Below are 115,343 nucleotides of genomic sequence, written 5' to 3'. Positions count from 1 at the left end.
ACCTGCCGGCAGGTCGACGCGGAAGTAGTCGGTGTCGGTGGTGCTGCCCATGACGCCGTTCACGGTGGTGGCGGCGGTCGAGACCAGGTTGGCGGTGGCGGTCGTGTTGTTCGACTCGGTCTCGCTGATGGTCGGGCCGGTCGGCGTGGTAGTGCCGCCGATTGCCGCGTTGACGGCGGCGGTGGCGTCCACGATGCCGGTGCCGCAGCCCGAGCAGGTCGCCGGGAAGGCGCGCGCGCTCGACTTCAGCATGCTTTCGACCTGGTCCGGGGTCAGGGTCGACTTGGCCGCGAACATCAGCGCGGCGACGCCCGCCACGTGCGGCGTCGCCATCGAGGTGCCCTGGTAGCCGGCGTAGTTGTCGGCGCCCGGCGCGTTGGTGCCCGCGTTCAGGGTCGAGATCACGCTGTAGCTGCCGTCGCCGCCCGGGGCTGCGACGTCGACCAGGGTGCCGTAGTTCGAGTAGGACGCACGGCCGCCGGTCTTGCCGGTCGCCGCCACCGCGATCACGCCCGAGCAGTTCGCCGGGCTGGCGTTGCTGACGTTCATGTTGTCGTTGCCGGCCGCCACCACTACCACCGAGCCGCGCGAGCGGGCGCCGTTGATGGCGTTTTGCGTGGTGGTGTCGCAGGCGCCGCCGCCGCCCAGCGACAGGTTCAGCACCTTGGCCTTGTTGGCGTTGGTTGGCACGCCGGAGACGGTGCCGCCCGAGGTCCAGGTGATGGCGTCGGCGATGTCCGAGGTATAGCCGCCGCACTTGCCGAGCACGCGCGCCGGCACGATCTTGGCGTTGTACGCGACGCCGGCCACGCCCAGGCTGTTGTTGGTGCGCGCGGCCACGGTGCCGGCCACGTGGGTGCCGTGCCAGCTCGAGTTCGAGGCCGGCGAGCCGGCATAGCACTCGCCCGCGACCACGCGGTCGCCCGGGTCGCTGGCGTCGGTGTCGCGGCCGTTGCCGTCGTTGCCGATGGTCGCGCTGGTGATGAAGTCGTAACCCTGCAGGATCTGGCCGCTGAGGTCGGCGTGCGGGCGGTAGCCGGTGTCGATCACGGCCACCACCACGCCGGTGCCGGTGGACAGGTCCCAGGCGGTCGGCAGGCGCAGGCCGCCGACCGAGTCGGTGTAGTGCCACTGCTGGGCGTAATACGGGTCGTTCGCCGTCGCCATGTGGGTCATGATGCGGTCGGGCTCGGCGTATTCGATGCTCGGGTCGCGCGCCATCATCTCGGCGGCCAGCTTTTTCACTTCATCGAGGTGCTTGCGGCCGTTGAGCTTGAACACGCGCGCACCGGTCGAGATCGCATGGCTCTCGCTGACCAGCATGCCGAATTCCTGGCCGGCGCGTTCCAGGCGCGACTTGCGGTCGGCGCTCAGGGCCGAGCCGACGCGCGCCAGCGCCGAACCGGCGGACTTGGCGGCCGGGACGGCGTCCTTGTATTTCACGATGATACGGTCTGTCTCCAGAATGAATTTCTGCTCTGCCGCACCCGCCGCGCAAGCGACGAGGGCGAGCGATACTGCAGCGCACATTTTCAACATAGCAGGATGAATCGAATGCTTATGCTTCATGTTTCTTCCTCATTGTGATGTTTTCCGTCAAGCGAGATCCTCTTCGCCCGTGTCGTTGTAAACCGGTGTCGACCCATGGGTCGACCCGGTGCCGTCTGTATGCGGCCGAGTCAGCGTACTCCCAAAGAAAGAGGACGCGCGCGACAATTCGATACAATTTCGGCGTATTAACAACAGTCAAACCGCTGAGAAATGCAGAAACATATTTTCTTCGGCGAAATGTTAAAGAATGCAAATATTTGATGCCACAGTTTCGTTGATGTAACTCAAAGCATCTTACTCAGCAATAAGCTATGGCGCTTAACCACCGCAGCTGGAGGTGTCCCATTTCCAGTTATTGGTGAAAGGATCGAGCACGCGCGGCGCCTGCCAGCGTTCGGTGCGGCCGTTGGCGAAGGTGCGCACGCAGCTGCCGTTGACGCAGCGGTTGGTGCAGCTCAGCGCCTGTCCGCGCGGCGGCACGGGAGGATTCGGCCGTGCGCTCGGCCGCAGTGTCGCGTTTTCCCTGGCTACCGTGGTCTGGGCGAATACCTTGTCGAAGGACGCCGGTTTGGCGCGCGGCGCGGTATTCTCGGCGACCGAATCGATCTTGCACGCGTCGCCCGGCGCCGACTCTTCCCGGCACTGCTTCAGGGCGCCCGCTTCCGCCGTGGCACGGTCGGTTTCGATGCGGTAGCTCGTGTAGCTGGACGAGGAGGCGATGGCGCGCACGAACGCCCCCCAGCCGGAGGCAACCGTGCAATGCACGCCGCTGGTGTTCTTCAGCTTTTCGGTGCACCCTTTCATTGCCGTGCGGGAGGCTTCGCTTTCCGTCGTATAGCGGTAGGCATAATGCTGCGCCACCAGCAGTCCATCCGGTCCCTTGGCCGTGGCCCATGCCACCCAATCGCCGCCGGGTTCCCAGTACACCGCCGCGAACTTGCAGCCTTTGTATTTCGCGCGGCAGCGCTTCATCGCGGCGTCGCGCGCCAGTTCCGGCGTGGGACGGATGGTCGTGACGATCGATCCATCGGCGCTCTTGGCCAGGGCAATGGCGGAAGCCTCGGTGGTCCAGCCGACGATCTCGCAATCCGGAGCGCGGCGCTGGCATTCCGCCAGCGCTTCCGCTTTCGCTTTCTCGAGGTCGGTCGCTTCGGTGAGGGTATAGCTGTAGCCGTTGGAACCAGCGGCAACCGCGGCTGCCGCCAGTGCGTCGTGGCTGGCGCCGGTGAGCGCCAGCCCGATCAGGGAAATGAGAATGGTGCGGTGGAAGTTCATGGTGACCTCGTCATGTGTTGGAGGTCACATAATTTCCCAAGAGCATTTTCTGCGCCAGACCATCCGCGACGGATGCGGCAAATCCCGGAATGGATGCGCCATTCCGGGGAACGCAGGATTTACATCTGGCGCAGGGCCGCCTGGCCCTGGAAGCCGGCGCTGACCTGCAGCATTTCCGGCCGGCCCTTGAGACGGACCTCGACCTGCCCTTCGCGCCGGTAGATCGCCTCGATCCTGCGCCGGTTGACGATGGCGCCGCGGCTGATCTGGATGAATTCTTCCGGGTCGAGCTGGACGACCAGATCCTTGACCGGCACCCGGATCAGGGCCTCGACCTGGGCCGTGACGACCTTGGTGTACTTCGCATCGGACTGGAAGAAAATGACTTCGTCGACCGTGATCACGCGCACCATGCTGCCGACCGAGGCCTGGATCCAGGCCAGGTAGCGCGGCGCGGCCGACGCTGAGGGCATCGGGGCCGGCGCCGGCACGGCGGTCGGCGCGGCCTGCTCCAGCCGCTGGCGCAGCCGGTCGATGGTTTCCAGCAGCCGCCCGCGGTTGAGCGGCTTGACCAGGTAGTCGACCGCGCCGACGTCGAAGGCGTCCAGCGCGTGCTGGCCGTAGGCGGTGAGGAAGACGATCGCCGTGCCGGGCGGCCGCATCCGGGCAACGTCCAGGCCGCTCGCCTTGGGCATATTGATGTCGAGGAAGGCGACGTCCGGCGCATGCCGGCGCAGCGCGGCCAGTGTCGCCATGCCGTCGAGCGTTTCGGCGACGACGCTCAGTTCCGGCCACAGGTCGGCGAGCGCCTCCTTGAGTTCGGCCAGCAGCAGCGGTTCGTCTTCGGCCAGCAGGGCGGTGGGCATGTCAGTCTTTCCTTTCCTGTAAAGGGATCACGATGGTGGCGGTGAATCCGGCGCCCGGCTCGGCGCCGACTTCGAGCCAGGCCGCGCTGCCGAACATCGCTTCCAGGCGCTGGCGGATGTTGGACAGGCCGACGCCGGTGCCGCCCACGCTCGACAGGCCGGCGCCGTTGTCGAGCACGCGCAGGCGCAGCTTGCCGGCGGCAACGCCGGCCGACAGCACGATCTCGCCGCGCTCGCTGCCGGCGATGCCGTGCTTGATGGCGTTCTCGACCAGCGAGATCAGCATCGCCGGCGGGAACGGGTGCTGGAGCAATTCGTCCGGCAGGATGAAGCGGTAGGACAGGCGGTCGCCCATGCGGATCTTCATGATGGCGAGATAGTGCATGGCCAGGTCCATCTCGCGCACCACGGTCGAATCCTCGGCGCGCAGGTCGTCCATGGCGCTGCGCAGGTAAGCGATCAGGTGGTCCATCATGTCCTCGCCGGCCTCGACGCTGCTGCGGTAGAGGTGGCGCACATTGGCCAGCGTGTTGAACAGGAAGTGCGGTTCGATCTGGGCCTGCAGGATGCGCAGCTGGGTCTCGATGGCGCGCTCGCGCAGGGCGTCGCGCTGGCGTTCTGCCGAGACCTTGGCCAGCTGGTCGCGCAAGGGACCCAGCAGCTGCGTGTCGATGTACTGCATCTGCGCGAGCGCGTCGAGCGGCGTGGCGAACAGTTCGACCTGGTGCCAGCCTCCGCGCAGCACGGAACGCGCCAGCACGCGCTGTCCCCCGCCTTCAACCTCGTGCAGGGAGACCACCAACTTCATCGGGCAATTGCTCCAGACAAGTTCATATTCCGGATGGCCCGCCACTTCGCGCACATGCAGGCGCGGATGCGCGGCATACCAGAGGCGCCCCAGGCCCGGCCGCGTCCTGTCGGTCAGGCCTTCCAGCATCGTCGACAGCGTATGGCGCAGGTCGCCGGCATCGGCGCCGGCGGCCAGCTCGCGCTGCGCCAGGCTGCCATCGGCCGCGGCCAGCACGGCGCCGGGCGTACGGCTCAGCGCATGCAGGCGCCAGGCGCCGGCAAGCATGGTCAATCCCGGCAGCATCAGCACGAACAGCAGGGCCGTCAGCAAATTGCTTTCCTCGACGATCCAGGTCAGCAGATCGCGTTTGGCTTCATGGTCGCCGGCCAGGCCGATCAGGAGCACCATGCCGCCGCTGACCGCCACGACGGTCAGCGCCAGCACGAGCAGTTCGGCCAGCGCCTGCAATTGCAGGGCCATGGCATAACGGGTGAGCAGCCCCGCCGTTGCGCGGCCGCGGCCGAAACGCACGGCGAAGCCGATATAGACCAGCTGCACGGCGAGCAGCGTCAGGATGCCGCCGAATTCGCGACGGGGAAGGTTCCAGTCCTGCGGCAGCCATCCAGCCAGCAGGGACATGCCGGCGACGACGGTTCCCGACAGGGCGACCAGCACCAGTCCGCTAAGAAGCAGGACGCTGATCAGGCTTGATTTTGCTTGTGTGAGTAAGGTGGACATCGGCGTTCCAGGAAAGTGGCAGGAGCCGACATCTTTACTAGGCGCAATATTATGCACCAGCCTCGCTGCGACGGATACGGCGCTTTGGCGGATGGATGCGCCTTTGGCGGGAATGCAAAAAAAAGGCCGCGCAGTGCGCGGCCTCCTGTCAGCTCAGCTCAAGGCTTAGAAATTGCCCTTGACCTGGATGCCCCATTGACGCGGCTCGTTGGTGAAACCGGTCAGGTTGTTGAAGTCGATCGCGCCGGTGATGCGGCGCTGGTCGAGCACGTTACGGCCGAAGGCAGCCACTTCGTACTTGCCGTTACCGAAGATATAGCCCAGGCGCACGCCGCCTTCCGTCAGCGGCGCGCCGGTGAACTCGCTTGCCTCGTACAGGAAGAAGTTGATCTTGCTGCGGTACGACCAGTCGGTGAAGAAGTACAGCTCGCCGTCCGCGAACGGCACGCCGTAGCGGGCGGTCGCGTTGACGGTCCAGCGCGGCGCCTGCGGCAGTGGGTTGCCGCCGATTTCGACGCGGTTGGCCGCGTTGATCGGGTCGGTAATGGTGCAGGAACCGCAGCGGTTCACCGACAGGCTGCCGTCGCGGATCTGGGTGTAGTTGTAGCTCGCGCCGGCGCTCACGCGCAGGGCGGTGCTGACGGCCGCTTCGAAGTCGAACTCGGCGCCCTTGCCCTTGGTCTTGTCGGCGTTGATCAGGCGGTTGACGTTCGAGTTGCCGCCCACCACGGTCAGCTGCTGGTCCTTGACGGTGTAGTCGTAGATCGAGAACGAGGTGCGGGCGCGGCGCTCGAACAGGTCGGCCTTCACGCCGACTTCATACGAGGTGATGGTTTCCGAATCGGCGACGGTGATCGGCACCGCGGCCGAGGCGGCGGCGATACTCGGGGCACGGAAGCCGGTGGCGACGCGGCCGTAGACGTTCACGGCGTCGGTCAGCTTGTAGGTGGCCGACACGTCCCAGTTGACCTTGTCCTGGCTGGTCGACACCGAGCGCGGGCCGATCTGCGCGACGTTCTCGTTGATCAGGGTCGCGAAGTCCTTCTCGTCCTTGGTGTAACGCACGCCGCCGCGCACGGTCCAGGCCGGGCTGATGGCGTAGTTCACCGAGGCGAACGCGGCCCAGGCCTTGTTCTTCTGGTTGCTGACCAGGCGCGAGGTGCGGGCGCCGGCATCGTTGAAGTTGTCGCTGCCGCCAGTCGCGTCTTCGTCGAAGTAATAGACGCCGGTCTGCCAGTTCAGCGGGCCGCTGTTCTGCGACTCGATGCGGAATTCCTGGCTCCACTGGTCGAGGTTGCTGATGTAGCCGCCGGTCTGGACCTGGAAGGGGATGAAGCCCGGGCCGGCCGGGGTGCCGCCGTCGATGTCGCCGCGGCTCATGTAGTCGCTGACGTGCTCGAAGCCGGTGATCGAGAACAGGCGCACGCTGCCCAGGTCCCAGGTCAGGCGCAGGTTGGCGCCGTTCGACTTCAGGGTCTGGTAGTTGTCGGCGTTGGTGACGATCTTGTCGAGGTCGTAGCCGGGGACGATCTTGTTCGCGCCCTTCTGGATCAGGTTGGCGCGGAACAGGCGCGCGCTGCCTTGCGTCTGGCGCTGATGCACGTTGAACAGGGCGTTGAAGCTGCTGTCCGGGCTGTACAGCACCTGGATGCGCTCGGCGTGCTCGTTGTAGCCGTCGAGTTCATTGCGCTTCCGGGTCATCGCCAGGTCGCTGTAGTTCTTGACGTAGTCGTCGCGGTGCTGGCCGGTGGCCGACACGCGCATCGCCCACTTGTCGTTCAGCGGCACGTTGACGGCGCCTTCGACGTTGGCGGTGGTGTGGGTCGCGTAGGACGCGTTGACGTAGCCTTCCGACTTGCCCAGCTTCGGCTTCTCGGATTCGAATTTCACCACGCCGGCCGGGGTGTTACGGCCGAACAGGGTGCCCTGCGGGCCGCGCAGCACTTCGACGCTGGCCAGGTCGAAGATCGGGAAGCCTTTCAGGATCGGGTTTTCCTGCACCACGTCGTCATAGATCAGCGAGACCGGCTGCGAGGCGAAGGTGTTGAAGTCGGTGTTGCCGTAGCCGCGGATGTAGAAACGCGGGAAGGTACGGCCGTTCGAGGATTCGACGTTCAGGCTCGGCACCTTGCCGGCCAGCAGGCGGATGTCGTCGCCGCCGGACACCAGCACGTCGAGCTTGTCGCCGCGCAGCGCGCTGACGGACACCGGCACTTCGCGGATGTTCTCGGTGCGGCGCTGGGCCGTCACGGTGACGGTCTGCAGCTCGGGCGCGTCGTTCGGCGCGGTGGTCTGGGCCTGGGACGGCACGGCGGCGGCGAGAGCCAGCGCGCCGAGTACGCGGCGGTGCATCTTGGACATCTTGATCATGGAAGTCTTTCCTGATTTGATTGATAAAAGAACCGTTGTCTCCGTTTTCTCTTATCGGCGCGCCAGGGATGTCCAGCTGGCGCGCGGCGCTTATGGTGCGCCTGCCGGCAGCGCATCGTGTCGATGTCTTAATCTTGCCGGCTTGGTAAAGGCGGTATTGTCAGTGATGAATATGTCAATTTGCAAGAAAGACACGCTAACAGCGCGCTTTTTACAACACATCTTCATCAATTTGTATCGATGACGATGGCGCGAAAGTCGTTGACGTTGGTGCGGGTGGGGCCGGTGACGATCAGTTGTCCGAGCTGGGAAAAGAAGCCGTAGCCGTCGTTGTCGGCCAGGTGCGATCGTGCGTCCAGGCCCTGCGCCTGCGCGGCTGCCAACGTTTCCGGGGCCAGCCAGGCGCCGGCATTGTCCTCGGTGCCGTCGATGCCGTCGGTGTCGGCGGCCAGCGCGTGCACGCCGGGAAGACCGTCGAGGGCGACGGCGAGCGCGAGGAGGAATTCGGCGTTGCGCCCTCCCCTGCCCTTACCGCGCACGGTCACGCTGGTTTCGCCGCCGGACAGGATGACGCAAGGCCGCTGTGCCGGCTGGCCGTACTGCACGACCTGGCGCGCGATCGCCGCGTGCACCAGGGCGACGTCGCGCGCCTCGCCTTCCAGGCTGGACGACAGGATCAGCGGCGTGTAGCCCGCCGCGCTCGCTTCACGCGCGGCAGCCTCGAGCGACTGCTGGGCGGTGACGAGGACGTGGACTTCGTTCTGCGCCAGGCGCGGATCGTCAGGACGTGGCGCGGCCAGTGCCGGGTCGGCCAGCACCGCGCGCACGGCGCTTGAAACGGCAATGCCGTACTTGTCGAGGATAGCAAGCGCATCGTGTCCGGTACTGGCGTCGGGCACGGTCGGCCCCGAAGCGACCACGGCCGGATCGTCACCCGGCACGTCGGACACCACCAGGGTCACCACGCGCGCCGGATGGCAGGCCAGCGCCAGCCGTCCACCCTTGATGGCGGACAGGTGACGTCGTACGCAATTCATTTCGCCGATCGGCGCGCCCGAGCGCAGCAGCGCCTTGTTGATCGCGCGCTTCTCGTCGAAGGCGATGCCGGGCGCGGGCAGCGACAGCAGGGCCGAGCCGCCGCCGGACATCAGGCAGATCACCAGGTCGTCCGGGCCAAGGCCGTTCGCCAGTTCGAGCATGCGGTGCGCGGCTTGTTCGCCCGCTTCATCGGGCATGGGATGGCCGGCCTCGACCACCTCGATGCGACGGGTCGGTGCGCCGTGATCGTAGCGGGTCACCACCAGGCCAGTGAGCTCGCCCTGCCAGTGCCGCTCGACCGCCTCGGCCATCCGCGCCGCGGCCTTGCCGGCGCCCAGCACCACGGTGCGTCCTTTTGGCGGTGGCGGCAGGTGCGGGGCGATCAGGTCGAAGGGATCGGCGGCTTTCAAGGCAGCGCCGAACAGGCGGTTCAACAAGGGATGCGGAGTGGTCATGGCGGCTTCCTGTAGGTGATGCGATCTTTGCACAAAAGCGCGAATTTCGGCCGATCTACATTTTTTTTGAAAAACCCTTGCACACCTTGAATTCCAACCTCTATAATTCGGGCCTCTTCGGACGCAATGACAAGCGTCAGACAGAAACCTCTGAATAGAGAACGGGCGCTTAGCTCAGTTGGTAGAGCGGATCCCTTACAAGGATTAGGTCGGGAGTTCGAGCCTCTCAGCGCCCACCAGCCAAGTTCAGATGGTTGATCGAAGTAATGATCAGAGTAAACGGAGCGGTAGTTCAGTTGGTTAGAATACCGGCCTGTCACGCCGGGGGTCGCGGGTTCGAGCCCCGTCCGCTCCGCCAGCATCAAAGAAAAAAGGATCCTTCGGGATCCTTTTTTCTTTTCCGGTTTCGGTTTGGGTTTTATTTTCTTATGCGCGGCGTGCCTGCGGCTGTCCGGCCTCGACGCGATCACGTCCACCGCTCTTCGCGGCGTACAAGGCATGATCCGCGCGCGCCAGCGCCGCGCTCAATGCCTCATTCGGATCCAGCACCACCACCCCGATACTCACCGTCATCGTGTACGGCGCGCCGCTGGTGATCACCGTCGCCGCGCGCACCGCCAGCCGCAGGCGTTCGGCGGCCTGCAGCGCACTTTGCAGATGCGCATTCGGCAGCACCATTGCGAACTCCTCGCCGCCGAGCCGGCCGATCGTCTCGTGCTTGCGCAATGTAGCGCGTGCGGTATTCGCGAACACGGTCAGGGCCTCGTCGCCGCTGGCATGCCCGAAGCGGTCGTTGATCTGCTTGAAGTGGTCGATGTCCATCATCGCCAGCGCGAGCGGCTGGCGCTGGCGCAGCGCGGCCTGGCGCGCGGCTTCCGCGCGTTCGAGGAAGGCGTGGCGGTTCGGCAGGCCCGTGAGGCAGTCGGTGGTGGCCATGCGCGCCATCTCGGCGTCGTCCTTCTCCTTGCACAGCAGCAGGAAGCCGAAGCCGTTGACGATCATGAGCAGGTAGCCGGCCAGGTAGGCCATCTCCTGCGCCGCCTGCTTGCCGAGCGGCGCGTCGCTCGCCAGGTTGCTGACGGCCCAGTACGCCACCGACAGCGCGAACAGCGCATCGTTGATCCCGATGATCCGCTGCAGCAGCGACGCGCGACGGCGCGGGCGCAGCAGGATCCAGGCCATGGCCGCCGTGAACAGGGCGACCACGCCGGCCACGATCGCGGTCAGGTAGCCGACCGGCGCGCCGGCGCTGCCCGCCGCCAGCACGATCGCCAGCGCCAGCGCCACGATCGGCAACAGCACGCGCTGCCAGCGCTCCAGGCCGAAGAAGATGCAGTAGGCGGCGATCTCGAGCGCCACCGTGAGGATCCAGCCCGCGCCCTCGATGCCGTTCAGCACCGGCACGGCCAGGTAGGCGCGCGACCAGCTCAGCAGCTGGCACAGGCCCATGCCGAAGCGCGCCCACATCCACAGACGCAAGCCGGGGCTGGGTGCGGCGCCATGGGTGTAGCCGGCCATCAGGACAGCAAAGGCAACGTTGCCGATGCCGAGCGCCAGCAGGAAGGAAGGAATGTCGATCACCGATCACTCCTCGGCAAAACCTTTACCGGATTGGTAAGCATGTTATAAGTGTAATATTTATTGCCGTAGAGAATTATCTTACACGGTTTCGTTTAGCCGGTTCACACAATTGAACGGTTCAGTGCGCCGCCTGCGCAAAGCGCAACAGTCGCTTGCCATCCCTGTTCCGTACTCAGCATTTTTGATGCACAGCAGCACCCGATAGCGGATAATCGTCCGACAACAAATAACGCACCATTCCGGAGCAATCGTGATGTTCGGTTTCCTCAAATCGCCCAAGATGTCGCCGCGCCTGCACCGTCTGAAGAACTCGACGTTGTTCTCGGCTTTGAGCCCATTGGAACTGAAGATCGTCGACGGCCTGCTGCACGAGCGCCGCTACCTGCCGGACGAGATCGTCTTCGACGAGGGCGAGGAAGGCCAGGCCCTGTACCTGATCATGAGCGGCCGGGTGGTGATCAACAAGCTGCACGGCGGCAGCAACCAGCAGGTGGCCGAGCTCGGGCCGGGCAGTTTCTTCGGCGACCTGGCCCTGCTCGACAACTCGCCGCGCAATGCCCAGGCGCGCGCGGTCGAACCGTGCGAGATGGCGGTATTCTTCCGCGCCGACTTCCTCGGCCTGCTCGAAACCGACGCCGTGATCGGCTACAAGATCTCGCTGGCGCTGGCCCGCCACATCGGCCTGCGCCTGCGCGAATGGATGGGTACCGGCCGGCCCCAGCTGGAAGCGCTATGATCCGCAGCGAACGCGCCGGGCCGGTCGTCTGGACCGGCATCATCGCGGCCACCTGCGTGCTGCTGCTGGTGGTCCAGCAGATGCTGTGGCTGGCCCTGCCCTTCCTCTTCGGCGGGGTGCTGCACTACATCCTGGTGGGGCCGATGCAGCGCATGGTGCGCGCCGGCTATAGCCGCAACAGCGCCGCCATGCTGGCCAGCCTGCTGTTCTTCGCCTTCCTCGGCCTGGCCCTGACCGCCGCGTTTTCCTGGAGCCGCGGCCCCGAAGAAGACTCGTGGGAAAAGACCCTCGGCCTCTACCTGGACGGCGGCGTCGCTTTCGTCCACAACACGATGACCCTGCTGGAGAAAAAGTTCCCGCTGCTGGCCGAGATGCACCTGACCTCGACCGTCAACGGCATCTTCCGCCGCTTCACCGACGACTTCGCCGAGAAGCACCTGGGCGAAATCCTGGTGGCGCTGGCGACCTGGGTGCCGTCGCTGCTGCTGGCGCCTTTCCTGACCTTCTTCTTCCTGCGCGACGGCCTGCGCTTCAAGAAATTCCTGGCGCGCGCGGTGCCGAACGCCTACTTCGAACGCGCCCTCTACCTGCTGCACGAAGTCGACCAGACCGCGCGCCGCTACTTCGAGGGCCTGCTCAAGCTGACCTTGCTGGACACCGCAGTGCTGGCGCTGGGCCTGGCCACGATCGGCGTGTCCTCGCCGCTGCTGCTGGGCCTGATGTCGGCGGTGCTGGCCTGGGTGCCCTTCGTCGGCTCGGTGGTGGGATGCGTGCTGGTGGTGATCGTGGCCTCGACCGACGCGCCGAACAACCCCTTCATCGCTTACGGCGCGATCGGCGTGTTCGTGCTGGTGCGCCTGCTGGACGATTTCGTGTTCATGCCGCTCACCTTGGGGCGCAGCATCCGCGTCCATCCGCTGGTGACGGTCTTGATGATCTTCATCGGCGGCGCGCTGGCCGGGGTGGTGGGGCTGATGCTGGTGCTGCCGCTGCTGGGCGTGGTGATGGTGGTGGGCGAGACCTTGGGGCGCCTCGTGACCAATCCGCGCCTGCGCGCGCGGCACCGCTATGCGCTGGAGTTGCGCAAGCGGCAGGCCAGCCTGGATCTCGACGTCGCCCAGGAGCGCCGCGCTCGCATCACGAACGCGGAGCTTTGACCTTGCTTACTTGCGGCCGGCCTTGGGCTTGGCCTTGATGGTGTCGAGGATCGACGGCCGCGCCTTGTTTGAAGCAGCCACGACGGCTGCCGGGGCACGCTCGACGCGCACCTGCACCTTGCCACCACGCGCCGCACCCGGGCCGCGCTTGCCGACTTCGCGTTCAGGCACCGGCGTCCCGCCCGGCACCATGCGCTTGCGGTCGTAGTCCGGCCCCGGCTCGACACCGCTAGGGGGAATCAGGTGGCGCTCGCCGGTCCCGATCAGGTCGCCCCGGCCCATGCGTTTCAGACCCTCGCGCAGGATCGGCCAGTTCTCCGGATCGTAGTAGCGCAGGAAAGCCTTGTGCAGCTTACGGGTCTTGCCACTCTTGGCCGTCTCGACGACTTCCGAATCTTCCGTCACCTTGGCCAGCGGGTTCTTGCCCGAGTGGTACATGGTGGTCGCCATCGCCATCGGCGTCGGCGTGAAGGTCTGCACCTGGTCGAGCTTGAAGTTGTTCTTCTTCAGCCACAGGGCCAGGTTCAGCATGTCCTCATCGGTGGAGCCCGGGTGGGCCGCGATGAAGTAGGGAATCAGGTACTGCTTCTTGCCCGCTTCCATCGAGAACTTGTCGAACAGGCGCTTGAACTCGTCGTAGGCGCCGATGCCCGGCTTCATCATCTTCGACAGGGTGCCCTGCTCGGTGTGCTCCGGCGCGATTTTCAGCAGGCCGCCCACGTGGTGGGTCACCAGTTCCTTGACGTACTCGGGCGAACGCACGGCCAGGTCGTAGCGCAGGCCGGAGCCGATGAGGATCTTCTTGATCCCGGGGATTGCGCGCGCCTTGCGGTACAGCGAGATCAGCTTGCTGTGGTCGGTGCCCAGGTTGCTGCAGATGGTCGGGTACACGCAGGACAGGCGGCGGCACGATTCCTCGATCTTCTTGTCCTTGCAGGCCAGGCGGTACATGTTCGCCGTCGGGCCGCCCAGGTCGGTGATCGTCCCGGCGAAATTCTTGGTCGTATCGCGGATCAGCTCGATCTCGCGCAGGATCGACGGTTCCGAACGGCTCTGGATGATGCGGCCTTCGTGCTCGGTAATCGAGCAGAAGGTGCAGCCGCCGAAGCAGCCGCGCATGATGTTGACCGAGTAGCGGATCATTTCCCAGGCCGGGATATGGGCCTTGCCGTAGACCGGGTGCGGCGCGCGCGCGTAGTTCAGGTCGTAGACGTTGTCCATCTCGTCCATGGCGAGCGGCAGCGGCGGCGGGTTCAGCCAGACGTCGCGGTCGCCGTGCTGCTGCACCAGCGCGCGCGCATTGCCGGGGTTCGACTCCAGGTGGAACACGCGCGACGTGTGCGCATACATCACCGGGTCTTCGCTGACGGTTTCAAAACTCGGCAGGCGCACCACGGTCTTGCGCGCTTTTTCGCGGGCCGCGGCCTGGCGCTCTTCGCGCGTCATGATGATGACGGGCTTGGCCACCGGCTCCGGCGCGGCATTGTCGAGCGCGCATTGCTTCGGGTCTTCCAGCGCCATCGCATACGGGTTCGGCTGCTTGTCGATGCGGCCCGGCACGTCCACGCGGGTGGAGTTGTGCACGGTCCACTCGTCGTCCGGCAGCCAGCCGTGCGGCACCAGGAAGGCGGTGCCGCGCAGGTCGCGGATCTCCTTGATGTTTTCACCGGCGGCGATGCGGCGCGTCACATCCACCAGCGCCCGTTCGGCATTGCCGAAGATGAGCATGTCGGCCTTCGACTCGAACAGCACCGAGCGGCGCACCTTGTCCGACCAGTAGTCGTAGTGGGCGATGCGGCGCAGCGAGGCTTCGATGCTGCCGGCGATCACCGGCACGCCCGGGAAGGCTTCGCGCGCACGCTGGCAGTAGACGGTGACGGCGCGGTCCGGACGCTTGTTCGGCTCGGCGTTCGGGGTGTAGGCGTCGTCGGAACGGATCTTGCGGTCGGCCGTGTAGCGGTTGACCATCGAGTCCATGTTGCCGGCGGTGATGCCCCAGTACAGGTTCGGCTTGCCGAGCGCGCGGAAGGGCTCGACCGAGGTCCAGTCCGGCTGGCTGATGATGCCGACGCGGTAGCCCTGCGCTTCGAGCAGGCGGCCGACCAGCGCCATCCCGAAACTCGGATGGTCGATGTAGGCGTCGCCGGTGATCAGGATGATGTCGCACGAATCCCACCCGAGCTTGTCCATTTCGGCACGGGACATCGGGAGGAAAGGCGCGCTCGGTGCGCGGCTGGAGCGCTTCGGGACGCTCGCGAAAAGGTTCTGGGGGGCGTTCATTGGCCGGTATTGTACCGGAAAACCTATTCCCGGTCGTCTCGGCGACCGAAAAATGGCTTAGTTATCAATGACTTGTGGCTCAGTTACCAAACTAGATGCCCATATTCGACAGAATATTGCCGAGCTCGCGCAGGCCGGTCGAGACGGTGGGGTGGCGCGAATCGAAGCGCGCGGCGGCTTCCTGGGTGCGCGAACCGAGGCCGTAGGTGTTGGCGTCGAGCTGCTGCTCGGCGCGGCGCTCCAGCGCCCGGTCGATGTCGCCGTCGAGCTGGCGCAGCAGGGTTTCCAGTTCCGGATCGACGTCGTTGGTTTCCTGCAGCTGGCGGTGCAGGGCTTTCAGGCGCGCTTTCAGGTCGGCATCGTTTTCGTTGAGCATGTCGTTCTCGCTAGTTGGTGAAGCGGGTATCGAGGTAAAGCTGCTCGACCTGCTCGCGCGCCCACGGGGTGCGGCGCAAGAACTTCAGGCTCGACTTGATGCTCGGGTCTTTCTGGAAGCAATTAATGTCGATCCTGCGGCCGAGTCCCTCCCAGCCGTAGTGGTCGACGAGGCGGGTTAACAGGGATTCTAAGGTAATACCGTGGAGGGGTTGAACACTCATCGCTAAGGGAGGGTGAAAGTTGAAGCTAGTGGCAGTTTAACAAAGTTGGGTTCCGGCCTTCGCCGGAACGACGTTGTTTAAGGGTGCAATTAATTGATGGCCAACTCTTTAGCCCGCGCCCGAAAAACCGTCGTTCCGGCGCAGGCCGGAACCCAATTTCTGTATGAACAGCTACCAGCGCCAGATTACTCGCCCGTCAACCCCCGACGCTCCAGCAACGGCCGCACCTGCGCATCCCGACCGCTGAAGTTGCGATACATCTGCATCGCATCCAGCGTCCCGCCGCGCGACAGCAAGGTCTTGCGGAAGTGGTCGCCGTTCTTGCGGGTCAGGCCGCCGTGTTCCTTGAACCAGTTGACGGTGTCCGCGTCCAGCTTCTCGGCCCACAGGTAGCCGTAGTAGCCGGCCGAGTAGCCGCCCGAGAAGGTGTGGGAGAAGTAGGTGGTGCGGTAGCGCGGCGGGACCAGGGCGAAGTCGACGCCGGCCTTTTTCAGGGCGTCAGCCTCGAACGCGAGCACGTCGGTCGGAATCTGGTTCGGCGACAGCTGGTGCCAGGCCTGGTCCAGCAGCGAGGCGGCCAGGTACTCGGTGGTGCGGAAGCCTTCGTTGAACTGCTGGGAGGCCTGGACCTTGTCGAGGAGTTCCTTCGGCATCGGCGCGCCGGTCTGGTAGTGCTTGGCGTAATTCGCCAGCACTTCCGGCCAGGCCATCCACATCTCGTTCACCTGCGACGGGAACTCGACGTAGTCGCGCGGCACGCGCGAGCCCGAGAAGCGCGGGTATTTCACATCCGAGAACATGCCGTGCAGCGCGTGGCCGAACTCGTGGAAAGTGGTGCGCACTTCGTCGTAGGTCAGCAGGGTCGGTTCGCCCGCCGCCGGCTTGGCCACGTTCAGGTTGTTGGCGATGACCGGCTTGGTGCCCATCAGCTTCGACTGCGGGACCCAGGCGTTGGCCCAGGCGCCGCCGCGCTTGTTGGCGCGCGCGTATGGGTCGAAGGTGAAGATGGCGAGCTGCTTGCCGTCGACGTCGAACACGTCGAACACGCGCACGTCCTCGACATAGGTCGGCAGGTCCTTGCGCTCCTTGAAGGTGATGCCGAATTCCTTGTTGGCGGCGAAGAAGACGCCGTCCACCAGCACGCGGTTCAGTTCAAAGTAGGGGCGCAGCTGGCCGGCGTCGAAGGCGTACTTGGCGGCGCGCACCTTGTCGCTGTAGAAGCCCCAGTCGTGGGCCGCGGCCTTGAAGCCACCGTTTTCAGCGTCGATCGCCTTCTGGATTTCCGCAGCTTCCTTGCGCGCGTTGTTCACGGCCGGCTTGGCGAATTCGGCCAGCAGCTGATTGACGGCGCCGGTATCCTTCGCGGTCTGGTCGGCCAGGCTGTAAGCGGCGTGGTTCGGGTAACCCAGCAGCACGGCGCGTTCGGCGCGCAGCTTGGCCAGCTTCAGCACGACCTCGCGGTTGTCGAATTCGCCGCCGCGCGAGCCGCGCGACAGCGAGGCCGCCAGCAGCTTCTCGCGGGTGGCGCGGTTCGTGAGAACAGACAGGCCGGCCTGCTGGGTGGTGTTCACGACCGGGATCACGAACTTGCCGTCCAGGCCGCGCTTCTTGCCTTCCGCGGCGGCGGCGTCGATCTGCTTGTCCGACATGCCGGCCAGTTCGACGCGGGTGTCGACCACCAGGGCCGAGGCGTTCGCTTCGTTCAGCACGTTCTGCGCGAACTGGGTCGACAGCGCGGCCAGCTCGCCATTCATGGCTTTCAGCTTGGCCTTGTCCGCATCCGACAGCTGGGCGCCGGCGCGCACGAAGTCGGTGTGGTAGCGGTCGATCAGGTACTGCGATTCGGCGTCCAGGCCCAGCTTGGTGCGCTTGTCGTACAGCGACTTGATGCGCGCGTACAGTTTCGGGTTCAGGCGGATCGCATCGTTGTGGGCCGACAGCTTCGGCGCCAGTTCCTTGTCCAGGGCCTGCAGGGTCGGGTTGGTATAGGAACCCTTCAGGGTGCCGAAGGCGGTGCTGACGCGATTCATCAGCTGGCCCGAGCGCTCCATCGCGACGATGGTGTTCTCAAAAGTTGGCGCGGCCTTGTTGTTGGCGATCTTCTCGATTTCAAGCGCTTCCTGGCGCATCGCTTCCTCGAAAGCGGGCGCGAAGTGCTCGTTGCGGATCTTGTCCCAGGCCGGGTAGTGGAACGGCAGGATGCTTTCCTTGGCAAACGGGTTCGATGCTTCGAGCATCGATGCCGGGGCAAGGGTAGGCGCAGCTGCGGCCAGGGTGGAGGCGGCGCTGGCGGCGGCGACGAGCAGGATGTGTGGACGAATCATATTGTCTCTGTCTTGTTGAAGTAGTACGAAAAAATCAGTTACCGGTCAGGCCACGGCGTTCCAGCAGCGGCTCGATGACCGGGTCGCGGCCGCGGAAGTCGCGGAACAGGTCCATCGCATCGGCGCTGCCGCCGCGCGACAGCAGGGTCTTGCGGAAGTGGTCGCCGTTCTTGCGCGACAGGCCGCCGCTCTCGGTGAACCACTGGACCGTGTCGGCGTCCAGCTTCTCGCTCCACAAGTAGGCGTAGTAGCCGGCAGAATAGCCGCCGTTCATCGAGTGCGAGAAGTAGGTGGTGCGGTAGCGCGGCGGCACCGGCGCGTAGTCCACGCCGGCGTCCTTCAGCGCCTTGGCCTCGAAGGCCAGGACGTCGGTCGGGATTTCGCTCGGTTTCAGCTGGTGCCAGCGCTGGTCGAGCAGCGACGCTGCTAGGTATTCGGTGGTCAGGTAGCCCTGGTTGAATTTTTTCGAGGCGACCACCTTGTCCAGCAGCGCTTTCGGCATCGGCGCGCCGGTCTGGTGGTGCTTCGCGTAGTTGGCCAGCACTTCCGGCCAGATCGCCCACATCTCGTTGACCTGCGACGGATACTCGACGAAGTCGCGCGGCACGCTGGTGCCCGAGAAGTGCGGGTACTTCACGTTCGAGAACATGCCGTGCAGCGCGTGGCCGAACTCGTGGAAGGCGGTGCGCACTTCGTCGTAGGTGAGCAGGGTCGGCTGGCCGGCGGGCGGCTTCGGGATGTTCAGGTGGTTGCCGACCACCGGGCGCTTGCCCAGCAGGCTGGATTGCGACACGTATTCGTTCATCCAGGCGCCGCCCTGCTTGTTGCCGCGGGCGTAGGGGTCGAAGATGAAGATGGCGAGCTGCTTGCCGTCGTGATCGAACACGTCGAAGGTCCGCACGTCCGGGTCGTACACCGGCAGGTCCTTGCGCTCCTTGAAGGTAATGCCGTACTCCTTGGTCGCGGCGAAGAACACGCCGTCGACCAGCACGCGGTTCAGTTCGAAATAGGGGCGCAGCTGGTTCTCGTCGAAGTTGTACTTCGCGGCGCGCACCTTGTCCTGGTAGATCGGCCAGTCGTAGGACGCGACCTGGAAGCCACCCTTCTCGGCGTCGATCACCTTCTGGATTTCAAGCGCTTCCTTGCGCGCGTTGTTCACGGCCGGTTTCGCCAGCTCCGCCAGCAGCTTGTTGACGGCGGCCGGGTTCTTGGCGGTTTCCAGTTCCTGCGAATAGGCGGCGTAGTTCGGGTAGCCCAGCAGCGCGGCGCGCTCGGCGCGCAGCTTCGCGAGCTTCAGGACCAGGTCGCGCGAATCGAACTGTCCGCCGCGGCTGCCGCGGGTGAGCGAGGCGGCCATCAGGCGCTCACGCGTCTTGCGGTCGGTGAGGCTGGACAGCGCCGGCTGGCTGCTGGTGTTGACGATGGCGATTGCGAACTTGCCCTTGGCGCCACGCTTCTCGGCCTCGGTGGCGGCGGCGGCGATCTCGGCCTCCGAGAAGCCGGCCAGTTCCGCGCGGGTGTCGACGATCAGGGCCGAGGCATTCGCTTCCTTCAGCACGCGCTGCGAGAACTCGGACTGCAGCGAAGCGATCTCGCCGTTGTACTTCTTGAGCTTGTCCTTGTCCGCGTTCGACAGGTTGGCGCCGGCGCGCACGAATTCCTTGTACACGCGCTCGAGCAGGTGGTTCGACTCGGCGTCCAGCTTGAGGGTGGCGCGCTTGGCGTGCAGGGTCTTGATGCGGTTGAACAGCGCCGGGTTCAGGTAGATCGCGTCGTTGTGCGCGGCCAGCTTGGGCGACATCTCGCGGTCGACCGCGTCCAGCGCGTCGTTGGTATTGGCGGTCTGAAGGTTCGAGAACACGGCGGACACGCGCGCCAGCATCTGGCCGGCGCGCTCCATCGCCACGATGGTGTTGTCGAAAGTAGGCGCGGCCTTGTTGGAAGCGATGGCGTCGATCTCGCGCAGGTGCTCGGCCATGCCGGCGGCGTAGGCGGGCAGGAAGTGCTCGTTCTTGATCTTGTCGAAAGCCGGGTAGTTCAGCGGCAGGCTGCTCGGCTTGGCGAAGGGATTCGAGGCGTCGAGTGCGGGCGCGGCAAATGCGGCGCCGTGCGCGACTGCCATGCAGGCGGCAACGATGAGCAAATGGGGTCGGTTCATGGGATCTTTCACAGACTCTTGGGAGGGAGCTGCCGGACGTACTCGACAGCCGTTGCGCGAAGATCATAGCAGGGTGGGGGCATGGCGTCACAACAAGCTTGTAGCGGTATGTATCAGGATCGGCCGTGTTAGCATCCGCCCTCTATGGACCCGCTCTCCTCCACTTGCGACGCCATCGTCGTCGGCACCGGCCCCGGCGGCGCGGCCACGGCGCGCGCGCTGGCGCGGACGGGCGCCAGCGTGCTGGTGCTCGAACAGGGCAGCGCCGCGCCCCTCAGGGGCACGCTGGGCCAGATGGCGACCATGGCCATGCCGGGGCGCGGCGCCTGGCTGCACCGCGACGCCTCGCTGCTAGTGTCCGGGACCACGGTCGGCGGCAGCTCGGCGCTGAACTTCGCCACCGCTGCAGCCCCGCCGCTGGCCATGTTCGCGGCCCACGGCATCGACCTGGCGCCGGCACTGGCGGCGCTGCGCACCGAACTGCCGCTGGCGCCCCTGCCCGACAGACTGGTCGGCCCGATGGCGGCGCGCCTCATGACGGCCGCGCGCGGCGCCGGCTTCGCCTGGGAAAAGCTCGACAAGATGATCCGTCCTGCAGCCTGCCGCAGCGGCTGCTGGCGCTGCGTCTACGGCTGTCCCTTCGGCGCCAAGTGGAGCGCGCGCGACTTCGTCGACGAGGCGCGCAAGCATGGTGCGGTGCTGCTGGACCGCAGCCGGGTGCTGCGCGTGCTGATGGAAGATGGCCGCGCGGCCGGCGTCGCATTCATGCGCGATGGCGCCCGCCACACGGTGCGCGCCCCGCTGGTGGTGCTGGCGGCCGGCGGCATCCAGAGCCCGCGCCTGCTGCACGCGAGCGGGCTGCGGCCGCGCCATGCCTCCTTCTTCAGCGATCCGGTGGTGGCGGTGATGGGAACGGTGGACGATCTCGACGGCGGCGCGGAAGTGCCGATGGCGGCCGGCGCCAGCTTTCATGCGCAAGGCGTCAGCCTGGCCGACCTGACCCTCCCGCGCCCGATGTACCAGGCCTTCGCCCTGCAGGCCGGCCGCATCGACCGCCTTGGCGCGCATGCGCGCACGCTCAGCGTCATGGTCAAGATCCGCGACGACGTTGGCGGACGCATCGGCCCGCGCTGGGTCGACAAGCGGCTCACCAAAGGCGACCGCGCGCGCTTCGATCACGGCGTCGCCATGGCCCGCACGATTCTGGAACAGGCCGGCGCGCATCACATCTTCGCCACCCACCATTTCGCCGCCCATCCGGGCGGCAGCGTGCCGATCGGCGCGGCGCACGGCGTGGATGGCGCGCTGCGCGCGGCGCCGGGCCTGCACGTGTGCGACGCGTCGGTGATTCCGGGAGCGTGGGGATTGCCGCCGACCCTGACCCTGCTGTGCCTCGGCCAGCGGCTTGGGGAATCGATCAGTAGTGGGGCGGCTTCTCGTTGACCGGCCCCTGGCGGGTGGACTGCAGGGTGCGCACGTGGTCGACCAGGGAGGCGACCAGGGCTTCGAGCTGGTCGATGCGGCGCCCCTGGCGGTAGATGGTCTCGTTCAGCGTCTCGACCAGGTCTTCCTGGTGCGCGAGCTTGATCTCGATGTCGATAAAACGGTCTTCCTGGCTCATGGCTCATCCCGCGCGCACAGCGATGCAAAAGCGGCGCAAAGCCGGCATTATGCCAGCCCTGCGCCGTTGGGACGATCAATAGGCCACGTACTCGATGCCGTTGTTGATGTCGCCGATCACCTGGGCGCGGTTCTCCGCGCTCTCGGCGAAGAAGGCCAGCACGTCGACGCGCGTCATGCGGTTCTCGTTCAGGATGTTCATCCAGTGCGTGAAGCCGCCCTGCTCCGGTTCGCGGTGCAGCACGTGGTTGTACAGCAGCGTGACGAAGTTGGTGTTCGACGGTTCCTTCAGGTACAGGTCGCGGTACTCGGGGCTGTTGGTGAACGACTCCGCGATCTGCGCCAGCGTCACGCCCTTGGTGTCGGCATTCTTCAGGTAGAAGCTCATGCCGCCTTCGTCCGGCTTGCGGTCGAACGCTGCCTGGTACAGGCGGTAGATCTGGCCGGCGATGCCGTCGATGTCGAGGGCGACCATGGTGTCGTTGAACTTGATGCGCTCGACGTCGAACAGGTTGTCGGCGCCCAGCGTGCCGGTCTTGTCGGTGACGCTCACGCCGAACACGCCGCGCTCGATGGTGAAGTCGGCGCGCGCGCCGGCATAGCTGATGGTGTCGAGGCCCGCGCCGCCTTCGATGGCGGCATTGCCGGCCACCGCCGTGAACATGTCGGCGCCGGCGGTGCCCTTGACGTTCAGCGGGTTATTGACGGTGAACTGCATCGAACCGCTCGAGCTGGTGGCGTTGCCGGCCAGGTCGGCGGACGAGACGCGCACCGTGTAGGCGCCGTTCGGCAGCGCCGGCAAGTCGATCGACCAGCTGCCGTCGGCCTTGACGGTGGTGCGGCCGATTTCCGCGGGAGCGGCGATGTTCACAACGTGCAGCGTGGTGCCGGCCTCGCCGGTGCCGGTGAGCGACGCCTTGCTGGTGGTTTCGTTGTAGGTCAGGCGCGCGGTCGGAATCACCGGCGCGGTGGCGTCGATGTGGAAGCTGACCGCTTCGCTGAAGTCGGACACGTTGCCGGCGCCGTCGGTGGCGGTGGCGCGCACCGCGTAGTTCTTGCCATCGGCGAACTTGTCCAGCGCGACCTGCCAGACGCCGCTGGCATCGGCGCGCACCTCGCCCACGATGCGGTCTCCCGCATATATCTTGACCAGCGAATTGGCTTCCGCGACGCCGCTGACGATCGGCTTCAGGTCCTGGTTGATCTGGGCATAGCCGTTGGCATTCTTGCTCACCGCCAGCTGCGGCGCGGCCGGCGCGACGGTGTCATTGACGACGTCGTTGCGGCTGAAGCGGCCGTCGGTAAAGCTCAGCTGCTCGATGCTGGTCATGGTGATGGTGCCGCCCGCATGGGCGGCGACCAGGTCGCCCGCGCCGTTGATGCTGAAGGTGTAGGCGCTGCGCGCGCCGCTGAACAGGACCGTGTCGGTGCCCAGGCCGCCCTGGATGATGTCGTTGCCGCCCATGCCCACGAACAGGTCGTTGCCGTCGCCGCCGACCAGGGTGTTGGCGCCGCTGGTCCCGGTGATGTAGCGTCCGGCGCCGCCGATGCCGAGCGCGCCGCCGAGGCCGTCGCCGCCGTAGAGCCAGTTGAGCGCGGCGAGGTCGTAGGGGCTGAAGGTCGAGTAAGGTCCGCCGCTGTCGGTGTACGACATGATGGTGTTGGCGGTGTTGTCCTCGGCCCAGGGCAGGTGGATGTGGTTTTCCTCGTCCGCTTCGTGGAAGGGATGGCCGAGGCCGAGCGCGTGGCCCAGTTCGTGCAGCAGGGTCTGGTAACCGACGCCGCCCGGGGTCAGGTCGCGGTTGTAGCCGAACCATTCGGCGTTGTCGAGGTAAACGTAGGCATCGGCCGAGTAGCTGCTCAGGGTATCGCCGATATGGGAATAGCTGCTGTACCAGCTGCACAGGCCCGTGGTCGAGGCGCCGGCGATGTCGATATTGGCCAGGTGGATCTGCGCCGCGGTGCCCGAGGTGGTCTCGACGAACTTGATGCCGGTGACTTGCTGCAGATAAGTAAAGGCATAGCGCGCTGCCGACTGCTGGGCCAGCGTGAACGCTTCCTGGCCGGTCCTGCCCTGTTCGTTTCCGGTCGTGACCGAGAAGGTGTAGTACAGCGTGTTCGCGGTGCCGGAAGTCAGGAAGTTCCAGTCCGGACCCTTGTCCAGCAGGGCGTCGATGTGGTTCAGCCCGGACAGGGGAGTAGTGGTAATGTCGGAAACGGTTGCCATGTCAGAATAGAATGAAGTGGTGCGGATGAACTCGCTTGGCGGAAAGTATTTCCTGCGGCACAGTTGAAGTCAAATAAGAATTTCAATCGTGCGCAACAGTTATCACCCCTACAAGGTTTATCCGCAACACATCACTCAATTCCTTGCGGCAATGTCATGCTTTTGGTGTGGCTAGCAAGGCTTTCAGGCTGGCCAGCCTTTCCTTCGGACTCAGGATCTCGGTTTCCTTCGGCGGGGCATCGCCGACGTCGAGCGCCATTTCCTTGATGAAGCGCGACGGTTCGCAATGCACCAGCTCGCCCGCGCGCTTGCGCTTCTTGCACCAGGTCAGCCGCAGGGTGCGCTGGGCGCGGGTGATGCCCACGTACATCAGGCGCCGCTCTTCCTGGATACGCGCCGCGATGATTTCCACAGGGGCATCGGGGTCGCCCTTGTGCGGCAGGATGCCCTCTTCCACCCCGACCAGGAACACGTGCGGGTATTCCAGCCCCTTGGACGCGTGCAGGGTCGACATGCGCACCGCATCCTGCTCCTCGTCGGAGCCCTCCAGCATCGACATCAGGGCCACCATCTGGGTCAGTTCCAGCAGGTTCTTTTCCTCGCCATCGCGGTCGCGCCCGCCGCGGCCCCGCTCTTTGAGCCAGTTGGTGAACTCGAGCACGTTCTGCCACTTGGCCTGGGCCGCGCGGTCGTCGAAGTTCTCATATAAATAGTGCTCGTAGTTCATCTCCTTCATCATGTCATCCAGGACCTCGGCCGCGTTGTCGCCGCTGCCGGACGGGCCCGGGCGGGTGGCGCGGTCTTCCAGCTCCAGCATGAAGCGGCAGAAGTCGCGCAGCGGCGCCAGCTGGCGCTCAGCCAGCTTGGCTTCCAGGCCGCCCTTGCGCACCGCCTCGAACAGCGAGCAGTTCCATTGCTTCGACACTTCGCCGAGCGCCTCCAGCGTCGCCATGCCGACCCCGCGCTTCGGGGTGGTGACGGCGCGGATGAAGGCCGGGTCGTCGTCCTGGTTCGCGATCAGGCGCAGGTAGGCGATGATGTCCTTGATCTCCGCCTTGTCGAAGAAGCTCTGGCCGCCCGACATGGTGTAGGGGATGCGCTCCTTGCGCAGCGCCTGCTCCATCACGCGCGCCTGGTGGTTGCCGCGGTACAGGATGGCGTAGTCGGTCCACTTGTTCTTGCGCTGGAAGTGGTCGGCCGAGATCATGATGGCGACCTGTTCGGCCTCCTGCTCGTCGCTCTGCATGCCCAGCACCTCGATCGGCTCGCCCAGGCCGTGCTCGGACCACAGCGACTTCTCGAACAGCTTCGGGTTGTTGCCGATGACGGCGTTGGCCGCCTGCAGGATGCGGGTGGTGGAGCGGTAGTTCTGTTCCAGCTTGATGACGCGCAGGTCGGGGAAGTCGGTCTGCAAGGTCTTCAGGTTCTCGACCGAGGCGCCGCGCCAGGCGTAGATCGCCTGGTCGTCGTCGCCCACGGCGGTGAACATCGGCTTCTTGCCGAGACCGGTCACCAGCAGCTTCACCAGCTCGTACTGGCAGGTATTGGTGTCCTGGTATTCATCCATCAGCAGGTAGCGCAGGCGGCGCTGCCAGCGGTCGCGGATCGATTCGTTGTTGCGGAACAGTTCCACCGGCAGGCGGATCAGGTCATCGAAGTCGACCGCCTGGTAGGCCTGCAGGGTGGCGAGGTAGCTGCGGTAGACGCGGCCGGACATGGCTTCGTCCTCGTCCTTGGCATTCTTGATCGCATCTTCCGGGTCGACCAGGCCGTTCTTCCACAGGGAGATGGCGTTCTGGATGCGGCGGATTTCCTGCTTGTCCGTGGTCAGGGCCAGGTCGGAGACCACGGTGTAGCAGTCGTCGCTGTCCATGATCGAGAACTTGTCCTTCAGGCCGACGCCGGCCGCTTCCTGGCGCAGGATCTTGACGCCCAGCGAGTGGAAGGTGGAGACGGTCAGCTGCTTGGCCTGCTTCGGCTGCTTGAGCAGCTTGCCGATGCGCTCCTGCATCTCGAGGGCCGCCTTGTTGGTGAAGGTCAGCGCCGCGATGGTGCGCGGATCGTAGCCGCAGTGCTCGATCATGTAGGCGATCTTTTGCGTGATGACGCGCGTCTTGCCCGAGCCGGCGCCGGCCAGCACCAGGCAAGGGCCGTCGAGATACAGCACGGCTTCGCTTTGCGGCCCGTTGAGGCCGAATTTGGGTGCGTTGGACATGGGAAAGATTTCTGCAGGATGGCCGGGTATTGTAACGATGAGTTCGGCATCGCGCAGGCAAAAAATGCCGTATGGCCGAGTTTGCAACACCGCCGCGGCGCGGCAGAAAGCGGCGCAATGGAGTACCATCGCACCCTTGCGGCGCCCTGCGCCGAGGCCCTTTGGACACCCGCACATGAAATTTGAACACATCATCCAGATCAACGATCCGATGAACCCGCTGATCGACACCATCTCGATCGAACAGCTGTGGCGCGGCCTGGTCCTGCGCGCCGAATCGCCGTCCATGTTCGTGCCGCACCTGGACGAATGCACGATTCTGGAACGCGGCGACGGCAACTTCACCCGCCGCCTGCGCTACGGCGACCTGGTGATCGACGACGTGGTGCACCTGACGCCGCTGAAGGAAGTGCGCTACGAGGTGCCGGCCCAGGGCGAGATCGCCGCGTCCAGCCTGAGCATGAAGATCGAAGCGCCGACCAACGCGGTGCTGCTGGTGCGCTTCAGCTACGACGACGGCCAGGGCGAGCACAGCGACCCGGCCAATGAAATGTATGACGACTTCAAGCGTTCGGCCTACCAGGAGGCGGATATCGATACGGTGCGCATCCTGCGCCAGCTGGCGGGTGAAGGGAAGCTCGACGCGAGCCTGCTGAACTGATCCCGGCGCCTACGTTCCCGGTTCGGTGTCGGCGGCGTCGACGTCGCTCTCGCCTTTCGTGAGCGACTGCGCCAGATCGCGCAGCGCGGTGCGCACGCCCTCCTCGATCACCGGGTGATAGAAGGGCATCTCCAGCATCTGGTCCACCGTCATGCGCATCTGCACCGCCCACGACAGCGTATGCGCCAGGTGCTCGGCGCGCGGCGCGATCATCTCGGCGCCGAGGAAGCGGCGCGAGCCGAATTCGGCATACACCCGCAGCATCCCCTTGTTCTGCAACATGACCCGGCTGCGGCCCTGGTTCGCGAACGACACCGAACCGACCGCGAACTTGCGCTTGCCGCCTTCGACCAGCGTCCTGTAGCTGGCGCCGAGGGTCGCGATGTTGGGCTCCGTAAAGGCGACCGCGATCGCCGTGCGGCGCAGGCCGGGACGCACGTCCGGGTAGCGGCCCGCATTGTCGCCGGCGATCTTGCCGTGGTCGGCGGCGTCGTGCAGCAGCGGGCGCTCGTTGTTGGCGTCGCCGGCGATGAAGATGTGGCTGTTCCCGCACTGCATGGTGCGCGCGTCGAACAGCGGGATGCCGTCGGCGCCCAGTTCCAGGCCCGTCGTCTCCAGGCCGATGTCGTGCACGTTCGGCGTGCGCCCGGCCGCCATCAGCACGTACTGGAAGCGCTCGGTCTGCTCGTTGCCGAGGGCGTCGGCCACCGTCAGCGCCACCTCGTCCCCCTCCTGCACCGCACCCAGCACCTTGGTCTGGAACTGGATGTCGAGCTCCTCGTTCAGCACGCGGCCGGCGGCGCGCAGCACTTCGGGGTCGCTGATGTGGGCGATGCTGCCGCCGCGCGCGTAGAACTTCACCCGCACGCCGAGGCGGTGCAGGGCCTGGCCCAGTTCCAGCCCGATCACGCCGGTGCCGATCACGGCGACCGAGGTCGGCAGGTCGTCCCAATAGAACACGTCGTCGCTGGTGACGATGCCAGGGCCCACGTTTTCCAGCGCCGGCAGGCGCAGCGGCGTGGAGCCGGTGGCGATCACGACCCGCGCCGCATTGATCTCGGTGTGGTCGTCGACAAGCAGCGTATGCGGGCCGGTGAAGCGCGCATGGCCGCGCAGCTTGTCGTCTTCATCGAACGAGTCGACGCTCTCCACCACGAAGCCGACGAAGCGGTCGCGCTCGCGCCGCACCCGTTCCATCACGGCCGGGCCGTCGATGCGGACCTCGCCCGCATGCACGCCGAAGGGGGCCGAGTGCTGCATCGCGTGCGCGCTTTCCGCGGCCGCGATCAGGAGCTTGCTCGGCATGCAGCCGACCCGCGCGCAGGTGGTGCCGTACACCCCGCTCTCGATCACCACCGTGCGCGCGCCCTGGGCCTTGGCGGCGCGGTAGGCCGTCATGCCGGCAGTGCCGGTGCCGATGACGGCGACATCCACATCCAGTTTCTTCATGGTTTTCTCCGCATGTTCATGGCGAAACGATACGCGATTTCGGCCTCGGGCGCTGGCGACTTGATCCCGGCGTGATCGTCCCGATCTGGAGCATATGGCAACGATGGGGATGCCGATGCTGGACACGCTACGCGAACTGATGCGCCCGCCCGCGGGCATGGCCTGCGATTTCAGCCAGCCGGCGGGCGAACCGGCGCTGGCGCCGCACGACGGCGTCTCGTGGCGCGTGTTCGCCAATCCCGTGTCGCTGTTCGTCGGCGGGGTGGCGGCCGTGTTGCTGGAACTGGCCGAGCCCTCGGTGCGCTCCGGCGTCTGGGACCACAGCGGCTTCCGGCGCGACCCCGGCCTGCGCCTGCGCCGCACCGGCTTCGCCGCCAGGATGACGGTCTACGGCCCGCGTTCCGAGGCCGAGAAGATGATCGCGCGCGTGGTGCGCATGCACGGCCGCGTCGAGGGCCACACGCCCGCCGGCCTGCCCTACCGCGCCAATGACCAGCGCCTGCTGGACTGGGTGCAGGCCACCGCCGGCTTCGGCTTCACCGAGGCCTACCACGCCTATGTGCAGCCGCTGACCGCGCTGGAAAAGGATGCGGCCTTCGCCGAGGGCGAGGCGGCCGCCGGCCTGTATGGCGCGCGTGGCGCCCCGCGTTCCTGGGCCGAGTGGGAAGCGCTGCTGCTTGCGACCGCGCCCACGCTGGAGGGTTCGAGCATCCTGGCCGATTTCCTGCGCATCATATGCGAGGCGCCGATCCTGCCCGCGCCGCTGCGGCCCCTGCAGCGCCTGCTGGTGCGCGCGGCGGTGCAGATCGTGCCCGAGCCGGTGCGCTCGCTGCCGCAGCTGCGCGGACGCGGCCTGCGGCCGGGTGAAGCCACCCTGGTGCGGGGGCTGGCGCGGGCCGCGGCCTTTTTGCCATTGAAGAACATGCCGCCGGCGCAGGCTGCACGCCGGCTCGCGGCGAAAAAATGAAGTCGCGCTACTGGACCGGGAAGCGGTAAATCATGGCGATTTCCGAGCCGGGCGGAACGCCGCGCGGCTGCGGATAGCGACGCAGGGCGATATCGACGGCGCTGCGCACCATGGCTTCGAAGCGGCTGGCGTCCCGCTGGTCAATGCGCTGGCGCGGCTTGTCACCGGCGGTTTGGCCGAGCACCCGCGCCACCGCGGCCTCGCCAGTTTCCAGCTCGATGCGCGGCGCCTCCGGGAAAAATCGCAGCACGACATCGACGCCCTTGCCTCCAAGGCTGCGGGGATATTTCACTTCCGAAGAAACGGCGGACAGCACGCCGATCACGTAGTTGCAGGTTGCCAGCATACGCTGTGGCCAGGCGTTCAATTCCGCGACGAATCGCTCGGGATCCTTCTCGGCCTCCGCGCTGACTGTGCAACCTTCCAGGCGCGGGCTGCTGCCGCGTAGGGCCCACCACAATGCCGCAGCCACGTCGAGTCCGTTGGCGGGATCCGCGAAACCGGCGGCCAGGCGATCGGCGGCTTCCGCAAGATTGCCCTCGTAAGCCTGGGTGTAGAAGATGACCGCCTTGCTCCAGTCGCGCTTCAGGCACAGGCCGTTCTCGTACATCGACCCGGCCAGAAGCGCGACCTCGGGATACAAGCTTTTCAGGCCTTGCTTCAACGCCGTCACCGCGGCAGGGCAGTCCTGCGCTACAAGGCGGCCGGTGACCTCGGCGACGATCTCGCCCATCGGACGCGTGGGTGTGACGGCCTGCGCCATGCATGGTGGCGACAGTAGCAGTGGCAGGAGCAAGGACGCGGCGGCGAAAAAGCGAGGCATGCGTCCACTGTAGCAAAATTTCGCTTTGCCATGCTCACGCACCGCCACCGATCAGATATCGATCGGATCCACTTCCAGCGACCAGCGCACGCGCGACTTCATGGCGCGCAGAATCTCGACCCACTCGCGCAGGAAGTGCTGCAGCGCCGGTCGCGAAGGCGATTCCACCAGCAGCTGGGCGCGATCGGTGTTGTGCACCCGCGTCATCGTCATCGGGATCGGGTCGTTGATCATCACCGCCTCGGTCGGCAGGCAGTCGCGCGCCGCCTCCAGGAAGGCGATCGCGTTCGCCAGTTCCGGCGCCTCGGCGCGCAGCAAGGCCTGGTACATGAAGGGCGGCAGGCCGGCCTGGCGGCGCTCTTCCAGCAGGCTGCCGGCGAAGCGGTCGTAGTCGTGGCGCTGGACGGCGCCGTACAGCGGATGGCTGGCGTAGCGGGTCTGCACCAGCACCTCGGAGGCCGCCCCGGCGCGCCCGGCGCGGCCCGCCACCTGCATCAGCTGGGCGAACAGGCGCTCGCTGGCGCGGTAGTCCTGCGAGAACAGGGCGGTGTCCGGGTTCAGGATGCCGACCAGGGTGAGCTTTTTGAAATCGTGGCCCTTGGCGACCATCTGCGTGCCGACCAGGATGTCGACCTCGCCCCGGTGCACCGCGTCGAAGGCCGCCTGGGCGCTGCCTTTCAGGCGGGTGGAATCGGCGTCGATGCGCAGGATGCGCGCTTCCGGGAACATCGCGGCGAGACCCTCTTCGACGCGCTGGGTGCCGCGTCCCAGCGGCTGCAGGTCGACGTTGCCGCAGGTCGGGCAATGGCGCGGGATGCGCAATTCGAGGCTGCAGTGGTGGCAGCGCAGCCGGTGCTCCGGCTTGTGCAGCACCATGAAGGCGGTGCAGCGGGTGCAGTTGCTGATCCAGCCGCAGGCGTCGCAGGAGATCACCGGGGCATAGCCGCGCCGGTTCAGGAACAGCAGCGATTGTTCGCCGCGGTCCAGGCGCTGGCGCAAGGCCGCGATGACGGCGCTCGACAGGCCATCCTTGACCCGGTCGCGCTCGGTGTCGATCAGCTTCACGGTCGGCAGCACGGCGTCGCGCACGGCGCGCTCGCGCAGCTCCAGCTTGCGGTAGCGATGGGAACCCGCATGGTGCCAGGTTTCGAGCGAGGGCGTGGCCGAGCCGAGCACGATCGGGATGCCCAGCTGGTGGGCGCGCCACACCGCCAGGTCGCGCGCCGAGTAGCGCAGGCCTTCCTGCTGCTTGTACGAGGGGTCGTGCTCCTCGTCGATCACGATCAGCTTGAGGTTCGGCAGCGAGGCCAGGATCGCCAGGCGGGTGCCCAGCACGATGCGCGCTTTTCCTTCATGCGCGGCGAGCCAGTGCAGCATGCGCTCGCCCTCGGACAGGCCGCTGTGCAGGGTCGCCAGCATCAGGCCCGGGAAGCGCGCCTGGATATTCCCTTCCAGCTGGGGCGTCAGGTTGATCTCGGGGACCAGCACCAGGATCTGGGCGTCGGGGTCGCGCCCCAGGACCTGGGCGCAGGCCTGCAGGTAGACCTCGGTCTTGCCGCTGCCGGTGACGCCGTACAGCAGCATCGGCGTGAAGCCCGCGGCGCTGCCGATCGCATTCGCCGCCTCCTGCTGCGCGGGGTTCAGGACCGGCATGCCGGAGGGCGTCGGGTCGTGCGGCGTGTCGTTCTTCGCCAGCTTCTTCAGTGCGCGGTCCAGCGCCACGGTCTTCGGCACCCGCAGGTTTTTCGGAAGGCCTGGCAGCGCCACCTCGCCCAGCGGACGCTGGTAATAGTCGGCGGCGAAGCGCGCCAGCGCGATCCAGCGCTCCGGCAGCGGCGCGAGCTGGCTGCGCACCGCGATCGCATCCTTCAGTTTGTCCACAGGGACGTCACTGGTGTCCTTCACCGCCACGATCAGGCCCACCACCTCGCGCCGCGCGAACGGCACCAGCACCAGCTGGCCAACCAGCGGCTCTTCGCCGGAGGCGCAGGGCCAGCGGTAATCGAAGCAGCTGTTGAGCGGGGTGTCGAGCGCGACTTGTAGGAAGCAGTGTGCCAAGTCCAACCTTCTTGGTGAATGGAAAGCGGTGGAAAGCTGTGGAAAACTTTGTGAATAGCGCGGTACTTGACCGGGTTCGAGGTTTACGTTAGATCAACTCGAATCCGGGGATTCGTGGGCGCAATGATTAATTTCACTTAAAAATCAATAGCTTATGAATTAAGAGTTATCCCTGTTAACAAGTCGGGCTGGAATCGGCTTGCTGTGCATAACTGCACATGTGCCCGGGGAAAACTCGCTGCAGCGCGTCACGAACTTGAGACCTTACTTGAAGAGTTGAGCTAAGTCCGCGTAAACCAAGCACTTTTCACAACTTATCCGCCCTCCTGTTGATAACTTTGTGAACAAGGAAGGGGAAGTGGGGACATTTTAAAGATAACTAAGGCGCTCTACTGTGTAAATCCACAGTTCATCATGAAAAAATCGCTTAAGAATCATTGGCTTGCGTATTTTTCGATGCAGTAGAGATGTCCACAGGAATAATTTTGCTGATTTACGAACTTGTGAACAAGTGTGATTTTGCTGCGGCAACCCATGCCGCAGCGGGTCAAGAGCCGGTCAGTCGGCGCGCTGGCGGCGGCTGAAGCTGTGGACAGCTTCCACCATGGCGGTGACCGATTCGGGCGGCGTGAACTGCGAGATGCCGTGGCCCAGGTTGAACACGTGGCCATGGCCGGCTGACGGCGTGCCATAGGCGCTCAAGGAACGTTCGACTTCCGCCGCGATCTGTTCCGGCGCCGCGAACAGGATGGCCGGATCGAGGTTGCCCTGCAGGGCCACGCGGTCGCCGACCAAAGCGCGCGCGCGGCCCAGGTTGACGGTCCAGTCCAGTCCCAGCGCATCGGCGCCGATGTCGGCCATCTCGTCCAGCCACAGGCCGCCGCCCTTGGTGAACACGATGGCGGGAATGCGCACGCCATCCTTCTCGCGTTGCAGGTCCTGGAGGATCTGCCGCATGTACCGCAGCGAGAACTGTTGATAAGCGCCGTCGGCCAGTGCGCCGCCCCAGGAGTCGAAGATCATCACGGCCTGGGCGCCGGCGTCGATCTGGGCGTTCAGGTACTGCGCCACCACGCGCGCATTGGTGTCCAGGATGTGGTGCATCAGGTCCGGACGCTGGTACATCATCTTCTTGATGGTGTGGAATTCGCGCGAGCCGCCGCCTTCGACCATGTAGCAGGCCAGGGTCCAGGGGCTGCCCGAGAAGCCAATCAGCGGCACGCGGCCGTTGATGGCGGTGCGGATCTGGGTCACCGCCTTGAAGACGTAGTCGAGCGACGCCATATCCGGTACCTGCAGGGCGCGCACCGCTTCTTCCGTGCGCAGCGGACGCTCGAACTTCGGGCCCTCGCCCTCGGCGAAGTACAGGCCCAGGCCCATCGCGTCCGGCACCGTCAGGATGTCCGAGAACAGGATCGAGGCGTCCAGGGCGTAGCGGTCGAGCGGCTGCAGGGTGACTTCGGTGGCGAAATCCGGATTCTTCGCCAGCCCCAGGAAGGACCCTGCCCGCTCGCGCGTGGCGCGGTATTCCGGCAAGTAGCGGCCTGCCTGGCGCATCAGCCACACCGGGGTGTAGTCGGTCGGCTGGCGCAGCAGCGCACGCAGGAAGGTGTCGTTCTGGAGCGGGGCGAATTGTGGCATGGCTGACAAGGAAAGCGCAGGGAAAACCTCTATTATCGCATCTCCGGGCTCGCACTTATAATGCCCGTCCAGTCTTGTAGGAACCCGTCATGACCAAACAACAAGCTCCCTGCGGCGCATGGACGTCGCCGATCACCGCCGCCGTCGTCGCGGCCGGCGCCACGCCGCTGTCCGCCCTGATGCTGGACGGCGCCAACCTGTACTGGCTCGAGGGGCGCGCCAGCGAGGCGGGACGCTCGACCCTTGTCGGAACCAGCGGCGAGCTGACGCCAGCCCCGTTCAACGTGCGCAGCAAGGTGCACGAGTACGGCGGCGGCGCGCACACGGTCGCCGATGGCGTGGCCTGGTTTTCGAACCAGCCCGACGGGCGCCTGTACCGCGTCGAACCGGGTACTGCGCCGGTTGCGATCACGGCTGAAGACAACAAGCAGCGCTATGCCGACTTCGTGGTCGATGCGCCGCGCGGGCGCCTGGTGACCGTGCGCGAAGACCATTCGAGCGGCGGCCACTACCCGGAGAACACCATCGCCGCCATCGCTTTCGACGGCAGCGAGACCGTGCTCGTCGACGGCAACGATTTCTATGCGGCCCCGCGCCTTTCCCCGGATGGCCGCCAGCTGGCCTGGCTGTGCTGGGACCATCCGCGCATGCCCTGGGAAGGCTGCGAGCTATGGCTGGCCGACGTGGCGGAAGACGGCACGCTCGTCGACGGCCGCCTGGTCGCGGGCGGGCCGCAGGAATCGATCTGCCAGCCGGAATGGTCGCCCGGCGGCGTGCTGCATTTCGTGTCGGACCGCAGCGGCTGGTGGAACCTGTACCGCTACGACCATGGCGTCGCGCACGCCCTGTGTTCCAAGGAGGCGGAATTCGGCGGACCGCAGTGGAACTTCGGCGGCTCGCTGTACGGCTTCCGTTCAGAAGAGGAAATCGTGTGCGCCTATGTCGAAGGAGGCGTGAGCAAGCTGGCGCGCCTGCGCGATGGCGTATTGAGCGAGGTGCCGACGCCCTACGAAGAAATCCGCGAGCTGCGCGTGAACGCGCACACGGTCGCGCTGCTGGGTGGCGCACCGACGCTGGCGCTGGAACTGGCGCGCATCGATGTCGAGCACGGCGGGCACGAGGTGCTGGCGCGCTCGATTCCCCAGCTCCCGCCCGCGACCTACCTATCGGTGCCGCGGTCGATCAGCTACCCGAGCGCCAACGGCCGCACGGCGTATGCCTTCCACTACCCGCCGGCCAACGCCGACCATGAGGCGCCGACCGGCGAACTGCCGCCCCTGATCGTGATCGGCCACGGCGGCCCGACCGGCATGGCCGCCAGCACCCTGAAGCTGTCGACCCAGTTCTGGACCAGCCGCGGCTTCGCGGTGCTGGACGTGAACTACGGCGGCAGCACCGGCTTCGGGCGCGCCTACCGCGACCTGCTCAAGGGCCAGTGGGGCGTGGTCGACGTCGAGGATTGCGTGGCCGGCGCGCGCCATCTCGTCGAGCAGGGCCTGGTGGACCCGGCGCGCCTGCTGGTGCGCGGCAGCAGCGCCGGCGGCCTCACCACCCTGAACGCCCTCGCCTTCCACGACCTGTTCAAGGCCGGCGCCTGCTACTACGGCGTGTCCGACCTGGCCGGGCTGGACGCGGACTCGCACAAGTTCGAGTCGCACTACAACCAGTACCTGATCGCGCCGCCGGAACGCGCCGAACAGGTCTACCGCGAACGCTCGCCGATCCACCACACCGACAAGCTGACACGCCCGATGATCTTCTTCCAGGGCCTGGACGACATGGTGGTGCCGCCGTCGCAATCCGAAACCATGGTGGACGCCCTGCGCGCCCGGCAGGTGCCGGTGGCCTACATCACCCTGGAGGGCGAAGGCCATGGCTTCAGAAAGGCCGAGAGTGTGATCACGACCCTGGAGGCGGAGCTGGTGTTCTACCTGCGCGTGTTCGGCATTCCCGTACCCGCCGGACTGCCGCAACTGGACATCGAGAACCTGCCTGCATGACGCTTCACGATTTGACGACCGGCGAACAGGCGATCCTCGCGCTGCTGGCCATGACCGGCGAGCCGATGGGCCGCCAGCGCATCCTCGAACACCTGATGGCGGCCGGCCTGCCGCTGCCGGAGGGGCAATGGACGGCCGAGCTGGAAAGCCTGCGCGCCAATGAGCTGGTATTGGACGTGGTCGGACGCGGCTTCGCGATCGCGCCGCACGCCAGCTGGCCGGCGCTGGAACGGGCGCTGGAAGAGGGTTACTTCAACGCCCTGCAGCGCGCCTATGCGCAGGTGACGCCCTTGCGGGTCGACTGGCAGGGCACGCCGGTGCTGCGCAGCTACCGCCAGGGCCTGGCCCTGCTGCGCATCGCCCTCCTTACTGGCGAGCGGCCGGCAGTCGTCACGCCCCTGCTGGCGGCCTGCCTGCGCTGCCACGAGGCGGCCTACCTGCACCCGCTGGTCGACATCTGCGCCCGGCCCTTCGCGCCGGCGATGCTCACCTATATCTACCCCTCGCTGGTCGACGGCGTGCTGGCGACCCTGATCCAGCACGTCCAGCGCGAGCCGGCCATTGCCCCCGCCATCCGGGCGGCGGCCGAGGCCCAACCCGACCCGTCGATCGATCTGCGGATCGCGCTGGCCGAACACCTGGTCCTGTGCGGCAGGCTGGACGACGCGCTGGCGCTGCTGGCGGAAGTGAACGACGCCGCCGCCGTGTTCCTGCGCAGCGTGGTCGCCCTGCTGCGCGACGATATCGACGCCGGCCTGCCCGGCGTGGAAGCCGCCCTCAGACAGCTGCGCCGCGAGACCGGCAAGCGCAAGGCCATCTTCGAGGGCATCGGCGCCCACGTCTACCTCGTCGCCCTCTTGCGCAGCAATGCGCCGGCGCACCTGAAGCTGGCCGACGCCTGGCTCGACATCGCCACCCGCGCCGTGCAGCGCGCCGAAACGGCCGTGGTATTCCAGCTCAGCATGCTGCACGAAATCCGCCGCGGCACCGTCGACACCGAGGTGCTGGCTTCGCGCAGCTGGGAAATGGCGATCGAGCCGTTCACCTTCCGCGCGCTGATGCACCACTGGCTCGGCCTGCCGCAATTGAACGCCAAACGCGAGGACATGGAAGCCATGCTGGCGCAGTCCGAGCAGGCAGGCTTCGACCTGCTCTCGAGCCAGCTGGCCGCCCTGCTGGGCCACATCGGGGGCCCCGGCCATGTGGGCTTCGAAGCACGCGCGAGCGAATTGCGCGGGCGCCACCGCATCGCCGACCTGACCCACTGGTTCGAACGCGAGGAGCCGTGGGAACGCCAGCTCAACGCCCTGATCAACCTGCAGCCGGCGGTGAACGCCGAGGTGGTGCGCGAGTCGCGCCTGGTCTGGATGATCCGCTACGACGACCAGATGGGCGTGCAGGAACTCGAGCCGCGCGAACAGAAGCGCGATGCGCAGGGTGGCTGGAGCCGCGGCCGCGCCATGGGCCTGAAACGCCTGGCGGAAGAAGCGCAGACGCTGGACTTCCTCACCGCCCAGGACGTGCAGGCGGTAGCGACCATCGCCGGCCGCCGCTACTACGGCAGCACCGGCATCCGCTTCGAGTTCGAACGCGACAAGGCGCTGGCCAGCCTGGTCGGCCATCCGCTGCTGTTCTGGATGGATGCGCCGGGCACGCGCGTGGAACTGCTGCCGGGCGAGCCGGAACTGCTGGTGAAGGCGCGCGGCGCCAAGGTCACGATCTCGCTGCACCCTTCCTTGAGTGCGCAGGATGGCGACGTGATCGTCACGCGCGAGACCCCGACCCGCCTGCGCCTGGTGAACATCAAGGAAGAACACCGCCGCATCGCCGCCATCGTCGGCGAGGGCCTGGAAGTGCCAAGCGAGGCGGAGCGCCGCGTGCTGCGCGCGATCAGCGCGATCTCCTCGATCGTCACGGTGCAGTCGGACATCGGCGCCAGCCCGGGCGACATCGAGCAGGTCGCGGCCGATGCGCGCCTGCACCTGCACCTGCGTCCCTACCAGCAGGGCCTGCGCATGCAGATCCTGGTGCGTCCACTGGATGGCGGCGCCTACTACACGCCCGGCGCCGGCGCGGAAAGCGTGATCGCCGACGTGAACGGCGTGCGCACGGAAGCGAGGCGCAAGCTGAACGACGAACGCGAGGCCGAGCGCCAGCTGGTCGGCGCCTGCCATGCGCTCGAGCACGGGGAGCTGGACCACGGCGAATGGCTGCTCGCCACGCCGCTGCGCTGCCTGGAACTGGTGGACGAACTGCGCAGCTTCGACCCGGCCAGGGTGGTGGTGGCCTGGCCCGAAGGCGAGAAATTTCGCGTCTCCAAGCGCGCAAATACGAAATCGGTGCGTGTGCAGATCCGGCGCGACAAGGATTGGTTCGCGGCCAGCGGCGACGTCGTCATCGACGAAGGCCGCGTACTGAGCCTGCAGTCGCTGCTCGAAAAGCTGCGCGAGGAGAAGAGCCGCTTCGTGGCGCTGGGCGACAACGAGTACCTGGCCCTGAGCGACGAGCTGCACCGGCGTCTGATGGAACTCGCCGACTACGGGACGGTGCACGGCGACGAGCTGCGCATGCATCCGCTGGCGAGCTTCTCGCTGGCCGAGCTGGCGCGCGAGGCCGGCAGCGTGAGCGACGATGCGGCCTGGCGCAAGCACTTGCAGCGCATGGCCGACAGCGAGGCGTTCACGCCGCAGCTGCCGTCGACCCTGCAAGCCGAGCTGCGCGACTACCAGCGCGAGGGCTTCGAATGGCTGGGGCGCCTGGCCCACTGGGGCGTGGGCGCCTGCCTGGCCGACGATATGGGGCTCGGCAAGACCTTGCAGGCGCTGGCCCTGCTGCTGACGCGCGCGCCCGACGGGCCGGCGCTGGTGGTGGCGCCGACCTCGGTCTGCCTGAACTGGATCGCCGAAGCCCAGCGCTTCGCACCGACCCTGAACCTGAAACTGTTCGGGCCGGGCGACCGCGCGGCGACCATCGAAGAGGCGGGCCCCTTCGACGTCGTGGTCGCCAGCTACGGCCTGCTGCAACTGGAAGCGCCGCTGTTCACGAAGAAAACCTGGCACAGCATCGTGCTCGATGAAGCGCAAGCCATCAAGAACATGCACACCAAGCGTTCGCAGACCGTGATGGCCCTGAAGGGCGACTTCCGCCTGGCGGCCACCGGCACGCCGCTGGAAAACCACCTGGGCGAGTTGTGGAACCTGTTCAGGTTCATCAATCCGGGCCTGCTCGGCACCGCCGACCAGTTCCAGCTGCGCTTCGCCGGCCCGATCGAGAAGGCGCAAGATAAACGCGCCGAAGCCGGCGCCCGCATGCGCCTGCGCCGCCTGACGCAACCCTTCATCCTGCGCCGCACCAAGGCCCAGGTGCTGACCGAACTGCCGCCGCGCACCGAGATCGTGATCCCGGTCGAACTGACCCAGGACGAGACCGCGCTCTACGAATCGCTGCGCCGCCAGGCCCTCGACAAGCTGGCCGCGCTGGAGGCGCCGGAGAGCCAGAAATCGATCGAGATCCTGGCCGAGATGATGCGGCTGCGGCGCGCGGTCTGCAATCCGGAGCTGGTGGCGCCGGGCTCGGGGCTGGTCAGCAGCAAGCTGGTCGCATTCGCGCGCCTGGTCGACGACCTGCTCGAGAACAAGCACAAGGTGCTGGTGTTCAGCCAGTTCGTCGACCACCTGACCCTGATCCGCAACTACCTCGACGGCAAGCACATCCCCTACCAGTACCTGGATGGCGCCACGCCGATGCAGGAGCGCAAGCGCCGCGTCGACGCCTTCCAGGCCGGCGAAGGGGAGCTGTTCCTCATCAGCCTGAAGGCGGGCGGGGTCGGCATCAACCTGACCGCGGCCGACTACGTGATCCACATGGACCCGTGGTGGAACCCGGCGGTCGAGGACCAGGCCTCGGACCGCGCCCACCGCATGGGCCAGCAGCGGCCGGTGACGATCTACCGCCTGGTGGCGCAGGGCACCATCGAGGAAGGCATCGTCGACCTGCACCACCGCAAGCGCGACCTGGCCGACAGCCTGTTAGAGGGGACCGAGATGGCGGCGCGCATGTCGCCCGGCGAGATGCTGGCGATGCTCAAGCAGGGCCTGTCGTAAACTGGCGCTCCCCGCCATTCCATGTGATCATGCCGCTTTTATGGAAGAGTAGGCACACATGGAACTGGACAAAGCGGCAATGACGGCGCAAGCCCACGTCATCGGCGTCAAATCCTGGCTGGCCTATGCCGGCGTGGCCGCGCTGGCCGTCGTGCTGTTCTTCGTCGCGCTGCCGCTGGCCTTCCTCTGGAACGAGATCGCCGCGGCCTGCGTGCTGGCCGTGTCGGCGCTGGTCGTCGCCTACCAGTTCCTCTCGGTGCGCAGCGTGCAGCTGTACTACGACGACGTCGGCGTCTGGGTGGTCTCGGGCGTGCTGCCCTGGAAGAAGGGCGTCGCCGGCGTGAAGTGGCGCGACATGGACGAGGCCACGTTCGTGAACGGTTTCGTCAGCTGGGCCACGCGCTCCTACACGGTGCGCATCGGCCACCGCTTCACCAGGGATAGCGAGATCGTCCTGCACCACATCGCGCACGGCCGCAAGGCCGTCGAAACGGTCAACGCCCTGCACCAGCAGAAGATCCGGCTGGGCTTCGTTGACTGATTGGCCACCCGCACGCGCGCGAGCGTGACGGAATGTTTCAGCCGCCCGCAAGCGGCGTGAATGGTGCTACTCTTCCGTGGTTCCGCCATGCGCCTCGGCGTGCGGCGGGGCTCCGACCTTTTAATCCACAGGGTTCGAACAGGATGATGAAAACGAAGATCGCGCTGGCAGTCCTGCTGGCGAGTTTCGCGCTGGCGCCCGCCAGCGCAAAGACGACCAAGCCCGCCAAGGGCAAGGCCAAAGCGGCCAAGGTGGTCAAATCGAAAACGAGCAAATCGAAGGCGCCGGTGAAGAAAGCCGTCGCCACCACCGCAGCAGCCACCGCGGTCGCCGCGGCGCCGAGCGCGGGCGCCAGCGAGAAGCGCCTCGACCGCCGCTTCGACTCGATGAGCATGCAGTACCTGACCGCGCTGTGGCGCATCGATCCGGAAGGCGGCATCTACGTCGGCAAGTTCGACCAGGCCGCCAACCTCACCCTTCCGGACGCCGCCACCCGCGCGAAGCGGCTCGCCTTCGCGGGCGAGTGGCTCGACAAATTCAACAAGCTCGACACCCGCCAGCTGTCGCCGCGCCAGCGCACCGACCTGGCCCTGCTGGTGAACAAGCTGGAGAAGGACCGCTGGTACGTGAACACCTGGCGCGAGCACGAGTGGAACCCGTCGCTCTACAACGTCGCCCAGCCGCTCGACCTGATCCTGAACACCGAGTACGCCGCCAAGCCGCAGCGCCTGCGCACCATCCTCAAGCGCCTGGCCACCGTGCCCGACTACTACGCGGCGGCCCAGGCCTCGATCATGAAGCCGACCCGCGAGCACACCCAGCTCGCCATCGCCCAGGCCCCGGGCACCATCGCGGTGCTGGCCGACCTCGGCAAGGCGGCCCAGGAATCGATCCTGACGGCGCAGGAAAAGGCGATCTTCGCCCAGCGCATCGCCAACGCCGGCAGCGCGGTGCTGGCCTGGGTCGACTTCCTCACCGCGCTGGAAAAGAACACGGCGCAGTTCCGCCCTTTCCGCGCCGGCAAGGCGCTGTATGAGCAGAAGTTCGCGCTCGAGATCCAGTCTTCCAGCAGCGCCGAGCAGACCTTCCGCAAGGCCCTGGCCACGCGCGAAGAGCTGCTCACGCGCATGGACACGATCTCGGACGAGCTGTGGCCGCGCTACATGGCGGGCGTCACCAAGCCGGCCGACCGCTTCCGCAAGATCGGCATGATGATCGACAAGCTCTCCGCACGCCACGTCGCGCGCGAGAACTTCCTGCCCGAGATCCGGCGCCAGATTCCGGCGCTGCAGAAGTTCGTCCTCGAGAAGAATCTCCTGAGCCTCGACGCCGACAAGCCGCTCGAAGTGCGCGAGACCCCGATGTACCAGCGCGGCGTGGCCGGCGCCAGCATCGACGCGCCCGGTCCCTACCGTCCGAAGGACAAGACCTGGTACAACGTGACGCCGCTGGACGGCCTCTCCGCCGAACAGGCCGAGAGCAGCCTGCGCGAATACAACGAGTGGATCCTGCAGATCCTGAACATCCACGAAGCCATCCCCGGCCACTATGCGCAGCTGGTGTATGCGAACCGTTCGCCGTCGCTGGTGAAATCGCTGTTCGGGAACGGCGCCATGGTCGAGGGCTGGGCCGTGTACGGCGAGCGCATGATGCTGGAGAACGGCTACGGCGACAACGCGCCCGAGATGTGGCTGATGTACTCGAAGTGGAACCTGCGCAGCGTCACCAACACCATCCTCGACTACGGCGTCCACGTGCTCGGCATGCAGCAGCCGGAAGCGATCGACCTCTTGGTGCGCCAGGCCTTCCAGACGCGCCAGGAAGCCGACGAAAAATGGCGCCGCGTGCAGCTCACTTCCGTGCAGCTGACCAGCTACTACAGCGGCTACGAGCAGATCATGGAACTGCGCGAACGCCGCAAGCAGCAGCTGGGCGAGCGCTTCAACCTGAAGGAATTCCACGACCAGTTCCTCGGCTACGGGAATGCGCCGGTGAAGATGATCTCGGAGTTGATGCAATAAGCAGGCTGTGACTCTGCACAGGCACGCGCCTGTGCAAAAGCGCACAAGCGGCGTGCTCATATGCGCCGCCTGTGCGCAATATCTCCGGGTCTAGAATGGGCAATGCAGCGCACATAAATCACAAGCCGGAGACAACCATGACTTCCTTCCCAGCGCCCGCGTCCTAGCAGCGCACCGCCCGTCTTTCCGCTTGTCCCAACGATACCGCCCGCGCGGCCGGCGTGGCCCCGTCACGCCCGGCGCAGTCGGTTCCCTGTCACGACATACAACAGAACGGAGACGTATATGGCATTCTTCCTGAAAAGGGCAGCGCGGGCCGCGCTTGCCGCCGCCTGCATGAGCCTGGCCGCGCCCGGCTTCGCCCAATTGCAGGCCGGACCCGGCGCCTGGAGCGCGAACCAGACCTGGGCCACCGACACCACCAACGGCGGCGCCCTCACCGGCTACTACTACTGGCCTGCCACCGCACCGGCCCTGGCCGGCAAGCGCGCGCTGGTGCTGGTGCTGCACGGCTGCGCCCAGACCGCCGCCAACGACGTGATCAACGGCGCCAGCGACGGCGGCTACAACTGGAGAGCGGCGGCCGACCAGTACGGCGCCGTGATCCTGGCGCCGAACGCCACCGGCAACCTGTACGGCGCCCACTGCTGGGACTGGGCCGCGACCAACCGCAGCCGCAGCTACGGGCACAACGCGGTACTGCTCGACCTGATCAACCGCTTCGTCAGCAACCCGCAGTATGCGATCGATCCGAAGCAGATCTACGTCACCGGCCTGTCCTCGGGCGGGTCCAAGACCATGGTGATGGGCTGCGTGGCGCCCGACATCTTCGCCGGCGTCGGCATCAATGCGGGACCTTCGCCGACGGTGTCGAGCACGCAGATCTCCTCGGTCCCCTCCGGCACCACCTCGACCAGCGTGGCCAACAGCTGCAGCAGCTGGGCCGGCAGCAACGCCAGCCATTTCTCGACCCAGATCGCGAGCCTCATCTGGGGCACCAACGACTACGTGGTCGGCCAGGCCTACGGGCCGCTGAACGCTGCCGCCATGCGCCAGGTCTACGGTGGCGCATTCACCAAAGGCGCTACCGCGACGGTGCCGGGCGGCGGCGGCAACGTGCCCTACACGGATAGCAGCGGCAAGCTGCGCACCTCGGAAATCACCGTCACCGGCATGGCCCACGCCTGGCCGGCCGGAGCCGGGGGCCAGAACAGCAACTACGTCGATGCGAGCAAGGTGAACTACCCGGCCTTCGTGATGAACTTCTGGTTCACCAACAACCTGCGTGTGACGCAATCCGCGCCGCCGGCGATGACGTCCTGCAGCGCCAGCGTGTCCGGTTCGACGGTGACGGTGACCGGCGCGGCCACCGTCGCAAGCGGCGCGATGGGCAGCTACCGCGTGGTGCTGAATGGCCCGACGCCGGTGGACGACAGCGCGGCCGGCAGCGGCGCCAGCTTCAGCAAGGCGTATGCGGCGCGCGCCGACGGTTACTACAGCGGCACCGTCACGGCGACCGGCAGCGCCACGGGGCTGACGTCGAGTGCCTGCGCGATCCCGCAATTCCTGGTCGGCAGTCCGCCGGCCCTGCAGCCGCCCGCCGGTCTCGCGATCGGCGCCCGCACCGCCAGCAGCATCGCCTTGACGTGGAACGCGTCGAACGGCGCCGTCGGCTACAACGTCTACCGCAACGGCGCCAAGGTCAACGGCTCGCCGCTCACGAGCACCGGCTATACCGACGGCGGCCTGGCGGCGGCGACGAGCTACAGCTACCAGGTGTCGGCGACGGGGAATGGCGGCGTGGAGAGTGCGAAATCAGGCACCGTGACGGGCACGACGACCTCCGGCTTCAGCTGCACGGCGACCACGGCGAGCAACTACGCGCACGTGCAGGCGGGACGCGCGCATACGAGCGGCGGCTATGCACTGGCCAACGGTTCGAACCAGAACATGGGGCTGTACAACACCTTCTACACCAGCACCCTGGCGCAGACGTCGAGCGGCTACTACATCGTCGGCAACTGCCCGTAAACGCAGCGCGCCCTCGTCCCGATTACGGCACGAGGGCGCGGCAGGAGGCGGTGCGCGGTCTACGCCGTCTCTTCGGGCGCCCGCGTCATGCGCGCGAACATCGGCGCCAGCAGCAGGCCCAGCTCGTACAGCAGGCACATGGGAATGGCCAGCGCCAGCTGGCTGACCACGTCCGGCGGGGTGACGATCGCCGCGATGACGAAGGCGCCGACGATCACGTAGGAGCGGATCGAGCGCAGCTTCTCGATGCTGACGATGCCCATGCGGACCAGGATGATCACCACCACCGGCACCTCGAAGGCCGCGCCGAAGGCCAGGCACATCGACATCACGAAGTCGAGGTAGTTCTCGATGTCCGGCGTCACCGCGATGGACGCGGGCGCGAACTCGCCGACGAAGTGGAACACGCGGCCGAACACGAAGAAGTAGCAGAACGCGACGCCGCCGATGAACAGCAGCGAGGACGAGATCACCAGCGGCAGCACCAGGCGCTTCTCGTGCGCATACAGGCCGGGGGCGACGAAGGCCCACAACTGATAGAACACCCAGGGCAGCGCCAGGATGAAGGCGAGCAGCAGGGTCACCTTCATCGGCACCAGGAAGGGCGAGACCACGCCGGTGGCGATCATCTTGGCGCCGGCCGGCAGCGAGGCGATCATCGGCGCGGCCAGCAGGTCGTAGACGTGCGACGGGCCCGGCCAGATGAACAGCGCCGCGCAGGCGATGGCGATCCCGATCGACGCCTTGACCAGGCGGTCACGCAGCTCGACGAGATGGGAGATGAAGGTTTCTTCGCCTGCGGCTTCTTCGGTCATCTAGAAAAATGAAATCTTGGATTTGCTGGAACCCGGGCGGAACTTGCGCACGCGGGCGGCGCCGGACAGCACATGGGTCTTGCCGCCATTGCGGTGCTTGTACCAGGCCGGAATGGCGGAGGTGCGCACCAGCTTCTTGCGGCGGAAATCGCGCGCCTTGCGCTCGATGTCGGTGGTGCTCACGAAACCGTGCGAAGACGAGGAAGACGACGAGGAGGACGACACGTGTTCGCGTCCATCCCACAGCGCCTCGACTTCGTCGACGTGGCTGTGCATCGATTGCTCGACGTCGGCCTTGAACGAGGCCGCGCTCTCGTGCACTTCCTTGTGCAGGTTGCGCAGCTCGTCGAGCTCGATCTCGCGGCTGACCTCGGACTTCACGTCATGCAGGTAGCGCTGGGCGCGCCCGTACAGGGTGCCCGCCATGCGCGCCACCTTGGGCAGCTTTTCAGGGCCGATCACGATCAGCGCGACAACGCCGATGATCGCCAGCTTCGACAGTCCGAGATCGATCATGCGGCGATCTTATTGACGGGTCTTGTCGCGTGCTTCCACGTCGATGGTCGACTTGTCGGCGACTTGCTGCGGCGGCTGGGTGGTCGAGCCAGGGGCGGCATTCTTTTCTTCCTCACCCTTCACGCCATCCTTGAAGCCTTTGACGGCCTTGCCCAGGTCGCCACCGATATTGCCGATCTTCTTGGTGCCGAAAATCAGCATCACGACCACCAGCACAATGACCCAGTGCCAAATACTCATCGAACCCATGTTTGTCTCCTTGCGAGGCGCCCTGCGCCTGTAAATCGGAAAGTGTCTGTTTCAGTATACGCCAAGCGGGAGCGTCCTGCCCCCATTAAAAGCTCAGGTGCAGCTCAGGTGCCCAGCCCGCGCCACGGGCGCTTGCCGCCAACCATGTGCAGGTGCAGGTGATAGACCTCCTGCCCGCCGTCCGGCCCGCTGTTGATCAGGGTCTTGAAGCCGCCGCTGCGTCCGCCATTGCCGTCATCCTTCACGGCAACGCCGTGCTCTTCCGCAAGCTTCGGCGCCAGCGCCAGCATCTTGCCGAGCACGCCGGCGTGCGCTTCGGTGCAATCCGAGAGCGTGGCCACGTGCTGCTTCGGGATCACCAGGAGGTGCACCGGAGCCGCCGGGTTGATGTCCTTGAACGCCAGCACATCGTCGTCCTCGAAGACGACATTGGCTGGAATCTGCTTGGCAACGATCTTGCAGAAAATGCAGTTGTCCATCTTGTCTCCAGATTTGTTACAGCATCCTCCCTGCGGAGAAGCCCGTGCATCCTACCGGCGCCGCGTGACAACGGTGTGACGCTGGAAAAACGATTATGACACCGGATGCGGCGAAGGCAAGCGTAAGTAGGTACTTACCAGCAGCTTATTTTTCCTGACGGGAAGCCTTCTCGTCGATGCCCGAGACGCCCTCGCGGCGCCCCAGCTCGTCGATCACCTGTTGCGGCGTCAAGCCGAACTGGGCCAGCAGCACCATCGTGTGGAACCACAGGTCGGCGGTCTCGTACAGCACCTTCGAGGCGTCGCCCGAGACGCGCGCGTCCTTGGCGGCCATGACGGTCTCGGTGGCTTCTTCGCCGATCTTCTTCAGGATGGCGTCGTCGCCCTTGCTGAACAGCTTGGCGACATAGGAGGTGGCGGGGTCGCCGCCGGCGTCCGGCTTGCGCGATTCGATCACGCTTGCCACGCGGGCCAGGATGTCACTCATGGGATTTCTTGTTTGCGTAAATGGTATCGGGATCCTGCAGCACGGGGTCGACCGCCTGCCAGTCCTCGCCGTCGAACCGTTGGTAGAAGCAGGAATGGCGCCCGGTATGGCAGGCGATGCCGCCCTTCTGCTCGATCTTGAGCAGGACCACGTCCTCGTCGCAGTCCAGGCGCATCTCCAGCACTTTCTGGGTATGGCCGGACTCCTCGCCCTTGTGCCACAGCTTCTTGCGCGAACGGCTCCAGTAGACGGCTTCGCCGATCTCCGCCGTCTTCGACAGCGCCTCGCGGTTCATCCAGGCGAACATCAGGATGTCGCCGGTGGCGGCTTCCTGGGCGATCACCGGCACCAGGCCGTGCTCGTCCCAGCGCACCTTGTTCAGCCACTTGGTCTGCATGCTCACTCCAGGCGCATCGGGATGCCGCGCTCGGCCATGAAGCGCTTGGCTTCGCCGACCGTGTGCTGCCCGTAGTGGAAGATGCTGGCGGCCAGCACCGCATCGGCGTGGCCCTCGATGATGCCGTCGGCCAGATCCTGCAAGCCGCCGACGCCGCCCGAGGCGATCACGGAGATGCCGACCGCATCCGAGACCGCGCGCGTCAGGCCCAGGTCGAAGCCGGATTTGGTGCCGTCGCGGTCCATCGAAGTGAGCAGCAACTCACCGGCCCCGAGGCTCTCCATCTTGCGCGCCCATTCGACGGCGTCCAGGCCGGTGGCGTTGCGGCCGCCGTGGGTGAAGACTTCCCATTTGCCCGGTGCGACCTGCTTGGCGTCGATCGCGACCACGATGCACTGCGATCCGTGCTTCTGGGCGGCGTCGAACACCAGCTGGGGGTTGGTGACGGCGGAGGTGTTCATGCTGACCTTGTCGGCGCCGGCGTTCAGCAAGCGGCGCACGTCCTCCACCTTGCGCACGCCGCCACCGACGGTGAGCGGGATGAACACGGTCGAGGCCACGGCTTCGATGATCGGCAGGATCAGGTCGCGGCCGTCGCTCGAGGCGGTGATGTCGAGGAAGGTGATTTCGTCGGCGCCCTGGCCGTCGTAGCGGCGCGCGATCTCGACCGGGTCGCCGGCATCGCGCAGCTCGGTGAAGTTGACGCCCTTGACCACACGGCCGCCGGTGACGTCGAGGCAGGGGATGATGCGTTTTGCGAGCATAATTTCTAGCGTTAGCGTATGCACGTCATCCCGGCGAAGGCCGGGATCCAAGGTTGCTTGAGCATTCGAAACGCTCGCAGAACTTGGGTTCGGGCCTTCGCCGGAACGACGGTCTTGAGGCTGGTGGCAGTAATGGCCACTACCGACCTTCTTACGCCTGCGCCCCTTCCGTCAATGCATCCGCGCGTTCCTGCGCCGACGCCAGGTCCAGCGTGCCCTCGTAGATCGAACGCCCGCAAATCACGCCTTCGATGCCCTCGTCCTGCACCGCGCACAGCGCTTCGACGTCGGCCAGGTTGTGCACGCCGCCCGAAGCGATGACCGGGATCTTGACGGCCTGCGCCAGCTTGACGGTGGCTTCGATGTTCACGCCGGCCATCATGCCGTCGCGGCCGATGTCGGTGTAGACGATCGATTCGACGCCGTAGCCTTCGAACTTCTTGGCCAGGTCGATGACTTCGTGGCCCGACATCTTGCTCCAGCCGTCGGTGGCGACCTTGCCGTCCTTGGCGTCCAGGCCGACGATGATCGAGCCCGGGAAGGCGCCGCAGGCGTCGTGCAGGAAGCCCGGGTTCTTCACGGCGGCGGTGCCGACGATGATGTAGCTGATGCCGTCGTCCAGGTAGCGCTCGATGGTGTCGAGGTCGCGGATGCCGCCGCCCAGCTGGACCGGGATCTCGTCGATGCCCATCTCTTCGGCGTAGTCCTGCACGACCTGCAGGATCGACTTGATGGCCGACTCGTTCTTCGGCTTGCCGGCGAAGGCGCCGTTCAGGTCGACCAGGTGCAGACGGCGCGCGCCCTTCTTCAGCCAGTGCAGCGCCATCTCGGCGGGGTCTTCGGAGAATACGGTGGCCAGTTCCATGTCGCCTTGTTTCAGGCGGACGCAGTGACCGTCTTTGAGGTCGATGGCGGGGATCAGCAGCATGATGGTTGTCGGTTGGTTGACGGGGAAAAGAACGTAAACAGCGTAAACGGTATTACGGATTCCAGTGGATGAAATTTCGGTACAGGCGCAAGCCGGCGGCCGCGCTCTTTTCGGGGTGGAACTGGGTGGCGACCAGGTTGTCGCGGGCGACGGCGCAGGTGTACATGCCGCCGTAGTCGGCCTCGCCGATCGTGTCCTGTGCTTCCTCTGGCGCCGCGTAGTAGCTGTGCACGAAGTAGAAATAGCTGCCGTCCTCGACGCCGTCCCACAGCGGGTGGGATCTGGTCTGGCGCACGCGGTTCCAGCCCATCTGCGGCACCTTGAAACGCGAGCCGTCGCTTTGCAGCTTGCCGTCCAGCTGGAAGCGCACCACTTTACCCGGCAGCAGGCCCAGGCCCGGCGTGCCTTCGTTTTCTTCGCTGGCGTCGAACAGCATCTGCTCGCCGACGCAGACGCCCATCACCGGACGGTTCCTCACGGCGCGCAGCAGCGCGTCTTCCGCGCCGGATTCGCGCAGGCTGCGCATGCAGTCGCGCATCGCGCCCTGCCCCGGCAGCACGATGCGGTCGGCCGCATCGATGTCTTCGGCTTTGCTGGACACCAGGATGTCGGCTTCCGGCGCGGCGGCGCGCAGCGCCTGCGCGACCGAGCGCAGGTTGCCCAGGCCATCGACCACTACAATCTTGTTCTTCATGGTCTGCTTACAGGCTGCCTTTGGTCGAAGGGATGATGCCGGCGGCGCGCTCGTCCAGCGCGGTCGCCATGCGCAGCGCGCGGCCGAAGGCCTTGAACACGGTCTCGCACTGGTGGTGCGCGTTCACGCCGCGCAGGTTATCGATGTGCAGGGTCACGCCGGCGTGGTTCACGAAACCGCGGAAGAATTCGCCAGTCAGGTCGACGTCGAAGGTGCCGATCATGGCGCGGGTCCAGGGGATGTGCATTTCCAGGCCCGGACGGCCGGAGAAGTCGATCACCACGCGCGACAGCGCCTCGTCCAGCGGCACGTAGGAGTGGCCGTAGCGGGTCATGCCCTTCTTGTCGCCGACCGCCTTGGCGATCGCCATGCCGAGGGTGATGCCGGTGTCCTCGACGGTGTGGTGCGCATCGATGTGCAGGTCGCCGACGGCGTCGACTTCGAGGTCGATCATGCCGTGGCGCGCGATCTGGTCGAGCATGTGGTCCAGGAACGGGACGCCCGTGTTCAGTTTCTGGCGGCCGGTGCCGTCCAGGTTGATCGCGACGCGGATCTGCGTCTCGTTGGTGTTGCGCGTGATTTCGGCGGTGCGGGTCATTGCGGGTGCTCGTGTGACGTTTCTATGGGCAAGAAACGCTGCTATAGGGAAGCTTTCAGGGCTGTCAGGAATGCGGTGTTTTCTTCTGGTGTGCTGACCGTGACGCGGATGCAGTTGGCCAGCAATTTGTCCATTTTACTCAAATTTTTGATCAACACCTTTTCATCGCGAAGCCGGGCGCAGACTTGGTCGGCATCCGGCACGCGCAGCGAGATGAAATTCGCAGCCGATGGAAACACTTCGACTCCCGGCAGCGCCGCCAGTTCGGTGCTCAGGCGCGTGCGCTCGGCGTTCAGCATCTCGGCCTGTTGGTCGAGCACGTCGAGGTGGTCGAGCGCGAACTCGGCCGCCACCTGGGTCAGCACGTTGACGTTGTAGGGCGGACGCACCTTCTCGAATTCCGCCAGCAGCTTGGGGTCGCCCGACAGGTAGCCGAGGCGGATGCCGGCCAGGCCCAGCTTCGACAGGGTGCGCATCACGACCAGGTTCGGGAACTCCGGCAGGCGGCCCATGAAGCTCTTTTTGGCAAAGGGCTGGTAGGCCTCGTCGGCCACTACGATGCCGGTCTCGCCCAGCGCCTCGATGATCGCCACCATGTCCTCGGCGTCGAACAGGTTGCCGGTCGGGTTGTTCGGGTAGGCCAGGAATACCAGCGCCGGCTTGTGCGTTTGAATGGCGGCCAGCATGGCGGGCAGGTCGAGCGAGAAGTCGGCCTTGATCGGCACGCCGACGTAGTCCGCGCCCGCGAAGCCGGCCGAGCGCGCGAACATCACGAAGGCCGGGGTCGGCGCCATGACGACGGCGCGCTGGCCGCCTTGCTTCGCGACTGCCGTGGCCATGATCGAGATGAGTTCGTCCGAGCCGTTGCCGAGCAGGACGTCGTAGCCGGCGGGGACGCCCAGGCCGGCGCAGATCTTCTGCTTCAGGGTCGTGTAGGACGCAACCGGATAGCGGTTCAACGCGGCGTCGGCCAGTCGCTGGCCCAGTTCGGCGCGCAGCTCGTCCGGCAGCTCGTAGGGGTTCTCCATCGCGTCCAGCTTGATGTAGCCGCTGGCGTCCGGCACGACATAGCTGCCGGCATTGCGGACGTCTTCGCGGATGGTGTTGGTGATCAGCTTGTCGATCGACGTTGTACCGGATGTCATGCTGGTTCCTCGTTCAGAGGCGCGCTCTTCGGCGCGCTTTTACGTTTCTTGGCGCCCGCGACCGGCACCTCGGGCGCGTCCAGGCGCGCGCGGATGATGTCGCAATAGGCGGGGTTCAGTTCGAAGCCGGTGAAGTGGCGCCCGGCCTGGCGCGCGGCGATCGCCGTGGTGCCGCTGCCCATGAAGGGATCGAGCACGACGCCGCCCGCCGGGCAGGACGCCTTGACCATGCGTGCGATGATCTCGAGCGGCTTCTGGGTGGGGTGATCCGCGCGTTCCGGATGCTCGCGGTGCAGGCGCGACACGCTCCACACGTCCTTCGGGTTGTAGCCGACCTCCAGCCACTTGGCGCCGACAAAAATCGAACGCGAGCGCGCCTTCTTCGTCTCGGCGTCGTAGGGGATGCGCACGGCGTCGAGGTCGAAGTAGTAATCCTTGCGGTTGACAAAAAAGCCGATGGTGTCGTGCACCGAGGAGAAGCTGCGCACGCTGCCGCCCATCGAGGGCACGCGGCGGTCCCAGATGATCTCGTTCATCATCGTCATGCGTTTCTTCAGCATGACGAAGATCTCCGGCGCGAAGCGCCAGGTCAGGAAGATGTACAGGCTGCCGTTGGGTTTCAGCTTGGGCAGCACGGCGTCGATCCACTGCTCGGTCCAGGCCAGATAGGCCTCGACGCTCTGCTGGTCCGAGGCGTTGCCGTAGTCCTTGCCGAGGTTGTAGGGCGGGTCGGTCAGGATCAGGTCGATGGAACCGTCCGGGATGCGGGCCAGGCCAGCCAGCGCATCCTCGCAGAACACCTGGTCGACCCAGGTGCTCATGATTGTTTTAGACGAAGCTCTGCGCTGCGGGCGTGCGCCTGCAGGCCTTCGCCGTAGGCCAGTTCGGCCGCGACTTTACCGAGCGTCTGTGCGCCGGCTTCGCTGACCTGAATGACCGACGAACGTTTCTGGAAATCGTAGACGCCCAGCGGTGACGAGAAGCGCGCGGTGCGCGAGGTCGGCAGCACGTGGTTCGGGCCGCAGCAGTAGTCGCCCAGCGATTCGGACGAGAAGCGGCCGAGGAACATGGCGCCCGCGTGGCGAATTTGATCCGCCCATTTCAATGGCTCTTCCGCCGAGATCTCGAGGTGCTCGGCGGCGATGGCGTTGGCGATCTCGCAGGCCTCGTCCATGTCGCGCACTTTCACCAGCGCGCCGCGGTCGCTGAGCGAGGTGGTGATGGTGGCGGCACGCGGCATGGTCGGCAGCAGCTTGTGGATGCTCTCCTCCACGCGCGCGATGTAGTCCGCGTCCGGGCACAGCAGGATCGCTTGCGCCAGCTCGTCGTGCTCGGCCTGCGAGAACAGGTCCATCGCGACCCAGTCCGGGTCGGTCGTGCCATCGCACAGCACCAGGATCTCGGAAGGACCAGCGATCATGTCGATGCCGACCACGCCGAACACGCGGCGCTTGGCGGCGGCCACATAGGCATTGCCGGGGCCGACGATCTTGTCGACGGCCGGAATGGTCTCGGTGCCGTAGGCCAGCGCGCCGACCGCTTGCGCGCCGCCGATGGTGATCACGCGGGTCACGCCGGCAATCGCCGCGGCGGCCAGCACCATCTGGTTCTTCACGCCATCCGGGGTCGGGACGACCATCACGATTTCCTGCACGCCCGCGACCTGGGCGGGAATCGCATTCATCAGGACGGAGGACGGATACGCCGCCTTGCCGCCCGGGACGTAGATGCCGACGCGGTCGAGTGGCGTCACGCGCTGGCCCAGCACGGTGCCGTCAGCCTCGGTGAAGGTGAAACCGTTCAGCTCCTGCTTCTGGCGCTCGTGGAATACGCGGATACGCTCAGCCGCGGTACGCAGCGCATTGCGCTGGGCTTCCGGGATCGCTGCCAGGGCCGCATCGAGTTCTTCCTGCCCGACGTCGAAGGCAGCCATCGAGGACGCGCCGCCATCCGGAATGCGATCGAACCTGTTCGTGTATTCGAGCACGGCAGCGTCACCGCGATGCTTCACGTCCGCCAGGATTTTCGCGACCGCCGATTCGATGGCGTCGTCGGTTTCGGCTTCGAACGCCAGCAGGGCATTCAAAGTAGGTTTGAAATCCGGTGCGGTGGAGTCGAGCTTGCGGATCTGTACTGCCATGATGCTTAGCCTTTTGCTTGGGACGCCTGCTGGAAGGCGTCGAGGATCGGTTGCAGGCGCTCGCGCTTGAGCTTGAGCGCGGCCTGGTTGACCACCAGGCGCGAGGAGATGTCCATGATCTTCTCGACTTCGACGAGGTTGTTGGCGCGCAGGGTGCCTCCGGTCGAGACCACGTCGACGATGGCGTCGGACAGGCCGACCAGCGGCGCCAGCTCCATCGAGCCGTACAGCTTGATCAGGTCGACGTGCACGCCCTTGCTTGCAAAGTGCTCGCGCGCGGTGTTCACGAACTTGGTCGCCACGCGCAGGCGCGCGCCCTGGCGCACCGCGGTCTCGTAGTCGAAGCCGGCGTTCACCGCCACCGACATGCGGCAGCAGGCGATGCGCAAGTCGATCGGCTGGTACAGGCCTTCGCCGCCATGCTCGAGCAGCACGTCCTTGCCGGCCACGCCGAAGTCGGCCGCGCCGTGCTGGACATAGGTCGGCACGTCGCTGGCACGCACGATCAGCACGCGCACGCCCGGGTCGTTGGTCGGCAGGATCAGCTTGCGCGAGGTTTCCGGATTCTCCGTGACAGTGATGCCGGCTGCCTCTAACAGCGGCAGGGTGTCCTCGAAAATCCGGCCCTTGGAGAGGGCCAGGATCAGGCCCGGTTCCCCGGTACGATTCATAGTGCTCATTTACTTGATGCGGACGATGTCGGCGCCGACGGCGGACAGCTTCACTTCCATGCGGTCGTAGCCGCGGTCCAGGTGGTAGATGCGGTCGATCAGGGTCGTGCCTTCGGCCGCCATGCCGGCGATGACGAGCGAGGCCGAGGCGCGCAGGTCGGTCGCCATCACCGGTGCGCCGACCAGGCGATCGACGCCCTTGATGAAGGCGGTGTTGCCTTCGGTGGAGATCTGGGCGCCGAGGCGGTTCATCTCCTGCACGTGCATGAAGCGGTTCTCGAAGATGGTCTCGGTCACACGGCTAGGACCGTTGGCCAGGATGTTCACGGCCATGAACTGCGCCTGCATATCGGTCGGGAAGCCCGGATACTCGGTGGTGCGGAACGACACCGGGTTCGGCCGGCCGTCCATGCGCGCGCGGATGGTGTCCGTGCCGACGTCCAGCTGCAGGCCCATCTCGCGCAGCTTGTCCAGCGCCACGTCGAAGATGTCGGTGCGGGTGTTCTTGAGGACGATGTCGCCGCCGGTGGCCGCCACCGCGCACAGGAAGGTCGCGGCTTCGATGCGGTCCGAGATCACGGCGTGTTTCGCGCCGTGCAGCGATTCGACACCCTGGATCACCAGGCGGTCGGTGCCGATGCCCTCGATCTTCGCGCCCATGGCGACGAGCAGATTCGCCAGGTCGGTCACTTCCGGCTCGCGCGCCGCGTTTTCCAGCACCGTCTCGCCTTCGGCCAGCGTGGCGGCCATCAGCAGGTTCTCGGTGCCCGTCACGGTGATCATGTCGGTATGGATGCGCGCGCCCTTGAGCTTCGCGCACTTGGCGTGGATGTAGCCGCCTTCGATCGTGATCTCGGCGCCCATCTGGCGCAGGCCCTTGATGTGCTGGTCGACGGGACGCGAACCGATCGCGCAGCCGCCCGGCAACGAGACCTTGGCTTCGCCGAAGCGCGCCAGCAGCGGGCCGAGCACCAGGATCGAGGCGCGCATGGTCTTCACCAGCTCGTACGGCGCTTCGAGCGACGTGATGTTGGCGCCGTTGAGGGTGACGCGCTCGTCGTCCTGGGTCACCTTCAGGCCGGTCTGCTCGAGCAGCTTGAGGATGGTGCGCACATCGTGCAGGCGCGGCACGTTCGACAGTTCGATGTCGCCGCCGGTGAGCAGGCCCGCGCACAGGATGGGCAGCGCCGCGTTCTTGGCGCCGGATACCGCGATGTCACCGTTCAGGCGCTTGCCGCCGACGATCTGGAGCTTGTCCATGCTTATCCTTGGTACTCTTCAGGGGTGAGGGTTTTCATCGACAGCGCGTGGATTTCCTCGCGCATGCGGTCGCCGAGCGCGGCATACACCAGCTGGTGGCGCTGGATCGGACGCTTGCCGGCGAAGGCGGGCGACACGATCACGGCCTTGAAGTGCTGGCCGTCGCCTTCGACGTGCAGATGGGTGCATTCGAGGCCATTGCTGATGTAGCTGTGGATCAGTTCGGGGGTGGTCGACACGAGGTAACTCCAGTGAATTCTTTAGTGGCGCACTCAGTGGCGTAACTTATAGCCACGTTTGAGCATATTGATCGCAATGGCCGCCAGCACCACCAGGAACACCGACACGATGGCCAGGCTGGTCCAGGGCGAGACGTCGGACTTGCCGAAGAATCCATAGCGGAACCCGTCAATCATATAAAAGAACGGGTTGAAATGCGAGACCGCCAGCCAGAATGGCGGCAGTTTTTGGATGGAATAGAACACCCCGGCCAGGAAGGTGGCCGGCATGATCAGGAAGTTCTGGAAAGCCGCCAGCTGGTCGAATTTCTCGGCCCAGATGCCGGCGATGACGCCCATGGTGCCGAGGATGGCCGCGCCCATGAAGGCGAACACGATGATCCACAGCGGCGCGACAAAACTCAGGTGCGCGAACCAGGCGGTGATCACGAACACGCCAAAACCCACCGCCAGCCCGCGCAGGATCGAGGCGGCGATATAGGCCGACAGGATCTCGGCATGCGACAGCGGCGGCAGCAGGATGAACACCAGGTTGCCGGTGATCTTGGACTGGATCAGCGACGAGGACGAGTTGGCGAAGGCGTTCTGCAGCACGCTCATCATCACCAGGCCGGGGATCAGGAAGGAGGTGTAGCTGACACCTTCCAGCATTTGCACTTTACCGTCCAGCACGTGGCCGAAGATCAAGAGGTACAGCATGGCCGTGACCACCGGCGCGGCGATGGTCTGGGTCGCCACCTTCCAGAAGCGCAGCGACTCTTTGTAGAACAGGGTGCGGAAACCCACGGAGAACAGATTCATTATTGCGGGCCTCCCGGTTGCTTGTCGCCGACCACCTGCAGGAAGATGTCTTCCAGGTCGGCCTGCTCGAGCGCCATCTCGTCGATCACGGCGCCGTTCTCGCGCAGGCGCGCCAGGATCGGCTCGACGTCGCTGACCTCGTTCACGCGCAAGGTGTACTTGTCGCCATTGGTGTGCTCGTCGTGCGCGACCAGGTGGCGCAGGCTTTCCGGCAAATCGCCGCTTTTGAGCTTGACGACCAGCTGCGAGCCCGACACCCTGCGCAGCAGCGCCGACATGGTGTCCAGCGCCACCACTTCGCCGAGCTTGAGCATCGCGACGCGCTGGCACATGGCCTGCGCCTCTTCCAGGTAGTGGGTGGTCAGCACCACGGTATGTCCCTCGCGGTTCAGGCGCGAGATGAACTTCCACAGGGTCTGGCGCAGCTCGACGTCGACGCCGGCGGTCGGCTCGTCCAGCACGATCACGGGCGGCTTGTGCACCAGGGCCTGGGCCACCAGCACGCGCCGCTTCATGCCACCGGACAGGGCGCGCATGTTCACGTCGGCCTTGTTGGTGAGATCCAGGTTGTGCATCACCTCGTCGATCCAGGCGTCGTTGTTCTTGATGCCGAAGTAGCCCGACTGCAGGCGCAAGGTCTCGCGCACCGTGAAGAAGGGATCGAACACCAGCTCCTGCGGCACCACGCCCAGGCGCTTCCTCGCTTCGCGGAAGTCGGTGACGACGTCGTGGCCGTGGATCTTCACGCTGCCCACGTCCGGGCGGATCAGGCCCGCAATGGTGGAAATCAGGGTGGTCTTGCCGGCGCCGTTGGGGCCGAGGAGGCCGAAGAATTCGCCTTCCTCGATGTTCATGGAGACGCCCTTGAGGGCCTTGAAGCCCTTGTAGCTTTTCTCGACGCTGCTAATCTGGATCGCTGTCATGCTGGTTCGGGAGGATGGCGCGGACGCACCGGGACCTTGCGGTGAAACGACCCATTATAGGGGAAATTGCAAATACCAGAGGCCGGCGGGAGAATTCCAGCGGAGGGGAAGTCCGTAGGGTGGGCAGTCCTCCGCCCACGCGTTCAACTACGGTTGCGTCAGCAGCTGGTCGACGCCATACAGCGCCGCCAGCTTCTGCACGTTCTCGGGAACGTTGATGAAGGTGAGGCGCTGCTTCGCTGCGCGCGCGCGTCGCTGCCAGGCCAGCAGCACGGCCACGGCCGAGGAATCGGCGGCGCCGACGCCGCCCAGGTCGAACACGGTCTCGCCGGCGGCGATCGCGGCAATGCCCTGGTCGAGGGCGGCGTGGCCGCTCTCGAAGGTCAGGGCGTCGAGCGAGAGCATCGGATTGGCTTCGGCCATTACTTCGGCGCTTTCAGCGGCTTGGACGCCAACTGCTGGTTACGCTCGGCCAGCTTCTTGATCAGGCCATCGACGCCATTCTTGCCGATCTCGCTGGCGAAGGTGCTGGTGTAGGTCTGGACCAGCCAGGCGCCCAGCACGTTGATGTCGTAGATCTTCCAGCCCTGCGGGCCGTTCGACAGGCGGTAGTTCAGGGTGATCGGCTCGCCGCGGCTGACATTCACCTGCGAACGCACTTCGACGTCGGTGGCATTCGCTTCGGCGCGGAACGGCTTGAACTCGACGGTCTCGTTCTTGATCTGCGACAGCGCGCCGGCGTAGGTGTAGACCAGCAGGTTGGTGAACTCCTTGATCAGCTGCTTCTGCTGTTCGGGAGTCGCCTGGCGCCAGTAGCGGCCGGCGGCCTGCTGGGTCATCTTCTCGGCGTCGACGTGCGGCAGGATCTTGCTGTTGACGAGGTCCATGATCCTGGCGCGGTTGCCGGCCTGGATGTCCTTGTCGGCCTTGACGGTGTCGATGACGTCGGCGCTGATGCGCTTGACCAGCGCGTCCGGGGCTTCGGCAGCGATGGCGGAGGTGGCGAAAGCGACGGTGGCCGCTGCGGTGGCGATCAGTTGGATGATGGGTTTCATATGTCGGTTTCCTTGTCTGGTAGGCGCCGCGCCGCGCCAGTCGGGCGGCGGGGCATGCCATGTTAACTCTTCATGCGGCTCACGGATGACGCCGTTGTGTAAGGACTTGTTACCTGGCGGGGGCCGGCGCCGGCTCCGCTGCTGCTTTGCCTGCCGGATCGGCCGCCGGTTCCGCGTTGGTGTTTGCCTCGTCAGCCGGGGCTTCGCGCGGCACGTTGCCGTCGTAAACCTGGCTCTGGCGGCGCTGCATGTAGCCGTCGCGGATGAATTCGTAGCGGTCCAGCGCCGCTTCTTCCAGCAGGTTGCCGGCGTCCAGCAGGGTGGCGCGCTTGTCGACGATGCGCACGCCGGCGCCGATATTGCGCCAGTTGGCCGGTTCCTTGTACTTCCAGATGTCGCCGCCGATGTCGGCCGGCAGCGCCGCGGTGTCGCGCACCGTCGACGGGCCCAGCAGCGGCAGCATCACGAACGGGCCGCTCGGCACGCCCCACACGCCCAGGGTCTGGCCGAAGTCCTCGTTGTGCTTCGGAATCCCGGCTTCGGAGGCGATGTCGAGCAGGCCGAAGATGCCGAAGGTCGAGTTCATGGCAACGCGGGTGACGTCGCCCATGCCGGCCTGGCCCTTGCCCTGCAGCAGGTTGTTGACCGCGCTCCAGGCATCCGACAGGTTGCCGAAGAAGTTGTTCACACCGGTCTGCACGAAGCTCGGCGTCACGTTCTTGTAGGCGGTGGCGGTGGGCTTGAGCACGGTGCGGTCGACCGCGTCGTTGAAGCGGAACACGGTGCGGTTATAGCCTTCCAGCGGATCCTGCGGATTCGTGGTCGCGCAGCCGGTCAGCAGCGCGAAGACCGCGGCCGCGGCGAGGACGCGCAGGGGACCTGCGGAAACTGGCATGTGCTTCATTCGCTACCTTCCTTTCCATCAGCGGCCTTGCTGTAGATAAATTGGTTGATCAGGTCCTCGAGCACCGTGGCCGACTGGGTGCGGATGATACGGTCGCCGTCCACCAGGTTCTTGGTGTCGCCGCCCGGTTCGATGCCGATGTACTGTTCGCCCAGCAGGCCGGCAGTCAGGATCTTCAACGAACTATCTTTCGGGAACTGATAATTCTGGTTCAGGTCCAGGCGCACCTGCGCCTGGAAGGTCTTGTCATCGAAGCTGATCTCGCCCACGCGGCCGACCACCACGCCCGCGCTCTTCACGGGCGACTGCGGTTTCAGGCCACCGATGTTGTCGAACTTGCCGGTCACCGCATAGGTCTTGGTGAACGACAAGGTGCTCATATTCCCCGCCTGCAGTGCCAGGAACAGGAGGGCTGCAGCGCCCAGCAGGACGAACAGGCCGACCCAGACATCGATGATTTTACGGTGCATAATATTTCCTAGTATTCAAGCCGTCTGTGCGCGGCCAAACCAAACATTGATTTTTTGTTATTGCTTAAGTCTTATCACTGACCGAACATCAGGGCGGTCATGACAAAATCCAGCCCCAGGACCAACAACGAGGCGATCACAACTGTGCGCGTGGTGGCGCGCGCCACGTCGGCCGGGGTCGGTTTCACGTGGTAGCCCTGGAACAGGGCGGTGAAGGTCACGGCGATGCCGAACACGAAACTCTTGATGACGCTGCTGACGATGTCACGCTGGACGTCGACCCCGGCCTGCATCTGCGACCAGAAGGCGCCCTCGTCCAGGCCCAGCAATTTCACGCCAACCAGGTAGCTGCCGACGATGCCGACCGCCGAGAACACCGTGGCCAGCACCGGCATGGCGATCACGCCGCCCCAGAAACGCGGCGCCAGCACGCGCTGCACCGGGTTCACGGCCATCATTTCCATTGCAGTCAATTGCTCGCCGGCTTTCATGAGGCCGATCTCGGCCGTCAGCGACGTGCCGGCGCGGCCCGCGAACAGCAGCGCCGTCACCACCGGACCGAGTTCGCGCACCAGCGACAGCGCGGTCAGCGGACCGAGCTTTTCCTCGGCGCCGAACTGGATCAGGTTGACATAGAACTGCAGGCCCAGCACCAAGCCGACGAACAGACCCGAGACAATCGTGATCACCAGCGAGTAATTGCCGATGAAGTGGATCTGTTCCGTGATCAGGGTCGGGCGGCGAAAGGCCCCCGGGGAAAAGCGCAGCAGGTTGAAGAAGGCGCGGGTGGCGAAACCCAGGCTTTCGACGCCTTCGCGCGCCCAGCGGCCGGCCGCTTCGAGCGAGCGCATCATCGCTTGCCTCCCAGGCCCAGGTCGTCGCTCAGCGACTTGCCCGGATAATGGAAGGGCACCGGGCCATCCGGCTCGGCGTTCACGAATTGCTTCACATACGGGTCTTGCGAGACCCGCAGCTCGGCCGGCGTGCCTTCCGCGACGATCTTGCCTGCCGACATGAAGTACACATAGTCGGCGATGGCGAAGGTTTCGTTGACGTCGTGCGAGACCAGAATCGAGGTCGAGCCCAGCGCATCGTTCAGGTTGCGGATCAGGTTGGCGGTGACGCCCATCGAGATCGGATCGAGGCCGGCGAAGGGCTCGTCGTACATGATCAGTTCCGGGTCGAGGGCGATCGCGCGCGCCACGGCGACGCGGCGCGCCATGCCGCCGGAAATCTCGCCCGGTTTCAGGCGGTGCGCATTGCGCAGGCCGACGGCGTTGAGTTTCATGAGCACCAGGTCGCGGATCAATTCTTCCGGCAGGTCGGTGTGCTCGCGCAGCGGGAAGGCGACGTTGTCGAAGATCGACAGGTCGGTGAACAGGGCGCCGAACTGGAACAGCATGCCCATGCGGCGGCGCAGGCGGTACAGCCCGGCGGTATTGAGTTCGTTGACGACCTCGCCGTTGACGCGCACCTGGCCGCGCTGGGGCCGGATCTGGCCGCCGATCAGGCGCAGGACCGTGGTCTTGCCGCAACCCGAACCGCCCATGACGGCGATCAGCTTACCGCGTGGGAAGTCCATGCGGAGGTTCGACAGGATGGAACGCTCTCCGTATGAAAAGTGCAGATCGCGGATTTCGACTAGGTTCGACACAGCGTGTTTGGTATTGAAATAATCCGTTATTGTAGTGCAGAAAGCTTAACCCTCGCTTGCGCTGGCCCATTTTCGGCCGGGTTCTCGACGTACTAATACAACAAAACTAACTGTTGGGTCAGATATTTCGCTCTGTAAGCTATTGTTTTTAAAGCGAAATATATGCATGCCAATATTACCGTTTGTTGCTCAATGTTAACAAATACTCCAGCGCAACCATTTTGCGAGTTTGCCATTGCGATGTCATTGGCTTGTCGTGATGACGCAGGCAGGACGGCTTAGCGTAAGGACATTGCCTTGTTAATCGTCGTGCGGCCACGCACATAAGCGTGTCGGTAAGTGGAGAAAATCGCTTTCCTGTTGGGCTTAGTTCACACTGAGCTCACGTTAAATTGCTGGCCGAAAAAAAAAGGCGGCCACGGCCGCCTTCTCTCCTCCTTTACTGTTCAACGTGGCAATACCGAACTGCCCATCAGGAATTCGTCGACCGCGCGGGCGCACTGGCGGCCTTCGCGGATCGCCCACACGACCAGGGACTGGCCGCGGCGCATGTCGCCGGCTGCGAACACCTTCGGCACCGAGGTGGCATACGAACGCTCGCCGTCGACGGTGGCGCGGGCATTGCCGCGCGCATCCTTCTGCACGCCGAAGGCGTCCAGCACGTTCTGCACGGGCGAGACGAAACCCATGGCCAGGAACACCAGGTCGGCCTTCATCTCGAATTCCGAATCCGGCACTTCGACCATCTTGCCGTCCTTCCACTCGACGCGGCAGGCGACCAGCTTCTCGACCTTGCCGCCCTTGCCTTCCAGGCGCTTGGTCGCCACCGCCCAGTCGCGCTGGCAGCCTTCCTCGTGCGAGGACGAGGTGCGCAGGCGGGTCGGCCAGTAGGGCCAGACCAGCGGCTTGTTTTCCTGCTCGGGCGGCATCGGCATCAGCTCGAACTGGGTGACGGTCGCCGCGCCGTGGCGGTTCGAGGTGCCGACGCAGTCCGACCCCGTGTCGCCGCCGCCGATCACGACCACGTGCTTGCCCGTCGCCTTGATCTGGTCCTTCAGCTTGTCGCCGGCATTGACCCGGTTCTGCTGCGGCAGGAAGTCCATCGCGAAGTGCACGCCCTTCAGCTCGCGCCCCGGCACCGGCAGGTCGCGCGGCTGCTCGGCGCCGCCGGCCAGCACCACGGCGTCGAATTCCTTGTGCAGGTCTTCCGGGAAGATGGTGTCGCGCGCCATGTTCGACACGCTGGCCGGGAAGTCCTTGCCGATCAGGACGCTGGTGCGGAAGGTAACGCCTTCCGCCTTCATCTGCTCCACGCGGCGGTCGATCAGGTCCTTTTCCATCTTGAAGTCGGGGATCCCGTAGCGCAGCAGGCCGCCGATGCGGTCGCTCTTCTCGAACACCGTCACATCGTGGCCGACGCGCGCCAGCTGCTGGGCCGCGGCCAGGCCGGCAGGGCCGGAGCCGACCACCGCGACCTTCTTGCCCGTCTTGCTTGTTGCCGGTTGCGGCACGATCCAGCCGTGCTCCCAGCCGGCATCGGCGATCTTGCGCTCGATCGACTTGATGCCGACCGGGTCGTCGTTGATGCCGAGGGTGCAGGCCGATTCGCACGGCGCCGGGCAGATGCGGCCGGTGAACTCGGGGAAGTTGTTGGTCGAATGGAGGTTCTCGACGGCCGCACGGTAGTTGCCGTGGTAGACCAGGTCGTTCCAGTCGGGGATCTGGTTGTTCACCGGGCAGCCCGTGTTGCAGAAGGGGATGCCGCAATCCATGCAGCGCGCACCCTGCACCTTGGCCTGGCCGTCGGTGAGGGTGAGTACGAATTCCTTGTAGTTCTTGACGCGATCCTGCGGCTCGAGGTGGCCCTCTTCCTGCCGTTCGAATTCCATGAAGCCGGTAATTTTGCCCACGTTGTTTTTTCCTTTTCGTCGCGAAGATGGCTTGGCCACCTTCATCCTTCCTGCCCCTACCGCGTCATTCCGGCGAAGGCCGGAATCCAATGTCGTCGCGCCTCGTTAGCGCTTGCAGAAATTGGGTTCCCGCCTGCGCGGGAACGACGTTCATGGGTCGGTGGTGTTTCTTAGCGTCGTCAATCTGCTTGCAAACTTGGGTCCCGGCCAAGGGGGACGCCTAGTCCCGGGACGACGTTGTTTGAGGTTGCGTGTTATGCCGCCAACTCGATCTTGTCGTTCGCCTCTTCCATGCTCGAGTTGTGCATCTCCTCGAGCGCGCGCTTGTAGTCGGTCGGGAAGACCTTCACGAACTTGCCGCGGCTGTTGGCCCAGTCGTCGAGCAGGTTGCGCGCGCGGGTGGAGCCCGTGTGCTTGAAGTGGCGTTCGATCAGGCGGCGCAGGATGGTTTCGTCCGATTCGCGTTCGCTGCCCCTGGTCTGGCTGTGCCAGCCGGCCTTGTCCGGCTGCTGCTTGGTCGCCAGCACCGGCTCCAGGTTCACCATCGAGGTGTTGCACTTGCCGGCGAACTCGCCGTTCGGGTCGTACACGAAAGCGACGCCGCCCGACATGCCCGCCGCGAAGTTGCGGCCGGTTTCGCCCAGCACCACCACCGTCCCGCCGGTCATGTATTCGCAACCGTGGTCGCCGCAGCCTTCGACCACCGCGACGGCGCCCGAGTTACGCACCGCGAAGCGTTCGCCGGCCACGCCGTTGAAGAAGGCTTCGCCGGCGATCGCGCCATACATCACGGTGTTCCCGACGATGATGTTGTCCACCGCCCAGCCGCGGAACTCGGTGTTCGGCCGCACGATGATGCGCCCGCCCGACAAGCCCTTGCCGACGTAGTCGTTGCCTTCGCCGACCAGGTCGATCGTGATGCCGCTGGCCAGGAAGGCCGCTGCCGACTGGCCGGCGGTGCCCTGCAGCTGGATGTGGATGGTGTCGTCCGGCAGGCCGGCGTGGCCGTAGCGCTTGGCCACTTCGCCCGACAGCATGGCGCCGACGGTGCGGTTCAGGTTCTTCACCGGCGAGATGAAGGAGACGCGTTCGCCCTTCTCCAGCGCGGCCTTGGCCTGGGCGATCAGCTTGTGGTCCAGCGCCTTGTCCAGGCCGTGGTCCTGGCCGTCGGTGTGAAACAGGGCGCGCGGCGAATCCGTCTTCGGCTGGTAGAAGATGTTCGAGAAGTCCAGGCCCTGCGCCTTCCAGTGCCCGATGGCGCGCGCCTTGTCCAGCAGGTCGGTGCGGCCGATCAGTTCGTCGTAGCTGCGGATGCCCAGCTGCGCCATGATCTGGCGCGCTTCCTCGGCCACGAAGAAGAAGTAGTTCACCACGTGTTCCGGCTTGCCCTGGAACTTGGCGCGCAGGACCGGGTCTTGGGTCGCGACGCCGACCGGGCAGGTATTCAGGTGACACTTGCGCATCATGATGCAGCCTTCGACCACCAGCGGCGCGGTCGCGAAGCCGATTTCGTCGGCGCCCAGCATCGCGGCCACCACCACGTCGCGGCCGGTGCGCATCTGGCCATCCGCTTGCACGCGGATGCGGCTGCGCAGGCCATTGAGCACCAGGGTCTGCTGGGTCTCTGCCAGGCCCAGTTCCCACGGCGTGCCGGCGTGCTTGACCGAGGACAGCGGCGAAGCGCCGGTGCCGCCGTCATGGCCTGCGACCACCACGTGGTCGGCCTTGGCTTTCGAGACGCCGGCGGCGACGGTGCCGATGCCGACTTCCGACACCAGCTTCACCGAGATCGAGGCGGTCGGGTTCACGTTCTTGAGATCGTGGATCAGCTGCGCCAGGTCTTCGATCGAATAGATGTCGTGGTGCGGCGGCGGCGAGATCAGGCCCACGCCCGGCACCGAGAAGCGCAGGCTGGCGATGTACTCGGACACCTTGTGGCCCGGGAGCTGGCCGCCCTCGCCCGGCTTGGCGCCCTGCGCCATCTTGATCTGGATCTGGTCGGCCGAGGCCAGGTATTCCGCGGTGACGCCGAAGCGGCCCGAGGCAACCTGCTTGATCTTCGAGCGCAGCGAGTCGCCTTCTTCCAGCGGGATGTCGACCACCACGCGCTCGCCGCCCAGGATCGAGGACAGCGATTCGCCCTTGCTGATCTTGATGCCCTTGAATTCGTTCAGGTAGCGCGCCGGATCCTCGCCGCCCTCGCCCGTGTTGCTTTTTCCCCCGATGCGGTTCATCGCGATCGCCAGCGTGGCGTGGGCTTCGGTGCTGATCGACCCGAGCGACATCGCGCCGGTGGCGAAGCGCTTGACGATTTCCTTGGCCGGCTCGACTTCGTCCAGCGGAATCGCTTTCGACGGATCGATGCGGAACTCGAACAGGCCGCGCAGGGTCAGGTGGCGGCGGCTCTGGTCGTTGATGATCTGGGCGTACTCCTTATAGGTGCTGAAGTTGTTGGCGCGCGCCGAGTGCTGCAGCTTGGCGATGGCGTCCGGCGTCCACAGGTGGTCTTCGCCGCGCACGCGGAAGGCGTATTCGCCGCCGGTGTCGAGGGCGTGGGCCAGCAGCGGGTCTTCGCCGAAGGCCAGCGTGTGCAGGCGCAGCGCTTCTTCGGCCACCTCGAACAGGCCGATGCCTTCGACGGTCGACGAGGTGCCGCGGAAGTACTTGTCGACGAGCGACTTGTTCAGGCCCACGGCTTCGAAGATCTGGGCGCCGCAGTAGGACATGTAAGTCGAGATGCCCATCTTCGACATCACCTTCATCAGGCCCTTGCCGATCGCCTTGGTGTAGTTGTAGATCGCCTTGTCGGCATCCATCTCGTGCGGCAGGTTGTGGGCCAGGTCGCTCAGCGTTTCCAGCGCCAGGTAGGGGTGGACGGCTTCGGCGCCATAGCCGGCCAGCAGGGCGAAGTGGTGCGTCTCGCGCGCCGAGCCGGTTTCCACCACCAGGCCGGTGGAGGCGCGCAGGCCGCGTCCCACCAGGTGCTGGTGGATGGTGGAGGTGGCCAGCAGCGCGGGAATCGCGACCTGCTCAGGCGACATCGCGCGGTCCGAAATGATCAGGATGTTGTGGCCGGACTTGACCGCATCCACCGCTTCCGCGCACAGCGAAGCCAGCGACGCTTCGATGCCTTCCTTGCCCCAGGCGACCGGGTAGCAGATGTTCAGCTCATACGACTTGAACTTGCCGCCGGTGTGCAGGCTGATGCTGCGCAGGCGCGCCATGTCGTCAAAGCCGAGCACCGGCTGCGAGACTTCCAGGCGCATCGGCGGATTGACGTTGTTGGTGTCCAGCAGGTTCGGCTTGGGGCCGATGAAGGAGACCAGCGACATCACCATGCTTTCGCGGATCGGGTCGATCGGCGGGTTGGTGACTTGCGCGAACAGCTGCTTGAAGTAGTGGTACAGGGGTTTCAGCTTGTTCGACATCACCGCCAGCGGCGAATCGTTGCCCATCGAACCGGTGGCTTCCTCGGCCAGCACGGCCATCGGCGCCATCAGGAACTTCAGGTCTTCCTGGGTGTAGCCGAAGGCTTGCTGGCGGTCGAGCAGCGTGACGGCCGTCTTCTCGCCCTGCGCTTCCTTGGCGCGGTGCTGCAGCAGCTGGGACTCAAGCAGCTTGATTTCATTGAGCTTGATGCGCACCGACTTGATCCAGGCCTTGTACGGCTTGGCGTTCGAGTAGGTGTCCTTGAGTTCCTTGTCGTCGATGATGCGGCCGGCTTCGAGGTCGATCAGGAACATCTTGCCCGGCTGGAGGCGCCACTTCTTGACGATGCGCGATTCGGGGATCGGCAGCACGCCGGATTCGGACGCCATCACGACCAGGTCGTCCTCGGTGATCACGTAGCGCGCCGGACGCAGGCCGTTGCGGTCCAGGGTGCCGCCGATGTGGCGGCCGTCGGTGAAGGCCATGGCGGCCGGGCCGTCCCACGGTTCCATCATCGCGGCGTGGTATTCGTAGAAGGCGCGGCGGTTGTCGTCCATCGACGTGTGGTTTTCCCAGGCTTCCGGGATCATCATCATCATCGCCTGGGCCACCGGATAGCCGGCCATCACCAGCAGCTCGAGCGCGTTGTCGAAGCAGGCGGTGTCGGACTGGCCTTCATAGATCAAGGGGAACAGCTTGCCCAGGTCTTCGCCGAGCACGGCGGACTTGAGCATGCCTTCGCGCGCGCGGGTCCAGTTGAAATTGCCCTTCACGGTATTGATCTCGCCGTTGTGCGCGATCAGGCGGTAGGGGTGGGCCAGCGGCCACTCGGGGAAGGTGTTGGTCGAGAAGCGCTGGTGGACCAGGGCCAGCGCGGAGATGCAGCGCGGGTCCTGCAGGTCCTTGTAGTAGACGCCGACCTGGTCGGCCAGCAGCAGGCCTTTATAGACGATGGTGCGGGCCGACATCGAGGGCACGAAGAATTCCTTGCCGTGCATGAGCTTCAGGGCCTGGATCGCGTGGCCGGAAGATTTGCGGATCACGTAGAGCTTGCGCTCGAGCGCGTCGGTCACCATGATGTCCGGGCCGCGGCCGATGAAGATCTGGCGGATCACCGGCTCCTTGGCCTTGACGAAGGGCGACATCGGCATGGTCTCGTCGACCGGCACGTTGCGCCAGCCGAGCACCACCTGGCCTTCGATGCGCACGGCGCGCTCGATTTCCTGTTCGCAGGCGATGCGCGAGGCGTGCTCCTTCGGCAGGAACACCATGCCGACGCCGTACTCACCGGGCGGCGGCAGCTCGACGCCCTGGCGGGCCATCTCGTCGCGGTAGTACTGGTCCGGGATCTGGATCAGGATGCCGGCGCCATCGCCCATCAGCGCATCGGCGCCGACGGCGCCACGGTGGTCGAGATTCTTCAGGATCAATAGACCCTGCTCGATGATCGAATGGCTCTTGTTGCCCTTGATGTGGGCGATGAATCCAACGCCGCACGCATCGTGCTCGTTGGCGGGATCGTACAAACCTTGGGCTTCCATCTCTCGAAATCTCCACAATGCGGTCAGGGTCAAAACGAGAATAGTGCAACGCAACACAAACGGCAACAAGAATAATTAGGGTCAGAGTCGAATTGTTTGACAACTTTTTGCGAGAGCGATTAATTGGGGACAGAGTCAATCCACTTTTCGACGGCTTGCTTAAGTAGTTGTTTTATAACGCTGAGTAGGGGTCTGCGGCCGAGGACGGTGCATAAAAAAACGGCACGTATAACCGTGCCGTCGATGGGTCTGTCTGCGTTTTATGCCGAGGCGAGCGGCGGAATCGGTTCGCGGAAGGGACGGCCGCGCTTGGCCGGCAGGATCTGGCGCTTGGTTCGGCGCTCGAGCTCGGCCTTGAAGGCATCCGAACCCAGCGGCTGGTTCTTGAGGACAGACGTGGTGACGAAATCGACCTCGTCTTGCGGGATACCCTGCATGACCAGGTCGGTATAGGCGGCTTCGCGCTGGAAGGGGGTGTTGCCCATGCCCCAGTAGAGAAGATGGTCGGTGACCAGGCCGTCGACCCGCACGCCGGTGTGGTGGGCATAGCTCGACCAGGGGTAGTCCAGCGGCCCCGCGCTGAGGCCGGCGCGCACGGGATTCAACTCGATATACCGGCTACAGGCCAGGAAATAGCTTTCCGTATCGATGAGCGAGGTGCGGAAACGTCCCTCGAACAGGCCGCCGGTGCGCTGGTACTTGTGGTTGAACCAGGGGACGTAGAAGCGGCCGACCTTCTGCATCATCAGCGCCAGGCCGGTGGCGTCGGATGGGGTGGCGAGCAAGTGTATGTGGTTGGGCATGAGCACATAGGCATGAATCGCCACCTGGTAGAAGCGCGCCGCTTCCTTGAGCCAGGCCAGGAATTTCCCGTAGTCCACCTCTTCCCGGAAGATCAATTGGCGGTTGTTACCGCGCTGGATGACGTGGTGCGGCTGGTTCGGGATGATGAGTCGGGGGAGGCGGGCCATGGCATGCTCAAAAGTTGAGCAGTTATTTTAGCCGAGAAACTTTACTCTGTCCCCAATTAATCTCAAGGGTCGTCGAAATACGGTTGACTCTGTCCCCAATTATGGTTGAGCTCGCCAAATCATGGGCATGGGAATGGGAGACTCTGGTCAATTGCCCAACAATTCGACTCCGACCCTATTAAATTTCAGAGCAATTGCTCAATAATTTGACTCTGACCCTAATTGGAAATCGGGCAAATTTTGGCAATTGCTCAATAATTCGACTCTGACCCCAGGGTTGGGGTCAGGCGAGGGTGAAGCCGGCGGAGAGGCTGTAGCCTTCGCCGTAGGCGCTGCGCAGGGGGAGGTCCTGGCCGAGGCCGGAGCGGGCTTTCTTGCGCAGGCGGTAGACCAGCATGTCGACGCGGCGGCTGGCGTCGGGGTCTTCGCCGCCCATGCCGGCGACGATCACCTGGCGCGGTACGGGGCGGGTGTTGATGGTCAGGAGGTGCAGGAAGTTGCACTCCTTTTCGGTCAGGTCGATCACCTTGCCGCCCAGCTCGAGCTGGCGCGCGCTCACGCGCAGGGTCCACTTGCTCGGCGCGGGGGCAGGGTCGGCGGGACGCACGCGGCGGTCGAGGGCCTCGATGTGGGCGGCCAGTTCGGGGAACTTGATCGGCTTCGTCAGGTAATGGTCGGCGCCCAGGCGCAGGCCGAGGATGCGGTGGTCGAAGGCGACGCGGCCCGTCAATACGAGCAGGCCGATCTCGGGATACAGCTGGCGCATGCGCGGAATCACGTTGAAGCCGTCCTCGTCCGGCAGGCCGAGGTCCAGCACCACGACCGCGGCCGGGGTGCGCGTCAGCGCGGCCCACATTTCGCTCGCGGTCTTGGCGATCGTGACGTCGTGGTCCAGCTCCCTCAGGAACTCGGCCATGTCGTCTGCATATTCGCCATTGTCTTCAACAATCAGTATCTGCGTCATGCGGGAGCCATGTTATTGATCGCTCCGATTATCACTGCTGAGGCTGGATGAGGCAAGTCGTTGTTGTCCGCCATCTTCCAGCGCCGGCAGCCAGAGCCGGAATTCGGCCCCGCCGGCGCCCTCCGCCAGGCGCAGCATGCCGCCATGGACGTCGACGATCGAGCGCGCCATGTACAGGCCCAGGCCGCTGCCCGGCAGGCCGTCCGCATTGCGGCCGCGGTAGCCCTTGTCGAAGATGCATGCCACGTCCTCGGGCGGCACGCCCTCGCCCTCGTCGCGCACCGTGAATTCGACGCCGTTGCCGCTGCGGCGCGCGCCCAGCGTGACCCGGGTGCCGGGCGGCGAATACAGCAGCGCGTTGTCGACCAGGACCTTCAATGCCAGGCGCAGGCCTTCCGGCTCGCCGCGCAATGCCAGCGCCTGCGCATTCGACGCGATCTTCGCTTCGCGTCCGGCTTCGCGCACCTGGACCGCGCCGCCTTCCAGCAGCTCGTTCGGGGCGGTCGTGTTCGGTTGGCGCACCTTGCCGATCGCCGCCATGCGGTCCGGCGACAGGTATTCGTCGAGCATCGCGATCAGGCGGTCGGTCGCCACCGCGATCTTGCGATAACGCTGGCGGGTCGGCTCGTCGGCGTTGTGCGCGGTCGCTTCCAGGCGCTGCACCGCGCCGTCGATGGTGGCCAGCGGGGTACGGAATTCGTGGTTCAGCATGCTCGCGAAGCGGCGCTGGTCGGCCAGGTGGGTGCGCTGCGGCGTCAGGTCGCGCAGCAGGCCCACCAGCGACTCGCCGCCATCGTCGCCGTGCACGAGGGTCGAGATTACCTGCAGGCCGACCGGGTGGCCGTCGGCGTTGCGGATGTCGACTTCCTGGCTTGTGCGTTCGCCTGGCGCACCCATGCTGCCCGCGAGGACCATGCCGAGCGGGCCGAGGGCTTCGAGCGCGCCGGCGCCGTCGATCGCATCCTGCAGCGCCTCGGGCGCGTGGCCGAACACGGCGGTGAAGGCGGGGCTCAGGTAGCGCAGCGTGCGCGCGGGCAGGTCGATGCTGAAGGCGATGTCGCCGGCGAGTTCGGCGATGACGCGGAACTGCTCGCCCATGCCGGCGCCCGTCGTGTGCCGGCTTGCTGCGGTGGTGGATGCATCCGGGCGACGGGTCATCGGGGAGCGCTTTCTGTGGGCGATGGACAAAAGGGTGTGGGGCAGTATATCGCCCAGCCCGGCCGTTTGTACAGACAAGCGAGCGCTTCCTCTAACCACAAGTTTGCGCCACGGAGAGCGCAGTTGGGGGATAATTCGCCTCATGAACGATACCACTTCCCTCCCCCAACTCCCGGACCGGCTCTCGATCGACCCGAGCAGCCCTTTTCATGACCGCGACGTCTTCCAGCGCGAAATCGGCATCCGCTTCAACGACAAGGACCGCCACGACGTGGAAGAGTATTGCATCAGCGAAGGCTGGATCAAGGTCGCCGCCGGCCGCACGCTCGACCGCAAGGGCAAGCCGATGCTGATCAAGCTGAAAGGCAAGGTCGAGGCGTTTTACAAGTAATCCGTATTGACGCAACAAGAAGGGCGGCTGGTGAGAACCAGTCGCCCTTTTTCTTTATGTTGCTCGTGATTGATCGCTTTTGTAGGGTGGGCGAACGCATGATCCACCTGCGCGGCAATTCATCATTCAACTATCACCGCGTGGGCGGGGGACCCGCCCACCCTACGAGGGTGTGAAAAATTCGTCCATGGCTGCGATGGCCGTTTTTTCACACCCTCTACGAAAAACGCGACTTCGATTTATGAGGCGTTGTCTTCCAGCGGCGCGAAGATCGCCTGCAGGTCTTCCTGCGTCAGCGCCATCTTCTGCGATTCGCCTTCCGACAGGATCGACTGCGCCAGCTCCGACTTCTTCTGCTGCAGCAGCTGGATCTTCTCTTCCAGCGTGCCCTTCGCGATCAGCTTGTAGACGAACACGGGTTTATCCTGCCCGATACGCCAGGCGCGGTCGGTGGCCTGGTTTTCGGCCGCCGGGTTCCACCACGGATCGTAGTGGATCACGGTGTCGGCCGCGGTGAGGTTCAGGCCGACGCCGCCGGCTTTCAGGCTGATCAGGAAGATCGGCACCGCGCCTTGCTGGAAGGCGGCGACCTGGGCCGAGCGGTCGCGGGTTTCGCCGGTGAGCAGCGCGTAGTGGATGCCGCGCGCAGCCAACTCTTCCTCGATCAGGAACAGCATGCTGGTGAACTGCGAGAACACCAGGATCTTGCGGCCTTCCTGCAGCAGGTCTTCGACCATCTGCATCAGGTCGGCCAGCTTGGCCGATACCGGCGCCGAGTTCTTCTTGGCCGGCATCGCCTTCACCAGGCGCGGGTCGCAGCAGACCTGGCGCAGCTTCAGCAGCGCCTCCAGGATGACGATCTGGCTGCGCGCCACGCCCTTGCGGTCGATCTCCTCGCGCACCTTCTTGTCCATCGCCAGGCGCACGGTCTCGTACAGGTCGCGCTGCGGACCGGAGAGCTCGATGCGGCGCACCATCTCGGTCTTCTCCGGCAGTTCCTTGGCCACGTGATCCTTGGTACGGCGCAGCAGGAAGGGCTTGATGCGGCGGCTCAGCAGGGTGCGGCGCACCGTGTCGTCCTGGCGTTCGATCGGGTGGCGGAACTGGTTGTTGAAGGTCTTCTCGTCGCCCAAGAGGCCCGGCAGCAGGAAGTGGAACTGCGACCACAGTTCGCCCAGGTGGTTTTCCAGCGGCGTGCCGGACAGGCACAGGCGGTGGCTGGCGCTGAGCGAGCCGGCCGTCTGCGCCGCCTTGGAGCGGGTGTTCTTGATGTAGTGCGATTCGTCCAGGATCACCAGGTGATAGTGGTGCTCGCGCAGCTTCTCTTCGTCGCGCGGCAGCAGCGCGTAGGTGGTCAGGACGATGTCGGCGTCCTTGATCTGGTCGAACAGGTCGACGCGCTCCTTGCCCTGCAGGAGCAGCACCTTCAGGCTCGGCGCGAAGCGCGCGGCTTCGTCGAACCAGTTGGTCATCAGGCTGGTCGGGGCGATCACCAGAGCCGGGCTGGTCAGGCGCCCGGCTTCCTTTTCGATCAGGATGTGGGCGATGGTCTGCACGGTCTTGCCAAGGCCCATGTCGTCGGCCAGGATGCCGCCCAGGTCGTACTCGCGCAGGAACTGCATCCACGACAGGCCGTCGAGCTGGTAGTCGCGCAGGGTGGCCTGCAGGCCCTTCGGCGGCTCGACCTTCTTCACCGCGCCGAACTGGCTCAGCTTGCGGCCGGTTTCGCGCAGGCGCTCGCCGCCGGTCCAGCGCAGCTCGAGGCCGCGCGCCAGGTCTTCCAGGCGCGCCGCATCGAGGGTCGACATGCGCATGCGCGCCTTGATCTTGTCGTTGAAGTAGAGCTCACCGAGGGTCGCCAGGATCGGTTTCAGGCGGCCCCACGGCAGCGCCACGCGCACGCCGTCCGGCAAGCTGGCCAGCATCTGGTCGCCTTCGGCATGGGCGGCCAGCACGGCCGGGTCGAAGTCGGCCGGGGCGCTGCGGATCAGCTGCACCAGCACCGGCAGCAGCGGCACGCGCTTGCGCGCCACCACGATGCCGAGCTCCAGCTCGAACCAGGCATTGCCGGCCTCGATCGGTTCGTCAATGTCGGCATACCAGTCCTCGACCGCGACCGTGTCGTAGCGGTACTTGGCGGACTTCTGCACATGCCAGCCGGCGTCGGACAGCGCATCGAGGTCGCCCTCGGCGAAGCGCAGCCAGTGCGCCTGGCTGTCCAGCACCAGGGCGCCGGGCATCGCATTGAAAGGCGCGGTGACGGGCTTGCGGAAGCCCATCTCGTTCAGCTTGTTGAGCGCCTCGGACTCGGCCTTCGGATCGCGTTCGATGACTTCGGTAACGTCGCCGATCTGGCGCACCACGCGCTGGGCCGGGTCGAAGGAGACGCGCTGGCCGTCGTAGTCGTAGGCCAGCACGGCGTAGTCGTGCCAGCGCGGCGCGCCGCCGTCGGCCAGCTGCACCGACTCCAGCAGCAGGTGCGGAATTGGTTTTACATCATTACGCAGGCGCTGGGTCAGCGGCTGCGGCAGCGGCATCAATTGCTGCAGGCCGTGCGCCAGCAGCAGCTGCGAGACGCGCTTCTTGTCGGTGCCGGTGAGCGTGGGAGCTTGCGCCACCAGCGCCTGCAGTTCGGCCAGCGAAATGTCGATGCCGCCGCGATTCAGTTCCAGCGGGCCGATCGACAGGTTGTCGATATACCACGGCGGGTCGGTCGGCAGCATGTAGTCGATCAGGTCGGCGCCGCTGTGGGTCGCGCCCTTGGCCGGCTCCACCGACCAGCCGAGCTTGGCCACGCGGCCTTCGTCGCGCCAGGCCAGGCTGGCCAGGCGGGTCGGGCCGGCCTGCAGCGGATACACCAGGCCGTTGGCCATGTCGGACCAGGAGTTCGCCCACAGCAGCTTGCCCTGCTCGAGCAGCATCTGCAGCAGGATGGCGCCGACTTTGCCTTTCGGTTCGGTCGCGCTGGTGCCCTGGGCCGAGCCGCTGCGCATGGCGATGAAGAAGCGCACCAGGTCGACGTCGTCGCCTTCCAGGTAGGCGGGCGGGGCCGACAGCAGCGAGAACACTTCGCTCACCGGGCTGGCGGCGGCGACGTCGCCGTTCGGCCGCAGGCGCGCCTTGCACAGGCAGATGGCGACGTGGCGGCCGCCACTGGTGGGCGCCATCACGTAGACGAATTTGTACTGGACCGCCTTCGGATCGGCGACCTCGTCGGTGATCCTGGGCTGCGGATGCGCCGCGGCTTCGACCCTTTGCAACCAGCTCACCACCGGCGCGGGCAAGGCGGGAGCGCGTGCGGGAGCGCGGGCGGTGGGTGCATCGCTGGCGTTCTCGCGCTGATAATCGACTGTGTGCATTGGGTCTCGTGTGTCTGTATTAAAAACGACAATAACGAACATTATCCGTCATCCGGACACTTCCGTTTTGTTCGGAATCGCACTTAGCGAGCACTTCTTGTCTGCTCCATCCTGGAGCAGCGCCGTGTTCGTTTGTTCAACCTTCTGTTCTCGCATGATCGGGGTGTGCCTGTCAAGACTGGCGCATCGTCCGCGTTTGCACCATCATTGTTCGCTTGACCTCCCGCTTCACTTCTGAACCACACATGCTGCCATCCATCGAACAACGCCTAGCCATCGAACTGTCCGCCAAACCGGCCCAGGTTGCCGCCGCCGTCGCCCTGCTCGACGAAGGCGCCACCGTCCCCTTCATCGCGCGCTACCGCAAGGAAGCCACCGGCGGACTCGACGACATCCAGCTGCGCCTGCTGGAAGAACGCCTGCGCTACCTGCGCGAGCTCGAAGACCGCCGCGCCGCGATCGTCGCCTCGATCACCGAGCAGAACAAGATGACGCCGGAACTGATGCAGTCGATCGCGCTGGCCGAGGACAAGACCCGTCTCGAAGACCTCTACCTGCCCTATAAACAGAAGCGCCGCACCAAGGCGCAGATCGCGATCGAGGCGGGCCTGGCGCCGCTGGCGGATTCCTTGCTGGCCGACCCGTCGCTCGATCCGGACGCGGTGGCGGCAAGCTACCTGCGCGAAGCCTTCACCAATGCGGATGGCGGCGCCAACCCGGGCGTGGTGGACGCCAAGGCGGCGTTGGACGGCGCGCGCCAGATCCTGATGGAGCGCTTCGCCGAGGACGCGGCGCTGCTGCAATCGCTGCGCGAATACGTGCAGGAGCACGGCGTGGTCGAATCGAAGGTCGTCGCCGGCAAGGAGGAGGAAGGCGAGAAGTTCGCCGACTACTTCGATTATTCGGAGACGCTTTCCACCGTGCCTTCCCACCGCGCGCTGGCGCTGATGCGCGGCCGCCGCGAAGGTGTGCTTGACGTGAACCTGCGCCTCGATACCGAGCTTGAAAAACCGAAGTGGGATGCCCCGCACAATCCGTGCGAAAGCCGCATCTGCGCCGCCTTCGGCATCAAGTCCGCCGCCCGTCCGGCCGACAAATGGCTGCTGGATACCGCACGCTGGACCTGGCGCGTGAAGAGCTCCGTCTACATCGAGACCGAGTTGATGGGCGCGCTGCGCGACAAGGCCGAGGGCGACGCCATCAACGTCTTCGCGCGCAACCTGAAGGCGCTGCTGCTGGCCGCGCCGGCCGGCCCGCGCGCCACCATGGGCCTGGACCCGGGCCTGCGCACCGGCGTGAAAGTCGCCGTGGTCGACGCCACCGGCAAGGTGGTCGACACCGCCACCATCTACCCGCACCAGCCGAGGAACGACTGGGACGGCTCGCTGCACGTGCTGGGCCAGCTGGCGGCCAAGCACAACGTGTCGCTGGTCTCGATCGGCAACGGCACCGCTTCGCGCGAGACCGACAAGCTGGCCGCGGACCTGATCAAGGCGCGTCCGGAACTGAAGCTGACCAAGATCGTCGTGTCGGAAGCCGGCGCCTCGGTGTATTCGGCCTCCGAATTCGCCTCGCGCGAACTGCCGGACCTGGACGTCTCGATCCGCGGCGCGGTCTCGATCGCGCGCCGCCTGCAGGATCCGCTGGCGGAACTGGTGAAGATCGATCCGAAGAGTATCGGCGTCGGCCAGTACCAGCACGACGTCTCGCAGACCCAGCTCGCGCGCTCGCTCGACGCGGTGGTCGAGGATTGCGTGAACGCGGTCGGCGTGGACGTGAACACCGCCTCGGCGCCGCTGCTGGCGCGCGTGTCGGGCCTGTCCTCGAGCGTGGCGCAGAGCATCGTGACTTACCGCGACATGAAGGGCGCGTTCGCATCGCGTGCCGCCTTGAAGGCGGTGCCGCGGCTGGGCGACAAGACCTTCGAGCAGGCGGCCGGCTTCCTGCGCGTGATGAATGGCGAGAACCCGCTGGACGCGTCGGCGGTGCACCCGGAATCGTATCCGGTGGTCGAGCGCATCCTGGGCGACATCAAGCGCGAGATGAAGGCCGTGATCGGCGACGCCGCGCTGATCAAGTCGCTGAATCCTGCAAAGTATGCGGACGAAAAATTCGGCGTGCCGACCGTGAGCGACATCCTGAAGGAGCTGGAAAAGCCGGGGCGCGACCCACGTCCGGAATTCACCACCGCGACCTTCAAGGAAGGCGTGGAAGAGATTTCCGACCTGCGTCCGGACATGATCCTGGAAGGCGTGGTGACCAACGTCGCGGCCTTCGGCGCCTTTGTCGACATCGGCGTGCACCAGGATGGGCTGGTGCACATCTCGGCGCTGTCGAACACCTTCGTGAAGGATCCGCACACGGTGGTCAAGGCCGGCCAGGTGGTCAAGGTGAAGGTGCTGGAAGTCGACGCCAAGCGCAAGCGCATCGCGCTCACCATGCGCCTGACCGATGCGGCGCCGCAGCCTGGCGCCCAGCCGCAACAGCGCGGCGACCGCGACGACCGCAAGCGTATGGGGCAGCATCAGCGCCAGGAAAAGGCGGCGCCGGCAGCGGCGGGCGGCGCGATGATGGCGGCGTTTGCGAAGCTGAAGAAGTAATCGGGTGATGGAGGTCGCGCCCATCGATCCCGGCAGCCCGGACGTCGAGGGTGTGAAAAAACGGCTATGGCAAGGCGCGGAGTCGAAGACAGTACACTCGTACGGCGAGACGAGGCAACGCAGCCATAGACGAATTTTTCACACACTCGTCGGGCCGCTCATCGCGGAACTCGATGCGGCGCTGGCTGCGATCACGGGCGATAGCGGCGCCTCGTCGTTCGACGCGGACGATGTGCGCGGCCCGCGCGCCGTGTTCCTGATCGCGCGCGCGGAAGACGGCACTGCGCTGGGCTGCGGCGCGCTGCGGCCGCTGGAAGGCGACGTCGGCGAAATCAAGCGCATGTATGCGCGCGCCGGCAGCGGCGCGGGCGCACCGCTGTTGGCTGCGCTGGAAGCGCATGCCGCCCGACTCGGCTACGCCGAAGTGCGCTTGTCCACGCGCCGCATCAACACGCGCGCGGTGGATTTCTACCGCCGCCACGGCTACGCGGAAGCGCCAGCATGGGGCAAGTACGTCGACAATCCCGTATCAGTCTGCCTCGGCAAGCCGCTTTTCTAGACCACACCGTTAGCCCCAGAGCCGTCGCACCGGCGCAGGCCGGTGCCTAACTTCGGATGAGCAGCCGATATGCGTGCAAACTTGGGCACCGACCTGCGTCGGTGCGACGGTCTTGCAGCTAACAATAAGAAAAAACTCAGCCGCGGTGCTTGAGGAACAAGCCAATCATGTACACGCTCAGGAATCCGAAACCGATCAGCAGCATGCGCGCCTGCGGCATGGCCGGCAGCCCGGTCTTGCGGATCGACAGGCCGTCGCGCACCAACAGCCCGGCGTAGGCGAGCGCCGCGAGGCCGCAGATGATTTCGCCGGCGCTGCCGCGCGTGAAGCCGGCGAACAGGTTGACCAGGCCCGGAATGCCGAGCAGGGTGGCGATGACGAAGTTGCCGCCGGCCGAAGGGCCGCGACGGGGTGGTTGTTGCATGGCGAGGACCGGGTAATCGATGAACGGGCGATCATACCGCAGTCCAGGACGTCAGAGAATGGCCAGCCCGAGGTACTGGCCAAGCTTGAACAGCAGCATCACCCCCAGGAAGGCCCAGCACAGGTGGCCGGCGATGACGGTATTGCGCGAGGCCAGCATATCGCGCCTGCCTTGCTGTACCCGCAGCGCGCAGTACAACGAGAACAGGCCGACGGCGAGGCGCGCCAGGTTGTGCACGAATTCCTGGCGCGGCATGCCGGCTCCGTCCACGGTCAAGTCGTACAGGGCCGGCGCGCCGAAGAGGAGGGCGAGCAGCCACATCAGGGGCGTGGGCATGGTGGCGTAGCCGCGGTAGGTCGTCACGGTGCTGGACTCCGGAATAGTGATAAGCCGGCCATCATACTAAGAAACAACGCATCGGCGCCATCGGCCGGCCATGCCTGCCCTGCCGAATTCTTATAAAATGGCGCCATCCACCCATTTCTACTCAAGGCATAAACATGAGCGACGTTCAAACCTGGATCAAAGACACCGTGACCAACACCCCGGTCGTGCTCTTCATGAAAGGTACCGCCCAATTCCCGCAATGCGGCTTCTCCGGCCGCGCCATCCAGATCCTGAAAGCCTGCGGCGTCGACAACATCGCCACCGTCAACGTGCTGGAAGACGCGGAAGTCCGCCAGGGCATCAAGGATTACTCGAACTGGCCGACCATCCCGCAGCTGTACGTGCGCGGCGAGTTCGTCGGCGGTTCCGACATCATGAACGAGATGTACGACTCGGGCGAGCTGCAAGCCCTGCTGAAAAACGGCTGAGCCGATGGCTGACCGTCCACGCCGGATCATCGTCGCCATCACGGGTGCGACCGGCGCGGTCTATGGCGTCCAGCTGCTGAAGCGGCTGGGCGCGACGCCCGGCGTCGAGACCCACCTGGTGCTGTCCGACGCCGCCTCCCTTACCCTGCACCAGGAACTCGGCCTGCAGCGGCGCGACGCCGAAGCATTGGCGCACGTCGTGCATCGCAACCGCGACATCGGCGCGTCGATCGCCAGCGGGTCATACCAAGCCGACGGCATGGTGATCGCTCCCTGCTCCATGAAGACGCTGGCGGCCGTGGCCCACGGGCTGTCGGACAACCTGGTCGCGCGCGCGGCGGACGTGGTGCTGAAGGAAAGGCGCCGGCTGCTGCTGATGGTGCGGGAAACGCCCTTCAACCTGGCGCACCTGCGCAACATGACGGCCGTGACCGAGATGGGCGGCATCGTGTTCCCGCCCCTGCCGAGCTTCTATCACCGTCCCGCGACGATCGAGGAAATGGTCGAGCACACGGTCGACCGGGCGATCGACCTGCTCGGGCTCGACAATGCCCACGCTCCGCGCTGGGGCGGCATGAAAGGCACGCCGGATGCGTGATGCGGCGCCTGCCTGGTTCCTAGCGTTTGTCGCCGTCGAAGACCGGATCGCCGGCCTTCTTGGCCTCGCGCGCTTCTTCGAGCATCCGCCGCCGGGCATTGCGTTGTCGCATCACCTCGGCATGGCGCGCCGCCGTCATCGGCGGTGCGGTCATCAGTTCCTTGAGCTGGGCGGTGTTGGCGTAGTTGTTTCGCATACGGCAGCTGCTCCTTGACGTGACCGGTGGCGGCGAAACCGCGCGCCCCCGCACAGATTATGTACCAGCCGGGACGGTTTGTGCGTTCCCGGACTCACGAAAAGGTGCGGCTACGAAACTATTTTTGCTCGGCTTTTGCATGGTTCATACGCACGAGCATGCGGATGAACTCACGGGCGAGCTGACGGTGGTGTTCGTCAAGACGTTGTAAATCTGCAATCAGCTTGACGTCGGCGGACTCGAAGCGGGCGCCGGCAGCGCCATTGCCTTCGCTACCGGCGCCGGCGTGCTCGGCCCCGCCGAAGCGCAGCCAGTCTGCAGGCACGCCCAGCCATTGGGCGATCATGCGCAGCTTTTCCTGGGTAGGAATGGCTTCGCCGACCAGCCATTTGCGGGCGGCATGGACCGTGATCGGACGGCCTTCGAAACGGATGTTAAACTCTCTCGCGAGACGGGTAGGACTATCGGGAGAATAGTGGGCGTTCTTCAGCGCCTGCTGCAGACGCTCGCTGAAACTCTCCCGTTCATTGGTTGAATTCATTGAGAGATACTTACAATCTTGGGACATGAGCCCGTGTGGACGGCCGGCTTCACTGCTGAGAAGCCTCGCTGACAATCATACTCTTAAAATGTAACAAAGATGTGATTATTTAAGAGAATTTGCACATTTCATAAACAGAAAAATATACCGCCAATTCCCCATTTGGGGAACGAAAATATAGCTGAAAGGCAAGGGCGTGTCAGCGCAATATGTGCTGTTAACCAACAGTATTTGTCTAGACAATTTGAATGCTGTACCACTCAGGCGAGCTGGAAGCGAAATACACCATCGACATCATGCGTGCGGCGCAGAATCCCGTCGTACCAAAGCTTGTGCAGGTGGGCAAGTGCCTCGCCTAGAGCGAAACTCAGCTGGTGGGCATCGAGCTGGCGCCGGAACATAATGGGGACGATGTCGACGGCGGAGCGGGGTGTAATACAGGCGGTGACCACTTCCGCCAGGCGCGCCGTATGGTGTTCGCGCAGCTGGGCGATGCGGGGTTGCAGGCCGCGGAAGGGTTTGCCGTGGGAAGGGAGCACAAGTGTGTCTTCCGGCAATTTTGTTAAATTTTCGATGGAATCGAGATAGCGCTGCAGCGGATTACCCTCCGGTTCGACTGCAAACACCGATACATTCGTCGAAATCCTTGGCAAGATCATATCACCCGATATCAAAATGTTCAGTTCTTCAGAGTACAGCGAGGCATGTTCGGGCGAGTGGCCGAATCCGGTAATAACGCGCCAGCCACGCCCGCCGATGGACACCATGTCGCCATCCTGCAGGCGGGTGTAGGCTTCCGGCACGCTCGGCACCAGCGAGGGATAATAATTCCTGCGGCCGCGCATCTGCTCGAGCATGGCCGGGTCGGTCAGGCCGTGGCGCTCGAAGTGAGGGATGGCCGAGGGACCGTCGACGCCGGACAGCGCGGCGGCCATCATGCGCGCGAAGCCGAACTCGGCGGCGGTGGTCACGAACGGCGCGTCGAAGCGCTCGCTCAGCCAGCCGGACAGGCCGACATGGTCGGGGTGGCAGTGGGTGGCGAATACCCGCAGCAGCGGCGCGCCTTCGAGCCCATCAGTAAGTACTTGCTCCCATGCGGAACGTGTGGCGTCGGTGCCGGCGCCGCTGTCGACCACGCTCCAGCCGCTGCGGCGCTCGCCGTTCTGTTCGCATTCGTCTGCCAAGAGCCACAGGTTGATGTGGTCGAGCGCGAAGGGCAGCGGCATGCGGATCCAGGCCAGGCCCGGGACCACCGTCTGCACGGCGCCGGGGGCGGGGATGGTGTCGCCAAAGGGATAATCCAGCTGGGCTTCGAGCGGGTTCATGGAAAACTTTCGTGTTTCAAAGGTGGCGGTCGCGCTACAATGCATTAACGTTAACGTAAACGGAAATGCGCGCAGGCCGTTCGATTGTAAGGCATTTGCGCATTGCCCTTCCCTGCACCCGAAGAACCATGGTCACCTACACCATCGCCGAACTGGCCCGCGAATTCGACATCACGGCCCGCGCCATCCGCTTCTATGAAGACCAGGGGCTGCTCAGTCCCAAGCGCGAAGGTGTCGGCGGACGCAACCGCGTCTACACGCCGCGCGACCGGACCCGGCTGAAACTGACCCTGCGCGGCAAGCGCCTCGGCCTGACCCTGTCGGAAATCAAGAGCATTGTCGACATGTACGAGTCGCCACGCGACACCGTGGCCCAGATCGACCGCTTCCTCGGCGTGCTGGCCCACCAGCGCGAGACGCTGGAACAACAGCGTGCGGACATCGAAATGGCGCTGGGAGAAATCTCGGCGCATGAAGAAGAATGCCGCCGGCTGCTGGCGGAAACTGCGGCGTCCAGGAACGCCGCCTGAATCACCCGCCGGACTGTCGGTCCGGCTTTTTTCGGCCGCTTGGTTGACGTTTACGTTAACGTAAGAGGCGAGTATGATCCATCCTATTCTGCTCAACCACCGTTCACCGTGAGGACGACATGCTGCATCTCCCAGGCCTGACCTTTGACCATGGCGAAGACATCGCCGCGCTGCGCGAAGCCGTTCAACAGTTCGCCGAAGCCGAAATCGCCCCGCGCGCTGCCGAGATCGACCGCAGCGACCAGTTCCCGATGGACCTGTGGAAGAAGATGGGCGAACTCGGCCTGCTCGGCATCACCGTCGGCGAGGAATACGGCGGCGCCAACATGGGCTACCTGGCGCACATCGTCGCCATGGAAGAAATCTCGCGCGCCTCGGCCTCGGTCGGCCTGTCCTACGGCGCCCACTCGAACCTGTGCGTGAACCAGATCAAGCGCAACGGTAACGAAGAGCAGAAGCGCAAGTACCTGCCGAAGCTGATCTCGGGCGAGCACGTCGGCGCGCTGGCCATGTCGGAACCGAATGCCGGCTCGGACGTCGTCAGCATGAAGCTGAAGGCCGAGCTGAAGGGCGACCGCTACGTGCTGAACGGCACCAAGATGTGGATCACCAACGGTCCGGACGCCGACACCCTGGTGGTGTACGCCAAGACCGACCTGGAAGCGGGCCCGCGCGGCATGACCGCCTTCCTGATCGAAAAAGGCTTCAAGGGTTTCTCGATCGCCCAGAAGCTGGACAAGCTGGGCATGCGCGGCTCGCACACCGGCGAACTGGTGTTCCAGGACTGCGAAGTGCCGGTCGAGAACGTGCTGGGCGGCGTCGGCAAGGGCGTCAACGTCCTGATGTCGGGCCTGGACTTCGAGCGCACCGTGCTGTCGGGCGGTCCGCTGGGCATCATGTCGGCCTGCATGGATGCGGTCGTGCCGTATATTCATGAGCGCAAGCAGTTCGGCCAGGCGATCGGCGAGTTCCAGCTCATGCAGGGCAAGATCGCGGACATGTACTCGACCATGATGGCTTGCCGCGCGTATGTGTATGCCGTCGGCCAGGCTTGCGACCGCGCGACTACGCCGGAGCAGGTGCGTGCGCTGCGCAAGGATGCGGCCGGCGCCATCCTGTACAGCGCCGAGAAGGCGACCTGGATGGCGGGCGAGGCGATCCAGACGCTGGGCGGGAATGGCTACATCAACGAGTATCCGGTGGGCCGTCTGTGGCGTGATGCCAAGCTGTACGAGATCGGCGCCGGCACCAGCGAGATCCGCCGCATGCTGATCGGGCGTGAGTTGTTTGGCGAGACGATGTAAAACTGTGAAGGTGGCGGAACATCCTTTTTTCGCTACCTCATGATTCGTCATTCCGGCGAGGCCGGGATCCAGTTTCGTAGCGCGCCACTTGCATCCAGAGTAGTAGGTACGCAGAGAAACTTGGGTTCCAACCTTCGCCGGAAGTCGTAGGCGCCAGTGGCGCGTACGACGGCCTTTGGGCCAACTAGCGCGAGACGAACGATGACCGAGCAAGCGTTTCCCAAACTGCTGTCTTCCCAGATCGCCTTCGACATCGCGCGCACCATCCTGGACGGCTTCGACAAGCATTACCGCCTGTTCCGCCAGGCCAGCCGGCAGGCGCGGCGCCATTTCGAGACGGCCGACTGGGCCACGGCGCAGCACGCCGCGCGCGAGCGCATCGATTACTACGACCGGCGTGTGCAGGAATGTGTGCACATTCTCGAGGACGACTACAGCCACCAGGATCTGACGGACCGCGTCTGGCGCGAAACCAAGCTGCATTACATCGGCCTGCTCTCTGGCCACAAGCAGCCGGAACTGGCCGAGACCTTCTTCAACTCGGTGAGTTGCCGCATCCTGCACCGCAGCTACTACAACAACGACCACCTGTTCGTGCGCCCGGTGATCTCGACCGAGTACATCGAGACCGACGAGCCGCAACCGACCTACCGCGTCTACTACCCCGCGGCCGACGGCCTGCGCACGGCATTGACGCGCGTGGTGACGAACTTCCAGCTGGACGTGCCGTTCGCCGACCTGGCGCGCGACGTCGCCCTGGTGGAGGCGCGCATGCTGGACGCCTTCGGCATCGACCGCGCCGAAGCGAACCTGCAGCTGCAGGTGCTGTCCAGCCCCTTCTTTCGCAACAAGGGCGCCTACATCGTCGGCCGCGCCATCAACGGCCCGCGCGACTACCCCTTCGTGATCCCGGTACTGTACGAGCCCAGCGGCCAGCTGGCTCTCGATACGGTGCTGACGGACCCCTACCACATCACCCTGCTGTTCAGCTTCACGCGCGCTTACTTTTTGGTAGACATGGAAGTGCCCTCCGCGTTCGTGCAGTTCTTGCGCAGCCTGATGCCGCGCAAACCGCGCAGCGAGATCTACACGGTGCTGGGCCTGCAGAAACAGGGCAAGACCCTGTTCTACCGCGACTTCCTGCAGCACCTGAAGCACAGCTCGGACGCCTTCCGCAGCGCGCCCGGCATCCGCGGCCTGGTGATGCTGGTGTTCGAACTGCCGTCCTTCCCCTATGTGTTCAAGGTGATCAAGGACTGGTATCCGCCGCCCAAGGAGACGACGCGTGCCCAGGTCCAGCAAAAATACCTCCTGGTGAAGCACCACGACCGGGTCGGGCGCATGGCCGACACTCTCGAATACTCGGACGTGGCCTTCCCGCTGGCACGCTTCTCGGAAGAATTGCTGGCCGAGCTGAAGGCGTTCGCGCCCTCGCTGGTCGAGATCGAAGGAGAACGCCTGATCGTGCGCCACCTGTACATCGAGCGCCGCATGGTGCCGCTGAATCTCTACCTCGACGAGGCCCTGGCGCGGGATGACGAGGATGCCCTGGCGCGCGGCGTGATCGAATACGGGAATGCGATCAAGGACCTGGTCGCAGCGAATATCTTCCCCGGCGATATGTTGTATAAAAACTTCGGCGTCACCCGCCACGGCCGGGTCGTGTTCTATGATTACGACGAGATCGAATACCTGACCGACTGCACCTTCCGCGACATCCCGCAGGCGCGCAACGAGGAGGACGAGATGGCGGCGGAGCCCTGGTACCCGATCGGCAAGCACGATGTATTTCCGGAACAGTTTGGCCGCTTCCTGCTTGGAAATCCGGCCATCCGCCACCATTTCATGCAACATCACGCGGAACTTCTGACCCGCGCGTATTGGCAGTCCCACAAGGACCGCATACTGGCCGGCGTCGTCGACGACGTCTTCCCCTATCCCCAGCAAATCCGTTTCTTCCCCACCACGGCGCAAGCGAAACCCGACCCAGCGCCATCCCTTTTGGAGACCTTACACAATGAATGATCCAGTCGTTATCGTTGGCGCCGCCCGTACCCCGATGGGCGCCTTCCAGGGCGATTTTTCCTCGAAGACGGCGAGCGACCTCGGCGCGGTGGCGATCAAGGCCGCGGTGGAGCGCGCTGGTGTCGATGCCGACAGCGTCGAGCATGTCTACTTCGGCAACTGCCTGATGGCCGGCCAGGGCCAGGCCCCGGCGCGCCAGGCGCTGATCAAGGCCGGCCTGCCGCTCTCCACCGGCGCCGTGACCCTCTCCAAGATGTGCGGTTCGGCCATGCAGGCCGCGATCTTCGCCCACGACCAGCTGGTCGCCGGCAGCGCCGACATCGTCGTCGCGGGCGGCATGGAATCGATGACCAACGCGCCCTACCTGATCCCGAAGGCGCGCGGCGGCTACCGCATCGGCCACGCGCCGATGTTCGACCACATGATGATGGACGGCCTGGAAGACGCCTACTCGCGCAACGAGAAGACCGGCGAAGGCCGCTCAATGGGCACCTTCGCCGAAGAGTGCGTGGCCACTTACCAGTTCTCGCGCGAAGACCAGGACAACTTCGCGATCGAATCCGTGAAGCGCGCGCAAGCCGCCAACAACGAAGGCTGGTTCGACTGGGAAGTCGCGCCGGTCTCGGTCGCCACCCGCACCGGCGAGCTGGTGGTGGAGAAGGACGAGGGCCCGCTGAAGGCCAAGATCGACAAGATCCCGTCGCTCAAGCCCGCCTTCAAGAAGGATGGCACCGTGACCGCCGCCTCGTCCTCGTCGATCAACGACGGCGCCGCGGCGCTGGTGATGATGCGCGAATCGAAGGCCAAGGAACTGGGCCTCACTCCGATCGCGCGCGTCCTCGGCCACGCTACGCACGCCCAGGAACCGAACCTGTTCACCACCGCCCCGATCGGCGCGATGCGCAAACTCTTCAAGAAGACCGGCTGGACTGCCGGCGACGTCGACCTGTTCGAGATCAACGAAGCCTTCGCCGCGGTGCCGATGGCCGCCATGCGCGACTTCGACATCCCGCACAGCAAGGTCAACATCCATGGCGGCGCCTGCGCCCTGGGCCACCCGATTGGCGCCTCGGGCGCGCGCATCATCGTGACCCTGCTGGGTGCGCTCAAGCGTACCGGCGGCAAGCGCGGCGTGGCCTCGCTGTGCATCGGCGGCGGTGAAGCGACCGCGATGGCGATCGAGCTGGTGTAAGGTGTCATACAAATCGTGATCAATGTGGCGGCTTTTGCTCCATTGATCACGCATCGTATTGAATCAATTCTACAAGGAGCCTGTCATGCCTACCGTCCTGATCCTCGGCGCCTCGCGCGGCATCGGCCACGAGATGGTGCGCCAATACCGCCTTGAGGGCTGGCGCGTGATCGCCACCGCCCGCAAGCAGGAAGACTGCGACGAGCTGACGCAGATGGGCGCCACCGCCCACCAGCTGGACGTGACGAGCGCCGATTCGATCGCCGCGCTGGGCTGGCGGCTCGACGACGAGAAGATCGACGTGGCCTGGCTGGTGGCCGGCGTCTACGGCCCCTCCGGCTCGGGCTTCCCGACCGGCCCCGAATTCGACGCCGTCATGCACACCAACGTATTGGGGGCGATGCGCCTGATCCCGATCGTCGGCCCGCTGCTGGCCGACACCCGCGGCAAGCTGGCCGTGCTGTCCTCGAAAATGGGTTCGATCGGCGCCCGCAGCGGCACCGAGGGCACGCTGTACCGCGCCAGCAAGGCCGCACTGAACTCGGTGCTGGCCGACGCCGCCATCACCTATGGCGCGCAAGGCGTGACCTGCGTATCCTTCCACCCGGGCTGGGTGCAGACCGACATGGGCGGCTCCGGCGCGACCCTGACGCCGGAACAAAGCGTGCGCGACCTGCGCGCCACGCTCGCCAAGGTGGACAAGTCCGGCAACGGCGCTTTCCTCGACCACGACGGCACGCCGATCCCGTGGTAATCCACGACTACCTATAACAACGAACGAGACACGATGATTCTCAGCGAAGAACACCAGATGATCCGCGACGCCCTGCGCAGCTATGCGCAGGAGCGCCTGGCCCCCAACGCCGCGCGCTGGGACCGCGAACACTATTTTCCCAAGGACGAGCTGAAGGAACTGGCCCGCCTGGGCGCCTTCGGCGTGGCGGTGCCGGAGCAGTACGGCGGCGCGGGCCTCGACTACGTGTCGCTGGCCCTGGTGCTGGAAGAGATCGCGGCCGGCGATGGCGGCACCTCGACCATCATCTCGGTGAACAACTGCCCGGTCTGCAGTATCGCCATGATGTACGCGAACGACGAGCAGAAGGAACGCTTCCTTCGTCCTTTGGCGCAGGGTGAGATGCTGGGCGCCTTCGCCCTGACCGAACCGCACACCGGCAGCGACGCCTCGGCCCTGCGCACCACGGCAGTCAAGGATGGCGACGAGTACGTCATCAATGGTTCGAAGCAGTTCATCACCAGCGGCAAGTATGGCGACGTCGCCATCGTCATGGCGGTCACCGACAAGGCCGCCGGCAAGAAGGGCATCAGCGCCTTCTGGGTGCCGACGAATACGCCCGGCTACATCGTCGCCGGCATCGAGGAAAAGATGGGCCAGCACTCCTCCGACACCGCGCAGATCGTGTTCGACAACTGCCGCGTCCCGGCCGCGAACCTGATCGGCGAGGAAGGCATGGGCTACAAGATCGCCCTGTCGGGCCTCGAGGGCGGCCGCATCGGCATCGCCTCGCAGTCGGTCGGCATGGCGCGCGCGGCGTATGAAGCGGCCCTCGCCTATGCCAAGGACCGGACCAGCTTCGGCAAGCCGATCTTCGAGCACCAGTCGGTGCAGTTCCGCCTGGCCGAGATGGCGATGCAGATCGAGGCGGCGCGCCAGCTGATCCTGCATGCGGCCTCGATGAAGGATGCGGGCCTGCCCTGCCTGAAGGAAGCCGCGATGGCCAAGCTGTTCGCCTCCGAGATGGCCGAACGGGTGGTGTCGAATGCGATGCAGGTCTTCGGCGGCTACGGCTACGTCGCCGACTTCCCGGTCGAGCGCATCTACCGCGACGTGCGCGTGTGCCAGATCTACGAAGGCACCAGCGACATCCAGAAGATCCTGATCGCGCGCGCCCTTTGATCTTGATTCGACCGTAACGGCGGCCTACGAAACGGCCGGCTCCAGCAAGGTCACCGTTTGCGCCGCCGTATCGAGCCTTGCGCGCACGCCCACCGGCGCCGTGAACTGGTGGCGGATGTGGCCGACCGAGTAGCCGCTCGCCGCCGGCACCACGAGCGGTTTCAAATGCTCGTCCAGCGTCTCGTCCAGGGTCAAAGCACGCTCGCCCGCCTCCGGCTTGCAATCCTCGCACACCCCTACCATGACGCCGGCCGCATTCGCTAAACCGAAAGCCAGGTCGAGCTGCATCAGCATGCGGTCGAGCCGGTACGGCGCCTCGCCGACCTCCTCCACGAACAGCAGGCCGCCACGGAAGTCCGGTGCGTAGGGCGTGCCGCACAGCGCCGCCAGCAGCGACAGGTTGCCGCCGATGAGCGGCCCGGTGGCCACGCCCTGCGTGAAGGTGCGGATGCCGAACTGCGGCTCGGTCTGCGCCTTCACCGCGTTCTCCGGCGCCATCGGGATGGTGTACGTGGGGCGAGGTTCGCACAGCACCGCCAGCATGTGCTCGCGCGAGTAATCCGCCAGCGTGGACGAGGCCACCGGGCCATGAAAGCCCACCAGGCCGGTGCGCTTGTGGATGGCCAGGTGCAGGGCCGTGATGTCCGAGTAGCCGAGCAGGATCTTGGGGTTGCGGCGAATGAGGCCGTAGTCCAGGCCGGACAGCAGCGAGATGCAACCGGAGCCGCCGCGCACCGGCCAGATCATCTTCACTTCCGGGTCCGCGACCATCGCATGCAGGTCGGCCAGGCGCTGCTGCACCGAGCCGGCGTAATTGCCGTGGACGGCGCGCAGGTAGGTCCCCAGTTTCACGCGCAGGCCGAGCGCTTCGATATTGCGCACCGATTTTTCGATGACGCGGTCGCTGGCGTAGCCGCCGGGGGCGACCAGGCCGACCAGGTCACCGGGGCGCAGGCGCGGGGGTTTGATGAGGCGTGGGGCGGCGCTGCGGGATGCGGCCAGTGCGGGTGTCGATAAAGCGGCCGCGGCGAAGGCGCCGAAGCCGCGGCGGGTCATGTTCATATGCGACGTTTGCCAACGTCGTCCCGGCGCAGGCCGGGACCCAAGTGCTGCTTGCGCTGGCGTGACGCATGCAAGATTGGATCCCGGCCTTCGCCGGGATGACGGTTCGAAGGTTGATGGGAAAACGGGACGTGCCAGTGGCTCATCAGATCCCCCAAAAGAAAACGGCCCGCGCCGCGGAGGCTTGCGCCTCCCCCGACAGCGGGCCGCCGAGAACGGCCAACTCAGAAGAACTTGTAAGTCGCCATCAGCGTGAACGAGCGGCCGCGCGGGTCGGCCACACGCGGCTCCCAGGTGCTGCCGGCGCCGGTGTTGCTGTCGTAGGTGATCGCGAACGGCGGATCTTCGTCGAAGATGTTCTTGATGCCCGCGGTGATCGACACGTTCTTGATGCCGGTGTAGGTCGTGGTCAGGTGGAAGATCGAGTAATCGTCAACCTTGGTCTGCAGGTTGGCAGGCTTCACCAGGCCATTGGCCACGCCCGGCAGCACCTGGTCGGTGTAGCCCGAACGGTAGATGTTCTGCAGCATGGCGCTCCAGTTGCCGTACTTGTAGGTCGCGTAGGCGCTGTGCTTCCACTTCAGGCCCAAGTCGCCGGTGAAGACGAAGCGGCCCACCTCGCTCGCGCCGAACGGTGCGTTGGTGGTGGCGCGCGACTTCTTCTCCAGCAGGCGCGAACCGTCGATGCCGAGGGTCCAGCTCGAACCGGTGCTGAACTTGCCGTTCATGCGGGCGCCCAGTTCCAGGCCGCGGGTGATGCGCTCGCCGGCATTGACCCAGCGCTGGTCGATCACGACGATGTTGCCCGCCGGGTCACGGATGAACTGGTCCTGGAACAGGTTGTAGTTCGCGATCATGGTGGTGATCGGGAAGGAGTCGATCGTGTTTTCCTTGCGGATCTCCCACAGGTCGGCGTTGGCCGAGAACCAGCTGGTCGGCTCGACCACGATGCCGACCGTGCCCTGCTTCGCGGTTTCCGGACCCAGGTTGCGCTTGCCGCCGGTGATGTAGGTCGGGTTGATCGCCTCGCAACCCGGACGCGTGGCGTCGACCAGGCCGGTCGGGCACTTCGCCGGGTCGACCAGGTCCTTGCCGGCATACGGCGATTCGGTAATGCCGTTGAACAGCTGGTTGAACGACGGGGCGCGGAAGCCTTCGTTGTACGAACCGCGGAACAGCAGCTGCGGAATCGGCTGGTAGCGGAACGAGATCTTCGGATTGGTGGTGCTGCCGATCGCACTGTAGCGGTCGCGGCGTACCGCGAAGGTCACGTCCAGGTTCTTGATGACCGGGACCAGGAGCTCGGCATACACCGCCTTGATGTCGCGGCTCACGTTGTCGAGCGCGTTGGCGTCGTCGAAGGGCGCGTTCAGGATCGCCGGACGGGCGGCCGCCGCGCGCTTGTCGCCGTTGAATTTGTACTCTTCGCGGCGCAGGTCGAAGCCGACCGCGCCCATCACGGCGCCCGCCGGCAGGTTGAACAGCTCGCCCGACAGCGCGCCGTCGATCTGGGTCAGGATGGTCTTGCCGCCGTACAGGGTCACGCCGGCGGCCGAGGTGCTCTTGATGGCGTCGATCGCCGCCTGCGACTGGGTCTGGCCCGGCAGCAGGAAGGGATTCACGATGCCCGAACCGAGCACATTGGCCAGCGCGGCGGTGTAGTTGTAGCCGGTGCCCAGCTGGGATTCCGACTCGCTGAAGGCGCGCGAGGCGCCGACACGGTAGTCGTAGCGCTTGCCGAACAGGTTGAGCGGGCCGTCGGCGCCGACCAGCAGGCGCGCGGCCTTGGTCTCGGTGACGATCTCGCGGTTGCCGCACTCCATGCAGCGCCAGCGGTAGGCGATCGGCAGGCCGTAGTTGGCCGAGATGCTCGGGAAGACCTTGACCAGCGCGTTGTACACGTCGTTGTAGGCCGCGCCGGTCCTTGGGTAGAAGGAGCTGGCGCCGAAGGTGGAGGCCGACGGCGAGATCTGGTTCGGCGAGAAGCGCTTGGCGACTTCGACCTGCGAGCCCACGCCTTCGACGAAGAACTGGTGCTCGCCGCGCTGGAAGGTGGCGCGCGCCAGGGCATTGCTGTTCTTGACCGGCTGCTGCAGCACGGCCGCGCGGCCGGTGTCCCAGGCGCAGCCATAGGCGGCGCCGGCGCTGTTCCACAGCTTCTCGTCGTAGGGCCCCATGCCGTCGATGCTGGTGCAACCGGCGCCGCCAGGGAGGTCGAGCAGGCTGATGCCGCTGTAGGCCGTGGTGCCGCCGCCCGGGATGGTCGGGCCGGTGCCGGTGCGCGACAGCAGGGTCGGGGCGATGGTGGTGGCGAAGATGTTGGCCGATGGCGAACCGCGGGTATCGACCGACACGCCGCGGTCCGGCTGGAAGGTCTGGACGAAATCGCGCTGGTCGCCGCGCAGCGCCTTGTTCTGGCTGTGCGCCGCGGTCACCAGGAGGTTGAAGCCGTCGTTGTCGAGGTCGCCCCAGCCGCCGGTGACGGAGACGCGGCCGATCTCGCCGCCGCTCTCTTCGGCCACGTCGGTGAAGGCCTGGGCTTCCAGGCCCTTGTAGTTCTTGCGCAGGATGAAGTTGATCACGCCGCCGATCGCGTCGGTGCCGTAGATCGCGGAAGCGCCGTCCTTCAGCACCTCGACGCGCTCCACCGCCGCCATCGGGATCGAGTTCAGGTCGACCGCCGAGCCTTTCATGCCGTGGGTCGCCACGCGGCGGCCGTTCAGCAGCACCAGGGTCGAATCCGAACCCTGGCCGCGCAGGTTGGCGCTCGATGCGCCGTTATTGCCGCGCTGGGCGCCGGAAGTCACGTCCGCGTTCGAGGCCAGGTTGTCGGAGCCGTTGCCGTTGACGTTCAGGGTCGCGATCAGCTGCTCGGCGGTGACGATGCCCTGGTCTTCGAGCTGCTTGCGCGAGATGATCTCGAGCGGCAGCGCGCCTTCCTTGGCGATGCGCTTGATGCTGGAGCCGGTGATCTCGACGCGCTGGATGCGGTCGGCAGCGGGCATGTCCTGCGCGAGGGCCGGACCGGCGACGCCGATCAGGGCGATCAAATGGGCGAGCTTCTTTAACTTCACGGTGATTCTCCTAACGTTACCCTTGGCGGCGGTCGACGCTACTTGACCGGCTCATTAGTTCGTAATGTCTTGGCATTACGTTATGTTGTTCATTCAGGGTACGCCGATAAAAAAGACGCACTCCAATGAAATATGCGGCGGCAAGTATAACCAGCAGGAATATTTTATTTAGGAAAAACTTATGCGGTCAGGGTTTCGCTCTGGCGGAGCGTGCCCTTTGCGCAACATCGACGTCCAGATAACGCCATTGCGTGAATTCGACCGGGTGGCGTTTGTAGTTTTTCAACCACGGATGACGCAGATCGCCCGACAAGACATGGGTCAGCGGCACCCAGGGGTTATAGGCGTGGATCAGCTGGTTCATCTCGAAGTACAGCTTCTGGCGCGCCGGCCCGTCGGTCAACTGGCGCGCCTGTTCGTAGCGCACGTTATAGGCCGGCAGGTCGAAGCGCGCATAGTTGGCGCGGCCGGCGTTGGGACCATAGAGCAGCTGGTAGAAATTGTCGCCGTCGGGGAAGTCGGCGATCCAGTTCGACTCGAACATCTGCACCGTGCCGAGGCGCGAGGCCTTGATGATCTCGGTCTTCTTGTCGGACTTGAACGCCACGCGCAGGCCGATCGCGTTCAGGCACTTGCGCCACAACTCGTCGCGCAGGCGGCCGCCGACGGTGGCTTCGCTGTGCATGGTGAGCGTCAGCGGCTTGCCGTCGGGGCTACGGCGAAACCCATCCGGATCGCGCCGCGTATAGCCGTGGCGGTCCAGCAGCGCGTTCGCCAGCGCCGGGTCGTAGGGCACCGGGCTGCGATACAGCGGGTCGTAGCCCAGCACATTCGGCGGCAGCGGCGACTCCGCCTTGATCGCGAAGCCCTTCTTGAGCAGCGCGATGTCCTCGGCATTGTTGTAGGCGAGCGAGATCGCCCGGCGCAGCGCGATCCGGTCCTTGCCGTAGCCGCCGACCACCGGGTCGTTCATGTTCATCCACATGTAGTAGGTCTGCAGCACCGGGAAGCGCGACAGCACGATGCCGCGCGCCGCCAGCTCGGGTTTCAACTGGCCGTCGCGCACCACCATCTCGGTCATCGACTCGGGGATCTGCTCGAGGTAGTCGTATTCTGCGTTCAGGAAGCCGAGCATGCGGCCCTGGAACTCCTCGGCGATGCGCACCTCGACCCGGTCCACGCGCGGCAGGCGCTTGCCCTCGAGCGCCGCGGCGATGGCCTTGTCCTCGGCATTGTCGCCGGGCGTCGCATGGAATACCGCCGTCGAATAGGGATTGGCCAGCAGGACGATGCGGTCGCTGCGCTTCCACTCGCCCACCATGAAGGGGCCGGTGCCGACCGGGTGGTTGCCGGCCTGGCCCGGATACGCTTCGATCACCTCGCGCGCCACCACGCCGGTGGCCGGCACCGCGAGGTAGAACAGGAAGTTGTTGTCGCGCTCCTTCAGGCGAATGCGCAAGGTGTAGCGATCGAGCGCTTGCAGGCCGGCGACCGGCTTGTCGACGTCGTAGGCCGTCTTCAATATCTCGTCGCCGGCGATCTTCCCGTCGAACATATAGGCCCAGGGCGATTTCAGGGCCGGGTTGTACAGGCGCTTGATGCTGTAGACGTAGTCCTGCGCCGTCATCTCGCGCTTCGCTCCCTTGAACGCCGGGTCGGGCGTGAAATGGATGCCGGGGCGAAGGCGGAAGGTATAGGTCAGGCCATCGGCGCTCACTTCCGGCATGGCGGTCGCCGTGTTCGGACGCAGCTTTGCCGGGCGCGCCAGGTAATCGTAGCGCAGCAGCGGGTCGAACAGGTTTTCCAGCAGCGACAAGGTGGCGTTATCGGAGGCCGAGGCGGGGTCCAGGCCGGTCTCGCTGGTGGACAGGAACATGCGCAGCACCTTTTCCTGTGCATGCGCGCCGCCCCCCGCACAAAGCAGGGCAAGGAAAAGGGCGGCGGCGCTGGAGCGGATGTTCATGGGGCTTCATGATATGCGCGCCGCGCCGGGCAGGGCAACAGGCATAACTTTTTCACATGGCGCGGCTGCATTCTGTCATCTGCGCAGCCTGCTATCGGCCTATACTCTCCGCTGCACACTCTGCAGGACACTTCGCGACTCATGGCACTCAATTACATCTGGACCGGATTCTTCCTCGTCGGCTTCGTGGCCGCCCTCGCGCAGTGGCTGTTCATGGGCGACACCGAGATCTTCAAGCGCATCATCGACGGCACCTTCTCGTCGGCCAAGATGGCCGTGATGGACATCGCCCTGCCGCTGGCCGGCGTCATGACGCTCTGGCTCGGGATCATGAACGTCGGCGAAAAGGCCGGCGCCATCAACCTGTTCGCGCGCGTCATCGCGCCCTTCTTCTCGCGCATCTTCCCCGGCGTGCCGAAGGACCACCCGGCCAACGGCCACATGGTGATGAACTTCTCGGCCAATATGCTGGGCCTCGACAATGCCGCCACGCCCTTCGGCCTGAAGGCGATGGAAAGCCTGCAGACCCTGAACCCGCACAAGGACGAGGCCAGCGACGCCCAGATCATGTTCCTGGTGATCCAGACCTCGGGCCTGACCATCATCCCGCTGGCCATCATGGCCCAGCGCGCGATTTTAGGTGCGGCGAATCCGGCCGACATCTTCATCCCGACCCTGATCGCGACCTACTGCTCGACCATGACCGGCATCATCGCGGTGAGCCTGCGCCAGCGCATCAAGCTGCTCGACCCGGTGGTGTTCGGCTGGATCGGCGGCATGACGGCGCTCATCGCGGCCATGGTGTGGACCATCTCGGCCTTCCTCGACAAGGCGCAGATCGAACTGTTCTCGGTCGTCGCCGCCAACCTCATCTTGTTCTCGATCATTGCCGCCTTCATGAGCGCCGCGCTGCTCAAGCGGGTCAACGTCTTCGAAGCCTTCATCGAAGGCGCCAGGGGCGGCATCGAGACCTCGCTCAAGATCATCCCCTATCTGGTCGGCATGCTGGTGGCGATCAGCGTGGTGCGCAATTCCGGCATCCTCGGCATGATCGTGAGCGGCTTCGCCTGGATCTTCCAGTCGCTCGGCCTGCCCACCGATTTCGTCGGCGCCCTTCCGACCGCGCTCATGAAACCGCTCTCGGGCAGCGGCTCGCGCGCCATGATGATCGACGCCATGACCACCTACGGGGTCGACTCCTTCGTCGGCCGCCTGGCCAGCATCCTGCAGGGCGCGGCCGACACCACCTTCTACATCGTGGCCCTGTATTTCGGCTCGGTCGGCATCCGCAAAACGCGTTATGCGATCGGCTACGGCCTGCTGGCCGACCTGGCCGGCGTCATCGGCGCCATCTTCGTCGCTTATCTGTTCTTTGGTTAAGGAGTCATCCATGCTGCGCCGCTTCGCCCTCGCTTCCCTTCTCCTTGCCGTCTTCGGCGCCGCACACGCCCAGCTGCCCGCGCCGGTGGCCCAGGTCATGGTGCAGCAGGGCCTGACGGACAACGACCTCGGGATCCTGGTCCTGAAGGGCGACGCGGTCGTGCTGGCGCACCAGGCCGACCGGCCGATGCAGCCGGCATCGACCATGAAGCTGGTCACCACCATGGTCAGCCTGGAGCGCCTCGGTCCCGCCTTCCGCGGCCGCACCGAATTGCGCTCGAGCGGCGAGATCGTGAACGGCGTCCTGCGCGGCAACCTGGTGCTGCGCGGCGGCGCCGACGCCGACCTGTCCGGCGCCGACATCGAGACCATGCTGCGCGCCCTGCACTACCAGGGCGTGCGCCGCATCGAGGGCGACCTGGTGCTGGACCGCGGCGTCTGGAACCCGGGCCGCCTGGATGTCGGCCTGCCGCCCTTCGACGAATCGCCCGAGGCCTACTACAACGTCATCCCCGATCCGCTGCTGGTCAACAAGAACATGCTGCAGATCGACCTGCGCTCCACAACGAAGCGCCTGACGCTCGAGATGCAGCCGGAACTCGACCGCGTGAGCATCGGTTCCGACATGACCCTGGTCGACGCCGATTGCGCGAAATGGGAAGACGGCTGGAAGCTGCCGGAAGCGGTGCGCCAGAAGGATGGCCGCATCAAGGTGCTGCTGCACGGGACCTTCCCGAAGGATTGCGCGCGCAGCACCAGCATCAATGTGCTGGACCGCGACGACTACATCGACCGCCTGTTTCGCCAGAAGTGGAAGGAGCTGGGCGGCAAATTCAGCGGCAAGGTCGTCACCGGAATCGCGCCGCTGGACGCACGCCTGCTGGCCGAACACAGCTCGCGCACCTTGCCCGAGCTGGTGCGCGACACCAACAAGCCCTCCGACAACCTGCTGGCGCGCACCCTGTTCCTGAGCCTGGGCAGCCTGCAGGCCGATCCGGTCGCCGGCAGCTTCGCTGCGCCGGCCAGCGGCGAAACCACCTTCGTGCGCGCCGAAGCGGCCGTGCGCGACTGGATGCGCGCGCACCGCATCGACGATGCCGGTTTCGTGATCGAGAACGGCTCCGGCCTGTCGCGCCTGGAACGCATCACGCCGCAGCAGATGGCCTACCTGCTGCAGGCCGGCCTGCGCAGCAACTGGTCGCCCGAGTTCCAGTCCAGCATGCCGATCGCGGGAATCGATGGCACCATGCGCCGGCGTTTGCAGGGGACGGCGGCGGCGGGGCGTGCGCGCCTGAAGACCGGGACGCTGCGCAATGTGGTGGCGCTGGCGGGGTATGTGCCGGATGCGGATGGGGTGCAGAATGTGTTCGTGGCGTTCGTGAACAGCGAGCAGGCGGGGAATGGGCGCGGGCGGGCGGTGCTGGATGCGCTGGTGGAGTGGGTGGCGCGGTCGGGGCAGTTGCCTCAAGTGGCGCCGGCGCCTGCGGCGCCGTGATGTGATAACGGTTTATTGAGAAACTTGGGTTCCGGCCTTCGCCGGAACGACGGTCTTGGGGGTAGCGGAAGAAGAGTCATATCGGTCTTGCACCCAACTCACTTAGCACGTCGTTCCGGCGAAGGCCGGAACCTAATTTTGCTCGAGTTACAACCCCAGCTCCTTGAGCCCCTCAATCTCGAAATCCCCATCATCCATCAGCCTCAACCCGATATCCTGCGTCGTCAACCCCAGGCTGCGTCCCATCGAAATCAACAAACTCTGCCCCGGCACGCTGCGCTGCGGCTCGAGCGCATAGACCGGATCGGCAAATGCCAGCTCCGGCGTCACGATGGCCCAGCCCATGTCGCGGAACTGCTGGATCACATCACCCAGCCACAGCGCATTGATCAAGTTATGGTGCAGCAGCAGCATCTGCGGAATGTCGCGGCCCTGCAGGCGTTGCGATAGCGCGCGGTAGGCCAGCGCGCGCTGCTTGATGTGGGCGAGATAAGCCTGGCGGATCGGCTCCAGGTTCGCCTTCGGATCTTTCGTCAGCACCTCGACCAGCTTGCCATCCAGCCGCCAGTCGCTGGTGTCCAGCGTGACGTAGGCGTTGCGATACCCCTGCTCGCGCAGGAAACCCTTCATGCCGTCGCGCTTCTCCGGGGTGTTCCCCTCGCGCAGATACGTATAGCGGAACCACTTGCGGTAGCCCGGCAGGGTCGAGACGATGCGGTCGCAGTCGCGCACTTCCTGCTGGTACCGGGCCAGCGTGGTCTTCTCGCCGTTCAGGTCCAGGTGGGTCATGGTGTGGTTGCCCACCACGTGGCCGGCCTGGCCCCAGGCACGCGCCAGCGCAGCGCCTTCGGGCCGGTCGGCGCCATTCCCGCAGGTGACGAACAGCGCCGCCTTGACCCGGTGCTTCGCCAGCGCCGCCAGCATCGCCGCGTTGCGCTCCTGCGGCGCCAGGCGCGGCGTCGCGGACAGGCGCGGACCGTCATCGAAGCTGAAGGCGACCGACTGGGCGTGCAGCTGCGGCGCAGCGGCGAGGCACAGCGCGGCGAGTGCGCAACGCAGCGCTTTCATAGCACGCGGCGATACGTCGCGCGCACCAACTCGCGGTCGCCGCAATCGAAGTGCCACCATTCGGTGTTGATGCCGAAGAAGCCGGCCGCCAGCATGCCCTCGCGCAGCAGGCGGCGGTTGGCGACCTGGGCCTGGCTCAGGTCCCCTGCCAGGAGAAAACCCTCTTCCAGCGCCGGATGCGATAGGTTCGTCATGTCGTCGAAGCCGGTGCCCATGTCCAGCTCCCTGCCGTGCTCGTCGAGCAGGGTGATGTCGAGCGCCATGCCGTAGGAGTGGATCGAACCGCGCGCCGGATTGGCGAGATACATCTGCAGGCCGGTGCCCTCCAAAGCATCCCACAGCTGCTGCTGCACCCGCTGCGGACGCAGGGCGTCGAGGATCAGGGGCGTGTAGCCGGGGCGGCGCGCGGCCAGCCAGGCCACGAAGGACTCCAGCGCCGCCGCCGCATCAACGTGCAGCCAGGCGCAGTCGTAGGGCGAATACAGGTCGCGGCCGACGAAGTTGTTGGGGGTCGCGTAGCGCAGGTCGATCGCGATCCCTTGAATACTGGTGAGATGGCGAAATTCGGGGCTGCCGGCGATGTCTTCGCTGGCCACGGTCAGACTCATGTGAAAATCACAGCCTTTTTTCGAGCAGGGCGCGGGCGGCCGCGCCGATGCAGTTGGCCAGCTCGCGCGCCCCGTGCGACAGGGGGGAATGGCTGGCGGACAGCAGGTAGAGGTGGACCGGCATCGCCGGCGACCACGGACGGCACTGCACCCTGGCCGGGTCGGCCGAGGCGGCGGTGAAGGGGTCCAGCACGGCCTTGCCGGCGCCGGCTTCGACCAGCGAGCGGGCGATCTGGTAGGTCTGGACCACGGTGTGGAACACCGGCTGCACACCTTGCGCCTCGCAGGCCGCGACCACGATCTCGCCCAGCGGGTCGCCATCGGTCAGGCCGATCAGTTCTCCGCTCAGGCCCTCGGCCGTAAACGGTTTGGCCAGTTCCTCGTCGGACCAGGTGCCGGCCGGCGCCATCACCGTCAGCGCCCCGTGGGCGATCGGTTCGGCCACGATGCCGGGGTGGCGCGGGTCCTGCAGCGACAGCGCCAGGTCGGCTTCGCCCAGGCGCAGCGCGTTCACGATCTCGCTGGTGTGGTGGGTGGCCAGTTCGCAGCGCGCCTGCGGGAAGTCGTGGCGCCACACCGTCATCGCCTGCGGCAGCACGCTGATCGCGATGGTCGGCGTCGACACCAGGCGCACCGTCTCCACCGCGCGGCTCTTCAGGCTGGCGGCCAGGCGGCGGATGCCCTGCAGGTCGCGGTTCAGCTTCTCGGTCTCGGCGAACAGGCGGTGCGCTTCCGGCTTCGGATACAGCTTGCCGCGCACGCGCTCGAACAGAGGCATGCCGAGCTGCAGCTCGGCGTGCTGCAGCACTTTCGTCACCGCGGGCTGCGAGATGTGGAGCACCTGGGCGGCGCCGCTGATGGTGCCGACCTGCATGATGGCGTGGAACACTTCGATGTGACGCAGACGCATTGCTTCATCCTTCTAGAGAGACTCCGCGCGCAAGGCGCGGATTTGCGAAGGATACAGGGAAAACATCGCTGCGGCGACCATCACGGCGTGCTCGGCACGGGCGGCGTGACCGGGGTCGGGACCGGCGCCGGCATGGCCGGGGTCGGCAGCGGGACCGGCGCGGCCGGGGCGGGCGCGGTTTCCGGCACCACCGGCGCCGGTGCGGCCGCCGGAGGCAGCGCCGGCACCGGGCTGGTGATCACCGGCGGCAGGACGACCGGCAGCGGCGCGTTGGCCGGCGTCGTCAGGACTTCCAGCAGGGTCGCGGTCTCGGCATCCGGCACGCCGGCGATGTCGCGCGGGCGGTACTTCATCTGGAAGGCCGACAGCACGGTGCGGGTTTGATTATCCAGCAGGCCGGTCTGGGCAATGCCGTAGCCGTGGGTGGCGAGCTTGCGCTGGAACCAGGCCACGTCCGGCAGGGTCGCATCGAAAATCGGGCGGATCACCGCCACCCGGTTCGCGTCCGGCCATAGCACCAGGCCCTCCTGCGCCAGGCGCGCCCACGGGAACAGCGGACCCGGATCCTGCTTGCGCAGCGGCGCGATGTCGCTGTGGCCCAGCACGTTCTCCGGCGCGATGCCGTTGCGCTGCACGATGTCCTTCACCAGCACCATCAGGGCATCCATCTGCGCCTGCGGGAAGGGCGCGTAGACGCGGCCCTGCGGGGTGTCCTTCCAGCCGGCGTTGACGATCTCGATGCCGATCGAGCTGTTGTTCAGCTGCGTGTACTGCTTCCAGCTCGACACGCCGGCGTGGTAGGCCGAGCGGGTCTCGTCGACCAGGCGGTAGATGATCGGCTGCGGGTCGTCGGTGAGCAGGTAGTGGGCGCTGACCTGCTGCTCGGTCAGGATCTTGATCGAGGCCGGCTTGTCCGCCACCGTGTAGTGCAGGACCAGGAAGCGCGCCCGGCTCGACTGGCCCTTGGCGTTGTAGGTGGTGTCGATCTGCGGCCCCTTGGGCGCGGTGACGCAGCCGGCCAGCAGGGAAAGGATGACGGGAACGATCAGGATTTTCATGCTTTTATATGGCCTTGTTGGGTTCTTGATGGGAGCACTGGCCGAGCGCCAGGCGCGCCGCCGCGTAGTGGGCGCGCACGCCGGTCTGGCTGAGCGTGATGTCGGGCGGCAGCGCCGCGCGCATGGTGTCGACGATGGCCGGATGCAGTTCGGCGGCGCGGCCGGCCAGCGCCACCGGGCGCGGCCCGAAGCGCTTCACCAGCGCGATGGCAAGCCGCGCCAGCTCCTGGCCGGCGTCGCGCAGGATGGCGGCGGCGGCCGGGTCGCGTTCGGCGGTGGCGGCCACCGCGATCGCCAGCTTGCCGACTTCGCCGCGCTCGCGGCCATAGATGAACTGGCGCGAGAACGACCAGTCCGAGCCGCCCACGTGCTGGAACACGGCGTGCGCCATCGGCGAGGATTCCCAGGCGCCGGGACGCTCGTCCTCGACGCGCCAGATGTGGCGCAGCGCCTCGCGCGCGATCCAGAAGCCGCCGCCGCCATCGTCCAGCACCACCCCGCGCCCGCCGGCGCGGTGAAAGCCGCCCTGGGCGTCGATGAAGGCGCCGATCGAGCCGGTGCCGGCGTACACCAGGTAGCCGTCGCCCGGCCGGAAGCTGGCAAGGTAGGCGATCTCGATGTCGTTCGAGAACACCAGCGCCTGCGGGTCCAGCCCGAGCGCCTCGCCCAGCCAGCGCTGCAGCATGTCCGATTCGCCGCCGAAGCCGGTCAGGCCGGCGCGCACCGCATGCGGGCGGCCGTGGGCCAGCACCTCGCCGGCGATGCTGGCGAAGGTCGCCTGCACCGCTTCGCGCCCGTCGCTGCTGGCCATCTGCAGCGCCGACAGGCCGCCGGTCGTGCCCTCGGCGACGATGCGCCCACCGGGGCCGGCAAGGGCCCAGCGGGTCTGGGTGCCGCCGGCGTCGATGCCGAGGCCCAGGGCGTCAATTTCGGATTCGTGCATAAGACTTGTCACTATCAGGGTTTGCGCCATGCCTGCACGCGCGCGCCCTCGTTGCCGAGGCGGTCGACCGGGGTCACGTAGACCAGGTCGGCGGCGCCCAGTTTCGCGTCGTCCGGCACCGTCCAGTCTACACGCGAAGCCGGCGCCACGTCGAAGCGCCACACGCCGCTGTGGCGCGACCACACCGCATACAGCGCGGTCGCCCGGCCCGCCTTGAGTTTCAGCCTGACGCCGCCCCTGGCCGGCGCGCCGCTGACCTGCACCGTGCCGGGACGCTCGCTCGCCAGCCAGGTGGTGGCCGGCACCAGGGCCGGGCCGGTGTACAGGGCGCTTTTCAGCTTGTCGCTGATGCCTTGCCGGTTCTGGGTCAGCGCGATCATGCTGAAGTGGACGTGGCCCGTGGCCAGAGGACGCTGGCGGGTCAGGGCGATCTGGTCCAGCACTTCCTGCGGCTCATAGTTCCTGCTCGGCGCCCCGATGCGGCTGGTGAAGAGGCCAGGCCAGATGTGGCGGCCCTGCGGGTTCTGGCCGATCCAGTAGTCGAGCAGCACCGGATACGATTGCGCGGTCTGGGCCACGGGCCAGTACAGCTGCGGCGTGAAGTAGTCGAGCCAGCCCTTTTCCAGCCACAGCTCGGCGTCCGCATACAGCTTGTCGTACTGCGAGAAGCCGTTGATGCCGGGCGGGCGGCGGTCCGGACGGCCCAGGCCGAAGGGGCTGATGCCGAAGCGCACCCAGCTCTTCTCGCGATGGATGCCCTTGTACATGGCTTCGATCAGGCGGTTCACGTTGTCGCGGCGCCAGGAGGCGCGATCGAGCTTGCCGCCCGAGGCCAGGTAGCGTTCCCAGGCCGGGGTGTCGGGGAAGTCGAGTTCCTTGGCCTGGGGCTTGGCGCCGCCGTCCAGCGCCTGGGCATTGCCGGCCACGTCCGGCGCCTCGATCGGGTAGGGGTAGAAGTAATCGTCGATGTGCACACCGTCGATGTCGTAGCGGCGCACCACGTCGAGGACCACGTCCATGGTCTGCTTCGACGCCGCTTCCTCGCCCGGGTCCATCCACATGAACTTCCCGTAGCGCTTCACGGCCGAGGGGATGGTGTTGGTGATGTGGTTCGGCGCGCTTGGGGAACGGGCGTTGTCGTGTCGCGCGCGGTAGGGGTTGAACCAGGCGTGCAGTTCCAGCCCGCGCGCATGCGCTTCGCGCACCCAGAAGGCCAGCGGGTCGTACCACGGCGAAGGCGGCTTGCCCTGGGCGCCGGTCAGGTATTCGGACCAGGGCTCGATCTTCGAGGCATAGATCGCATCGGCGGACGGGCGCACCTGCAGCACGATGGCGTTCAGGTTCAGGCTGACCGCGCGCTCCAGGATGGCGATGGCTTCCGCCTGCTGCTGGGCGGCGGGCAAACCGGGTTTGCTGGGCCAGTCGATGTTGGCGACGGTGGAAACCCAGGCGGCGCGGAATTCGCGCGGCGCAGGCGGAGGCGTGTCGCCAGGCGCGCCCGGCACGGTAGGCTGCGTGGTGCAGGCGGTGAGGAATCCATTCATCGCCAGGGCGCCGCCGAGCAGGCCGAAGGTGAGGGTGCGTTTTTTCAGGTTGGGCTTCACGTCCATTCCTTTATTCTTTCTTACACTTTGACGAACCACCGCTTGCGCCACATGCCGTAGGCGATCGCGAACATGCAGGCGTTGAAGAGGATGGCGTATAACAGGGAGGTGTTGGCCGCGCCCAGGGGCAGCGCCTTGATCGGCGCATACAGCGCGCTGCCGAGCGAACGCTGGCTGCCGTCGGGCTGCGCCAGCTTGATGAAACCGAGCATCTTGGCGACGAAGCCGGAGAAGGCGAAGATGAACAGCGCATTCATGCCGTAGATGAGGAAGGGTTTCGCCCACACCGCGGCGCGTTCGCGCACGCCGGCATAGGGATTCGCATCCAGCAGCCAGTAGAACAGGCCGAAGGCGAGCAGCGCCCAGCCGGTCATCCACAGGCAGAACGAGACCGTCCACAGGCTTTTATTGATCGGCATGAGCACGGCATCAAGACTCGAACCCAGCGCCAGGAACACCAGGCCGGCAAACAGCATCCACACGGTGTGCTCGATGCGCGGCAGGTTCAGCGCCAGCAGGCGTCCCGCGAGCACGCCGAACAGCTGGCTGCACAGGGCGGGGATGGTGCTGACCAGGCCTTCCGGGTCCCAGGTCTTCGATTGCACCCACAGGTGGCCGTCCAGCAGCGTGCGGTCGACCCAGGCGCCGAAGTCCTGGCCCGGTTCGAGCACGCCGGCGCCGATGCCGGGCACCGGCACCCACAGCATCAGCACCGAATACAGCGCCAGCAGCAGCGTGATGACGGCCAGCTGCGCGCGCCAGCCCAGGTAGACGACGATCGGCGCGGCCAGCAGGGTGCACAGCGCGATGCGCTGCAGGACGCCGGGGATGCGCACGCTGTCGAAATCGAAGCGCGGGATCAGGTTGAGCAGGAAGCCGATCAGGAAGATCAGCGCGGCGCGCTTCGCGAGTTTCAACAGCAGGCGCGGCTTGTCGGCGCCTTCCGCCGCCAGGCGCCCCAGCGACAGGGTCATCGCCACGCCGCCGATGAACAGGAAGAAGGGGAAGATGCAGTCGGTGAAGGTCCAGCCGTTCCACTTGGCGTGGGCCAGCTGGGCATGCAGGTTGCCCCAGTCGCCCGGGTTATTCACGAGCACCATGGCGGCGATCGTGAAGCCGCGGAAGGCGTCGAGGGAAGTCAGGCGCACGGCGTTATTTCTTGCCGAATTCGGGATCGATCTTCACGAGCGCCGCCATGATGAAGGCGGGGATCGTCGACAGGCAGGCCCAGATGAAGAAGTGCTGGTAGCCCAGGTATTCCTGCAGGCTGCCGCTCCACATCCCCGGCACCATCATGCCGAGCGCCATCAGGCCGGTGCAGATCGCGTAGTGCGCCGTCTTGTGCTCCCCTTCGCAGACCATGATCATGTACAGCAGCATCGCGGTGAAGCCGAAGCCGTAGCCGAACTGCTCGACCGCGAGCGAGGCGCAGACCACGGCGAAGCTGGTCGGCTGGGCCTGGGACAGGTAGACGAACACCAGGTCCGGCAGGTGCACGGCAAAGACCATCAGCCACAGGCAGCGCTTCAGGCCCAGGCGCGAGATCAGGTAGCCGCCGGCCAGGCCGCCCAGGGTCAGGAAGGCGATGCCGATGGTGCCGTAGGCGATGCCGTACTGCTCGGTGGTGAGGCCCAGGCCGCCCTCGATCAGCGGATCCTTGAGAAAAGGAGCGACCAGCTTCAGGAGCTGCGCTTCACCGAGGCGGAAGGTGAGGATGAAGCCGACGATCAGCCAGATGTCGCGCTTGCGGAAGAACAGCCAGAAGGTGGTGAAGAAGTCGCGCAGCGGATTGCTGGTGCCGGCCACCTTGTGGTCGGCATCGGGCTTGGGCAGGACCATCCCGTGCCACAGGAAGGCCGCGAAGAACAGCGCCGCCAGCACGAAGAACACGATCGACCAGGCCTGGTTGACGTCGCCCAGCTGGGTCGCCAGCACGCCGGCCAGCACCACCAGCGGGCCTTGTCCGGCCAGGGTGGCCAGGCGATAGAAGGTCGAACGCACGCCCACGAACGCCGCCTGCTGCTGCTGGCGCAGGCCGAGCATGTAGAAGCCGTCGGCCGAGATGTCGTGGGTGGCGGAGCTGAAGGCCATCAGCCACATCACGGCCAGGCTGGCCACGAAGAAGTTCGGCAGGTGCAGCACCAGGCCCACCGCCACCAGCGAGGCGGCGACCGCCAGCTGCAGCAGCACGGTCCAGCGGCGCTTGGTGCCGAACATGTCGACGATCGGCGACCACAGGGGCTTGATCACCCAGGGCAGGTACAGCAGGCTGGTATAGAAGGCGATATCGGTGTTCGATATGCCCATGTCCTTGTACATGATGACCGAGAGGCTCATCACCACCACGTAGGGGATGGCCTGGGCGAAGTACAGGGAGGGCACCCACTGCCACGGGGACTTCACGTTTTCTTTTTGCATGTGTTGTCTGCTGTCTCGTGGTCGGCGGGCTTCTGCAGGCCCCGCTCGTTATGCGATGGCGTCGCGCACGCTGCCGCGCGCTGCTTCCAGCAGGGCCTGGGCCCCTTCGACACTGGTTTGTTTGATCAATGCCACGATCGCGGTCTTGACGTGGTAGCCGCACTGTTCCAGCACCGCCTTGGCGGCGGCCTCGTCGGCGCCGCTGGCGAATGCGGTCAGGCGGATGGCGCGTCGCACCAGCTTGGCATTGGTAGCGCGAAAGTCTACCATCAGGTTGCCGTACACCTTGTTCAAACGCACCATCAGGCCGCTCGAGAAGGTGTTCAGTGCAATCTTCTGCGAGGTGCCGGCCTTCAGGCGGGTGGAGCCGGAGATGATTTCGGAGCCGGTGTCGAGCACGACGCCGATCTCGGCCTCGGTGGCGACCGGCGCATCCGGGTTGTTCGAGAAGCCGATGGTCAGCGCCCCCGCCGCCCGTGCGGCGCGCAGGGCGCCCAGCACGTAGGGCGTGAAACCGGAAGCGGCCAGCAGCAGCACCACGTCGCCGGCATCGACCTTCACGCCGGCGAGATCCGCCGCCCCTTGGTCATGATCGTCTTCCGCGCCCTCGACCGCGACGAACATCGCCCCTTCTCCGCCGGCCAGCAGCGCCACTGCGCGGCCGTGCGGCCAGGAGAAGGTCGGGTTCAGTTCCACGCTGTCGAGCACCCCGAGGCGGCCCGAGGTGCCGGCGCCGACGTAGATCAGGCGTCCGCCCGCTTCGATGCGCGGCAGGGCGGCGGTGATGGCGGCGGCGATGCGCGGCGCGGCGGCGCGCACGGCCTCGACGGCCTTCATCTGGTCGTCCACGAAGACGGTGACCAGCTCCGTGGTGGGGTACTGGTCGAGGGTCGCGTGGTCCTGGGCCGGGGTTTCGGTTTTCAGCATTGCGGTGTCTTCTTGGTGCGCAGTCGTCGATAAAACCAGTGTAATACCAATGTTTCCGGCGGTCCCATGAAAGCTGCGCCCGTCATCATGACGAAAAGTTATGCTGGACGGCGCAGCTCCGCCACGAAGTCGTAGTGGTCGCTCAGGCAGTAGGAGTGGGTCAACTCGACCGGCTCGCCCGACTCCAGGTAGCCGACCCGGGTGATGAACAGCACCGCGGTCCCTTCCGGCACGGCCAGGCGCGCCGCCAGCTCGGCGGGCGCGTTCATGGCGCGCAGGTGCTGCAGCGCACGCACCGGCATGTGGCCGGTCTTGGCCAGGTGGGCGTACAGCGAACCGCCCACGTTCTCGGGGCGCGGCAGGATGGTGGCCGGGATCACGCTGACCTCGTAGGCCATCACCACCTCGTCGGCCAGGCGCAGGCGCTCCAGGCGCGCCACCCGGGTGCCGGGCGAGAGCCCGAGCGAGAGCTGGGCGTCGGCGTCGGCCTGCATCACGTCGCGCCGCAGCCAGTGGCTGCCGGGCGTATAGCCGCGCTGCTGCAGCTGCTCGGAAAAGCTCGACAGGTCGGACAGCGGCTGCTCGATGCGCGGCGCGATGTAGTTGCCGGAGCCGCGCCGGCGCACCACCAGGCCCTGGTCGACCAGCTGGTCGATCGCCTTGCGGGCAGTCACACGCGAGACATCGAGCTGCTCGGACAGCGTGCGTTCGGAGGGCAGCGCCTGGTCGGCCTGGTAGCGGCCGTCGCGCACGTCCTGTGCGAGCTTGCGCGCCAGCTGCATGTAGAGTGGCGAATTGTCGTTCAGGTCGACCTGGAAGGGTGGGCTGGAAGTCGTCATCGGCATCAATCGGGTAGTGGGCAGAGTGTACGCGCCGGCCACGCTGCAGCCCATGAAAAAGCGTTGCCCCTGCATGCTCTTGCCTTATAAGCATACCACTTGATACCAATATAAAACGGTTATGCCAAGACCACCGCTATTCATTTGGCAAGCCTTTCCGACGGTCCGTATGCTGGTCCGACACCTATAACGAACACAGGGAGACCGGATGAACGAGCGCAGGCGATCGCTGCTGGGCATGGCCTTGGCTGGCGCAGTCGAACCGTTGTTCGCCATGCCGGCGGCATCGGGTACCCAAGCTGGCCGGCAGGCGCTGGATGCCGAACTGGCGGCGATCGTGAACGATCCGGCACTGCAGCTGGCCAGCCTGTCGGTGCTGGCGATCCGCGCCGGCCAGCCGGTCTACGAGGGCGCCTTTGGCCGTCGCCATATCGGCAACGGCGCCCTGCCCGACAAGCCGGCCACGCTTGATACCCTGTACCGCATCGCCTCGATCTCCAAGATGATGACCACGCTCGGCCTGATGCGCCTGGTGGAAGCGGGCCGCATGGAGCTCGACGCCGACGTCTCAAACTACCTCGGATTCAGGCTGCGCAACCCGCATTTCCCGGACCGCCCGATCACCCTGCGCACCCTGCTCACGCACCGCTCCTCGCTGCGCGACGAAGCCGGCTATTCCTGGCCGCTGGCCACTTCGCTGAAGGACGTGCTGGTCCCGGGCGACCCGAAGAGCTGGTCGAACCGCGCCGGCCCCGGCGACTGGTTCACCTACTGTAACCTCGGCTGGGGCGTGATCGGCACCGCGATGGAAAGGGTGACCGGCGAGCGCTTCGACTTGCTGATGGGGCGCCTGCTGCTGCAGCCGCTCGGCATCACTGCCGGCTACAACCCTTCTTTACTTCCGCCCGCCGCGCTCGAGAAGCTGGCCACGCTCTACCGCAAGCGCACGGTCGATACGGAGATCTGGAATCCTGACGGCCCGTGGATTCCGCAGGTCGACGACTACAGCGGCAAGCCGCCGGCGCCGCCCGCCGGCATCGCCACCTATGTGCCGGGGACGAACGCCACACCCTTCAGCCCGACCGGCGGCCTGCGCATCTCGGCGCGTGGCATGGGCGTCGTCATGCGCATGCTGATGAACGGCGGGGTGCACGAGAACAAGCGCCTGTTCGAGCGCGCCACGCTGGAGCGCATGTTCGCGCGCCAGTGGACCCATGACGGAACGAACGGCGACTCGCTCGGCGGCTTCTTCAACGCCTGGGGCCTGGGCAATGCCCAGTTCCCGGACCGTCCCGGCATGCGGCTGGTCGAGGACGGCGGCTTCGAGGCGGTCGGCCACCTCGGCGACGCCTATGGCCTGCGCTCGGTGTTCGCCTTCGATCCCGCCCGCCGCAACGGCGTCATCGTGCTGGCCGGCGGCGTGTCCAGCGACCCGGAACGCGACAAGGGCCGCTACTCGGCGCTGGCGCGCTACGAGGAACGCATATTGACGGCGCTCTACCGCCACGCCATCGTCGGCAATCCCGCACCAACATGAGGCAAACGCCCGCATATATCCCGGTTATGGTGCGCGCCGCGACTTTCATTGGCCGCCGCGCCGCCCAGGGCCCAAACTTCACCACCATCTCCATATTGAAGAGTGCAGGATGCAGCAAGTGATCGTTATCGGTGGCGGGGTCGTCGGACTGACGTCGGCCTGGTGGCTGGCGGAGGCCGGCTACGACGTCTGCGTCCTCGAACGCGCGCCGGAAGTTGGCAGCGGTTCCAGCTACGGCAACGGCGGCCAGCTCAGCTACCGCTACGTGTCGCCGCTGGCGGACGAGGGCGTGCCGCTCAAGGCCCTGCAATGGATGTTCCAGGACACCGGTCCCCTGCACTTCCGGCCTGAAGCCGACCTGCGCCAGTACCGCTGGCTGGCCAGCTTCCTGGCCCACTGCCGCGCCGACGTGAACCGCAAGACCACGGCCAAGCTGCTCGAACTGGGCGAGCTGTCGCGCCAGGGCATGAAGCAGCTCGAAGTCGTCGTCCCCTTGGAGAAATTCGACTGGCGCGACGCCGGCAAGCTGGTGGTCTACCGCTCGCGCACCGTGTTCGAAAAGGCGGCCGGCAAGCCGGGCGCCGGCGAGATCTGGTCGCCCGCCGACTGCGCCGCGCGCGAACCGGCGCTGGCCGCGGCCGAGCCGCTGCTGGCCGGCGGCATCTACAACAGCGGCGAAGCGGTGGCCGACTGCCACGCCTTCTGCCTGGCCCTGGCCGAGCGCCTGCAGGAACATCCGCGCTTTCGCGGCTTCGTGCACGGTGCGGCGCGGCGCCTGCTGGCCGACCGCGGCCGCATCACCGGTATCGAGCTGGACGACGGTGCGATCGTTTCCGGCGACAGCTACGTGCTGGCGGCCGGCATCCAGAGCCGCAACCTCTCAAGCACGGTCGGCGTCAAGCTGCCGCTATACCCGCTCAAGGGCTACAGCCTGACGGCCCCGATCCGCGCCGACGACGTGGCGCCCGAAATCAGCGTCACCGACTTCGAGCGCAAGGTGCTGTACGCGCGCATCGGCGACCGCCTGCGCGTGGCCGCCATGGTCGACATGGTCGGCGAAGACCTGCGCCACAACCCGAAGCGCGTGGCCGGCCTGACCCGCCAGGTGCGGGAAACCATGCCGCGCGCCGCCGACTACTCGAAACTCTCGGTCTGGGCCGGCCTGCGCCCCGCCACGCCGAGCAGCGCACCGATCATCGGGGCGACCCGCTACGGCAACCTGTGGCTGAACGTCGGGCATGGGCCGCTGGGCTTCACGTTTGCCTGCGGCAGCGCCAGCCTGCTGGCGGGGGCGATGCGGGGCGAGGCGCCGCCGTTCAGCCTCGACGGCCTGACGCTCGAAAAATAAGCAGCTGCCGTCCCGCCGGGGAATGGCGGATAATGGCGGCCATGTCCAAAACGACCAAAATCGAGGCCTGCCCCTGCGGCGGTCCCTCGCTGGCCGCCTGCTGCGGTCCTTTCATCGAAGGCAGCGCCCTGCCGCCCACGGCGGAGGCGCTGATGCGCTCGCGTTACACGGCGTATTCGCTGAAAAACGAGCCTTATCTGCTGGCCACCTGGCACCCCAGCACCCGCCCGACCGACACGATCATCGATGAGAAAGAGCCAATCCGCTGGCTGGGACTTGAAGTAAAATCTGCTTTACGTTTACGTCAACGTAAAGTAAATTCACCGGACCATCCAGACAGCGATACCGTCGAGTTCGTCGCTCGCTTCAAGGTGGGCGGACGGGCGCACCGGCTGCATGAAGTGAGCCGTTTCCTCCGTGAGCCCGATCCTGAGACGGGAGCGCCGCGGTGGTATTACGTTGACGGAAGTTTCCCGGAATAAACAAAAGTCAAGAGACAGCAGAGGACGGCATATGCCCCAGATCGAGAGCAAACTCAACCCGCGTGGCGAAGACTTCAAGGCCAACGCCGCGGCGATGCAGGCCATCGTCGACGACTTGCGCGCGAAGGTCGCGCAGATGGCGCAAGGCGGCGGTGAAGCCGCGAGCGCCAAGCATGTCGCGCGCGGAAAACTGCTGCCGCGCGACCGCGTGCAAATGCTGCTCGACCCGGGCACGCCCTTCCTCGAATTCTCCCAGCTGGCTGCCTACGAGATGTACGACGGCGCTGCCCCAAGCGCCGGCATCATCACCGGCATCGGCCGCATCAAAGGCCAGGAAGTCGTCATCGTCTGCAACGACGCCACCGTCAAGGGCGGGACCTACTACCCGATGACGGTGAAAAAACACCTGCGCGCCCAGGAGATCGCCGAGCAGAACCACCTGCCCTGCATTTATCTCGTCGACTCGGGCGGCGCCAACCTGCCGAACCAGGACGACGTATTCCCGGACCGCGACCACTTCGGCCGCATTTTCTACAACCAGGCGAATCTGTCGGCCAAGGGCATCCCGCAGATCGCGGTCGTGATGGGCTCCTGCACCGCGGGCGGCGCCTATGTGCCGGCGATGAGCGACGAGTCGATCATCGTCAAGGACCAGGGCACCATCTTCCTGGGCGGCCCGCCGTTGGTAAAAGCGGCGACCGGCGAAGTCGTCACGGCGGAAGACCTGGGTGGCGGCGACGTCCACACCCGCCTGTCGGGCGTGGCCGATCACCTGGCCAAGGACGACCTGCACGCGCTGTCGCTGGCGCGCACCATCGTGTCGAACCTGAACCGCGTGAAGCCGGTACAAGGCGCGCTGCGCGAGAGCGTCGAGCCGAAGTATTCTCCGGAAGAGCTGTACGGTGTGATCCCGGTCGACACCCGCAAGCCCTTCGACGTGCGCGAAGTGATCGCGCGCGTGGTCGACGGCAGCGAGTTCGACGAATTCAAGGCGCGCTACGGCACCACCCTGGTCTGCGGCTTCGCCCACATCTACGGCATGAAGGTCGGCATCATCGCCAACAACGGCATCCTGTTCTCGGAATCGGCGCTGAAGGGCGCCCACTTCATCGAGCTGTGCTGCCAGCGCAAGATTCCGTTGGTCTTCCTGCAGAACATCACCGGCTTCATGGTCGGCCGCAAGTACGAGAACGAAGGCATCGCGCGCAACGGCGCCAAGATGGTGACGGCCGTCGCCACCGCCTCGGTGCCGAAATTCACCGTCATCATCGGCGGCTCCTTCGGGGCCGGCAACTACGGCATGTGCGGCCGCGCCTTCTCCCCGCGCTTCCTGTGGATGTGGCCGAACGCGCGCATCTCCGTCATGGGCGGCGACCAGGCCGCGTCGGTGCTCGCCACGGTGAAACGCGACGGCATCGAGAGCAAGGGCGGCCAGTGGTCGGCCGACGAAGAAGCCGCGTTCAAGCAGCCGATCAAGGAGCAGTACGAGCACCAGGGCCACCCCTACTATGCGAGTGCGCGCCTGTGGGACGACGGCGTGATCGACCCGGCGGACACCCGCACCGTGCTGGGCCTGGGTCTCTCGGCGGCGCTCAACGCGCCGATCGAAGAGACCAGGTTCGGCGTGTTCCGCATGTGATGGAGGCTTGACCATGGAATACCAGACCCTCACCGTCTCCATCGACGACAAGGTGGCCGCCGTCACCCTGAACCGCCCGGACCTGCGCAACGCCTTCAACGAGCACGCCATCGCCGAGCTGGCGCTGGCCTTCGACGAACTGGGACGCAACGAGCAGGTGCGCGCCATCGTCCTCGGCGCCAACGGCCCGGCCTTCTGCGCCGGCGCGGACCTGAACTGGATGAAGAAGATGGCCGGCTACTCGCACAGCGAGAACCAGGAAGATGCGATGCGCCTGGCCGACATGCTGCGCACCATCTACCTGTGCCCGAAACCGACCGTCGCCAAGGTACAGGGCGACTGCTACGCCGGCGGCATGGGCCTGGTCGCGGCCTGCGACATCGTCGTGAGCAGCGACGTGGCGCACTTCTGCCTGTCCGAGGTGAAGCTGGGCCTGATCCCGGCCACCATCTCGCCCTACGTCATCAAGGCGATGGGCGAGCAGGCCGCGCGCCGCTACTTCCTGACCGCCGAGCGTTTCGATGCGATCGAGGCGCGCCGCATCGGCTTCGCGCACGAAGTCGTCGCGCTTGATGCGCTCGACGCCACCGTCGCCGGCATCGTGAAGGCGCTGGTGACGAACAGCCCGAACGCGGTGATGGAGGCGAAGAAGCTGGTGCGCGACGTCGTGGGCCAGCCTGTGACCGACGCGCTGCTGCTTGATACCGCCAAGCGCATCGCGGAAATCCGCTCTTCAAACGAGGGCCGCGAAGGCGTCGCGTCCTTCCTCGAGAAGCGCAAGCCGACCTGGCTGAACTAACGAATTGGATTAATCTTGAAGCAGCAGACCTCTTCCGACTGGATCGCACGCAGCCTGCGCAGCGTGTGGCACCCGTGCACCCAGATGCAGCACCACGAAGAGGTGCCGCTGATCGCGGTCAGCCACGGCAAGGGGCCCTGGCTGTATGACCACGAAGGCCGGCGCTACCTGGACGGCATCAGTTCCTGGTGGGTCAACCTGTTCGGCCATGCCAACCCGCGCATCAACGCGGCGCTGAAGGACCAGCTGGACAAGCTGGAACACGCGATGCTGGCCGGCTTCACCCACGAGCCGGTGATCGAGCTGTCGGAAAAACTGGCCGCGCTCACCGGGCACAACCTCGGCCACGCCTTCTACGCCAGCGACGGCGCATCGGCGGTCGAGATCGCGATGAAGATGAGCTTCCACGCCTGGCGCAACGCCGGTTACGCGGCCAAGCAGGAATTCGTCTGCCTGCAGGGCAGCTACCACGGCGAGACCATCGGCGCGCTGGCCGTCACCGACGTCCCCCTGTTCAAGGACGCCTACGGCCCGCTGCTGCGCGCCTCGCATGTGGTGCCGGCGCCGGATGCGCGCAACGCGCAAGAGGGCGAATCGGCCCAGGACGTGGCCAAGCGCGCTATTCAACACGTACGCGCCCTGTTCGAAACGCGCGGCGACAAGATCGCCGCCATCATCGTCGAGCCGCTGGTGCAGTGCGCGACCGGCATGGCGATGTACGACCCGCTCTACCTGGAACTGCTGCGCGAGCTGTGCGACCAGCACCACGTGCACCTGATCGCCGACGAGATCGCGGTCGGCTGCGGCCGCACCGGCACCTTCTTCGCCTGCGAACAGGCCGCCATCTGGCCGGACTTCCTGTGCCTGTCGAAAGGCATCAGCGGCGGCTACCTGCCGCTCTCGCTGGTGCTGACCCGCGACGAGATCTACCAGGCGTTCTACAGCGAAGACATCACGCGCGGCTTCCTGCACTCGCAC

Annotated in this window: 96 protein-coding genes, 2 tRNA genes and 1 pseudogene (2 of these 99 only partly in view); 32 read left to right on the top strand and 67 right to left on the bottom strand. The window is 65.7% G+C overall.

What is annotated here, in order from left to right; genetic code table 11:
- The 5 genes from LQ564_RS16775 to LQ564_RS16755 all read right to left on the bottom strand — a co-directional run.
- Positions 1–1,443, bottom strand: the 5' portion of a protein-coding gene (locus tag LQ564_RS16775; RefSeq protein ID WP_231059257.1) for a S8 family peptidase. It extends 231 nt beyond the left edge of the window; only the first 1,443 of its 1,674 coding nucleotides appear in the window; the start codon lies at positions 1,441–1,443; its stop codon lies off the left edge, out of view.
- A 426-nt stretch (positions 1,444–1,869) separates the two neighbouring features.
- On the bottom strand, positions 1,870–2,826 hold the full coding sequence (locus tag LQ564_RS16770) for a DUF4189 domain-containing protein (protein ID WP_231059256.1): 957 nt from the start codon (positions 2,824–2,826) through the stop codon (positions 1,870–1,872).
- A gap of 119 nt (positions 2,827–2,945) precedes the next feature.
- Positions 2,946–3,692 carry a LytR/AlgR family response regulator transcription factor gene (locus LQ564_RS16765; protein ID WP_231059255.1) on the bottom strand — a complete coding sequence of 249 codons (747 nt, stop codon included), beginning with the start codon at positions 3,690–3,692 and terminating at the stop codon, positions 2,946–2,948.
- Position 3,693: 1 nt separating this feature from the next.
- Positions 3,694–5,220: a histidine kinase gene (locus LQ564_RS16760; RefSeq protein WP_231059254.1), complete on the bottom strand. Its 1,527-nt coding sequence runs from the start codon at positions 5,218–5,220 to the stop codon at positions 3,694–3,696.
- A 165-nt stretch (positions 5,221–5,385) separates the two neighbouring features.
- Positions 5,386–7,590: a TonB-dependent receptor gene (locus tag LQ564_RS16755; RefSeq protein ID WP_231059253.1), complete on the bottom strand. Its 2,205-nt coding sequence runs from the start codon at positions 7,588–7,590 to the stop codon at positions 5,386–5,388.
- Here LQ564_RS16755 and LQ564_RS16750 point away from each other — a divergent pair.
- Positions 7,589–7,834, top strand: a complete 246-nt coding sequence (locus LQ564_RS16750; RefSeq protein ID WP_231059252.1) for a hypothetical protein — start codon at positions 7,589–7,591, stop codon at positions 7,832–7,834. The two genes, LQ564_RS16755 and LQ564_RS16750, sit on opposite strands and share 2 nt — an antisense overlap.
- Here the strand turns inward: LQ564_RS16750 and LQ564_RS16745 are convergent.
- Complete coding sequence (locus LQ564_RS16745; protein WP_231059251.1) at positions 7,818–9,083, bottom strand: glycerate kinase type-2 family protein; 1,266 nt, start codon at positions 9,081–9,083, stop codon at positions 7,818–7,820. The genes LQ564_RS16750 and LQ564_RS16745 overlap by 17 nt on opposite strands.
- Positions 9,084–9,246: 163 nt before the next feature.
- Between LQ564_RS16745 and LQ564_RS16740 the strand changes: the two genes are divergently transcribed.
- Both LQ564_RS16740 and LQ564_RS16735 read left to right on the top strand, forming a co-directional pair.
- A tRNA-Val gene (locus LQ564_RS16740) sits at positions 9,247–9,322 on the top strand.
- A gap of 42 nt (positions 9,323–9,364) precedes the next feature.
- Positions 9,365–9,441, top strand: a tRNA-Asp gene (locus LQ564_RS16735).
- 68 nt (positions 9,442–9,509) lie between these two features.
- Here the strand turns inward: LQ564_RS16735 and LQ564_RS16730 are convergent.
- Positions 9,510–10,664 carry a GGDEF domain-containing protein gene (locus LQ564_RS16730; RefSeq protein ID WP_231059250.1) on the bottom strand — a complete coding sequence of 385 codons (1,155 nt, stop codon included), beginning with the start codon at positions 10,662–10,664 and terminating at the stop codon, positions 9,510–9,512.
- Between the two features lie 253 nt (positions 10,665–10,917).
- On the opposite strand from LQ564_RS16730, the gene LQ564_RS16725 reads away from it, so the two are divergent.
- Both LQ564_RS16725 and LQ564_RS16720 read left to right on the top strand, forming a co-directional pair.
- On the top strand, positions 10,918–11,400 hold the full coding sequence (locus tag LQ564_RS16725) for a cyclic nucleotide-binding domain-containing protein (RefSeq protein WP_231059249.1): 483 nt from the start codon (positions 10,918–10,920) through the stop codon (positions 11,398–11,400).
- Positions 11,397–12,557, top strand: a complete 1,161-nt coding sequence (locus LQ564_RS16720) for an AI-2E family transporter (protein ID WP_231059248.1) — start codon at positions 11,397–11,399, stop codon at positions 12,555–12,557. The genes LQ564_RS16725 and LQ564_RS16720 overlap by 4 nt, the downstream gene beginning before the upstream one ends.
- Positions 12,558–12,563: 6 nt before the next feature.
- Here LQ564_RS16720 and LQ564_RS16715 read toward each other — a convergent pair whose 3' ends face one another.
- The 5 genes from LQ564_RS16715 to LQ564_RS16695 all read right to left on the bottom strand — a co-directional run bounded on the left by LQ564_RS16715 (position 12,564) and on the right by LQ564_RS16695 (position 19,918).
- Complete coding sequence (locus LQ564_RS16715) at positions 12,564–14,837, bottom strand: YgiQ family radical SAM protein (protein WP_503827153.1); 2,274 nt, start codon at positions 14,835–14,837, stop codon at positions 12,564–12,566.
- 91 nt (positions 14,838–14,928) lie between these two features.
- Entirely contained in the window at positions 14,929–15,213 is a 285-nt protein-coding gene (locus LQ564_RS16710; RefSeq protein WP_231059246.1) for a DUF4404 family protein, read from the bottom strand.
- A 10-nt stretch (positions 15,214–15,223) separates the two neighbouring features.
- A complete protein-coding gene (locus tag LQ564_RS16705; RefSeq protein WP_231059245.1) occupies positions 15,224–15,436 on the bottom strand; it encodes a VF530 family protein in 213 nt (70 codons plus the stop codon).
- A gap of 185 nt (positions 15,437–15,621) precedes the next feature.
- The gene (locus tag LQ564_RS16700; RefSeq protein WP_231059244.1) at positions 15,622–17,760 is read right to left on the bottom strand and encodes a M3 family metallopeptidase; all 2,139 of its coding nucleotides are present in this window, start codon (positions 17,758–17,760) and stop codon (positions 15,622–15,624) included.
- A gap of 34 nt (positions 17,761–17,794) precedes the next feature.
- The gene (locus LQ564_RS16695; RefSeq protein WP_231059243.1) at positions 17,795–19,918 is read right to left on the bottom strand and encodes a M3 family metallopeptidase; all 2,124 of its coding nucleotides are present in this window, start codon (positions 19,916–19,918) and stop codon (positions 17,795–17,797) included.
- A gap of 144 nt (positions 19,919–20,062) precedes the next feature.
- Here LQ564_RS16695 and LQ564_RS16690 point away from each other — a divergent pair, with 144 nt between their 5' ends.
- The gene (locus LQ564_RS16690; RefSeq protein WP_231059242.1) at positions 20,063–21,361 is read left to right on the top strand and encodes an FAD-dependent oxidoreductase; all 1,299 of its coding nucleotides are present in this window, start codon (positions 20,063–20,065) and stop codon (positions 21,359–21,361) included.
- Here LQ564_RS16690 and LQ564_RS16685 read toward each other — a convergent pair.
- From LQ564_RS16685 to LQ564_RS16675, 3 genes are all read right to left on the bottom strand, one after another.
- Positions 21,336–21,539: a SlyX family protein gene (locus tag LQ564_RS16685; RefSeq protein ID WP_231059241.1), complete on the bottom strand. Its 204-nt coding sequence runs from the start codon at positions 21,537–21,539 to the stop codon at positions 21,336–21,338. The two genes, LQ564_RS16690 and LQ564_RS16685, sit on opposite strands and share 26 nt — an antisense overlap.
- Positions 21,540–21,614: 75 nt before the next feature.
- On the bottom strand, positions 21,615–23,765 hold the full coding sequence (locus tag LQ564_RS16680) for a DUF4214 domain-containing protein (RefSeq protein WP_231059240.1): 2,151 nt from the start codon (positions 23,763–23,765) through the stop codon (positions 21,615–21,617).
- A gap of 154 nt (positions 23,766–23,919) precedes the next feature.
- Complete coding sequence (locus LQ564_RS16675) at positions 23,920–25,980, bottom strand: UvrD-helicase domain-containing protein (RefSeq protein WP_231059239.1); 2,061 nt, start codon at positions 25,978–25,980, stop codon at positions 23,920–23,922.
- A 175-nt stretch (positions 25,981–26,155) separates the two neighbouring features.
- Here LQ564_RS16675 and LQ564_RS16670 point away from each other — a divergent pair, with 175 nt between their 5' ends.
- Entirely contained in the window at positions 26,156–26,641 is a 486-nt protein-coding gene (locus LQ564_RS16670; RefSeq protein WP_231059238.1) for an SRPBCC family protein, read from the top strand.
- A gap of 9 nt (positions 26,642–26,650) precedes the next feature.
- Here the strand turns inward: LQ564_RS16670 and LQ564_RS16665 are convergent, their stop codons facing one another.
- The gene (locus tag LQ564_RS16665; RefSeq protein ID WP_231059237.1) at positions 26,651–28,090 is read right to left on the bottom strand and encodes a dihydrolipoyl dehydrogenase; all 1,440 of its coding nucleotides are present in this window, start codon (positions 28,088–28,090) and stop codon (positions 26,651–26,653) included.
- A 115-nt stretch (positions 28,091–28,205) separates the two neighbouring features.
- Here LQ564_RS16665 and LQ564_RS16660 point away from each other — a divergent pair, with 115 nt between their 5' ends.
- Positions 28,206–29,057, top strand: a complete 852-nt coding sequence (locus LQ564_RS16660) for an oxygenase MpaB family protein (protein ID WP_231059236.1) — start codon at positions 28,206–28,208, stop codon at positions 29,055–29,057.
- Between the two features lie 7 nt (positions 29,058–29,064).
- Here the strand turns inward: LQ564_RS16660 and LQ564_RS16655 are convergent, their stop codons facing one another.
- The 3 genes from LQ564_RS16655 to hemE form a co-directional block, all read right to left on the bottom strand.
- Positions 29,065–29,790: an SEL1-like repeat protein gene (locus tag LQ564_RS16655; protein ID WP_231059235.1), complete on the bottom strand. Its 726-nt coding sequence runs from the start codon at positions 29,788–29,790 to the stop codon at positions 29,065–29,067.
- Positions 29,791–29,931: 141 nt separating this feature from the next.
- A complete protein-coding gene (locus tag LQ564_RS16650) occupies positions 29,932–31,938 on the bottom strand; it encodes a primosomal protein N' (RefSeq protein WP_231059234.1) in 2,007 nt (668 codons plus the stop codon).
- Between the two features lie 558 nt (positions 31,939–32,496).
- A complete protein-coding gene (gene hemE / locus LQ564_RS16645) occupies positions 32,497–33,579 on the bottom strand; it encodes a uroporphyrinogen decarboxylase (protein WP_231059233.1) in 1,083 nt (360 codons plus the stop codon).
- An 89-nt stretch (positions 33,580–33,668) separates the two neighbouring features.
- On the opposite strand from hemE, the gene LQ564_RS16640 reads away from it, so the two are divergent.
- The 5 genes from LQ564_RS16640 (at position 33,669) to LQ564_RS16620 (ending at position 44,275) form a co-directional block, all read left to right on the top strand.
- The gene (locus tag LQ564_RS16640) at positions 33,669–35,579 is read left to right on the top strand and encodes a S9 family peptidase (RefSeq protein WP_231059232.1); all 1,911 of its coding nucleotides are present in this window, start codon (positions 33,669–33,671) and stop codon (positions 35,577–35,579) included.
- Positions 35,576–39,682: a DEAD/DEAH box helicase gene (locus tag LQ564_RS16635; protein ID WP_231059231.1), complete on the top strand. Its 4,107-nt coding sequence runs from the start codon at positions 35,576–35,578 to the stop codon at positions 39,680–39,682. Before LQ564_RS16640 ends, LQ564_RS16635 begins: the two co-directional genes overlap by 4 nt.
- Before the next feature lie 58 nt (positions 39,683–39,740).
- Positions 39,741–40,223 (top strand): hypothetical protein, encoded by a 483-nt coding sequence (locus LQ564_RS16630; protein WP_231059230.1) that lies wholly within the window; start codon positions 39,741–39,743, stop codon positions 40,221–40,223.
- 143 nt (positions 40,224–40,366) lie between these two features.
- A complete protein-coding gene (locus LQ564_RS16625) occupies positions 40,367–42,244 on the top strand; it encodes a DUF885 domain-containing protein (protein ID WP_231059229.1) in 1,878 nt (625 codons plus the stop codon).
- A 285-nt stretch (positions 42,245–42,529) separates the two neighbouring features.
- Positions 42,530–44,275: an extracellular catalytic domain type 1 short-chain-length polyhydroxyalkanoate depolymerase gene (locus tag LQ564_RS16620; protein ID WP_231059228.1), complete on the top strand. Its 1,746-nt coding sequence runs from the start codon at positions 42,530–42,532 to the stop codon at positions 44,273–44,275.
- Positions 44,276–44,334: 59 nt separating this feature from the next.
- Here the strand turns inward: LQ564_RS16620 and tatC are convergent, their stop codons facing one another.
- From tatC to LQ564_RS16475, 29 genes are all read right to left on the bottom strand, one after another.
- Positions 44,335–45,090, bottom strand: a complete 756-nt coding sequence (gene tatC / locus LQ564_RS16615) for a twin-arginine translocase subunit TatC (RefSeq protein ID WP_231059227.1) — start codon at positions 45,088–45,090, stop codon at positions 44,335–44,337.
- Positions 45,091–45,606: a Sec-independent protein translocase protein TatB gene (gene tatB / locus LQ564_RS16610; RefSeq protein WP_231059226.1), complete on the bottom strand. Its 516-nt coding sequence runs from the start codon at positions 45,604–45,606 to the stop codon at positions 45,091–45,093.
- A 9-nt stretch (positions 45,607–45,615) separates the two neighbouring features.
- Positions 45,616–45,855 (bottom strand): Sec-independent protein translocase subunit TatA, encoded by a 240-nt coding sequence (tatA, locus tag LQ564_RS16605; protein ID WP_231059225.1) that lies wholly within the window; start codon positions 45,853–45,855, stop codon positions 45,616–45,618.
- Positions 45,856–45,959: 104 nt separating this feature from the next.
- Positions 45,960–46,334, bottom strand: coding sequence for a histidine triad nucleotide-binding protein (locus tag LQ564_RS16600; protein ID WP_231059224.1), 375 nt, complete (start codon positions 46,332–46,334; stop codon positions 45,960–45,962).
- A 145-nt stretch (positions 46,335–46,479) separates the two neighbouring features.
- Positions 46,480–46,821, bottom strand: a complete 342-nt coding sequence (locus LQ564_RS16595) for a phosphoribosyl-ATP diphosphatase (RefSeq protein WP_231059223.1) — start codon at positions 46,819–46,821, stop codon at positions 46,480–46,482.
- A complete protein-coding gene (hisI, locus tag LQ564_RS16590; RefSeq protein WP_231059222.1) occupies positions 46,814–47,224 on the bottom strand; it encodes a phosphoribosyl-AMP cyclohydrolase in 411 nt (136 codons plus the stop codon). The genes LQ564_RS16595 and hisI overlap by 8 nt, the downstream gene beginning before the upstream one ends.
- Positions 47,221–47,985, bottom strand: a complete 765-nt coding sequence (gene hisF / locus LQ564_RS16585; RefSeq protein ID WP_288379492.1) for an imidazole glycerol phosphate synthase subunit HisF — start codon at positions 47,983–47,985, stop codon at positions 47,221–47,223. The genes hisI and hisF overlap by 4 nt, the downstream gene beginning before the upstream one ends.
- Positions 47,986–48,133: 148 nt before the next feature.
- Positions 48,134–48,910 (bottom strand): 1-(5-phosphoribosyl)-5-[(5-phosphoribosylamino)methylideneamino]imidazole-4-carboxamide isomerase, encoded by a 777-nt coding sequence (gene hisA / locus LQ564_RS16580; RefSeq protein WP_231059220.1) that lies wholly within the window; start codon positions 48,908–48,910, stop codon positions 48,134–48,136.
- A gap of 52 nt (positions 48,911–48,962) precedes the next feature.
- Positions 48,963–49,604: an imidazole glycerol phosphate synthase subunit HisH gene (gene hisH / locus LQ564_RS16575; RefSeq protein ID WP_231059219.1), complete on the bottom strand. Its 642-nt coding sequence runs from the start codon at positions 49,602–49,604 to the stop codon at positions 48,963–48,965.
- A gap of 7 nt (positions 49,605–49,611) precedes the next feature.
- Positions 49,612–50,202 carry an imidazoleglycerol-phosphate dehydratase HisB gene (gene hisB / locus LQ564_RS16570; protein WP_231059218.1) on the bottom strand — a complete coding sequence of 197 codons (591 nt, stop codon included), beginning with the start codon at positions 50,200–50,202 and terminating at the stop codon, positions 49,612–49,614.
- A gap of 41 nt (positions 50,203–50,243) precedes the next feature.
- Positions 50,244–51,347, bottom strand: coding sequence for a histidinol-phosphate transaminase (hisC, locus tag LQ564_RS16565; protein WP_231059217.1), 1,104 nt, complete (start codon positions 51,345–51,347; stop codon positions 50,244–50,246).
- A complete protein-coding gene (locus LQ564_RS16560) occupies positions 51,344–52,168 on the bottom strand; it encodes a DNA-methyltransferase (RefSeq protein ID WP_231059216.1) in 825 nt (274 codons plus the stop codon). Before LQ564_RS16560 ends, hisC begins: the two co-directional genes overlap by 4 nt.
- Positions 52,165–53,487, bottom strand: a complete 1,323-nt coding sequence (hisD, locus tag LQ564_RS16555) for a histidinol dehydrogenase (RefSeq protein WP_231059215.1) — start codon at positions 53,485–53,487, stop codon at positions 52,165–52,167. Before hisD ends, LQ564_RS16560 begins: the two co-directional genes overlap by 4 nt.
- 5 nt (positions 53,488–53,492) lie before the next feature.
- The gene (hisG, locus tag LQ564_RS16550; RefSeq protein WP_231059342.1) at positions 53,493–54,158 is read right to left on the bottom strand and encodes an ATP phosphoribosyltransferase; all 666 of its coding nucleotides are present in this window, start codon (positions 54,156–54,158) and stop codon (positions 53,493–53,495) included.
- Positions 54,159–54,167: 9 nt separating this feature from the next.
- Entirely contained in the window at positions 54,168–55,418 is a 1,251-nt protein-coding gene (murA, locus tag LQ564_RS16545) for a UDP-N-acetylglucosamine 1-carboxyvinyltransferase (protein WP_231059214.1), read from the bottom strand.
- 2 nt (positions 55,419–55,420) lie between these two features.
- Entirely contained in the window at positions 55,421–55,657 is a 237-nt protein-coding gene (locus LQ564_RS16540; protein WP_231059213.1) for a BolA family protein, read from the bottom strand.
- A 33-nt stretch (positions 55,658–55,690) separates the two neighbouring features.
- Positions 55,691–56,458, bottom strand: coding sequence for an ABC transporter permease (locus tag LQ564_RS16535; protein ID WP_231059212.1), 768 nt, complete (start codon positions 56,456–56,458; stop codon positions 55,691–55,693).
- Positions 56,458–57,381, bottom strand: coding sequence for an ABC transporter ATP-binding protein (locus LQ564_RS16530; protein ID WP_231059211.1), 924 nt, complete (start codon positions 57,379–57,381; stop codon positions 56,458–56,460). Before LQ564_RS16530 ends, LQ564_RS16535 begins: the two co-directional genes overlap by 1 nt.
- A 147-nt stretch (positions 57,382–57,528) precedes the next feature.
- On the bottom strand, positions 57,529–57,804 hold the full coding sequence (locus tag LQ564_RS16525; RefSeq protein WP_231059210.1) for an STAS domain-containing protein: 276 nt from the start codon (positions 57,802–57,804) through the stop codon (positions 57,529–57,531).
- Positions 57,804–58,436, bottom strand: coding sequence for an MlaC/ttg2D family ABC transporter substrate-binding protein (locus LQ564_RS16520; RefSeq protein ID WP_231059209.1), 633 nt, complete (start codon positions 58,434–58,436; stop codon positions 57,804–57,806). Before LQ564_RS16520 ends, LQ564_RS16525 begins: the two co-directional genes overlap by 1 nt.
- Positions 58,437–58,545: 109 nt before the next feature.
- Positions 58,546–59,331 (bottom strand): MlaA family lipoprotein, encoded by a 786-nt coding sequence (locus LQ564_RS16515; RefSeq protein ID WP_231059208.1) that lies wholly within the window; start codon positions 59,329–59,331, stop codon positions 58,546–58,548.
- Positions 59,332–59,336: 5 nt separating this feature from the next.
- Positions 59,337–59,810: an outer membrane lipid asymmetry maintenance protein MlaD gene (gene mlaD, locus LQ564_RS16510; protein ID WP_231059207.1), complete on the bottom strand. Its 474-nt coding sequence runs from the start codon at positions 59,808–59,810 to the stop codon at positions 59,337–59,339.
- A gap of 74 nt (positions 59,811–59,884) precedes the next feature.
- Entirely contained in the window at positions 59,885–60,664 is a 780-nt protein-coding gene (gene mlaE / locus LQ564_RS16505) for a lipid asymmetry maintenance ABC transporter permease subunit MlaE (protein ID WP_231059206.1), read from the bottom strand.
- Positions 60,661–61,464, bottom strand: coding sequence for an ABC transporter ATP-binding protein (locus tag LQ564_RS16500; RefSeq protein WP_231059205.1), 804 nt, complete (start codon positions 61,462–61,464; stop codon positions 60,661–60,663). Before LQ564_RS16500 ends, mlaE begins: the two co-directional genes overlap by 4 nt.
- A gap of 446 nt (positions 61,465–61,910) precedes the next feature.
- Positions 61,911–63,374 (bottom strand): glutamate synthase subunit beta, encoded by a 1,464-nt coding sequence (locus LQ564_RS16495; RefSeq protein WP_231059204.1) that lies wholly within the window; start codon positions 63,372–63,374, stop codon positions 61,911–61,913.
- Positions 63,375–63,628: 254 nt separating this feature from the next.
- A complete protein-coding gene (locus LQ564_RS16490) occupies positions 63,629–68,344 on the bottom strand; it encodes a glutamate synthase-related protein (protein ID WP_231059203.1) in 4,716 nt (1,571 codons plus the stop codon).
- 260 nt (positions 68,345–68,604) lie between these two features.
- A complete protein-coding gene (locus LQ564_RS16485; protein ID WP_231059202.1) occupies positions 68,605–69,315 on the bottom strand; it encodes a transposase in 711 nt (236 codons plus the stop codon).
- 283 nt (positions 69,316–69,598) lie between these two features.
- Positions 69,599–70,279, bottom strand: coding sequence for a response regulator transcription factor (locus LQ564_RS16480; protein ID WP_036253354.1), 681 nt, complete (start codon positions 70,277–70,279; stop codon positions 69,599–69,601).
- A gap of 12 nt (positions 70,280–70,291) precedes the next feature.
- Positions 70,292–71,437 carry a PAS domain-containing sensor histidine kinase gene (locus tag LQ564_RS16475; RefSeq protein ID WP_231059200.1) on the bottom strand — a complete coding sequence of 382 codons (1,146 nt, stop codon included), beginning with the start codon at positions 71,435–71,437 and terminating at the stop codon, positions 70,292–70,294.
- Positions 71,438–71,579: 142 nt separating this feature from the next.
- Here LQ564_RS16475 and LQ564_RS16470 point away from each other — a divergent pair, with 142 nt between their 5' ends.
- Positions 71,580–71,828, top strand: coding sequence for a DUF3297 family protein (locus tag LQ564_RS16470; protein WP_231059199.1), 249 nt, complete (start codon positions 71,580–71,582; stop codon positions 71,826–71,828).
- 239 nt (positions 71,829–72,067) lie between these two features.
- Here LQ564_RS16470 and LQ564_RS16465 read toward each other — a convergent pair whose 3' ends face one another.
- Positions 72,068–75,187, bottom strand: a complete 3,120-nt coding sequence (locus tag LQ564_RS16465) for a DEAD/DEAH box helicase (protein ID WP_231059198.1) — start codon at positions 75,185–75,187, stop codon at positions 72,068–72,070.
- 245 nt (positions 75,188–75,432) lie between these two features.
- On the opposite strand from LQ564_RS16465, the gene LQ564_RS16460 reads away from it, so the two are divergent.
- Together LQ564_RS16460 and LQ564_RS16455 are read left to right on the top strand one after the other, a co-directional pair.
- A complete protein-coding gene (locus tag LQ564_RS16460) occupies positions 75,433–77,787 on the top strand; it encodes a Tex family protein (protein ID WP_231059197.1) in 2,355 nt (784 codons plus the stop codon).
- A 7-nt stretch (positions 77,788–77,794) separates the two neighbouring features.
- Positions 77,795–78,346, top strand: a complete 552-nt coding sequence (locus LQ564_RS16455; protein ID WP_231059196.1) for a GNAT family N-acetyltransferase — start codon at positions 77,795–77,797, stop codon at positions 78,344–78,346.
- Between the two features lie 136 nt (positions 78,347–78,482).
- Here the strand turns inward: LQ564_RS16455 and LQ564_RS16450 are convergent, their stop codons facing one another.
- On the bottom strand, positions 78,483–78,770 hold the full coding sequence (locus tag LQ564_RS16450; protein ID WP_231059195.1) for a hypothetical protein: 288 nt from the start codon (positions 78,768–78,770) through the stop codon (positions 78,483–78,485).
- Between the two features lie 51 nt (positions 78,771–78,821).
- Positions 78,822–79,133, bottom strand: a complete 312-nt coding sequence (locus LQ564_RS16445) for a hypothetical protein (protein ID WP_231059194.1) — start codon at positions 79,131–79,133, stop codon at positions 78,822–78,824.
- A 137-nt stretch (positions 79,134–79,270) separates the two neighbouring features.
- Here LQ564_RS16445 and grxD point away from each other — a divergent pair, with 137 nt between their 5' ends.
- On the top strand, positions 79,271–79,585 hold the full coding sequence (gene grxD, locus LQ564_RS16440; protein ID WP_231059193.1) for a Grx4 family monothiol glutaredoxin: 315 nt from the start codon (positions 79,271–79,273) through the stop codon (positions 79,583–79,585).
- Between the two features lie 4 nt (positions 79,586–79,589).
- Positions 79,590–80,183, top strand: coding sequence for a UbiX family flavin prenyltransferase (locus tag LQ564_RS16435; protein ID WP_231059192.1), 594 nt, complete (start codon positions 79,590–79,592; stop codon positions 80,181–80,183).
- Between the two features lie 19 nt (positions 80,184–80,202).
- On the opposite strand, the gene LQ564_RS16430 is transcribed toward LQ564_RS16435, so the two are convergent.
- The 3 genes from LQ564_RS16430 to LQ564_RS16420 all read right to left on the bottom strand — a co-directional run bounded on the left by LQ564_RS16430 (position 80,203) and on the right by LQ564_RS16420 (position 82,245).
- Complete coding sequence (locus LQ564_RS16430) at positions 80,203–80,379, bottom strand: hypothetical protein (protein ID WP_231059191.1); 177 nt, start codon at positions 80,377–80,379, stop codon at positions 80,203–80,205.
- 118 nt (positions 80,380–80,497) lie between these two features.
- Positions 80,498–80,920, bottom strand: coding sequence for a hypothetical protein (locus tag LQ564_RS16425; protein WP_231059190.1), 423 nt, complete (start codon positions 80,918–80,920; stop codon positions 80,498–80,500).
- A 260-nt stretch (positions 80,921–81,180) separates the two neighbouring features.
- Complete coding sequence (locus LQ564_RS16420) at positions 81,181–82,245, bottom strand: MBL fold metallo-hydrolase (RefSeq protein WP_231059189.1); 1,065 nt, start codon at positions 82,243–82,245, stop codon at positions 81,181–81,183.
- A gap of 128 nt (positions 82,246–82,373) precedes the next feature.
- Between LQ564_RS16420 and LQ564_RS16415 the strand changes: the two genes are divergently transcribed.
- From LQ564_RS16415 to LQ564_RS16390, 6 genes are all read left to right on the top strand, one after another.
- Positions 82,374–82,775 (top strand): MerR family transcriptional regulator, encoded by a 402-nt coding sequence (locus LQ564_RS16415; RefSeq protein ID WP_231059188.1) that lies wholly within the window; start codon positions 82,374–82,376, stop codon positions 82,773–82,775.
- 119 nt (positions 82,776–82,894) lie between these two features.
- Complete coding sequence (locus LQ564_RS16410; protein WP_231059187.1) at positions 82,895–84,079, top strand: isovaleryl-CoA dehydrogenase; 1,185 nt, start codon at positions 82,895–82,897, stop codon at positions 84,077–84,079.
- A gap of 201 nt (positions 84,080–84,280) precedes the next feature.
- Positions 84,281–86,104 carry a bifunctional isocitrate dehydrogenase kinase/phosphatase gene (aceK, locus tag LQ564_RS16405; RefSeq protein ID WP_231059186.1) on the top strand — a complete coding sequence of 608 codons (1,824 nt, stop codon included), beginning with the start codon at positions 84,281–84,283 and terminating at the stop codon, positions 86,102–86,104.
- Entirely contained in the window at positions 86,097–87,296 is a 1,200-nt protein-coding gene (locus LQ564_RS16400) for an acetyl-CoA C-acyltransferase (RefSeq protein WP_231059185.1), read from the top strand. Before aceK ends, LQ564_RS16400 begins: the two co-directional genes overlap by 8 nt.
- 85 nt (positions 87,297–87,381) lie before the next feature.
- Entirely contained in the window at positions 87,382–88,050 is a 669-nt protein-coding gene (locus LQ564_RS16395; protein ID WP_231059184.1) for an SDR family oxidoreductase, read from the top strand.
- A gap of 33 nt (positions 88,051–88,083) precedes the next feature.
- Entirely contained in the window at positions 88,084–89,211 is a 1,128-nt protein-coding gene (locus tag LQ564_RS16390; RefSeq protein ID WP_231059183.1) for an acyl-CoA dehydrogenase family protein, read from the top strand.
- Between the two features lie 24 nt (positions 89,212–89,235).
- Here the strand turns inward: LQ564_RS16390 and LQ564_RS16385 are convergent, their stop codons facing one another.
- The 3 genes from LQ564_RS16385 to LQ564_RS16375 form a co-directional block, all read right to left on the bottom strand.
- Complete coding sequence (locus LQ564_RS16385; protein ID WP_231059182.1) at positions 89,236–90,273, bottom strand: S66 peptidase family protein; 1,038 nt, start codon at positions 90,271–90,273, stop codon at positions 89,236–89,238.
- Between the two features lie 224 nt (positions 90,274–90,497).
- Positions 90,498–93,347, bottom strand: coding sequence for a TonB-dependent receptor domain-containing protein (locus LQ564_RS16380; protein WP_231059181.1), 2,850 nt, complete (start codon positions 93,345–93,347; stop codon positions 90,498–90,500).
- A gap of 187 nt (positions 93,348–93,534) precedes the next feature.
- A complete protein-coding gene (locus LQ564_RS16375; RefSeq protein ID WP_231059180.1) occupies positions 93,535–95,310 on the bottom strand; it encodes an ABC transporter substrate-binding protein in 1,776 nt (591 codons plus the stop codon).
- Positions 95,311–95,451: 141 nt separating this feature from the next.
- On the opposite strand from LQ564_RS16375, the gene LQ564_RS16370 reads away from it, so the two are divergent.
- Both LQ564_RS16370 and dacB read left to right on the top strand, forming a co-directional pair.
- On the top strand, positions 95,452–96,690 hold the full coding sequence (locus tag LQ564_RS16370) for a spore maturation protein (protein ID WP_231059179.1): 1,239 nt from the start codon (positions 95,452–95,454) through the stop codon (positions 96,688–96,690).
- A 10-nt stretch (positions 96,691–96,700) separates the two neighbouring features.
- Positions 96,701–98,185, top strand: coding sequence for a D-alanyl-D-alanine carboxypeptidase/D-alanyl-D-alanine endopeptidase (dacB, locus tag LQ564_RS16365; RefSeq protein ID WP_231059178.1), 1,485 nt, complete (start codon positions 96,701–96,703; stop codon positions 98,183–98,185).
- A 147-nt stretch (positions 98,186–98,332) separates the two neighbouring features.
- Here dacB and LQ564_RS16360 read toward each other — a convergent pair whose 3' ends face one another.
- The 10 genes and pseudogenes from LQ564_RS16360 to LQ564_RS16315 form a co-directional block, all read right to left on the bottom strand.
- A complete protein-coding gene (locus tag LQ564_RS16360) occupies positions 98,333–99,253 on the bottom strand; it encodes a polysaccharide deacetylase family protein (RefSeq protein ID WP_231059177.1) in 921 nt (306 codons plus the stop codon).
- Positions 99,250–99,861 carry a M15 family metallopeptidase gene (locus LQ564_RS16355; RefSeq protein WP_231059176.1) on the bottom strand — a complete coding sequence of 204 codons (612 nt, stop codon included), beginning with the start codon at positions 99,859–99,861 and terminating at the stop codon, positions 99,250–99,252. The genes LQ564_RS16360 and LQ564_RS16355 overlap by 4 nt, the downstream gene beginning before the upstream one ends.
- 7 nt (positions 99,862–99,868) lie before the next feature.
- On the bottom strand, positions 99,869–100,771 hold the full coding sequence (locus LQ564_RS16350) for a LysR family transcriptional regulator (RefSeq protein ID WP_231059175.1): 903 nt from the start codon (positions 100,769–100,771) through the stop codon (positions 99,869–99,871).
- 281 nt (positions 100,772–101,052) lie between these two features.
- Positions 101,053–101,829, bottom strand: a pseudogene (locus LQ564_RS16345) (N-acetylmuramoyl-L-alanine amidase); the annotation flags it as partial.
- A 4-nt stretch (positions 101,830–101,833) separates the two neighbouring features.
- The gene (locus tag LQ564_RS16340; RefSeq protein ID WP_231059173.1) at positions 101,834–102,772 is read right to left on the bottom strand and encodes an N-acetylglucosamine kinase; all 939 of its coding nucleotides are present in this window, start codon (positions 102,770–102,772) and stop codon (positions 101,834–101,836) included.
- Positions 102,773–102,786: 14 nt separating this feature from the next.
- Positions 102,787–104,382 (bottom strand): glycoside hydrolase family 10-like protein, encoded by a 1,596-nt coding sequence (locus tag LQ564_RS16335; RefSeq protein ID WP_231059172.1) that lies wholly within the window; start codon positions 104,380–104,382, stop codon positions 102,787–102,789.
- 14 nt (positions 104,383–104,396) lie between these two features.
- Entirely contained in the window at positions 104,397–105,524 is a 1,128-nt protein-coding gene (locus LQ564_RS16330) for an acyltransferase family protein (RefSeq protein WP_231059171.1), read from the bottom strand.
- A 4-nt stretch (positions 105,525–105,528) separates the two neighbouring features.
- Complete coding sequence (locus LQ564_RS16325; RefSeq protein ID WP_231059170.1) at positions 105,529–106,794, bottom strand: MFS transporter; 1,266 nt, start codon at positions 106,792–106,794, stop codon at positions 105,529–105,531.
- Positions 106,795–106,842: 48 nt separating this feature from the next.
- On the bottom strand, positions 106,843–107,760 hold the full coding sequence (locus tag LQ564_RS16320) for an N-acetylmuramic acid 6-phosphate etherase (RefSeq protein ID WP_269143584.1): 918 nt from the start codon (positions 107,758–107,760) through the stop codon (positions 106,843–106,845).
- A gap of 59 nt (positions 107,761–107,819) precedes the next feature.
- Entirely contained in the window at positions 107,820–108,560 is a 741-nt protein-coding gene (locus LQ564_RS16315; RefSeq protein ID WP_231059168.1) for a GntR family transcriptional regulator, read from the bottom strand.
- Between the two features lie 208 nt (positions 108,561–108,768).
- Here LQ564_RS16315 and LQ564_RS16310 point away from each other — a divergent pair, with 208 nt between their 5' ends.
- The 6 genes from LQ564_RS16310 to bioA form a co-directional block, all read left to right on the top strand.
- Positions 108,769–110,097 (top strand): serine hydrolase domain-containing protein, encoded by a 1,329-nt coding sequence (locus LQ564_RS16310; RefSeq protein WP_231059167.1) that lies wholly within the window; start codon positions 108,769–108,771, stop codon positions 110,095–110,097.
- A 109-nt stretch (positions 110,098–110,206) separates the two neighbouring features.
- Positions 110,207–111,445, top strand: a complete 1,239-nt coding sequence (locus LQ564_RS16305) for a D-amino acid dehydrogenase (protein WP_231059166.1) — start codon at positions 110,207–110,209, stop codon at positions 111,443–111,445.
- A gap of 41 nt (positions 111,446–111,486) precedes the next feature.
- A complete protein-coding gene (locus tag LQ564_RS16300; RefSeq protein WP_231059165.1) occupies positions 111,487–111,927 on the top strand; it encodes a YchJ family protein in 441 nt (146 codons plus the stop codon).
- Positions 111,928–111,958: 31 nt separating this feature from the next.
- Positions 111,959–113,566 (top strand): carboxyl transferase domain-containing protein, encoded by a 1,608-nt coding sequence (locus LQ564_RS16295; protein WP_231059164.1) that lies wholly within the window; start codon positions 111,959–111,961, stop codon positions 113,564–113,566.
- Positions 113,567–113,579: 13 nt separating this feature from the next.
- Positions 113,580–114,365 carry an enoyl-CoA hydratase/isomerase family protein gene (locus LQ564_RS16290; protein WP_231059163.1) on the top strand — a complete coding sequence of 262 codons (786 nt, stop codon included), beginning with the start codon at positions 113,580–113,582 and terminating at the stop codon, positions 114,363–114,365.
- Positions 114,366–114,380: 15 nt separating this feature from the next.
- On the top strand, positions 114,381–115,343 hold the 5' portion of the coding sequence (gene bioA, locus LQ564_RS16285) for an adenosylmethionine--8-amino-7-oxononanoate transaminase (RefSeq protein ID WP_231059162.1). 378 nt of this gene lie beyond the right edge of the window; 963 of the gene's 1,341 nt are visible here — the first part of the coding sequence; the start codon lies at positions 114,381–114,383; the stop codon falls past the right edge of the window.

It is taken from the genome of Massilia phyllostachyos (assembly GCF_021044825.1).
GTDB lineage: Bacteria > Pseudomonadota > Gammaproteobacteria > Burkholderiales > Burkholderiaceae_D > Telluria > Telluria phyllostachyos.
Note: the sequence above shows the minus strand (reverse complement) of the source record. Positions and strands in the feature narration are given on the sequence as shown.

Bases quoted from the DNA above. Each gene is read 5' to 3' on its own strand.
- LQ564_RS16695 (WP_231059243.1), bottom strand. From the start codon at position 19,918: ATGAACCGACCCCATTTGCTCATCGTTGCCGCCTGCATGGCAGTCGCG.
- LQ564_RS16770 (WP_231059256.1), bottom strand. From the start codon at position 2,826: ATGAACTTCCACCGCACCATTCTCATTTCCCTGATCGGGCTGGCGCTC.
- LQ564_RS16660 (WP_231059236.1), top strand. From the start codon at position 28,206: ATGCTGGACACGCTACGCGAACTGATGCGCCCGCCCGCGGGCATGGCC.
- LQ564_RS16665 (WP_231059237.1), bottom strand. From the start codon at position 28,090: ATGAAGAAACTGGATGTGGATGTCGCCGTCATCGGCACCGGCACTGCC.
- LQ564_RS16535 (WP_231059212.1), bottom strand. From the start codon at position 56,458: ATGAATCTGTTCTCCGTGGGTTTCCGCACCCTGTTCTACAAAGAGTCG.
- hisH (WP_231059219.1), bottom strand. From the start codon at position 49,604: ATGAAGAACAAGATTGTAGTGGTCGATGGCCTGGGCAACCTGCGCTCG.
- LQ564_RS16395 (WP_231059184.1), top strand. From the start codon at position 87,382: ATGCCTACCGTCCTGATCCTCGGCGCCTCGCGCGGCATCGGCCACGAG.
- LQ564_RS16560 (WP_231059216.1), bottom strand. From the start codon at position 52,168: ATGAGCACCTGGGTCGACCAGGTGTTCTGCGAGGATGCGCTGGCTGGC.
- LQ564_RS16460 (WP_231059197.1), top strand. From the start codon at position 75,433: ATGCTGCCATCCATCGAACAACGCCTAGCCATCGAACTGTCCGCCAAA.
- LQ564_RS16765 (WP_231059255.1), bottom strand. From the start codon at position 3,692: ATGCCCACCGCCCTGCTGGCCGAAGACGAACCGCTGCTGCTGGCCGAA.
- LQ564_RS16630 (WP_231059230.1), top strand. From the start codon at position 39,741: ATGGAACTGGACAAAGCGGCAATGACGGCGCAAGCCCACGTCATCGGC.
- LQ564_RS16390 (WP_231059183.1), top strand. From the start codon at position 88,084: ATGATTCTCAGCGAAGAACACCAGATGATCCGCGACGCCCTGCGCAGC.
- hemE (WP_231059233.1), bottom strand. From the start codon at position 33,579: ATGCCACAATTCGCCCCGCTCCAGAACGACACCTTCCTGCGTGCGCTG.
- LQ564_RS16360 (WP_231059177.1), bottom strand. From the start codon at position 99,253: ATGAAAGCGCTGCGTTGCGCACTCGCCGCGCTGTGCCTCGCCGCTGCG.
- LQ564_RS16690 (WP_231059242.1), top strand. From the start codon at position 20,063: ATGGACCCGCTCTCCTCCACTTGCGACGCCATCGTCGTCGGCACCGGC.
- mlaE (WP_231059206.1), bottom strand. From the start codon at position 60,664: ATGATGCGCTCGCTCGAAGCGGCCGGCCGCTGGGCGCGCGAAGGCGTC.
- LQ564_RS16620 (WP_231059228.1), top strand. From the start codon at position 42,530: ATGGCATTCTTCCTGAAAAGGGCAGCGCGGGCCGCGCTTGCCGCCGCC.
- tatC (WP_231059227.1), bottom strand. From the start codon at position 45,090: ATGACCGAAGAAGCCGCAGGCGAAGAAACCTTCATCTCCCATCTCGTC.
- LQ564_RS16310 (WP_231059167.1), top strand. From the start codon at position 108,769: ATGAACGAGCGCAGGCGATCGCTGCTGGGCATGGCCTTGGCTGGCGCA.
- LQ564_RS16530 (WP_231059211.1), bottom strand. From the start codon at position 57,381: ATGACAGCGATCCAGATTAGCAGCGTCGAGAAAAGCTACAAGGGCTTC.
- LQ564_RS16430 (WP_231059191.1), bottom strand. From the start codon at position 80,379: ATGCGAAACAACTACGCCAACACCGCCCAGCTCAAGGAACTGATGACC.
- LQ564_RS16640 (WP_231059232.1), top strand. From the start codon at position 33,669: ATGACCAAACAACAAGCTCCCTGCGGCGCATGGACGTCGCCGATCACC.
- LQ564_RS16355 (WP_231059176.1), bottom strand. From the start codon at position 99,861: ATGAGTCTGACCGTGGCCAGCGAAGACATCGCCGGCAGCCCCGAATTT.
- LQ564_RS16410 (WP_231059187.1), top strand. From the start codon at position 82,895: ATGCTGCATCTCCCAGGCCTGACCTTTGACCATGGCGAAGACATCGCC.
- LQ564_RS16625 (WP_231059229.1), top strand. From the start codon at position 40,367: ATGATGAAAACGAAGATCGCGCTGGCAGTCCTGCTGGCGAGTTTCGCG.
- LQ564_RS16425 (WP_231059190.1), bottom strand. From the start codon at position 80,920: ATGAATTCAACCAATGAACGGGAGAGTTTCAGCGAGCGTCTGCAGCAG.
- LQ564_RS16710 (WP_231059246.1), bottom strand. From the start codon at position 15,213: ATGCTCAACGAAAACGATGCCGACCTGAAAGCGCGCCTGAAAGCCCTG.
- LQ564_RS16520 (WP_231059209.1), bottom strand. From the start codon at position 58,436: ATGAAACCCATCATCCAACTGATCGCCACCGCAGCGGCCACCGTCGCT.
- LQ564_RS16290 (WP_231059163.1), top strand. From the start codon at position 113,580: ATGGAATACCAGACCCTCACCGTCTCCATCGACGACAAGGTGGCCGCC.
- LQ564_RS16450 (WP_231059195.1), bottom strand. From the start codon at position 78,770: ATGCAACAACCACCCCGTCGCGGCCCTTCGGCCGGCGGCAACTTCGTC.
- LQ564_RS16385 (WP_231059182.1), bottom strand. From the start codon at position 90,273: ATGAACATGACCCGCCGCGGCTTCGGCGCCTTCGCCGCGGCCGCTTTA.
- LQ564_RS16335 (WP_231059172.1), bottom strand. From the start codon at position 104,382: ATGGACGTGAAGCCCAACCTGAAAAAACGCACCCTCACCTTCGGCCTG.
- tatA (WP_231059225.1), bottom strand. From the start codon at position 45,855: ATGGGTTCGATGAGTATTTGGCACTGGGTCATTGTGCTGGTGGTCGTG.
- LQ564_RS16750 (WP_231059252.1), top strand. From the start codon at position 7,589: ATGGAAGTCTTTCCTGATTTGATTGATAAAAGAACCGTTGTCTCCGTT.
- LQ564_RS16635 (WP_231059231.1), top strand. From the start codon at position 35,576: ATGACGCTTCACGATTTGACGACCGGCGAACAGGCGATCCTCGCGCTG.
- hisA (WP_231059220.1), bottom strand. From the start codon at position 48,910: ATGCTGCTGATCCCCGCCATCGACCTCAAAGACGGTCACTGCGTCCGC.
- LQ564_RS16720 (WP_231059248.1), top strand. From the start codon at position 11,397: ATGATCCGCAGCGAACGCGCCGGGCCGGTCGTCTGGACCGGCATCATC.
- LQ564_RS16755 (WP_231059253.1), bottom strand. From the start codon at position 7,590: ATGATCAAGATGTCCAAGATGCACCGCCGCGTACTCGGCGCGCTGGCT.
- hisB (WP_231059218.1), bottom strand. From the start codon at position 50,202: ATGACCCGCACCGCCGAAATCACGCGCAACACCAACGAGACGCAGATC.
- LQ564_RS16480 (WP_036253354.1), bottom strand. From the start codon at position 70,279: ATGACGCAGATACTGATTGTTGAAGACAATGGCGAATATGCAGACGAC.
- LQ564_RS16715 (WP_503827153.1), bottom strand. From the start codon at position 14,837: ATGAACGCCCCCCAGAACCTTTTCGCGAGCGTCCCGAAGCGCTCCAGC.
- LQ564_RS16400 (WP_231059185.1), top strand. From the start codon at position 86,097: ATGAATGATCCAGTCGTTATCGTTGGCGCCGCCCGTACCCCGATGGGC.
- LQ564_RS16595 (WP_231059223.1), bottom strand. From the start codon at position 46,821: ATGAGTGACATCCTGGCCCGCGTGGCAAGCGTGATCGAATCGCGCAAG.
- LQ564_RS16725 (WP_231059249.1), top strand. From the start codon at position 10,918: ATGTTCGGTTTCCTCAAATCGCCCAAGATGTCGCCGCGCCTGCACCGT.
- LQ564_RS16435 (WP_231059192.1), top strand. From the start codon at position 79,590: ATGGCTGACCGTCCACGCCGGATCATCGTCGCCATCACGGGTGCGACC.
- LQ564_RS16760 (WP_231059254.1), bottom strand. From the start codon at position 5,220: ATGTCCACCTTACTCACACAAGCAAAATCAAGCCTGATCAGCGTCCTG.
- hisD (WP_231059215.1), bottom strand. From the start codon at position 53,487: ATGGCAGTACAGATCCGCAAGCTCGACTCCACCGCACCGGATTTCAAA.
- LQ564_RS16340 (WP_231059173.1), bottom strand. From the start codon at position 102,772: ATGCACGAATCCGAAATTGACGCCCTGGGCCTCGGCATCGACGCCGGC.
- LQ564_RS16525 (WP_231059210.1), bottom strand. From the start codon at position 57,804: ATGGCCGAAGCCAATCCGATGCTCTCGCTCGACGCCCTGACCTTCGAG.
- LQ564_RS16470 (WP_231059199.1), top strand. From the start codon at position 71,580: ATGAACGATACCACTTCCCTCCCCCAACTCCCGGACCGGCTCTCGATC.
- LQ564_RS16485 (WP_231059202.1), bottom strand. From the start codon at position 69,315: ATGGCCCGCCTCCCCCGACTCATCATCCCGAACCAGCCGCACCACGTC.
- hisG (WP_231059342.1), bottom strand. From the start codon at position 54,158: ATGAATCGTACCGGGGAACCGGGCCTGATCCTGGCCCTCTCCAAGGGC.
- LQ564_RS16515 (WP_231059208.1), bottom strand. From the start codon at position 59,331: ATGCCAGTTTCCGCAGGTCCCCTGCGCGTCCTCGCCGCGGCCGCGGTC.
- LQ564_RS16300 (WP_231059165.1), top strand. From the start codon at position 111,487: ATGTCCAAAACGACCAAAATCGAGGCCTGCCCCTGCGGCGGTCCCTCG.
- LQ564_RS16305 (WP_231059166.1), top strand. From the start codon at position 110,207: ATGCAGCAAGTGATCGTTATCGGTGGCGGGGTCGTCGGACTGACGTCG.
- LQ564_RS16745 (WP_231059251.1), bottom strand. From the start codon at position 9,083: ATGACCACTCCGCATCCCTTGTTGAACCGCCTGTTCGGCGCTGCCTTG.
- LQ564_RS16350 (WP_231059175.1), bottom strand. From the start codon at position 100,771: ATGCGTCTGCGTCACATCGAAGTGTTCCACGCCATCATGCAGGTCGGC.
- dacB (WP_231059178.1), top strand. From the start codon at position 96,701: ATGCTGCGCCGCTTCGCCCTCGCTTCCCTTCTCCTTGCCGTCTTCGGC.
- LQ564_RS16680 (WP_231059240.1), bottom strand. From the start codon at position 23,765: ATGGCAACCGTTTCCGACATTACCACTACTCCCCTGTCCGGGCTGAAC.
- aceK (WP_231059186.1), top strand. From the start codon at position 84,281: ATGACCGAGCAAGCGTTTCCCAAACTGCTGTCTTCCCAGATCGCCTTC.
- hisC (WP_231059217.1), bottom strand. From the start codon at position 51,347: ATGACATCCGGTACAACGTCGATCGACAAGCTGATCACCAACACCATC.
- LQ564_RS16420 (WP_231059189.1), bottom strand. From the start codon at position 82,245: ATGAACCCGCTCGAAGCCCAGCTGGATTATCCCTTTGGCGACACCATC.
- LQ564_RS16455 (WP_231059196.1), top strand. From the start codon at position 77,795: ATGGAGGTCGCGCCCATCGATCCCGGCAGCCCGGACGTCGAGGGTGTG.
- LQ564_RS16600 (WP_231059224.1), bottom strand. From the start codon at position 46,334: ATGGACAACTGCATTTTCTGCAAGATCGTTGCCAAGCAGATTCCAGCC.
- LQ564_RS16475 (WP_231059200.1), bottom strand. From the start codon at position 71,437: ATGACCCGTCGCCCGGATGCATCCACCACCGCAGCAAGCCGGCACACG.
- LQ564_RS16670 (WP_231059238.1), top strand. From the start codon at position 26,156: ATGAAATTTGAACACATCATCCAGATCAACGATCCGATGAACCCGCTG.
- LQ564_RS16375 (WP_231059180.1), bottom strand. From the start codon at position 95,310: ATGAACATCCGCTCCAGCGCCGCCGCCCTTTTCCTTGCCCTGCTTTGT.
- grxD (WP_231059193.1), top strand. From the start codon at position 79,271: ATGAGCGACGTTCAAACCTGGATCAAAGACACCGTGACCAACACCCCG.
- LQ564_RS16370 (WP_231059179.1), top strand. From the start codon at position 95,452: ATGGCACTCAATTACATCTGGACCGGATTCTTCCTCGTCGGCTTCGTG.
- murA (WP_231059214.1), bottom strand. From the start codon at position 55,418: ATGGACAAGCTCCAGATCGTCGGCGGCAAGCGCCTGAACGGTGACATC.
- LQ564_RS16465 (WP_231059198.1), bottom strand. From the start codon at position 75,187: ATGCACACAGTCGATTATCAGCGCGAGAACGCCAGCGATGCACCCACC.
- tatB (WP_231059226.1), bottom strand. From the start codon at position 45,606: ATGATCGATCTCGGACTGTCGAAGCTGGCGATCATCGGCGTTGTCGCG.
- LQ564_RS16655 (WP_231059235.1), bottom strand. From the start codon at position 29,790: ATGGGCGAGATCGTCGCCGAGGTCACCGGCCGCCTTGTAGCGCAGGAC.
- LQ564_RS16700 (WP_231059244.1), bottom strand. From the start codon at position 17,760: ATGATTCGTCCACACATCCTGCTCGTCGCCGCCGCCAGCGCCGCCTCC.
- LQ564_RS16675 (WP_231059239.1), bottom strand. From the start codon at position 25,980: ATGTCCAACGCACCCAAATTCGGCCTCAACGGGCCGCAAAGCGAAGCC.
- mlaD (WP_231059207.1), bottom strand. From the start codon at position 59,810: ATGCACCGTAAAATCATCGATGTCTGGGTCGGCCTGTTCGTCCTGCTG.
- LQ564_RS16490 (WP_231059203.1), bottom strand. From the start codon at position 68,344: ATGGAAGCCCAAGGTTTGTACGATCCCGCCAACGAGCACGATGCGTGC.
- LQ564_RS16685 (WP_231059241.1), bottom strand. From the start codon at position 21,539: ATGAGCCAGGAAGACCGTTTTATCGACATCGAGATCAAGCTCGCGCAC.
- LQ564_RS16315 (WP_231059168.1), bottom strand. From the start codon at position 108,560: ATGACGACTTCCAGCCCACCCTTCCAGGTCGACCTGAACGACAATTCG.
- LQ564_RS16325 (WP_231059170.1), bottom strand. From the start codon at position 106,794: ATGCAAAAAGAAAACGTGAAGTCCCCGTGGCAGTGGGTGCCCTCCCTG.
- LQ564_RS16295 (WP_231059164.1), top strand. From the start codon at position 111,959: ATGCCCCAGATCGAGAGCAAACTCAACCCGCGTGGCGAAGACTTCAAG.
- LQ564_RS16415 (WP_231059188.1), top strand. From the start codon at position 82,374: ATGGTCACCTACACCATCGCCGAACTGGCCCGCGAATTCGACATCACG.
- LQ564_RS16705 (WP_231059245.1), bottom strand. From the start codon at position 15,436: ATGAGTGTTCAACCCCTCCACGGTATTACCTTAGAATCCCTGTTAACC.